General features: G+C 68.6%; 124 protein-coding genes, 1 tRNA gene and 1 pseudogene (2 of these 126 only partly in view). 67 read left to right on the top strand and 59 right to left on the bottom strand.

All coding sequences use genetic code 11. The features are described 5' to 3' along the window. Both GN153_RS09190 and GN153_RS09195 read left to right on the top strand, forming a co-directional pair. Positions 1-317: the 3' end of a class I SAM-dependent methyltransferase gene (locus GN153_RS09190; RefSeq protein ID WP_159901909.1), read on the top strand. The gene continues 709 nt to the left of window position 1, outside the view; 317 of the gene's 1026 nt are visible here — the last part of the coding sequence; its start codon lies beyond the left edge, outside the window; its stop codon occupies positions 315-317. 48 nt (positions 318-365) lie between these two features. Next, positions 366-440 (top strand) — tRNA-Thr (locus tag GN153_RS09195). A gap of 526 nt (positions 441-966) precedes the next feature. Here GN153_RS09195 and GN153_RS09200 read toward each other — a convergent pair. From GN153_RS09200 to GN153_RS09210, 3 genes are all read right to left on the bottom strand, one after another. After that, entirely contained in the window at positions 967-1767 is an 801-nt protein-coding gene (locus tag GN153_RS09200) for a hypothetical protein (RefSeq protein WP_159901910.1), read from the bottom strand. Continuing rightward, entirely contained in the window at positions 1768-2496 is a 729-nt protein-coding gene (locus tag GN153_RS09205; RefSeq protein WP_159901911.1) for a hypothetical protein, read from the bottom strand. A gap of 107 nt (positions 2497-2603) precedes the next feature. Beyond that, positions 2604-3047: a hypothetical protein gene (locus GN153_RS09210; protein ID WP_159901912.1), complete on the bottom strand. Its 444-nt coding sequence runs from the start codon at positions 3045-3047 to the stop codon at positions 2604-2606. 171 nt (positions 3048-3218) lie between these two features. Here GN153_RS09210 and GN153_RS09215 point away from each other — a divergent pair, with 171 nt between their 5' ends. Next, on the top strand, positions 3219-3425 hold the full coding sequence (locus tag GN153_RS09215) for a helix-turn-helix transcriptional regulator (RefSeq protein ID WP_159901913.1): 207 nt from the start codon (positions 3219-3221) through the stop codon (positions 3423-3425). 226 nt (positions 3426-3651) lie between these two features. Here the strand turns inward: GN153_RS09215 and GN153_RS09220 are convergent, their stop codons facing one another. The 4 genes from GN153_RS09220 to GN153_RS09235 form a co-directional block, all read right to left on the bottom strand. Further along, positions 3652-5520, bottom strand: coding sequence for a hypothetical protein (locus GN153_RS09220; RefSeq protein WP_159901914.1), 1869 nt, complete (start codon positions 5518-5520; stop codon positions 3652-3654). Between the two features lie 530 nt (positions 5521-6050). Next, positions 6051-6356, bottom strand: coding sequence for an ArsR family transcriptional regulator (locus GN153_RS09225; protein ID WP_159901916.1), 306 nt, complete (start codon positions 6354-6356; stop codon positions 6051-6053). A gap of 191 nt (positions 6357-6547) precedes the next feature. After that, the gene (locus GN153_RS09230) at positions 6548-7555 is read right to left on the bottom strand and encodes a tyrosine-type recombinase/integrase (RefSeq protein WP_159901918.1); all 1008 of its coding nucleotides are present in this window, start codon (positions 7553-7555) and stop codon (positions 6548-6550) included. 174 nt (positions 7556-7729) lie between these two features. Beyond that, complete coding sequence (locus GN153_RS09235) at positions 7730-8149, bottom strand: universal stress protein (protein ID WP_159901920.1); 420 nt, start codon at positions 8147-8149, stop codon at positions 7730-7732. Positions 8150-8287: 138 nt separating this feature from the next. Between GN153_RS09235 and GN153_RS09240 the strand changes: the two genes are divergently transcribed. Both GN153_RS09240 and GN153_RS09245 read left to right on the top strand, forming a co-directional pair. Beyond that, positions 8288-9544 carry an acyl-CoA dehydrogenase family protein gene (locus tag GN153_RS09240; protein ID WP_159901922.1) on the top strand — a complete coding sequence of 419 codons (1257 nt, stop codon included), beginning with the start codon at positions 8288-8290 and terminating at the stop codon, positions 9542-9544. Positions 9545-9683: 139 nt separating this feature from the next. Next, positions 9684-10055 carry a hypothetical protein gene (locus GN153_RS09245; protein WP_159901924.1) on the top strand — a complete coding sequence of 124 codons (372 nt, stop codon included), beginning with the start codon at positions 9684-9686 and terminating at the stop codon, positions 10053-10055. Between the two features lie 35 nt (positions 10056-10090). Here the strand turns inward: GN153_RS09245 and GN153_RS09250 are convergent, their stop codons facing one another. From GN153_RS09250 to GN153_RS09260, 3 genes are all read right to left on the bottom strand, one after another. Further along, entirely contained in the window at positions 10091-10882 is a 792-nt protein-coding gene (locus tag GN153_RS09250) for a phosphatase PAP2 family protein (RefSeq protein ID WP_159901926.1), read from the bottom strand. A gap of 162 nt (positions 10883-11044) precedes the next feature. Continuing rightward, on the bottom strand, positions 11045-11329 hold the full coding sequence (locus GN153_RS09255; RefSeq protein WP_159901928.1) for a translation initiation factor eIF-1A: 285 nt from the start codon (positions 11327-11329) through the stop codon (positions 11045-11047). A gap of 155 nt (positions 11330-11484) precedes the next feature. Then, positions 11485-11955: a YbaK/EbsC family protein gene (locus GN153_RS09260; RefSeq protein WP_159901930.1), complete on the bottom strand. Its 471-nt coding sequence runs from the start codon at positions 11953-11955 to the stop codon at positions 11485-11487. A 117-nt stretch (positions 11956-12072) separates the two neighbouring features. Between GN153_RS09260 and GN153_RS09265 the strand changes: the two genes are divergently transcribed. From GN153_RS09265 to GN153_RS09280, 4 genes are all read left to right on the top strand, one after another. After that, a complete protein-coding gene (locus GN153_RS09265) occupies positions 12073-12573 on the top strand; it encodes a hypothetical protein (RefSeq protein ID WP_159901932.1) in 501 nt (166 codons plus the stop codon). Positions 12574-12958: 385 nt separating this feature from the next. Next, complete coding sequence (locus GN153_RS09270; RefSeq protein WP_236544780.1) at positions 12959-13300, top strand: ArsR/SmtB family transcription factor; 342 nt, start codon at positions 12959-12961, stop codon at positions 13298-13300. A 1-nt stretch (position 13301) separates the two neighbouring features. Further along, positions 13302-13619 (top strand): DUF7521 family protein, encoded by a 318-nt coding sequence (locus GN153_RS09275; RefSeq protein WP_159901936.1) that lies wholly within the window; start codon positions 13302-13304, stop codon positions 13617-13619. Positions 13620-13908: 289 nt separating this feature from the next. Then, positions 13909-14922 (top strand): CPBP family intramembrane glutamic endopeptidase, encoded by a 1014-nt coding sequence (locus GN153_RS09280; protein WP_201287837.1) that lies wholly within the window; start codon positions 13909-13911, stop codon positions 14920-14922. A gap of 112 nt (positions 14923-15034) precedes the next feature. Here the strand turns inward: GN153_RS09280 and GN153_RS09285 are convergent, their stop codons facing one another. Both GN153_RS09285 and GN153_RS09290 read right to left on the bottom strand, forming a co-directional pair. Continuing rightward, on the bottom strand, positions 15035-15622 hold the full coding sequence (locus tag GN153_RS09285) for a YbhB/YbcL family Raf kinase inhibitor-like protein (protein ID WP_159901938.1): 588 nt from the start codon (positions 15620-15622) through the stop codon (positions 15035-15037). A gap of 41 nt (positions 15623-15663) precedes the next feature. Then, positions 15664-15963 carry a hypothetical protein gene (locus tag GN153_RS09290; RefSeq protein WP_159901940.1) on the bottom strand — a complete coding sequence of 100 codons (300 nt, stop codon included), beginning with the start codon at positions 15961-15963 and terminating at the stop codon, positions 15664-15666. Positions 15964-16056: 93 nt separating this feature from the next. Here GN153_RS09290 and GN153_RS09295 point away from each other — a divergent pair, with 93 nt between their 5' ends. Then, entirely contained in the window at positions 16057-16548 is a 492-nt protein-coding gene (locus tag GN153_RS09295; protein WP_159901942.1) for a hypothetical protein, read from the top strand. Between the two features lie 18 nt (positions 16549-16566). Here GN153_RS09295 and GN153_RS09300 read toward each other — a convergent pair whose 3' ends face one another. Both GN153_RS09300 and GN153_RS09305 read right to left on the bottom strand, forming a co-directional pair. Continuing rightward, positions 16567-16743 carry a glycine zipper domain-containing protein gene (locus GN153_RS09300; protein WP_201287838.1) on the bottom strand — a complete coding sequence of 59 codons (177 nt, stop codon included), beginning with the start codon at positions 16741-16743 and terminating at the stop codon, positions 16567-16569. 118 nt (positions 16744-16861) lie between these two features. After that, positions 16862-17047, bottom strand: coding sequence for a hypothetical protein (locus GN153_RS09305; protein WP_159901946.1), 186 nt, complete (start codon positions 17045-17047; stop codon positions 16862-16864). Positions 17048-17186: 139 nt separating this feature from the next. Between GN153_RS09305 and GN153_RS09310 the strand changes: the two genes are divergently transcribed. After that, positions 17187-17846: an NAD-dependent epimerase/dehydratase family protein gene (locus tag GN153_RS09310; protein ID WP_159901948.1), complete on the top strand. Its 660-nt coding sequence runs from the start codon at positions 17187-17189 to the stop codon at positions 17844-17846. 13 nt (positions 17847-17859) lie between these two features. Here the strand turns inward: GN153_RS09310 and GN153_RS09315 are convergent, their stop codons facing one another. The 3 genes from GN153_RS09315 to GN153_RS09325 all read right to left on the bottom strand — a co-directional run bounded on the left by GN153_RS09315 (position 17860) and on the right by GN153_RS09325 (position 22005). Beyond that, complete coding sequence (locus GN153_RS09315) at positions 17860-19344, bottom strand: carotenoid oxygenase family protein (RefSeq protein ID WP_159902256.1); 1485 nt, start codon at positions 19342-19344, stop codon at positions 17860-17862. 582 nt (positions 19345-19926) lie between these two features. Beyond that, positions 19927-21276 (bottom strand): cytochrome P450, encoded by a 1350-nt coding sequence (locus GN153_RS09320; RefSeq protein ID WP_159901950.1) that lies wholly within the window; start codon positions 21274-21276, stop codon positions 19927-19929. 87 nt (positions 21277-21363) lie between these two features. Next, complete coding sequence (locus tag GN153_RS09325) at positions 21364-22005, bottom strand: alpha/beta hydrolase (RefSeq protein ID WP_159901952.1); 642 nt, start codon at positions 22003-22005, stop codon at positions 21364-21366. A gap of 216 nt (positions 22006-22221) precedes the next feature. Between GN153_RS09325 and GN153_RS09330 the strand changes: the two genes are divergently transcribed. Together GN153_RS09330 and GN153_RS09335 are read left to right on the top strand one after the other, a co-directional pair. Then, positions 22222-23766 carry a phosphoenolpyruvate carboxykinase (ATP) gene (locus tag GN153_RS09330; protein ID WP_159901954.1) on the top strand — a complete coding sequence of 515 codons (1545 nt, stop codon included), beginning with the start codon at positions 22222-22224 and terminating at the stop codon, positions 23764-23766. 102 nt (positions 23767-23868) lie between these two features. After that, a complete protein-coding gene (locus tag GN153_RS09335) occupies positions 23869-25452 on the top strand; it encodes a hypothetical protein (RefSeq protein ID WP_159901956.1) in 1584 nt (527 codons plus the stop codon). A gap of 35 nt (positions 25453-25487) precedes the next feature. Here GN153_RS09335 and GN153_RS09340 read toward each other — a convergent pair whose 3' ends face one another. The 4 genes from GN153_RS09340 to GN153_RS09355 all read right to left on the bottom strand — a co-directional run bounded on the left by GN153_RS09340 (position 25488) and on the right by GN153_RS09355 (position 29101). Next, complete coding sequence (locus tag GN153_RS09340) at positions 25488-25835, bottom strand: tRNA-binding protein (protein ID WP_159901958.1); 348 nt, start codon at positions 25833-25835, stop codon at positions 25488-25490. Positions 25836-25906: 71 nt separating this feature from the next. Beyond that, positions 25907-26938, bottom strand: a complete 1032-nt coding sequence (locus tag GN153_RS09345) for a dipeptide epimerase (RefSeq protein ID WP_159901960.1) — start codon at positions 26936-26938, stop codon at positions 25907-25909. Beyond that, positions 26935-27933: an aldo/keto reductase gene (locus GN153_RS09350; protein ID WP_159901962.1), complete on the bottom strand. Its 999-nt coding sequence runs from the start codon at positions 27931-27933 to the stop codon at positions 26935-26937. The genes GN153_RS09345 and GN153_RS09350 overlap by 4 nt, the downstream gene beginning before the upstream one ends. A gap of 61 nt (positions 27934-27994) precedes the next feature. Beyond that, positions 27995-29101, bottom strand: a complete 1107-nt coding sequence (locus GN153_RS09355; protein WP_159901964.1) for a polymer-forming cytoskeletal protein — start codon at positions 29099-29101, stop codon at positions 27995-27997. Positions 29102-29291: 190 nt separating this feature from the next. Between GN153_RS09355 and GN153_RS09360 the strand changes: the two genes are divergently transcribed. Beyond that, the gene (locus tag GN153_RS09360; protein WP_159901966.1) at positions 29292-29630 is read left to right on the top strand and encodes a YbjQ family protein; all 339 of its coding nucleotides are present in this window, start codon (positions 29292-29294) and stop codon (positions 29628-29630) included. Here GN153_RS09360 and GN153_RS09365 read toward each other — a convergent pair. The 3 genes from GN153_RS09365 to GN153_RS09375 all read right to left on the bottom strand — a co-directional run bounded on the left by GN153_RS09365 (position 29612) and on the right by GN153_RS09375 (position 32400). Then, positions 29612-30757, bottom strand: coding sequence for a mandelate racemase/muconate lactonizing enzyme family protein (locus tag GN153_RS09365; RefSeq protein WP_159901968.1), 1146 nt, complete (start codon positions 30755-30757; stop codon positions 29612-29614). The genes GN153_RS09360 and GN153_RS09365 overlap by 19 nt on opposite strands. A 72-nt stretch (positions 30758-30829) precedes the next feature. After that, entirely contained in the window at positions 30830-31615 is a 786-nt protein-coding gene (locus tag GN153_RS09370; RefSeq protein WP_159901970.1) for a creatininase family protein, read from the bottom strand. Between the two features lie 407 nt (positions 31616-32022). Then, entirely contained in the window at positions 32023-32400 is a 378-nt protein-coding gene (locus tag GN153_RS09375) for a Rid family detoxifying hydrolase (RefSeq protein WP_159901972.1), read from the bottom strand. 110 nt (positions 32401-32510) lie between these two features. Here GN153_RS09375 and GN153_RS09380 point away from each other — a divergent pair, with 110 nt between their 5' ends. Then, positions 32511-32894 carry an ester cyclase gene (locus GN153_RS09380; RefSeq protein ID WP_159901974.1) on the top strand — a complete coding sequence of 128 codons (384 nt, stop codon included), beginning with the start codon at positions 32511-32513 and terminating at the stop codon, positions 32892-32894. A 156-nt stretch (positions 32895-33050) separates the two neighbouring features. Further along, on the top strand, positions 33051-33407 hold the full coding sequence (locus GN153_RS09385) for a YbjQ family protein (protein WP_159901976.1): 357 nt from the start codon (positions 33051-33053) through the stop codon (positions 33405-33407). Between the two features lie 97 nt (positions 33408-33504). On the opposite strand, the gene GN153_RS09390 is transcribed toward GN153_RS09385, so the two are convergent. From GN153_RS09390 to GN153_RS09405, 4 genes are all read right to left on the bottom strand, one after another. Next, positions 33505-33774, bottom strand: a complete 270-nt coding sequence (locus GN153_RS09390; RefSeq protein WP_159901978.1) for a hypothetical protein — start codon at positions 33772-33774, stop codon at positions 33505-33507. 270 nt (positions 33775-34044) lie between these two features. Beyond that, on the bottom strand, positions 34045-35286 hold the full coding sequence (locus GN153_RS09395; RefSeq protein ID WP_159901980.1) for an aminotransferase class V-fold PLP-dependent enzyme: 1242 nt from the start codon (positions 35284-35286) through the stop codon (positions 34045-34047). Positions 35287-35398: 112 nt separating this feature from the next. Beyond that, complete coding sequence (locus tag GN153_RS09400; RefSeq protein ID WP_159901982.1) at positions 35399-35695, bottom strand: DUF424 domain-containing protein; 297 nt, start codon at positions 35693-35695, stop codon at positions 35399-35401. Then, complete coding sequence (locus GN153_RS09405; protein WP_159901984.1) at positions 35692-36450, bottom strand: tetratricopeptide repeat protein; 759 nt, start codon at positions 36448-36450, stop codon at positions 35692-35694. Before GN153_RS09405 ends, GN153_RS09400 begins: the two co-directional genes overlap by 4 nt. Positions 36451-36501: 51 nt before the next feature. On the opposite strand from GN153_RS09405, the gene thpR reads away from it, so the two are divergent. Beyond that, positions 36502-37071 (top strand): RNA 2',3'-cyclic phosphodiesterase, encoded by a 570-nt coding sequence (gene thpR, locus GN153_RS09410; RefSeq protein ID WP_159901986.1) that lies wholly within the window; start codon positions 36502-36504, stop codon positions 37069-37071. Between the two features lie 87 nt (positions 37072-37158). Next, complete coding sequence (locus GN153_RS09415) at positions 37159-37989, top strand: ZIP family metal transporter (protein WP_159901988.1); 831 nt, start codon at positions 37159-37161, stop codon at positions 37987-37989. Positions 37990-38081: 92 nt separating this feature from the next. Here the strand turns inward: GN153_RS09415 and GN153_RS09420 are convergent, their stop codons facing one another. Further along, positions 38082-38492 carry a GNAT family N-acetyltransferase gene (locus tag GN153_RS09420; protein ID WP_159901990.1) on the bottom strand — a complete coding sequence of 137 codons (411 nt, stop codon included), beginning with the start codon at positions 38490-38492 and terminating at the stop codon, positions 38082-38084. 196 nt (positions 38493-38688) lie between these two features. Between GN153_RS09420 and GN153_RS09425 the strand changes: the two genes are divergently transcribed. From GN153_RS09425 to GN153_RS09465, 9 genes are all read left to right on the top strand, one after another. Continuing rightward, positions 38689-38841, top strand: a complete 153-nt coding sequence (locus GN153_RS09425; RefSeq protein WP_159901992.1) for a 50S ribosomal protein L39e — start codon at positions 38689-38691, stop codon at positions 38839-38841. Further along, positions 38838-39110 (top strand): 50S ribosomal protein L31e, encoded by a 273-nt coding sequence (locus tag GN153_RS09430; protein ID WP_159901994.1) that lies wholly within the window; start codon positions 38838-38840, stop codon positions 39108-39110. Before GN153_RS09425 ends, GN153_RS09430 begins: the two co-directional genes overlap by 4 nt. Positions 39111-39123: 13 nt before the next feature. Continuing rightward, the gene (locus GN153_RS09435; RefSeq protein WP_159901996.1) at positions 39124-39792 is read left to right on the top strand and encodes a translation initiation factor IF-6; all 669 of its coding nucleotides are present in this window, start codon (positions 39124-39126) and stop codon (positions 39790-39792) included. A gap of 119 nt (positions 39793-39911) precedes the next feature. Then, entirely contained in the window at positions 39912-40085 is a 174-nt protein-coding gene (gene rpl18a / locus GN153_RS09440; RefSeq protein WP_159901998.1) for a 50S ribosomal protein L18Ae, read from the top strand. Beyond that, positions 40082-40531, top strand: a complete 450-nt coding sequence (pfdA, locus tag GN153_RS09445; protein ID WP_159902000.1) for a prefoldin subunit alpha — start codon at positions 40082-40084, stop codon at positions 40529-40531. Before rpl18a ends, pfdA begins: the two co-directional genes overlap by 4 nt. Positions 40532-40534: 3 nt before the next feature. Beyond that, on the top strand, positions 40535-41752 hold the full coding sequence (gene ftsY / locus GN153_RS09450) for a signal recognition particle-docking protein FtsY (protein WP_159902002.1): 1218 nt from the start codon (positions 40535-40537) through the stop codon (positions 41750-41752). A gap of 232 nt (positions 41753-41984) precedes the next feature. After that, positions 41985-43742, top strand: coding sequence for a nitrite/sulfite reductase (locus tag GN153_RS09455; RefSeq protein WP_159902004.1), 1758 nt, complete (start codon positions 41985-41987; stop codon positions 43740-43742). Further along, positions 43732-45561 carry a Coenzyme F420 hydrogenase/dehydrogenase, beta subunit C-terminal domain gene (locus GN153_RS09460; protein ID WP_236544781.1) on the top strand — a complete coding sequence of 610 codons (1830 nt, stop codon included), beginning with the start codon at positions 43732-43734 and terminating at the stop codon, positions 45559-45561. The genes GN153_RS09455 and GN153_RS09460 overlap by 11 nt, the downstream gene beginning before the upstream one ends. A gap of 85 nt (positions 45562-45646) precedes the next feature. Further along, positions 45647-47056, top strand: coding sequence for a signal recognition particle protein Srp54 (locus GN153_RS09465; RefSeq protein WP_159902006.1), 1410 nt, complete (start codon positions 45647-45649; stop codon positions 47054-47056). A gap of 13 nt (positions 47057-47069) precedes the next feature. On the opposite strand, the gene surE is transcribed toward GN153_RS09465, so the two are convergent. Continuing rightward, entirely contained in the window at positions 47070-47954 is an 885-nt protein-coding gene (surE, locus tag GN153_RS09470; protein WP_159902008.1) for a 5'/3'-nucleotidase SurE, read from the bottom strand. Between the two features lie 103 nt (positions 47955-48057). On the opposite strand from surE, the gene GN153_RS09475 reads away from it, so the two are divergent. From GN153_RS09475 to GN153_RS09485, 3 genes are all read left to right on the top strand, one after another. After that, entirely contained in the window at positions 48058-48633 is a 576-nt protein-coding gene (locus GN153_RS09475) for a magnesium transporter (protein ID WP_159902010.1), read from the top strand. Then, on the top strand, positions 48634-49191 hold the full coding sequence (locus tag GN153_RS09480; protein WP_159902012.1) for a magnesium transporter: 558 nt from the start codon (positions 48634-48636) through the stop codon (positions 49189-49191). 61 nt (positions 49192-49252) lie between these two features. Next, on the top strand, positions 49253-49453 hold the full coding sequence (locus tag GN153_RS09485) for a MarR family transcriptional regulator (protein ID WP_159902014.1): 201 nt from the start codon (positions 49253-49255) through the stop codon (positions 49451-49453). Positions 49454-49478: 25 nt separating this feature from the next. Here the strand turns inward: GN153_RS09485 and GN153_RS09490 are convergent, their stop codons facing one another. The 4 genes from GN153_RS09490 to GN153_RS09505 all read right to left on the bottom strand — a co-directional run bounded on the left by GN153_RS09490 (position 49479) and on the right by GN153_RS09505 (position 52380). Continuing rightward, positions 49479-50378 carry a CBS domain-containing protein gene (locus GN153_RS09490; protein ID WP_159902016.1) on the bottom strand — a complete coding sequence of 300 codons (900 nt, stop codon included), beginning with the start codon at positions 50376-50378 and terminating at the stop codon, positions 49479-49481. A 99-nt stretch (positions 50379-50477) separates the two neighbouring features. Next, a complete protein-coding gene (locus GN153_RS09495) occupies positions 50478-50888 on the bottom strand; it encodes an RNA-binding domain-containing protein (protein ID WP_159902018.1) in 411 nt (136 codons plus the stop codon). After that, on the bottom strand, positions 50885-51433 hold the full coding sequence (locus GN153_RS09500; RefSeq protein WP_159902020.1) for an AAA family ATPase: 549 nt from the start codon (positions 51431-51433) through the stop codon (positions 50885-50887). The genes GN153_RS09495 and GN153_RS09500 overlap by 4 nt, the downstream gene beginning before the upstream one ends. Positions 51434-51537: 104 nt before the next feature. Then, positions 51538-52380 carry a polyprenyl synthetase family protein gene (locus GN153_RS09505; protein WP_159902022.1) on the bottom strand — a complete coding sequence of 281 codons (843 nt, stop codon included), beginning with the start codon at positions 52378-52380 and terminating at the stop codon, positions 51538-51540. A 150-nt stretch (positions 52381-52530) separates the two neighbouring features. Here GN153_RS09505 and GN153_RS09510 point away from each other — a divergent pair, with 150 nt between their 5' ends. The 3 genes from GN153_RS09510 (at position 52531) to GN153_RS09520 (ending at position 54724) form a co-directional block, all read left to right on the top strand. Further along, positions 52531-53676 (top strand): multicopper oxidase domain-containing protein, encoded by a 1146-nt coding sequence (locus GN153_RS09510; protein ID WP_201287840.1) that lies wholly within the window; start codon positions 52531-52533, stop codon positions 53674-53676. 75 nt (positions 53677-53751) lie between these two features. Then, entirely contained in the window at positions 53752-54249 is a 498-nt protein-coding gene (locus tag GN153_RS09515) for a pyruvoyl-dependent arginine decarboxylase (protein WP_159902024.1), read from the top strand. Between the two features lie 133 nt (positions 54250-54382). Then, positions 54383-54724 (top strand): DUF5811 family protein, encoded by a 342-nt coding sequence (locus tag GN153_RS09520; protein ID WP_159902026.1) that lies wholly within the window; start codon positions 54383-54385, stop codon positions 54722-54724. A 2-nt stretch (positions 54725-54726) separates the two neighbouring features. Here GN153_RS09520 and GN153_RS09525 read toward each other — a convergent pair whose 3' ends face one another. The 3 genes from GN153_RS09525 to GN153_RS09535 form a co-directional block, all read right to left on the bottom strand. After that, a complete protein-coding gene (locus GN153_RS09525; RefSeq protein WP_159902028.1) occupies positions 54727-54909 on the bottom strand; it encodes a hypothetical protein in 183 nt (60 codons plus the stop codon). 139 nt (positions 54910-55048) lie between these two features. Then, positions 55049-56872 carry a translation initiation factor IF-2 gene (gene infB / locus GN153_RS09530; RefSeq protein WP_159902030.1) on the bottom strand — a complete coding sequence of 608 codons (1824 nt, stop codon included), beginning with the start codon at positions 56870-56872 and terminating at the stop codon, positions 55049-55051. Positions 56873-56998: 126 nt separating this feature from the next. Beyond that, positions 56999-57571, bottom strand: coding sequence for a plastocyanin/azurin family copper-binding protein (locus GN153_RS09535; protein ID WP_159902032.1), 573 nt, complete (start codon positions 57569-57571; stop codon positions 56999-57001). Between the two features lie 113 nt (positions 57572-57684). Here GN153_RS09535 and GN153_RS09540 point away from each other — a divergent pair, with 113 nt between their 5' ends. Both GN153_RS09540 and GN153_RS09545 read left to right on the top strand, forming a co-directional pair. Beyond that, positions 57685-58809, top strand: a complete 1125-nt coding sequence (locus GN153_RS09540; protein ID WP_159902034.1) for an acyl-CoA dehydrogenase family protein — start codon at positions 57685-57687, stop codon at positions 58807-58809. Between the two features lie 324 nt (positions 58810-59133). Next, complete coding sequence (locus GN153_RS09545) at positions 59134-60777, top strand: hypothetical protein (RefSeq protein WP_159902036.1); 1644 nt, start codon at positions 59134-59136, stop codon at positions 60775-60777. Between the two features lie 57 nt (positions 60778-60834). Here the strand turns inward: GN153_RS09545 and GN153_RS09550 are convergent, their stop codons facing one another. Beyond that, positions 60835-61698, bottom strand: a complete 864-nt coding sequence (locus GN153_RS09550; protein ID WP_159902038.1) for a 3-hydroxyacyl-CoA dehydrogenase family protein — start codon at positions 61696-61698, stop codon at positions 60835-60837. 170 nt (positions 61699-61868) lie between these two features. Here GN153_RS09550 and GN153_RS09555 point away from each other — a divergent pair, with 170 nt between their 5' ends. Beyond that, positions 61869-62114, top strand: a complete 246-nt coding sequence (locus GN153_RS09555; RefSeq protein ID WP_159902040.1) for a PRC-barrel domain-containing protein — start codon at positions 61869-61871, stop codon at positions 62112-62114. Beyond that, positions 62115-62573: an NOB1 family endonuclease gene (locus GN153_RS09560; RefSeq protein WP_159902042.1), complete on the top strand. Its 459-nt coding sequence runs from the start codon at positions 62115-62117 to the stop codon at positions 62571-62573. Between the two features lie 63 nt (positions 62574-62636). Here GN153_RS09560 and GN153_RS09565 read toward each other — a convergent pair whose 3' ends face one another. From GN153_RS09565 to GN153_RS09575, 3 genes are all read right to left on the bottom strand, one after another. Continuing rightward, the gene (locus GN153_RS09565) at positions 62637-62786 is read right to left on the bottom strand and encodes a CopG family transcriptional regulator (RefSeq protein ID WP_159902044.1); all 150 of its coding nucleotides are present in this window, start codon (positions 62784-62786) and stop codon (positions 62637-62639) included. Between the two features lie 85 nt (positions 62787-62871). After that, positions 62872-63726 (bottom strand): CPBP family intramembrane glutamic endopeptidase, encoded by an 855-nt coding sequence (locus GN153_RS09570; RefSeq protein ID WP_159902046.1) that lies wholly within the window; start codon positions 63724-63726, stop codon positions 62872-62874. Between the two features lie 42 nt (positions 63727-63768). Further along, a complete protein-coding gene (locus GN153_RS09575; protein WP_159902048.1) occupies positions 63769-65064 on the bottom strand; it encodes a glucose-6-phosphate isomerase in 1296 nt (431 codons plus the stop codon). A gap of 111 nt (positions 65065-65175) precedes the next feature. On the opposite strand from GN153_RS09575, the gene GN153_RS09580 reads away from it, so the two are divergent. Genes GN153_RS09580 through GN153_RS09590 form a run of 3 tightly spaced genes read left to right on the top strand, consistent with a single transcriptional unit; the run spans position 65176 to position 66366 of the window. Further along, complete coding sequence (locus tag GN153_RS09580; RefSeq protein WP_159902050.1) at positions 65176-65376, top strand: DUF7557 family protein; 201 nt, start codon at positions 65176-65178, stop codon at positions 65374-65376. After that, entirely contained in the window at positions 65377-65763 is a 387-nt protein-coding gene (locus GN153_RS09585; protein ID WP_159902052.1) for a PIN domain-containing protein, read from the top strand. 45 nt (positions 65764-65808) lie between these two features. Next, positions 65809-66366, top strand: a complete 558-nt coding sequence (locus GN153_RS09590; protein ID WP_159902054.1) for a DUF1684 domain-containing protein — start codon at positions 65809-65811, stop codon at positions 66364-66366. Between the two features lie 18 nt (positions 66367-66384). On the opposite strand, the gene GN153_RS09595 is transcribed toward GN153_RS09590, so the two are convergent. Further along, the gene (locus GN153_RS09595; RefSeq protein ID WP_159902056.1) at positions 66385-67653 is read right to left on the bottom strand and encodes an RNA-guided endonuclease InsQ/TnpB family protein; all 1269 of its coding nucleotides are present in this window, start codon (positions 67651-67653) and stop codon (positions 66385-66387) included. Between the two features lie 164 nt (positions 67654-67817). Here GN153_RS09595 and GN153_RS09600 point away from each other — a divergent pair, with 164 nt between their 5' ends. Next, a complete protein-coding gene (locus GN153_RS09600) occupies positions 67818-68411 on the top strand; it encodes a hypothetical protein (protein WP_159902058.1) in 594 nt (197 codons plus the stop codon). A 79-nt stretch (positions 68412-68490) separates the two neighbouring features. Here the strand turns inward: GN153_RS09600 and GN153_RS09605 are convergent, their stop codons facing one another. After that, the gene (locus GN153_RS09605; RefSeq protein WP_159902060.1) at positions 68491-68856 is read right to left on the bottom strand and encodes a Rieske (2Fe-2S) protein; all 366 of its coding nucleotides are present in this window, start codon (positions 68854-68856) and stop codon (positions 68491-68493) included. Further along, positions 68853-69956 (bottom strand): amidohydrolase family protein, encoded by a 1104-nt coding sequence (locus GN153_RS09610; protein ID WP_159902062.1) that lies wholly within the window; start codon positions 69954-69956, stop codon positions 68853-68855. The genes GN153_RS09605 and GN153_RS09610 overlap by 4 nt, the downstream gene beginning before the upstream one ends. 54 nt (positions 69957-70010) lie before the next feature. Here GN153_RS09610 and GN153_RS09615 point away from each other — a divergent pair, with 54 nt between their 5' ends. The 5 genes from GN153_RS09615 to GN153_RS09635 all read left to right on the top strand — a co-directional run bounded on the left by GN153_RS09615 (position 70011) and on the right by GN153_RS09635 (position 74253). Beyond that, positions 70011-70328: a hypothetical protein gene (locus tag GN153_RS09615; RefSeq protein ID WP_159902064.1), complete on the top strand. Its 318-nt coding sequence runs from the start codon at positions 70011-70013 to the stop codon at positions 70326-70328. A 145-nt stretch (positions 70329-70473) separates the two neighbouring features. After that, entirely contained in the window at positions 70474-70995 is a 522-nt protein-coding gene (locus GN153_RS09620; RefSeq protein ID WP_159902066.1) for a DUF5812 family protein, read from the top strand. Between the two features lie 151 nt (positions 70996-71146). After that, the gene (gene secF, locus GN153_RS09625) at positions 71147-72004 is read left to right on the top strand and encodes a protein translocase subunit SecF (protein WP_159902068.1); all 858 of its coding nucleotides are present in this window, start codon (positions 71147-71149) and stop codon (positions 72002-72004) included. Then, complete coding sequence (locus GN153_RS09630; RefSeq protein ID WP_159902070.1) at positions 72001-73566, top strand: preprotein translocase subunit SecD; 1566 nt, start codon at positions 72001-72003, stop codon at positions 73564-73566. The genes secF and GN153_RS09630 overlap by 4 nt, the downstream gene beginning before the upstream one ends. Positions 73567-73677: 111 nt before the next feature. Beyond that, positions 73678-74253 (top strand): MBL fold metallo-hydrolase, encoded by a 576-nt coding sequence (locus tag GN153_RS09635; protein WP_159902072.1) that lies wholly within the window; start codon positions 73678-73680, stop codon positions 74251-74253. 24 nt (positions 74254-74277) lie between these two features. Here GN153_RS09635 and GN153_RS09640 read toward each other — a convergent pair whose 3' ends face one another. Both GN153_RS09640 and GN153_RS09645 read right to left on the bottom strand, forming a co-directional pair. Next, positions 74278-75078 carry an ATPase gene (locus tag GN153_RS09640; RefSeq protein ID WP_159902074.1) on the bottom strand — a complete coding sequence of 267 codons (801 nt, stop codon included), beginning with the start codon at positions 75076-75078 and terminating at the stop codon, positions 74278-74280. After that, complete coding sequence (locus tag GN153_RS09645) at positions 75075-75338, bottom strand: DUF5827 family protein (protein WP_159902076.1); 264 nt, start codon at positions 75336-75338, stop codon at positions 75075-75077. The genes GN153_RS09640 and GN153_RS09645 overlap by 4 nt, the downstream gene beginning before the upstream one ends. Positions 75339-75453: 115 nt before the next feature. Between GN153_RS09645 and GN153_RS09650 the strand changes: the two genes are divergently transcribed. The 3 genes from GN153_RS09650 (at position 75454) to GN153_RS09660 (ending at position 77209) form a co-directional block, all read left to right on the top strand. Then, positions 75454-76437: a two-component system sensor histidine kinase NtrB gene (locus GN153_RS09650; protein ID WP_159902078.1), complete on the top strand. Its 984-nt coding sequence runs from the start codon at positions 75454-75456 to the stop codon at positions 76435-76437. Positions 76438-76552: 115 nt separating this feature from the next. Then, a complete protein-coding gene (locus tag GN153_RS09655; RefSeq protein WP_159902080.1) occupies positions 76553-76756 on the top strand; it encodes a hypothetical protein in 204 nt (67 codons plus the stop codon). 72 nt (positions 76757-76828) lie between these two features. After that, positions 76829-77209 (top strand): VOC family protein, encoded by a 381-nt coding sequence (locus GN153_RS09660; RefSeq protein ID WP_159902082.1) that lies wholly within the window; start codon positions 76829-76831, stop codon positions 77207-77209. A gap of 34 nt (positions 77210-77243) precedes the next feature. Here GN153_RS09660 and GN153_RS09665 read toward each other — a convergent pair whose 3' ends face one another. After that, positions 77244-80279 (bottom strand): FAD-binding and (Fe-S)-binding domain-containing protein, encoded by a 3036-nt coding sequence (locus GN153_RS09665; RefSeq protein ID WP_159902084.1) that lies wholly within the window; start codon positions 80277-80279, stop codon positions 77244-77246. Positions 80280-80439: 160 nt separating this feature from the next. Beyond that, the gene (gene sod, locus GN153_RS09670) at positions 80440-81051 is read right to left on the bottom strand and encodes a superoxide dismutase (protein ID WP_159902086.1); all 612 of its coding nucleotides are present in this window, start codon (positions 81049-81051) and stop codon (positions 80440-80442) included. Positions 81052-81334: 283 nt separating this feature from the next. Between sod and GN153_RS09675 the strand changes: the two genes are divergently transcribed. Then, positions 81335-81565, top strand: coding sequence for a DUF1328 domain-containing protein (locus tag GN153_RS09675; protein WP_159902088.1), 231 nt, complete (start codon positions 81335-81337; stop codon positions 81563-81565). Positions 81566-81595: 30 nt separating this feature from the next. On the opposite strand, the gene GN153_RS09680 is transcribed toward GN153_RS09675, so the two are convergent. The 4 genes from GN153_RS09680 to GN153_RS09695 form a co-directional block, all read right to left on the bottom strand. Next, a complete protein-coding gene (locus GN153_RS09680) occupies positions 81596-82393 on the bottom strand; it encodes a YihY/virulence factor BrkB family protein (protein WP_159902090.1) in 798 nt (265 codons plus the stop codon). A gap of 169 nt (positions 82394-82562) precedes the next feature. After that, positions 82563-83960, bottom strand: a complete 1398-nt coding sequence (locus GN153_RS09685; protein ID WP_159902092.1) for a cryptochrome/photolyase family protein — start codon at positions 83958-83960, stop codon at positions 82563-82565. A 114-nt stretch (positions 83961-84074) separates the two neighbouring features. Continuing rightward, entirely contained in the window at positions 84075-85262 is a 1188-nt protein-coding gene (locus tag GN153_RS09690; protein ID WP_159902094.1) for a hypothetical protein, read from the bottom strand. A gap of 184 nt (positions 85263-85446) precedes the next feature. Continuing rightward, positions 85447-86007 (bottom strand): helix-turn-helix transcriptional regulator, encoded by a 561-nt coding sequence (locus GN153_RS09695; protein WP_159902096.1) that lies wholly within the window; start codon positions 86005-86007, stop codon positions 85447-85449. Between the two features lie 145 nt (positions 86008-86152). On the opposite strand from GN153_RS09695, the gene GN153_RS09700 reads away from it, so the two are divergent. The 3 genes and pseudogenes from GN153_RS09700 (at position 86153) to GN153_RS09710 (ending at position 87823) form a co-directional block, all read left to right on the top strand. After that, positions 86153-86806 carry a hypothetical protein gene (locus GN153_RS09700; RefSeq protein WP_159902098.1) on the top strand — a complete coding sequence of 218 codons (654 nt, stop codon included), beginning with the start codon at positions 86153-86155 and terminating at the stop codon, positions 86804-86806. Between the two features lie 14 nt (positions 86807-86820). After that, positions 86821-87063: pseudogene (locus GN153_RS09705) on the top strand (phosphate ABC transporter ATP-binding protein); the annotation flags it as partial. A 43-nt stretch (positions 87064-87106) separates the two neighbouring features. Continuing rightward, complete coding sequence (locus GN153_RS09710) at positions 87107-87823, top strand: TOBE domain-containing protein (protein WP_159902100.1); 717 nt, start codon at positions 87107-87109, stop codon at positions 87821-87823. A 3-nt stretch (positions 87824-87826) separates the two neighbouring features. Here the strand turns inward: GN153_RS09710 and GN153_RS09715 are convergent, their stop codons facing one another. Continuing rightward, positions 87827-88045, bottom strand: coding sequence for a hypothetical protein (locus GN153_RS09715; protein WP_159902102.1), 219 nt, complete (start codon positions 88043-88045; stop codon positions 87827-87829). 133 nt (positions 88046-88178) lie between these two features. Here GN153_RS09715 and GN153_RS09720 point away from each other — a divergent pair, with 133 nt between their 5' ends. From GN153_RS09720 to GN153_RS09750, 7 genes are all read left to right on the top strand, one after another. Next, positions 88179-89909, top strand: a complete 1731-nt coding sequence (locus GN153_RS09720) for a glutamate--tRNA ligase (RefSeq protein ID WP_159902104.1) — start codon at positions 88179-88181, stop codon at positions 89907-89909. 85 nt (positions 89910-89994) lie between these two features. Further along, a complete protein-coding gene (locus GN153_RS09725; RefSeq protein ID WP_159902106.1) occupies positions 89995-90333 on the top strand; it encodes a 4Fe-4S dicluster domain-containing protein in 339 nt (112 codons plus the stop codon). 275 nt (positions 90334-90608) lie between these two features. Beyond that, positions 90609-91526 carry an electron transfer flavoprotein subunit beta/FixA family protein gene (locus tag GN153_RS09730; RefSeq protein WP_159902262.1) on the top strand — a complete coding sequence of 306 codons (918 nt, stop codon included), beginning with the start codon at positions 90609-90611 and terminating at the stop codon, positions 91524-91526. Between the two features lie 2 nt (positions 91527-91528). Then, positions 91529-93211 carry an electron transfer flavoprotein subunit alpha/FixB family protein gene (locus GN153_RS09735; RefSeq protein ID WP_159902108.1) on the top strand — a complete coding sequence of 561 codons (1683 nt, stop codon included), beginning with the start codon at positions 91529-91531 and terminating at the stop codon, positions 93209-93211. Then, positions 93204-94859: an FAD-dependent monooxygenase gene (locus GN153_RS09740; protein ID WP_159902110.1), complete on the top strand. Its 1656-nt coding sequence runs from the start codon at positions 93204-93206 to the stop codon at positions 94857-94859. The genes GN153_RS09735 and GN153_RS09740 overlap by 8 nt, the downstream gene beginning before the upstream one ends. Next, positions 94856-95233, top strand: coding sequence for a hypothetical protein (locus GN153_RS09745; RefSeq protein ID WP_159902112.1), 378 nt, complete (start codon positions 94856-94858; stop codon positions 95231-95233). The genes GN153_RS09740 and GN153_RS09745 overlap by 4 nt, the downstream gene beginning before the upstream one ends. 117 nt (positions 95234-95350) lie before the next feature. Then, positions 95351-96082: a GNAT family N-acetyltransferase gene (locus tag GN153_RS09750; RefSeq protein ID WP_159902114.1), complete on the top strand. Its 732-nt coding sequence runs from the start codon at positions 95351-95353 to the stop codon at positions 96080-96082. On the opposite strand, the gene GN153_RS17505 is transcribed toward GN153_RS09750, so the two are convergent. The 3 genes from GN153_RS17505 to tmcA form a co-directional block, all read right to left on the bottom strand. Beyond that, a complete protein-coding gene (locus GN153_RS17505; RefSeq protein WP_201287842.1) occupies positions 96079-96252 on the bottom strand; it encodes a hypothetical protein in 174 nt (57 codons plus the stop codon). The genes GN153_RS09750 and GN153_RS17505 overlap by 4 nt on opposite strands. Before the next feature lie 445 nt (positions 96253-96697). Further along, on the bottom strand, positions 96698-97207 hold the full coding sequence (locus tag GN153_RS09755) for a DUF456 domain-containing protein (RefSeq protein WP_159902264.1): 510 nt from the start codon (positions 97205-97207) through the stop codon (positions 96698-96700). Between the two features lie 14 nt (positions 97208-97221). Further along, complete coding sequence (gene tmcA, locus GN153_RS09760; RefSeq protein ID WP_159902116.1) at positions 97222-99522, bottom strand: tRNA(Met) cytidine acetyltransferase TmcA; 2301 nt, start codon at positions 99520-99522, stop codon at positions 97222-97224. A gap of 222 nt (positions 99523-99744) precedes the next feature. Between tmcA and rpl7ae the strand changes: the two genes are divergently transcribed. The 7 genes from rpl7ae (at position 99745) to GN153_RS09795 (ending at position 103757) form a co-directional block, all read left to right on the top strand. Further along, on the top strand, positions 99745-100107 hold the full coding sequence (gene rpl7ae, locus GN153_RS09765) for a 50S ribosomal protein L7Ae (protein WP_159902118.1): 363 nt from the start codon (positions 99745-99747) through the stop codon (positions 100105-100107). Between the two features lie 5 nt (positions 100108-100112). Beyond that, on the top strand, positions 100113-100349 hold the full coding sequence (locus GN153_RS09770; RefSeq protein ID WP_159902120.1) for a 30S ribosomal protein S28e: 237 nt from the start codon (positions 100113-100115) through the stop codon (positions 100347-100349). Beyond that, complete coding sequence (locus GN153_RS09775; RefSeq protein WP_159902122.1) at positions 100349-100792, top strand: 50S ribosomal protein L24e; 444 nt, start codon at positions 100349-100351, stop codon at positions 100790-100792. The genes GN153_RS09770 and GN153_RS09775 overlap by 1 nt, the downstream gene beginning before the upstream one ends. Further along, entirely contained in the window at positions 100789-101256 is a 468-nt protein-coding gene (ndk, locus tag GN153_RS09780; protein WP_159902124.1) for a nucleoside-diphosphate kinase, read from the top strand. Before GN153_RS09775 ends, ndk begins: the two co-directional genes overlap by 4 nt. 131 nt (positions 101257-101387) lie before the next feature. Then, positions 101388-102131, top strand: a complete 744-nt coding sequence (locus GN153_RS09785) for a beta-ketoacyl-ACP reductase (RefSeq protein WP_159902126.1) — start codon at positions 101388-101390, stop codon at positions 102129-102131. After that, positions 102128-103294 (top strand): thiolase domain-containing protein, encoded by a 1167-nt coding sequence (locus tag GN153_RS09790; RefSeq protein ID WP_159902128.1) that lies wholly within the window; start codon positions 102128-102130, stop codon positions 103292-103294. The genes GN153_RS09785 and GN153_RS09790 overlap by 4 nt, the downstream gene beginning before the upstream one ends. Before the next feature lie 55 nt (positions 103295-103349). Next, a complete protein-coding gene (locus GN153_RS09795) occupies positions 103350-103757 on the top strand; it encodes a Zn-ribbon domain-containing OB-fold protein (protein WP_159902130.1) in 408 nt (135 codons plus the stop codon). A 57-nt stretch (positions 103758-103814) separates the two neighbouring features. Here the strand turns inward: GN153_RS09795 and GN153_RS09800 are convergent, their stop codons facing one another. The 3 genes in view from GN153_RS09800 to GN153_RS09810 are tightly spaced (at most 26 nt apart) and all read right to left on the bottom strand, a layout consistent with a single transcriptional unit that may run on beyond the window. Next, positions 103815-104879 carry a methionine synthase gene (locus GN153_RS09800; RefSeq protein ID WP_159902132.1) on the bottom strand — a complete coding sequence of 355 codons (1065 nt, stop codon included), beginning with the start codon at positions 104877-104879 and terminating at the stop codon, positions 103815-103817. After that, complete coding sequence (locus GN153_RS09805) at positions 104876-105871, bottom strand: 5-methyltetrahydropteroyltriglutamate--homocysteine methyltransferase (RefSeq protein ID WP_159902134.1); 996 nt, start codon at positions 105869-105871, stop codon at positions 104876-104878. Before GN153_RS09805 ends, GN153_RS09800 begins: the two co-directional genes overlap by 4 nt. 26 nt (positions 105872-105897) lie before the next feature. Continuing rightward, positions 105898-106138, bottom strand: partial view of a HemK2/MTQ2 family protein methyltransferase gene (locus GN153_RS09810; RefSeq protein WP_201287843.1) — the end only. It continues 377 nt past the right edge of the window; 241 of the gene's 618 nt are visible here — the last part of the coding sequence; its start codon lies off the right edge, out of view; it ends in the stop codon at positions 105898-105900.

Here is a 106138-nt window from a genome sequence, read left to right on the forward strand (position 1 = left end):
GCTCGTCACGAGCACAGCGAAGTGACGGTGTCCGGGACGTGGTACCCGACTACGCCGACTGGGCCGACCGGCTGGTGATGAACCTTCCCCACAGCGCCGACGAGTTTCTGGAGACTGCGGTCGCGCTCGCAGGCGAGGAGGCCGTACTCCACTACTACGACATCCAGGGCGAGGACGACCCCCACGGGCCGGGCGAGGCTGCCATCCGCGAGGTCGCCGAACCCGAGTACGAGGTGACGGTCGAAACCCGCCACACGGTCCGGTCGTACGCCCCCCATGAACTGAACGTCGTGCTGGATGTCCGGCTGTCGCGGTGACGCGATTCGCAATTCTTATTGTGGACATCCGCCCATCTGGGGATGAGTGCCGGTGTAGCTCAGACTGGCTAGAGCGATTCCTTCGTAAGGAATAGGCCGAGGGTTCAAATCCCTCCACCGGCTCTCGCTCCGCTACGCTTCGCGAAGTACCGTAACCAACCGTTAGAGCCCGCTAGACATAAGTTTTCGCCTCAGGGTATCCTCAGTACGACCCGAATTGAATAGTTCTACCAGCCGAAATTGCCGGTAATCTGCCTTCCGAATTGAATAGCTGAACTACCTGCGGCCGACCCGTCCCGTGTTTTCGGAAAATCCCACTCGTTACCAATTCACCAGATATGAGAGTGAGAGGGAGCCCGGAGAAGCGCGAAATTGCTCCCGGTGATGGGTACGGGAGCCTTGTGAGCTACAGGGTGTCTCGGCTCTTGCACCGACAGCAAGTGATTGACGCGGAAGGGACAGCAGGTATCAAGTAAGTCTTCCGATAGTTACCCCACATCGCCTACGCGGAGGAGATAGCTGGTCCTTCATCAGACTGGGAGGGCGTGACTCACGCAAAGTTGAAGCAAAGGGTGCTTGCCCATACCTAGCGAGAGGTGGGTTGGGAGTTCTGCCTGAGTAGCAGTGGAATCCAATCGATTAACAATTCCTATCCCTGTCCGTTTTCTGTAGATATATTCAATTCTCGGCGGACATATAAGAGAGTGTCCGTAGAATTAGTCGCGATTTGAGAGAACTGTTCCATCTCTTCTTCATTCCGGTCAATCTCAATGGAATGTGCATCCGAATTGGCTGAGTCTCTAAATTCATCCATTTTATTCACTAACTCCTCGTCCATACGGTTCGAGAAATGCGCGAAGTCTGCCATATTATCTTCCAAGTTTTGTAATAAATCAGAAAATTTCTTAAACTGACCGTTTTCTATATTATAGTAGAGTCCAACACCATCTTTGGAATCGCCATATTGACGCCGCAAGAGGTCAATAACGAGATTCTCGAGAAGTTTACGAGTGAGAACAAACGTTGCATCGTCAACCCCAATCCGATAGCACTTATTAATATCACGGATGAGGGTTTCATAGAACTCTTCATCAACTTCGGTCACTTCAATGAAAGAGCCGTGGCGAACCTCTCTGGAATGTTCTGGAATGTCAACTAACTCTCCGTAATGGTCGATTCCGGGGTATGTCAGACGATAGCCATTCTCGACCTGGGTGAAATGGTCATCATCTTCTTCAAGTCGGTTGATATACGTGCTTACGTGTCTGGAATTAATAGTCTCTCGAGAGGATTCAACAGTATCAATAATATCGGCCGATGTGAACGATTTTCGTCCATATATTTCATCAAGATAGTAGCCCGTTAATCCGACTAATTCTTTTTTTGAAATATCGCGATGCTCAGAATGTCGCAAGAACTCGTCGAATGAAATAGTACCTCCTCGCGACATTCAGACACCTGCGTTGTCTGCCATTTCCTTTATTAATTCATACCCGCGGTCCTGTCCCAATGGTACGATACCAAGTTCAGTGCCTCTCTTCTCGCCTTTCTTCTGGAGATATTTTTCCCAATCTGAATGATTGTATATCCGTTTGAATCGGTCGTCCTTGAGACCAGACTGTTCGAGGTCATCCACTATATCAACGGTATTCCGCCAGAACACGTCGTGAACCGAGGACCACAGGGTGAGAAGAACGACAGAGGCGTTGAGTGTCTTTTCGCGCTTGGAATCCCCCGGCAAGAAGTTGCTCGCCAGTATTCTTGGTCCAGAATCGGAATCCCCAATTTCAATTACTTTCTTTAACTGGTTTTTGTCCAAGCCCGTCTCTTCTGCTATTAGACGGTACTCATCACTTTCGTCATCTTCATCTGGCTCTTCGGTTCCGGAGTCTTGTTCCGTATCGCCAGTTACCGCCTCGTCCACCGGCTCTTCAACGTGTGATTCCGGCTCTTCAACCGCCTCCGAGCTGCTCCCATCATCTTCTATCTCATCCCACGTGACTTGCTCTTCCTTACCCTCCCAGTCGAAACGAGTCGCTTGAAGGTCGCCATTTACCATCTGATGATAGTCGCTCACGAACTCTGCAAGTTCATCGAGTGCTGAACAGAAGTCGTCGCCGTCCTCTGCTTCTATATCAGCTGATATTGGGCCATCCTCGAAATGAACTTCAACCCTCATCTTCGATATTAAGCACAAAATTACGGCGCTTATTATTACTTACGGCGCTGGGGGTAATGGCGTGTGTAAACAGATAATGATATGTTTGTTATTTTATATCCACATATCTACACATCGGCTCGATAGCACGGCCAGCACGGAAGGTCGCCTGAGCCCGGCCCATCGCAGTCCGAGTCTCCGTTGGGACAGCTCCCCTCGGAGACAGCTTCACCAGACTTCACAGGCCTCGAACAGGTGCGGGCCGCATCAAGTACGACCGGGTTCCCAATGAGTGCCAGTGCGACCTTGTGTTTGCAGTCCTGCTCGCGGTGAATATCAGCAGGACACTCGCATTCGGCAGGGAACGCTACCCCGTCCCGCACCGCCACGCCGACCGTATAGGTGTGGTCGGCTTTCTCGAACCCGTAACTCGCGTTGGCCACTTCCACCAGGTGCGGGCCCACAATTGTGAACTCGAAGGCTTCCCACTCGGCCCGTTTGGCGGTCTTCTTGTCGAACGAGAGGTATTCAACAGCGGTACGCTTTTCTGCCGGCTTGGCGTCGGTTTGCATTGCTTCTGGTCTCCACAGAAGCACCGGTCGCGTGTCCCACCACGCGGCCACTTTCCTCGTGACAGAACCGGGCTTCCTACTCACTCGTAGGAGCGTGTCAGTATATAACACTTGTGAACGTATGCATTTGTTCATAAGACTAATGCACGCCCGCGCCCGAACAAGGAACTAATGGCAGACATTGACCTCAGTCCGACCGACCGCGCCATTCTCGAAATGCTCCGGGAGGGTCGCGCCACACCGGCCTACATCGCCGCCGAGACCGACTACTCGCGCCAGCACGTCCGCAACCGACTCCAGCGTCTAACGGAGCACGGGTACGTCACACGGCTCCACAAGGGCCTCTACGAGCTGGCAGACGACCCCGAACAGGGGTGAATACAGGAGGGGGCGTGGGTTAGAACACCGTACCCGAACGCTGGCCCGTGTCCGATGGTGCCCACCTCGATAAAATGCACCAAAATCCAAACGCAAAGGCGGTTTAGTCAACGAGGCGGTACTGTTCGGGGAAGCAACGAACGCGGTCGGCGGGGCTTCCTTGCTACTCCCGAGTTCTGGAACCCGGGTTGAACCCGGACACACCCCATATTGTATAGTATATGGCCTATGTCGGGGTGGTGTGCCCAAAGGTAACGTGACCGTAGGGAATGGCCTCCTCAGCACGGAGGTTCCAATACCGATACCCAATCCCCTCCCCCAGATGCTTTCTGCCAATGTACCCGTACTCCGCTAACGTCTTGAGATTGCGTCTCACCTGCCTCGGGCTGAGTTCGACTACCGGGTTATCAACAATGTCGGATGTTTTCCACTCCGTACCCGACGCTTTAGAGCCGATGGCGGCCAGGACTTGTTCCATTCCGTTTCGATTGCCGGTATCCCATTGGTGGACATTGACGTGCTGATAGGATACTGGAACCCATTCCGGAAGAGCCCCAGTATGGACGTAGACGGTCGCACCTCGTGTGCCATCAACTTCCTCTCGTCCAAACCGCAGGACTGCCTGCAATACCTCGTTTTCACGCAGCCCGTGTAGGAATCTATCCCCAAAGTCGCCGTATGAGCGTTTGACTCCCCTTTCCCCATTCCACTCAATCGATTCGCCTGCCAATGCCCCGAGCAATACCAATTGTGGGTCACCGGGCGCAGGGGAACCGGCTATCACACCTAAGCGTATCTCTCCAAAATCGTTCATCCCCTTAATATCGTAGTAGTGTCCAATCCGGTCGATGTGGCGTAGCGCATCCGCTTCTTCGTACTGCTCAATTGCCTTCTTGCTGGTGATGAGCGATGGGCTGCTGCTCTCTCGTTGCTCGATGGCAGCGAAGAGCGCTCTGTCCTTTGAGCGGCTGACCCATTTTCCACTATTATACGGCTTTATATCACCAGTTGTCTGAATGATGGTCAGGCCGAGGCCGTCTCGCACATATCTTCCTTTGTCTTTGTCGTTAAGAACCGGCACAGATTCCATCTGGTCACCGAGTACCAGCCGCCACAACTCTACAGTCGGGGTGCCGTCAAGTGCCACAATACTCTCCGAGGCCGTCAAATCCGGACGGCGGAGAATGGTTAGTTCCCCATTTGAAGGGTTGCGTGCCGTGACTTCGCCTGTTGGAAGTTCTGTCCGTTCCCAGCCGTTTTCAAGTTCGTGGCAAGCAAGAAGCGCGTAGGTCAACCGAGCGCCGTCAGGGTGAATGGGATAGAGCCCATCTCGTAATTCACTGCTCTGCTCAACTCTTAAGCCTGGGTTTCGGTCGTTGAACCATTCGATAGCCTTGGCAACCAGACTGAGGTCCCCGCAGCTTACAATGTCCTTGGCGAACCGGAAGGGAATGTCTTCGTGCTGCTGAAGATAGTCACCGACCGCTGAGGTAACAGCATTAGCATCGAACGTGGTCATATATTCCCCTTCCGGAAATTCGTCTATGGCCAAATACCGGCCTGCAATCCTCTCACGAACGTACGAGTGCCTGTAGTGTCCAATCAATACATCAATATCACCGGTCTCAGTTGAGTGGGCCTCACAGTAGGGACACGCACCCTCCCGCTCGCAGGGGAGTTCCTTGCCGAATAATTCCGACGCGTGGGTGTGAATGCTCCTGCCGCCCGTGTCAGTGCCTTCATACGCCTCGGTGACACGGTCGGCCCACTCCTCGCCGTATTCGCCACTTGCAGTCGGGCAGTCGTGGTGGAACGATGGGAGTATATGATAGGTCAGGCCGTGGTCCTTGCACCACCCAGCATATTCCTGGTACAGGTCACGTCGGGCGGTCAGGACGGTGAGCGGCTCCCCTGTCTTCGCCGCCCATCGGATGACACCCGAGCTCTTTCCCATTGCCGGAAGCGCGTCCAAGAGAACGGGCGACGGGTTCTGAAATGCCTCGACAATGGCTTTCTCGCAGAGACTGCGTGCCGTGTTGAGAATCGTTGTGTAGTCAGAATCGGTACCGCTCGGCAATTGGGTGTTTGAGCTCATTCTATTTTTCACCTGAAAGCCAAATTTGGCCAGTAGGAGTTCAGCAACTCAAAGATGCGATTAACCGGCAGCCCGGGAGAATCGCTCTCTCACTATTCTATTCTCATAGTATATCTTATATTTATTGGCATATGGCTGCCTTTAGATACAATTTGAATGCCTGGTGCGTGTTGCGACCGTGGCAGAGAGCTAATATGACGAGCGGGCCCCACAGATAATAACCATAAGTAATTAAATTGCTGCCGGGCTCATACAATCACTCCTGGTCGCAACCGTTTAGTTGGTTCTCCTGTCTACCGGTGCTCCGCTGCTGTTGCTTCGTCGTAATGGTTCCTTGCTATATCCAGGGCCGAGCCGGAACAACCGGGAAGCTCAACTGGAGATGGGCTTCAAAAGCTGTGCTGAATGGGGAGCGGGGTCTTGCGACGGGACAGGTGTTCCATACAGAGCGTGTACGCAGCAGTCGGCCTTCGTTGGTTTCAGCCCGGTTTTGATGAATCAGCCGGTCAGTAGGCGTGCAGATTGAGGACTCACAGCCAGTCGTCGGGGAGTTCATCGGCGTGGTTGTGTAACAACTCAAGAAGCGGTCGGATTTCGTCGAATCTTGGTCCCCTCATTACTTCGTGAGTGTCCCGATTCCAGAGGATGAATCCCGCCTCTTCCAACTGAGGGAGGTGTACGTGATAGAATTCTATCTGAAGAGCCTCCAGCGATTTCTCCCCCTCGTGAACATCCTCTGGAACAACTATGGAGTCTCGCTGTGGATTGTGTTCGAGTAAGGCGACGAGTAATCGCCGGCGATGAGCATCCGCTAACGCCTGGAAATACTCGTCCATTTGCCCCAAACATATTGGACTGTTAATACAAGTGCGTTCCGCATTAACCATCAGGTGTCGTCTCCGTATCAACCGATTTGGATAGGACTGATTCCGGCACCCCACGGTGACCGATACGCGTGCTCTCGGTAACGCTCTGTTGAATACACCCTTACTGTCAGTCCCGGGGGTTGCAAAGGAGCCCGAATGAGCTATATGTCTTTCAGGTGCCCTCTCCTGCGTTCGGCTTTTTCGTCGTAAGAGCCCTTGTCGTAGTGCTTTTCGAGGATTTTCCCACTCATATTGACCCGTTCACCGGTAACGTCCTTTGGCTGTCCAGCGTTACGGGCAGCAGTGACGTATCCCCTCCTGAGCGCGTGCGGGCTGACTGAACCCGGACACTTGCTGGCTTGGTCGAACCGCGTTGCTTCGCAGGCGTCGGGTTCTTTGCCGAATGGGCAGTCGCCGTTGTTGTAGGTACAGGGCCGGGTAGCAGTGTAGACGTACTTTTGGATGGTAGTCCGGGCAACCCTTCCTTGGTCGCTGGCAATCAGTGGTCTCCTGCCGCTATCGTCTTCGACGTTGGGGCGCCCGTTTTCGATGTAGTCTGTTATTGTGTCGGCCACCTCAGGCTGAATGAGAACGTCGCGCTGGCCCTTGGATTTCTTTTTGAGTGGCGTTCTGCTTTCAGGTCTGTGCCGTAGTTCGAGCGCGGGCCTGCCGTCATCGAAGTCTTCTACATCAAGTGCCCGAAGACCGCTGATTCTCATTCCCGTTTTCCAGAGTATGAGGACGGACAGGTGCCGGTTGCTGAGATAGTCGTATTTCCCGAGGTAGTCCAGAACGGCTTGAGCTTCTTCGCGGGTCAGGAGTTCTTCGCAGATTTCGTCTTCTTCGGAGACCTTGGGGATTCGGATAAGTTCATTCAGCCCGACCGGAACCGCCTGGATGGTCTCGCAGAACTCAATGAAGTTCTTGATTGTCCGCATATCGTTGCGGGCGGTTATCGGCTTCACGTTGTCGAGGCGGTGTTCTTTGAATTGGTCTATGGTATCTGAGTCCACGTCTCTGAACTCGGTGTACCCGTTGTCGGTGAGCCAGTCCACGAATTGGCTGGTCGCGGTGTCGTAGTTGTATAGGGTCTTGTCGGTGACGTGTGAGCGTTTTTCTTTCAGGTAGCGAGTCTTGGCGTCGTGCGGCGGGATTGGTTTCAGTTCCATTGGCGCAAACCTCTGCTCACGGTACCCGAGCACGAAGCGTCTGTAAGGAGCGTAACCGCCCGAGGGCGTTAGCCCGAGCGGCGGGGCCGAGGGTTCAAATCCCTCCACCGGCTTTCTGCGACGACCAGACGCGAGGAGTGAAATCTACGACTGTGACGAAGGTCCAAAGCCGCTTCACCGGACGACGGTCACCGGAACGGGAGACCGGCGGAACACCTTCTGTGCGACGTTCCCAACCAGAAGCCGGTCGGCCAGGGACCCGCCGTGGCTCCCGAGTACGACCGCGTCGTACTCCCCGACACGGTTCAGGATCGCCCGTGCCGGATGGCCGAACTCGACCTCGGTGTCGACCTCGACACCGTACTCGGCGGCGAGTTCCCTGGCGGGAGCGAACACCGCCCCGGCACGCTCCCGGGCGGCACTGTCGGGGTCGTCCTCGAGGGCCAGCCCCGTCGCTTCGCCGCCCATCAGCGACGGACCGCCGACGACGTGCAGGACGGTCACCTCGGCGTCCGGGTGGTTCTCGAGGGCGTATTCGAGCGCGCGCCGGGCCATCTCCGAGTCGTCCATCGGGACGAGGATCCGGGAAACCATGTGAACACTACGGTCAGAGCACCGATAAAGGGGCGGACGGGCCGGGGCTCGGGGCCGGGGTCGGCACCGGCCCACCCACTCTTCGGGCGCCCGGGTGTGCCACAGGCTTACAATCCCCCCCTACGAAGTGGACGTGTCATGGAATACCACGACCCGGAGAAAGCACAGCAAGTCGCGAGCCGCGTGGAGGCGTTCATGGAGGAGGAGGTCCTCCCCCGCGAGCGGGAGGCGCTGCGGACCGGCAACCGCGTCTCGATGGACGAACTCGAGGAGTACTGGGAGATGGCCAAAGAGCGGGACATCTTCGCCCCGCAGGCGCCCACGGAGTACGGCGGGCAGGGGTTCGAGTTCCGGAACATGCTTCCCTCCTTCGAGCAGGTGGGCCGGTCGCTGTTCGGCGCGCTCGCCATCCGCGCGAACGCCCCCGACGAGGGGAACATGCACACGCTGGAGATCGGCGCCAACGAGCGCATCAAAGAGGAGTACCTCCGGCCGCTGGTCCAGGGCGAGAAGTGGAGCTGTTTCTCGATGACCGAGCCGATGAACGGCGGCGGGTCGGACCCGAAGATGCTCCAGACCACCGCCCACAAGGACGGCGACGAGTGGGTCATCAACGGCCACAAGTGGTGGTCCTCGCAGGCGAAGATCGCCGACTTCCTTCTGGTGTTCGCCCGCACGGACCACGATGCCCACCCCTACGAGGGCTCTTCGATCATCCTCGTGCCCAAGGATACTGATGGTGTCGAGATCGTCCGCAACTACGGGGTGCTGGGCGGGCACGGCGTCATGGAGACGGAGTTCGGCCACGCCGAGATCAAGTACGACAACGTCCGCGTCCCGGTCGAGAACACCATCGGCGAGGAGGGCGGCGGCTTCCGGCTCGCCCAGCTTCGGCTGGGTGGGGGCCGGCTGACCCACTGCATGCGCTACTCGGGGATGGCCGAGCGGGCGCTGGACATCGCCAAGGCCTACATGGCCGAGCGGGAGGCCTTCGGCGAGCCGCTGTCGAACAAGCAGGCGCTGCGCCACCGGATCGCCGACGCCGAGACGAAACTCCACGTCGCCCGGACGGCCTCCCGGCACGCCGCCCGCGAGCTCGACCGCAGCGACGCCCGCATCGAGGTCGCGATGGCCAAGACCTTCACCGCGAACGTCACAAACGAGATCATCGACCTGGCGGTGCAGTGCTGTGGCGGCAACGGGATCGCCAAGGACCTGCCGCTGGCGCACTTCTACGAGGACGTGCGCGCGTTCCGGATCTTCGACGGCGCCGACGAGGTCCACCGTCGCACCATCGCCCGTGACGCCTTCGAGGACCTCAAGACCGAGGAGGTCGAGCACGTCCTCCGGTTCGACCCGCCCCAGAGCCGGACGGCCGCCGCCGACGACGACTGACCGGGCAGCCGACGACCGGTCAGCATTCGCCCGCCACGCCCGTGCCGAGGCGGGGACGGTCCGTGTGATCGTCCCGCAAATGAAAAGCGCGGTTTGAGCTTACGTTGCTCCTTTGATATGCCCCCGGGAACGTGTACGTATGCACTCGAACGAGTCCAGGGGCCGCCCGGCCGGGAGCGTCGAACGCGCCGGCGGACGGCCCGGCGGCGCGTCGGTCGACACCGAGGACGTCCACCTCCGGAACTACGACCCCTTCAGCGAGTACGACCTCACGGTGACGGTCAGCGACGAGAGCGGCAGACGGGTGTTCCGGCGGCGCTACTACTTCCAGCCGGGCGAGGTCGAAAGCGAGCGCGGCCTGCTCGAGCCCGGGACCTACGAGGTGACCGTCGAACTCGACAACCGCCGGCGCGAGACCGCGACCTGCCGCGTCGGGCCGGACCCGGACCGGACGGTCCACGTCGAACTCGGCAACGGCACCGTCAGCGTCACCGAGGGGCTGTACGGCTGACCCCGGACCGGGATGGCCCGCTCCGTAGCGGAGTGCTACGACCCCCGGAGCGACGGCGCCGTCGACGGCCGGCGAACCAGCCACAGCCCGAGGCCGCCGGCGGCTCCGAGCAGCCCCAGCAGGCGCTCGAACCCCGGCGAGAGCGCCAGCGCGACGGCCGCGAGCAGGGCCGCGCCCGCGAGCGCCGGGGCCGGCGAGCGGGTGTCGGCGCGGCCGGCGTCGGTGGTGTCGGAGGTCCGGCGCTCCGCGCCGAGCCGCCGGCCGAGCGCGAGCAGCGTCCCGAGCACGGCGAGCCCGAGCAGGACGCCGGCGACCACGTCCACGAGGTAGTGCACGCCGATGACGACCCGCGAGAGCGCGACCGTCGTCACGACCGCCGCGGCGGCGGCGTAGCGCAGCCGGCGCGTCCCCGCCCGGAGGAGCACCGCCATCCCGCCGTAGACCGCCGTCGCCGCCGTCGCGTGCCCGCTGGGGAAGCCGTAGCCGTCGGCGGTCACCATCGCCTCGTAGACCGGCGACGCTGCCGGCGGGAGCCACGCGGGCAGGACGGCCGTCCCCGCGCCGGGCGGACGGGGAAACGCGAAGGCGGACTTGAGGGCAGCGGCGGCCGCGTAGGACCCGACTGCCAGCGCCAGCAACAACAGACAGTCGCGGAACGGCATCGGAGTGAATCCCGGAGCCGCGCCGCCGCGTGCCCGCCAGTAGAGAGCCCCGATGGCGAGCAGCAGAAACCACATGTCCCCGAGCTGGGTGAGGAGGCCGCCGGCGGCGACGACCGCGTCGGGAAGCGAACCGGCGAACTCGACGCCACCGATACCACGAGTCACGCCCGCCGGTCGCCCGCGCACAGACTAAGCGCTGTTGTTCCCGGCGCGGTTGTTCCAGGCTCCTGCCGTTACCCCGGTGTCGCCGCTCCTGGGCCGGTGTCGTCCGAAAAAACGGGCTCCCGTCGGTCAGCTTTCGCCGCGAGGTGCCTGCCGGGGCTTCGGTCAGTCGATGTGGCCTTCTTCGCGCAGCTGGGCGGCGTCCTTGCTGTCGTAGCGCCACTCGATGTTGGCCTTCTCGTCCTGCCAGTCCCACGGCTCGACGAGGACGATGTCGTCCTCCTCGATCCAGGTCCGGTACTTCATGCGGCCGGGGATCCGCCCCATCCGCTCTTTCCCGTCCTCGCAGCGGACGCGGACGTGGTTCCCGCCGTCGTGGCGGGTCACGACCGCGAACAGCTCGTCGTCGTTGGGCATCCGGAGGTTCCGGCGCCCGTCTGTTTCACTCACACCTCAAGTAAGTGACGGCGTGGGATAAACACTCCGTAATCCGCGGTAGCGTGTCACACGTCTGAGAGTAACTGTGGCCGGCGGGTCCGTGCGGGAGCTTGTCCGGGCCCGTCCGTGATGGCCGCGCTGAGCGGGTCCGGTCGGCGGGCCCTCGCTCAGCCGGTCACGTCCGCAGGGATGGCGTCGGCGGCCTCGACGAGACGGTCGGGCGCGAGCGGAAAGAGCGTCTCGGGGGTTCCGGCGGCGGCCCACACCTCCTCGTGGGAGAGCAGCGTCTCGTCGATGAGGACTTCAGGGTCGCCGTCGTGACAGAAGGGCGGGACGCCCCCGACGCTGTAGCCGGTCGCCTCGGTGACCTCCTCCGGGTCGGCCATCCGCACGTCCGCCGCGTCGAGGACGTCGGCCAGCCGCCCCTCGTCGACGCGGTTGGCGCCGCTCGTGACCACGACCACCGGCGTCCCGTCGGCGACGAAGACGAGGCTACTCGCGACCTGTGCGAGGTCACACCCGACCACGTCGGCGGCCTCGGCTGCGGTTTCGGTCCCTTCCGGGAACTCCTCGATGTCGATCTGGAGGCCGTACCGCTCCGTTGCCTGGCGTCCGAACTCGGCGGCGCGCTCGTCCATGGGGACACCATCCGCCGCCGGTAAAAGAAGGCTACTCTCCGGCCCGGCCGCGGTGTCTCGCGGGTCCTCGGTGGAGGGCCACAAGAGGGATAATCGGCCACGCCCTGACCGGACAGCATGTCACGAGGGGCCGGCGTCGACGGCCGCGACGAGCCCGCCCGGGACGGCGACGACCACGCCGAGTTGCTCTCCACGCTCGACTCCCACGACCTCGCGCTCGGGATGGACCTGGTGGAAGCCAGCGAGTCCGGCGCCTTCGAGTTCGAGCCCGACGCCGACCCGGCGGAGGCGTTCCCGCAGTCGGTCGCCAGCGGCGGCCCCACACCCACGGGTGTCATCCTCTGGACGCGGGTCCATCTCGAGGGCCGGCTCGCCCCGGACTCCGAGTACCACTGCCGGTTCAGTTACGACGGCGTCCCCTCCCGTCCCGGACGGTATCGGACCTTCCCCCGTCCGGACGACCACGCCGACTCGGTCCGTTTTGACGTACTCACCTGCCAGAACGACCTGAAGCAGCCTCGAAACAGCCAGATCCCGACTATGACCTCCTCATCGGTAACTTCGAAGTGGTCGAATCAGGGACAACGGTCGTGTGTAGCGACGGGGAAGAATACGTAGCCGATGGCCCCTCCGTTTCGAGTCTGATGTCCGAAACAGGGTATGACGACACCCCCGGGTACGAAGGTGCTGTCGCCGGCAAGACGCTTCCGTCAGCACTCGAAGCTTGGCGAGCCACCCCGATACCCATGAACTGATTTCCCCGTGCCGTTGTGTAGAGAGTAACTGTTCTTTGATGCAAACATCCCCCCTGTCTCGAGTAGCTACCGGGACCTCACCTCGCCGGAGGGAGGGGGTGCCAACCGTTCTGTGACACTCCCATCCGTATCTGAACTGTGAGTACGTACGTCAACGGCGGTTTCTCGTGGCTTCACTGACTGAAGCCAATCAGAACGCCTGGAACGGCACAACACCTATTGACACGACAGGAGATGCACCAATCATCGTGTCCGACGTGCGAGACCCCGAAGCCCTCGCAGACCTCTTGGGCGATGAGTGTGCGCGCACGATCCTTGTTGAAGCGAAGAGGGAGCCCCGCTCGGCGGAGGAGCTCAGCGACTTTGCAGGAGTTTCCGAACCGACGGTCTACCGGCGGCTGGAACGCCTCCGCGAGTACGATCTGGTTACCGAAGACATCCAGCCTGTCACCGACGGAAAGAATTACAAGCTCTATCGGACGGAACTCGACGGAATTGAACTCGACCTCAGCGAAGACGGCTTCGAGGTCACGGTCTCACGTCGGGAACGGATGGTCGACCGCTTCACACAGTTCGTAGAGGGAACCTGACATGCTCGATACGCCGCTCCAATTGATCGACCTCGAAACGCTACGAACAGTTCGGCAGGTGAGTGAGCTGATCCCTATGATCCTCGGACTGGCGATCAGTTACCTCGCCTACACCGCATACCGGCAAAACCGGAGTCGTCCGATGCTATACGTCGCAGCCGGGTTCGTGTTAGTACTGTTTGTTCAGCTTCCGCTGAGTCTGATACTGCTCTATCTGCTGGAGCTTCCAACTCCGGTTCTCAACAGCATCGTTCAGATACCCGAGTTCATCGGGCTAGGACTGATTCTCTACGGACTGTGGGTGCCGCGTCGGGACTGACCTGGCGGCTCACATCCGTGTCTATGACAGGTGGCCGAACGAGCACTAACCGTGTGTTATCGTCGATAAATTCTCGTGTGTAGCCCGGTTGAGGGGCGAGCAGACCAGGCGACCTCGGCGACATCAACACTGGCCTCAAGTGCATACCGGAGTCGTATAGATATTCCACATCTGGTGGGTGTCGACATTCTTGGGGAACTCCGTCCAGCAGCCCCAGCAGGATGTTAGCTTCAGCGAGTGAAGCCAGCAAAACCGCCCTTTTCTCATGCGTCCATATCTTCAGGTGTCGATGACCGAAGCAGATACCGACACCAACTTCGAACGAACCGCATCCCGGTCGGCCGATGACGACCGGCGAGCCGATCGCGGTGGAATCACGGGACACGTCGCCTCCGTGCTGTGGAATCGAACCGAGAATCGCCCCCGTGCACTCTGGCGGATCCTCGGAGTGTACGGCGCCTCGTTCGTGGGGATTTTCGTGCTCCCGGCGCTGGCGCTCGCGGGAACCGAACTCCCGCCGTCGGTGGCCGGAGCCGCCCAGAACCTCATCGCTGCCCTTACCGGGCTCCTCATGGCGGTTGGTGTCGCGAAGTACGTCGACCGGCGACCGTTGACCGACTACGGACTCGCGTTCAGCCCGTCGTTCCTGAAGGACTTCGGCGCTGGCAGCGTCATCGCCCTGGCGGGGATGGCGGTGGCACTCCCCGCGAGTCTGATCGCCGGGTGGGCGACCGTCTCCGAGGTGTTCTCGGGTGGCGTCGGTACGAACGTGTTGCCGTTTGCCGCCGCGTTCGGAGTGTACACCATCCAGTGGGCGTTTACAGCCTTCTGGGAAGAACTGGTCTTCCGGGGTATCATCCTGACGAGTGCCGTCGAAGGGTTCCAGAGTCGGTGGCTGTCCGACCGTGGCGCGGTCGTGGCAGGGGTGGTGGCGTCCTCGCTGATATTCAGTCTCGGGCACTTCCCGGGTACGCTGGAAAAGTTCGGATTCCGGCTGGCTTTAGGGCTCCTTCTCGGGGCCGCGTACGTGTGGACCGACTCGCTGGCGCTGCCGATCGGCCTTCACTTTCTGGTCAACTTCGCGATGAACAACATCTACGGCCTGTCGAACTTTCTTGAGGCTGCGGAAACAGCGATGCTGATCCGGCCGACGTTCACCGGCCCGGCACAGTTCGTAGGGGTGTACGGGGCAGTCAACGGCGCAGCGGTGCTCTGTGTCGCTGCGCTCACTGTCGGATACGTTGCCCTCCGGAACGGCGATCTTGGGTCGCGGCTGTCGTCGGCGTACCTACAGCGAGACTGACCCGAACAGCCACCCGCAACCGACGAGTGGTCGTAGCCACTGCCAGTTTCCGGCCCCGTGGAAATGGATCAGGGAGTACCAGTAGGAGCCGCGCCCGCCGGGAGAGGCCGGGTCAGCCCGTCTGCGTCCCCCCGGCGGGACGCGTGTACGTGACGCTGATGCGCGTGCTGGCGAGCTGCGCCCGGGTGACCGCATCCGCGGCGGCCTCGGCGGGCGTGCCGCCCTCGAGGTCCAGCGGCTCCTCGAGCGCGAAGGTGTCGAACAGCAGGGTGGTCTCCCGGCCCAGCGGCGGACAGGGGGGGTCGTATCCGGGCTCGGTGCCGGGCTGGCTGCTCTGTCTGGCCCCGTTCAGGCTATCGACCGTCGCCGTCCGCGGGACGCCCTCGGGGACCCGCTCGGTGTCCGCCGGGAGATTCCACAGCACCCAGAACAGCGGCTTGTTGAACACGCCCAGGTCGGCCTCGGCGACGACCGCGAGCGCCGCCGTCGGGTCGGGCGTCGACTCGACGGTCAGCGGCGGCGACACCCCCTCACCCTCGCAGGCGTACCGGTCGGGGAGCCGCCCGCCGTCGGTGAGCGCGGGGCTGGAGACGCTCAGGGGCGCCCCGCCGGACGCGCGGCGCTGGACACAGCCGGCCAGGCCCGCAAGCCCGCCGGTCGCCAGCCCCCCCAGCGCCGCCAGCAGCCGTCGGCGTCGCATACCTCAAGGAAGGGGCCGAACGGGTCCTGTCTTTCGCTTTCCTACCGCAGCCAGTCGAGAAGCATCCGGAACTCCTCGACCATTCCGTCGACGACCTGCATCGGCCGGAAGCCGGCGTCGGGGTTCTCGGCGGGCTCGAACCCCCCCAGGTCCTCGCGGGGAACGGCCAGGACGCGGCCGGTGTTCACGCGACGGCCGTCCGCGTCGCTCACCTCGAGTAGCCGGACCGTGTCGTCACCCCCGCCGTTTCCGGCCGTGCCGACGACGCGGTAGACCCCCTCCGGGTAGTCGGCGTCGACGGGGCGGTAGTGGTCGTAGGGCTGTGGGTCGGGGTCGGACACACCCGCCGTTCGAGCGCCCGAGGGCAAAAACCGTCGGCCTCCGGCCGGCCCGGCCACAGAACCGACTTGTTGCTGGCCGCCCTATCCCTGCCGATGCCAGGCAACGCCGACCTCGGTGCGTTTGGCGAGAGCGACGACCCGGCCGACGACGCGCCGGCGGACGCGGCGGTCTGTACGGTCGCCACCCAGACCGAAACCTTCCAGCGTTGCCGCGAGGGCTTTTACCCCTGTCCGCGCTCGTACCCCCGAACCGACCGCGAGTTCGACTACATGGCTTTCTACCGAACGGCGCCCACCTCCGCCATCACCCACTACGCGCCAGTCACGGACCGCACGCTCGAACGGGCCGACGAGGCCGGCAGCGAGGGGGCGACGATGGACGACGGGGACTGGCGGGACCTGATCGAACCGTTCTCCGAGGAACGGGAGGTCGTGGTCTTCCACCTCGGTAACCTGGTCGCGCTCGACTCCCCGGTAGTCAACGACCTGACCGGCGTTCGGGGCGCGTGGTACCACACCGCCGGAGACCTCCGAGCGGCCGCGTCGCTGTCGGAACTCTCCGGGCGGGCAGAACGGACACCCTGAGCGTGACGCGACCGCGGTTCAGGGTCCGAGCCTGTCGCGGGCGCTACCGGCGAGGTAACCCGTCGCGCCGCCGAAGCCCGCGCCGATGCCGGCGCCAAAGGGGCCGAGCCGGCTGCCAAGCGCCGCACCGACGCTGGCACCCATCGACGCGCCACGCTTTGCGTGCTTGTCCTTCGACCGCTTGCAACAGGGCATACCCATGGGTAGGGCTGGACGCTCAAAACGGTTCGGCCGCGGCGGCCGGGGCCGGGCGGTCGGCCCGGCGGTCAGGGGCCAGTTCCTCCGCGTGGGCCGGTGCGCACGAGCAGGGGTGTTACTCCCCGGAGTTGACGAACAGGACGACGAGTGCGAGAGCCGAGGTCGCTGCGAACAGCGGAAACGGGTTCCCGGTCTGTCCCGTGTAGTAGGTGGCACCCAGCACCGCCAGGATCCCCAACAGGGACGCTCCGACCTCGACACGCCTGTCGACGGCAACCGTCGGGAGGGCAGTTTCGGACATCGGATCGGGCCTGACGTGTCGGTGGTTTAGCAGTTGCCCTTTCCCGGCGGCGTGTGGGTCCTTGCCGCCCGAGCCAGCCCGCGCAGTAGATGGCCCCGCGGCATCTGAACCGTTTTGTCCGTCCGGGCCAACCCCAGGTATGCACATCCTGGTGACCGGCGGCAACGGCTTCATCGGGCGGCAGGTCTGCCGGCGGGCCGTCGAGGCGGGCCACGAGGTGACCAGCGTCGCCCGCAGCGGACCGCCCGACCCCGGCAAGCGCGGGGACTGGGCCGACGACGTGGCCTGGATCGCGGCCGACGTCTTCTCCCCACACGAGTACCGCGAGCACCTCCGGGGGGTGGACAGCGTCGTCCACTCCATCGGGATCATCGCCGAGCAGCCGGGGGCGGGCGTGACATTCGAGCGGGTCAACGGCGACGCGGGCATCCTTGTCGCGCTGGAGGCCGAGCGGGCGGGCGTCGACCGCTTCGTCTACGTCTCCTCCTCGACGACCCCGCCGACGGTCAGAAGGGCCTACATCGAGGCCAAGCGCCGCGCCGAGGCCGCCGTCGAGGGGCTGGACATGGAGACTGTCGTCCTCCGGCCCGGCCCCGTCTACGGCCCCGACCAGCCACACTTCCCGCCCGTCCTGAACCGCCTGCTCGCCGCCGTCGGGCGCTTCGAAGTCGTCGCCGGACAGTTCGGCGACGACCGGCCGCTGTCGGTCGAGACGGTCGGCCGGGCCACCTACGCCTGCGCCGTCGGGGACGAGGTCGAGGGCCGCCTCGACGGCCCTGACATCGCCGCCTACCGGTGACCGAGTCGCCCGGTCACTCGGGAAAGAACCGCCCGTGGAAGCCGAAGGGATGGTGGTGCGGGAGCGGGGCGCGGGCCAGTTCCTCCAGCGTGCGGGCGTCGAAGACCAGCAGCATCGACCGCTCGGCGTCGACGTCGAGCGCGGGCGCGAGCACGACGCCGCGGTCCTCGTCGTCTCCCCAGTCCTCGTCGTCTGCCTCGCCGTCGGCGGCGTCGCCGTCCCCCGGACCACCCTCGACGGGGTCGCCGGCCTCGGGGTGACGAACCACTCGCGGTTCCTCGACGTAGACCCCGCGCTCCCACCATTCGCGGGCGCTGCCGGTCTTCGTGTCGACCTTCACGAGGCCGTTCGCGCCCTCGCGGTCGGTCGCCTGCCCGTAGGCGTAGCGGTACTCGCGGGCCCGGACAGCGCGGGGGACCGTCGGGAGTTCCATCCCGCCGTCGTAGAGCCGTTCGCGGGTGACCGCGCCGCCTGAATCCCCGCCGGATCCGTCGCCCCCGCCGGGGTCGACCCGGTAGCGGGCCAGCCGGCCCGCCGGCACTCCCGGAAAGCCCTCCGCCTCGAGGGTGTCAAGCGCGAGCGCGTCGACGATGCCGTCGTCCTCGAAGTCGACGATGTCGAGAACGGTCTCGGAACCGTCCTCGTAGGCGTTGACCGCGTGGAAGCTGAAGGCGTTGGGAGCCGGGACCGCGCGTACGTCGCCGGTCTCGCGGTCGACGAGCAGGACCCGCGCCCCGCTCTCGGGGCGCCAGTCCAGCATCTCGAAAAAGCCCTCCGTGAACGGGGAGAGCGCCCGGAGGATGGCGATCCGCAGCGGCGTCTCCACGAGCACCACGTGGTCGGCGGTGACCGCGCAGTCGTGGATGTAGGCGGGCTCGTCAGTGGGGATGGAAGCGACGAGTTCGCGCCGGCGCTCGCCGCGGGGGATGCGGTAGACGTGGTACTCGTGGGTCCGGCCGAAGGTGAGCCCGAAGCCGAAGAGGTCCCCCGAGCGGGGGTCCTCGCTGAGGTGGGCCGTCGTCATGTCGAGGTCGAGGCCGTCCTCGAAGGCGAAGTCGCCGCGGCTGTGGAGGCTCCCGGGGTCGAAGCTCACCCACCGGGGCACCTCCGTCAGCGCGACGTGCTCGCCGCCGATGCGGGCGACGTGGACGTTGGCGTTGTCGGTCGGTTCCGGGGGTCCGAGCCGGCGCAGCCACCCCAGGACCTTCCCCAGGCCGCGCTCGTCGGTCCCGAACTGCCCGGTCGCCTGCCCAGCCTGCGCGTCGGCGTAGGCCTCCGTGCGGAGAAAGCGGTTTGTGTACCGGACCTGGCCGTCCGCGAAGTCGTACTTCCGGAGCATCGCCAGCCCGTCGAACCAGTGGGTGAGCCGCTGACCGCCGGCGTCGAACTTTCCGGGCCCGTTGCGGACCAGCGAGCCCGACAGCCACTCCGGGATGGTGCCCTGGACCGGGAGCTGGTAGTTCTCGACCTCGGCATCCAGCGAGCGAAACCCCGGCATGAAGGCGGCGTCTGGCACGCGATCACCTGAGGGCGCCGGGCGTATAGCTGTGTGGGGAGTGGAACCGAAGTGCGTGTTGAGAAGTCCCGGGTCCGGGAGAGCCGAGCACAGCAAGAAAGCCCCCGGGCGCTCGTCGGCTGCGCCTCGCTGCGCTCCTCAGTCGCTTCGCTCCTTGCGGTGCTTGCTTCGTCTCGCTCGACGAGCGCCCGGCCCCTTTCAGTCCCGCCCGATACCACATACCTCCCCAGCCGACTGCGGTGTCTGCTCACGAGCCTCCGGCCCGTTCGCACGGGCCGAGGCGCCGCAGGCGCCTCGCGGCTCGCTCGCTCCGCTCCTCATCCCTCGCGCAGTGTCGTCGCGGCACGGGGCCGCGACAGCGCGCGCCCGATTCAACTGTCTAGATCGGGCGGGACTGAAAGGGGCCGCTCGCTCGGCGCCTGAGACGACGCAAGCACCGCAAGGAGCGAAAGCGACTGAGGAGCGCAGCGAGTCGCAATAGCCGAGCGAGCGGGGGCTTTCTTGCCGTACTCCATACTCTCGACAGCTGCATTGTTCGGCCGAATACCGGATCCGCCTCGACCCTCACTCCACCCGCGAGAGCGTCGCGTCGACGCCGTTGCCAGGCCGAAGCGTCGGCGTCACCGTCAGGTTCGAGAGCTGGTCCCGGGGAACATCGAGGTCGAAGTCCTTCACCAGCGTCGCAAGCGCGACCCGGGCGCCGTTGATAGCGAACCCGCGGCCGATACAGGAGTGGGGGCCGCTGGCGAAGGCGAAGTACGGGCCCTGGCCGCTCGGGTCGCGGTCGTCCCACCGCGAGGGGTCGAACTGCCGGGGGTTCTCGAAGTAGCGGCCGTCCCGGTGGACCGACCACTGGGGCATGAGCACGAGCGCCCCGTCGGGGACGTGGTACTCCCCGAGTAGCTGGTCGCCGTCGGCCTGCCGGAAGACCGACCAGGCCGGCGGGTACAGCCGCAGGGCCTCGGTGAACACCTTCCCCGTGTAGGTGAGGTCGGCGGCGTGCTCGTAGCCGGGCTCGTCGTCGCCGATGACCTCGCGGGCCTCGGCGCGGACCCGCTCTCGAATTTCGGGGTGCCAGGACAGCAGCGTCTGGGTGTAGGTCGTCCCCAGCGCCGTCGTCTCGTGGCCGGCGATCAGGAAGGTGACGACCTGGTCCCGGAGGTGGTTCTCGGGGTACTCGCGGTCGCCGGATTCCTCCGCCAGCATGAGGAAATCCAGCATGTCACTCGGCGGGCCGGCAGGGTCGCGCTCGGCCCGCTTGGTCTCGATGATCTCCTCGCCCATCCGGCGCAGGCTCGCGGCCATCTCCTCGGTCTCGTCGGGGAGGCGACGGGGGAACCACTCGGGGGTGACCGTCGTGGTCGAGATCTCGAACTCGACGGCCGCCTGCTTCATCAGTTCGTGGAGCTCGGCGGCACGGTCGGGACCGATGTCGACACCGAACAGGGCCTCCGTGGCCGCCCGGACCGTCACGCTCGTCATGTCGCGGTGCAGGTCCCGGTCGGGCTCGCCGGCCGCGACGGCGTCGTCCCACTCCCCGCGGAGCCGCGCCGCCCCCTCGCCGACGGCGTCGACGTAGGTCTCCAGCGGCCCGCTGCCAAAGCCCGGCGAGACCGCCGTCCGCTGGTCGCGCCAGAGCTCCCCCTCTGTCTGGACGAGCCCGTTCTCCGAGATGAGCGCCGCCGCGCCCGAGGCGGGCAGGCGGGTGAAATCGTCGACCTGGGCCATGGCCTCGTGACACAGGTCGGGGTTCGTCACGACGACGATGGAGGGGCCCGCCGGGACGTCCACCTCGGCGAGGTCGGCGTAGCGCGACTGGATCCCCTCCACGAAGCGGAGCGGGCTGCGCGCGAAGCGCAGGGCGTTGACGATGCCGGCCTCGGGCGGACGCGGGGGGCTGCGTCCCTGACTCATAGCCACTAGTACGGCTGTACGAAAATGACTGTTCGGGTCCGCGGGAAGGCGCGCGGACCGGGGCGTCGACGGCCCCGGGCTGGCCGGTCAGTCGACCATCCCCGCGACCAGCTCGCGGACGTGAGCGAGTTCGTCGGGGACGACCGTGTGGCCCATCCCCTCGTAGACCTCCTCGGTCACGTCGGCCCCGAGTGCCGCCAGCGCCTCGGCGGTTTCGTGGACGCGCTCGACGGGGATGTGCGGGTCGACGTCGCTACAGCCGAGGAAGGCGGGCGTCCCGTCCAGCGACCCCTCGTAGTCGAAGTCGGTGCCTTCCGGGCCGATCAGCCCGCCGGAGAGGGCGACGATACCGCCGTACCTGGTGGGGTTACGCGCCGCGTACTCGGTAGCGAGACACGCCCCCTGCGAGAAGCCGCCGACTGCGACGCGCTCGGTCGGGACGCCCGCCCCGGTGAGCCGCTCGGCTGTCCGGCCGACGGTGGCGAGCGCCCCGGAGAGGTAGGGCTCGTTCGAGTCGATTGGCGCCATGAAGGAGTTGGGGTACCAGGTGCCGCGGACGGCCTGTGGGGCGAGGTAGGCGACGCCGTCGACGTCGACCTGGCGGGCGATGTCGAGCATCGACTCCGCCCGCGCCCCGCGGCCGTGACAGAGCACCACGCCGGCGCGGGCGTCTTCGGGCTCGGCCCCGGCGGTCCGGACGGGCTGGCCGGCGTGTGGGTCGTCGGTCATCGCCGCTCCGCGTCGGCTGTCGGCTGGCGTGCGTGCATACCCCTCCGTCGGTCCGCGGGGGACAAAAGCGGGCCGTGACCCGCCCGTTACCGACCTGGAAGCCAGGTGGTAGGTCCCGGGAAACGCCCGCGAACGTCGGGAAGGCGGCGTGTAAGCACGACCCACGGGGCGAACGATTCCGTAGCTTTATTCGGGTCGCTGAACTGGAGAGGGTACATGGCGCGTCAACGGGCGGAGCAGGCCGGACTACACGAGGAATTCCCCGACCCGGCGGCCGCACCGAACGTGACGTACGAGCCGACGTTCGCCGAGCTCCGCGAGTTCGCCGAGCACGACGAGACGACCACGGAGTTCGGGAGCCCGGCCTACGTCAGCGAGCAGAAGTCCCGCAGCGCCGACCGCACGAAAAACCTCGTCGACCACGAGTTCGACGAGGCCGACTGGGACGCCATCGACGCGGCGCTCGAGGTGGCGGACGAACGCGACCTGGTCTGCCTCGACCGGCAGGTCGGCCGCCACCACGAGACCTCCTTCGTCTGCCGGCTCTTCGTCCCCCGCGAGTTCGCCCGGATCGCCCTGGCCTGGGGGAAGCTCATGGAGCCCGCGCCAGAGGGCGCCGAGCCGGACTTCCAGACGCTCCAGCTTCCCGAGTGGGAGAAGCGGCGTATCCGCGTACTCCCCGAGGCCGGACTGACCTTCGTGCTCGGCAGCGACTACACCGGCGAGGCCAAGAAGTCCTTCCTCCGGCTGTACATGTACCGCGCGAAACAGCGGGGTGGACTGGGGATCCACGCCGGCACGAAGCGGCTGTTCATCGACCACGAGACCGACGACGGCGACGAGGAGGGGAACGGTGACGACGGCCTGACCACGGTCGGGCAGGCCTTCCTCGGGCTGTCGGCGACCGGCAAGTCGACGCTGACCGGCCACCGCTGCTGGCTCGACGACCCCGAAGGGGCGGAGATGCTCCAGGACGACGTCTGTGCCCTGCTGCCGGACGGGACCGTGGCCGGCAGCGAGGGCGCGGGGCTGTACATCAAGACCATCGGGCTCGACCGGGAGGAACAGCCAGCCCTCTACGACGCCGCCACCGATGACTCGGCGGTCTTCGAGAACGTCGACGTCGCCCCGGACGGCAGCGTCGACTTCGACGACGGCTCGCTCACCACGAACGGCCGGGCGGTCATCCGGCGAGCGTGTCTGGACAGCGCGAGCGCGGACATCGACCTCGACCGGCTCGACCAGCTGTTCTTTATTACGCGCAACCCCCTGATGCCGCCGGTCGCCCGGCTGGACGACCGCCAGGCTGCCGTCGCCTTCATGCTCGGTGAATCGATCCAGACCAGCGCCGGCGACCCCGACGCCGCCGGCGAGGCCATCCGCGTGGTCGGGACCAACCCCTTCATCGTCGGCCCGGAGGGCGAGGAGGGTAACCGCTTCTACGAGCTGGTCCGGGACAACGACATCGAGACCTTCCTGATCAACACCGGCCACGTCGGGCCCGGGGAGGCGGACATCGGCGTCGAGGACTCGGTGAACATCCTCACCAGCGTCGCCCGCGACGAGGTCGACTGGCGGGCAGACGACCGCTTCGGCTTCGAGGTACCCGAGGACGTCCCCGGCGTCCCCGTCGGGGAGCTGTACCCGCCCGACCACTACGACGAGTTCACCGCCGAGCTCGCCGACCTCCGGGCCGAGCGTCGCGCCTACCTCGCGCAGTTCGAGACGCTTGCCCAGGAGATCCGCGAGGCCGTCTACTGACGGACTGGTACACTTTTACTCCCCCGGACCGACCCCCGGGTATGGGTTCGTACGCGCCCGGTCGGCCGCGCCGCGCCGGGACACGGGAGTGGGTGAGCGGCCGTGGATGAGGACGACCTGGGGCTCGTCGCGGAGTCGCTGACCGAGGCGACCGCCGCGGAGTTCGCCGCCCGCGTCGAGTCACAGGCCGCGGACCTGAAGCGGGCCATCGCGGCCGGCGAGTTCGACAGCCCCGGCTTCGCTGTCGGGCTGGAAATGGAGGTCTACGCCGTCGACGGCGACGGGCGGCTGGCGCCGCTCCCCGACCGGGTGTTCGAGGGGGGAGCGAACAAGGAACTCGGCCTGCACAACGCGGAGCTGAACACCGACCCCGACCCCCTCGACGCGGCGGGACTGGCCGCACAGGCCGAGGAGATCCGCGAGCGGACCCAGCGGGCCCGCGAGGGGGCCGACGAGGCCGGGCTGGAGCTGGTGCTGGACGCGATGTGGACGGTGCCGCCGGCGGAGGGTAGCCGGGCGTACCTCGAGGCGACCCGCGACCACGGAGCTGGCACCGGTCCGGAGGGCGAGACCGACGGGACAGGCGAGGCAAGCGAGCCGGACGCGCCGACCGCGGTCCCCGAGAACATGCGCCCGGACCCGCGGTATCTCGCCATCGACGCCGACATCCGGGAGGCGGCCGGCGGCGACCTCCCCTTCGCCGTTCCGGGCGCCGACACGGCCTTCCCGAGTATCCTCTTCGAGTCGCTGGCCACCTCGATCCAGCCCCACCTCCAGATTCCCGACGCCGGGGCCTTTCCCGACTACTACAACGCCGCCATCCGCACGCTCGGGCCCGTGCTCGCGCTGTCGGCGAACTCCCCGTTTCTCCCGCCGGACCTCTATACCGACGCCGACGACCCCGAGGGGCTGGTCGCCGAAACGCCCCACGAACTCCGGATCGAGGTGTTCGAGCAGTCGGTCAACCACACGCCCTCGCCGAAGGTTCGCGTGCCGAGCGATATCGCGGACGCCGGAGAGACCGCCGACCGCGTGGTCGCCGACGACCTGGTCGCTCCCTTCCTGCGGGAATGGCTGGAAGACGGCGAGCGGGCGGGGCTGGAGGACGACCTCTGGGAGTTCACCCACAAGCGCTCGACGTACTGGCGGTGGCTCCGGTGTGTGGCGGGCGGCCAGCCGGTCGGCGGCGGCGACGAGCGCTCGCTGCGCATCGAGTACCGCCCCATCCCCACCCAGCCGACGGTCAGGGACGTGGTCGGGATGCAGGCGCTCACGGCCGGGCTGGTCCGCGGGCTGGTCGCGGCCGACCACCCCATCGCCGAGCTCCCCTGGTCGGCCGCCGAAGAATCCTTCTACAACGCCGTCAGCGACGGGATCCGCGCGGACCTCGCCTGGGTGACCGCGGGCGGCGAGCGCACTGGAAATGCCGACCTGATATTCGACGAGGTGTTCGCCCACGCCCGTCGCGGGCTCCGGGAGGCCGGCCTCCCGGAAGAGGGGATCGAGTTCTACCTCGAACCGGTCGAGGCTCGCCGGTACGCCGCGATGGCGCCGAGCGACTGGAAGAAGCGGGCGGTCCGCGACCGGCTGGCCGAGGGCGCCGACCTCGCCGGAGCCATCACCGGCATGCAGCGGGAGTACATCCGGCTGAGCCGGGAGACCGAGACCTTCGCGGAGTGGCTGTAGCGAGGCCGGGCTGTGGCCGCCCGGGCAGCCACGGGTCAGTACACCCGCGTTCCGTCGGGGATGGAACGCTCGGGCTGGAGGTGGACGACGTCCCCGTCAGCGTCGTCGACGCCCACCACGAGACACTGGCTCTCGAAGCCCGCGATGGTCACCGTTCCGAGGTTGACGACTGCGACGACCTGCCGGCCCTCCAGGTCGGCCCGGCTGTAGTTGTCGGTCAGCCCCGCCGCGGACTGCCGGACCTCCGCGCCGAAGTCGACTTCCAGTTTGTAGACGTCCTTGCGGGCCTCGGGGAACTCCCGGACGGAGCGGACGGTGCCGACGCGCATCTCCACGTCCTCCAGGAACCGTGCGGGGTCGATGTCGGGTTCGTCGATGCCCATGACGGGGGGCGGACCGGCGGGGGCTTGTGCCCGACGGTTCCGGGCCGTCGCCGGCCGCCGCCGGGAGCCCGCTACTCCGCCGGCCGCACGCCCGTCCCCGCGTCGACCGCCCGCAGGTCTATCCGTCCGTCCACGACGGGGACCCCCTCGTAGGGGTCCTCTCCCAGCAGGAGCGCGCCGTCGAGGTCGGCGTAGTCACACAGCGGCGCGAGGTGACAGGCCGGTGCGATGGCCGCGTCGCTGGCGACCATGCAGCCGACCATCGTCTCGAGACCGTGGGCGTTCGCGGCCGCGACCTGTCGCGCTGCGGGTCGAAGCCCCCCGCACTTGCCGAGTTTCGTGACGACGATGTCGACCGCGTCCGCGACCGCGGGGACGTCCGCCGCGGTCACGCAGGACTCGTCGGCCGCCACGGGGAGGTGCCCGGCCTCCCGGACCTGCCGGAGCCCCGCCACCGTCGGGCAGGGCTGTTCGATGAACTCCACACCCTGGTCGGCCAGCCACGCCGCCATCTCGACGGCCCGCTGGGGTTCCCAGGCCTCGTTGGCGTCGACGCGCAGGCGCGTGTCGGGCGCGGCCTCCCGCACCGCGCGGACGCGGGCGCGGTCGTCCTCGGTGCCGACCTTCACTTTCAGCACCCCGAAGCCCGCATCGCTGGCGCGGGCGGCGCGGGCGGCCATCTCCTCCGGGTCCGCGATCCCCACGGTGTAGGAGGTCGGTGGGGCGGCCTCGGGGTCCAGCCCCCACCGGCGGTAGACCGGCTCGCCGGCCCGCTTTCCTGCGAGGTCGTGGACGGCCGCGGAGACGGCCGCCCGCGCCGCCGGAGCCTCGGGTGCCAGGTCGGCAAGCCGGCGGGCGATGGCCTGCTGTGCGTGTGGGTCGCCGGCCTCCTCGACGGCCGTCAGCAGGTCCGGGAGGGCCGCCTCGACGGAGTCGGGCGTCTCGCCGTAGTAGGTGGCGGGTGCGACGCCGCCGATACCGGTGTGTCGGCTGTCGGAGACCCGGACGACGACCGTCGTCGCGGTCTCGGTCGTCCCCCGCGAGATGGTGAAGTCGTCGGCGACGGGGCAGGTCGCCCGCTCGACCGCCGTCTCGAGGCTCATAGGAGGTCCTCGAAGGGGCCGGCCTTCGCCTCCGAGAGCCGGTCGAACTGGTCCGCGCTCAGGTCGACCGTCGCGGCCCGGAGGTTCTCCTCGAGTTGCTCGACGGTCCGGGCGCCGACGATGGGGGCGGTGACCTGGGGGTGCTCGAGCTGCCAGGCGATGGCCACCTGCGCGGGCGTCGCGCCGACCTCCTCCGCGACCGTCCGGACGACGTCGAGCGCGTCGAAGTTCTCCTCGGTCAGGTAGCGGTCCTCCCACCCCTCCGTGTCAGAGGCCGTCGCATCCCCGGGTACGCCGCCGTCGCGGTCGTACTTCCCGGTGAGAAAGCCCTGGGCGAGTGGGCTCCAGGAGGCGACGTCGAGCCCGCGCTCGCGACAGAAGTCCAGAAACTCCCCCTCGATCTCCCGGTTGACGACGTTGTACCGCGGTTGCGTGACCGAGAACTGTTCGAGCCCCTCGCGGTAGGCGATCCCGTTGGCACGGGCGATCCGCCAGGCGTTGGGAGCCAGCGTGGAGGCACCGAGGTGGTGGACCTTCCCCTCCTCGACGAGGGCGTTGAGCGAGCGCATCAGCTCGCGGGCGGGCGTCTCCTCGTCCCAGCGGTGGATGTAGAGGATGTCGATGTAGTCCGTCCGGAGCCGTTCGAGGCTGTACTGCACCTGCCGGCGGACGTGCTTGCGGTTGAGCCCGCCGGCGTTGGGGTCGTCGCCGGTCGGGAAGTAGACCTTCGAGGCGACGACGAACTCGTCGCGGTCGCGCCCGCGGAGCCACTTGCCGATCCAGCGCTCGCTCTCGCCGTCGCCGTAGACGTCGGCGGTGTCGATGAAGCGGCCGCCGGCGGCCGCGTAGGTGTCGAGCAGGTCGGCGGCGGTCTCCCGGTCGACCTCCAGCCGTCCCTGGTCGGTCTCGCGGGCGAACCGCCACGTTCCGAAGGCGATCTCGCTGACCTGCAGCCCCGTCCGCGTCATCGGGACCGCATCGAGTTGCAGGTCCATGCACGCAACACGCCCCCGCCCGAAATGAAGGTTCCCCGGGAGCCCCGCCTCGCTGGCGTCCTCAGGCCGGCTCGCTCCCGGGCGCCGCCTCGGCCGACTCGCCGCCACCTTCCCCGCGGCGGTGTCCGCCACCGCGGCGGAGCGCGAGCGCAGACAGGGCGAGCGCCCCCAGCCCGAGCAGCAGGTACGCGAGGTCGAGCAGCCAGCTCAGCCCGACCAGCGAGACCAGCGCCGGCAGCGCCAGCCCGACGGCGAGCCCGCCCCACAGGGAGTCGTAGCCCGCACGGTCAAGCAGCCAGGTACCGGTCAGGATGGCCCCGTAGACGAACCCGACCCACAGCAGCGGGAAGTAGACGAGCAGCCCGGCGATGCTCACCGGGATCCCGACGATGGTGATGGCGAGGGCGACGAGCACGGCCGGAATGCCGACGAGCGTCCCGAGGCCGACGCCGGCGCTGACCCCCGGCCGGCCGGTTCCGGTGTCGGTCACGCGCCGGGCGAACCGCGGAGCGCCGAGCAGGAGGGCGACCCCGAGCACGGCGTTGGTCAGAAAGGAGAGCAGGAAGCCCAGCGGCCAGGGGATCAGCGAGTCCCCGAGGTCGATACCCCCGACGAACGGGACGTCGACGTCCACGCTGACCCCGTCGACGCGCTCGGTGGTGCCGCCGACCGTCGCACCGTCGGCGATGTCGACCGTCTCGGCGTCGTATCTGACGTTCCCGCCGACCTGGGCGGTGGGACCGAGCGAGAACCGGTCGGCGCCGGCCGCGACGTCACCGTCGACAGACCCGTCGATGCTGACGTCGCCGGCCCCGGTCGACAGCGACCCGCCGACCCGGCCCGACTCGGTGACCGTCACCGCGCCCGCGGCCGCCTCGACGTCGCCCTCGACGGTCCCGCTTATCGTGACCGAGCCCGCCGCGACTTCGACGTCGCCGGTGACGGTCCCGGTGACCAGCACCGAGCCGGCGAAGCCGCTGAGGCTGCCGTCCAGCGTCCCCTCGACCACGACCGTCCCGCCGACGACCGAGATGTCGCCGGTCTGGGTCGTTCCCGGGGGGACGGTGACCGACCCGCCGACCTGCTGGGCGCCAGCCGCGACGGGGACGGTGGCGAGAGCGATGACGAGCACGACGGCCGGGAGCACGCGCCGGAGCGGACGGGCCATGGGACGTTCCCGTTGCGCTACACCGGACTCTGCCGTAAGTATAGGCGGCGTACACGCGGTATGGTTGAGATACTGGCGGAGGAGCACGCGGGCTCTTGGGGGGCCTCACGCGGATTTCGCGGTGTCGTCGAGGCGCCGACAGGCCGGCGACCGGGCGTGTCTTGAAGTGAGCGCGGCCGGAAGAGCTGGCATGGAACTGGTCAACACCGAGACGATCCCGGGCGAGGAGGTCGAGGAGACGCTGGGCATCGCGCGGGGCAACACCGTCGAGGCCCGCAACGTCGGCCGGGACATCACCCAGAGCATCCGCAATCTCGCGGGCGGCGAACTCAAGGCCTACTCCGAGCTGCTGACGAAGGCCCGCGACGAGGCGATCGCGCGGATGGAGGAGGACGCCCGGTCGATGGGTGCCGACGCCGTCGTCAACGTCCGCATGGAGACCTCCTCGATCGCCAACGCCGGCTCCGAGGTGATCGCCTACGGGACCGCGGTGACGTTAAAACAGCACAGCTACAGCGAGACCTCGTAGGTGATCCCCTCCCCGCCGCTGACCCGCAGGTCCTCGACGCGCTCCCGGGAGACATCGACGCCCAGCCCCGGCCCGTCGGGGACGGTCATCGCGCCGTCGGAGACCTCGAAGCGGTCCTCGACCACGTCGTCGGCGAGCGCGTAGTTAACCCGGTCCGGCGGCAGGTCCATCACCGGCGAGGCGGCGACGAAATGGAGGACTGCGGCGGTCTTGATCCCCAGGTCGAAACTCGAGTGGTGGGCCACCGAGACGTTTCCCTCGTCGAGCAGGCCCATCAGCTTCTTCGTGGGGAGGAGGCCGCCGACGGGGACCATGTCGACCACGGCCGCGTCGATAGCGTCCTCCCGGACGAGTTCGAAGAGGTTGCGGTCGTGGTAGGCGTCCTCGTTGACGCCGATAGGAGTCCGGAGCCGCTGGCGGAGGCGCTTGTACCCCCCGATGTTGTCCACCCGGAGGGGTTGCTCGAAGTACTGGAGGTAGACGCCCGCGTCCTCGAGGCGGGCGCCGGTCTCGACGGCCTCGCCGAAGCTCATCGTCTGGTTGCCGTCCAGCCGGAATTTGACGTCGCCGCCGACGGCCTCGTGCATCGCGGTCAGGCGTTCGACGTCCTGGTCGACGTCGAGTCCGCCTTTGGTCTTGAGGACCTCGAACCCCTCCTCGCGGGCCCACCGGGTCTGTGCCGCCGCCTCCTCGGGGTCAGTGATCCCCAGACAGTACGCCACGGGCACCTCGTCAGTCCGCTTGCCGCCCAGCAGCTGGTGGAGGGGGGCGCCTTTCTCCTTTGCGAGGGCGTCCCACATCGCCATCTCGACGCCGCCGACGTAGGGCGTGAGGTCGATGTAGGGGTACTCGAAGGCGTCGAGCACCGACTCGAGTTCCCAGACCTGCCGGCCAACGAGTTCTGGAGCGATGACGTGCTCGATGGCGGCCATCGCCACGTTGGGCTCAGGCCCGGCCATCGTCTCCCCCCAGCCGACGACCCCGTCGACGGTCTCGACGCGGACGACCAGCCGGAGGATCTCCTCGAAGGTGGTGTACCCCGCGACGTAGGGCGAGACGCCGTAGGGCTCGCTACGGGGCTCGATGTCGACCTCGACCGGTGTCGCCTCGACGCTCGCGATCTCCATGCGCACGCTGGTCGCGCTCGGATATTCATCCTGTCGGCTGCGTGGGTGCAGGCTGTCCCGCCGCTCCCGGCGTCACTCGCGGTTGTGCTCGTGGATCGCCCCGTACAGACCTGCGAGTTCGTCGGACAGGCGGTCGAACAGCTCGGTGCCTTTCTCGGCGGTCGCGAGAGTGGGGTCACCGATGGCGCCCGACTCGGAGTACTCGGTGAACTCCCGGTAGACCGCCAGCGGCCCGCCGACGAACAGGTCCTGGCGGGCCAGGTCGTAGTGCTCGTCCATTGCCGTCCCCGCGGCGCGGTCCATGTCGACCAGGTCGGGGTGGAGATGGAGCATGAGGGAGGTCTCGAACTCGCCGCCGTGGCCCGCCCCGCCGACCCCGGAGTCCCGTATCTCGTCGGCAAAACCCTCCGCGAGCGCGAAGTAGGTGAGACTGGACACCTCGGCCTGGGGGTGGTCGGCGCCGACGGATGCACGGACCGACTCGACGAGCGCCGCGTTCCCGCCGTGACCGTTCAGGAAGAGGAGGGCGTCGAAGTCGTTCTCGAGGGCGGCATCGGCGACCCCCTCCAGCAGCGTCGCCAGGTCCTCCCGCTCCAGGGAGACCGTCCCGCCGAAGGGCATGTGGTGTGGCGAGAGCCCGGTCCAGACCGGCGGGGTGACGAGGACGGGTGCGTCGGTCCGGGTCGCTCCCTCGTGTGCGACAGCGTCCGCGAGCAGCGTGTCCGTCGCCGTCGGGAGGTGGTGGCCGTGCTGTTCGAGGCTGCCGACAGGGACGACCAGAACGGACCCATCCTGTTCCGCGAGGTCGACGACCTCGCCGTAGGGGCGGGCCGCCCACGCGGTATCCGTGAGTTGCATGTCCGCCGGTAGCACCGACCGGGGCAAATAGCCTCCGGCACCTTCCGGGACAGCACTCGTATTCGTGACTATGATTCGGTACAGCAGGAAAGCCCCGAGGCGTTGCGGTCGCGCGCCTCGCTGCGCGCGCTCGCAGCGCTCACGTGCTTGCGTCAGCGTGCTTCCCGCAACGCCTCGCCCCTTTCAGTCCTACCCTCTGCTCGCGACTCACGCCACTCGCACTTTCGTTGCGCTTACTCCGCTCGCGCAACGCACGCCACGTACCTCCCCAGCCGATTCGCTCACTCGGTCACGGGACTCCCTCGCTCGCTCATCCCTCGCACAGTGTCGTCGCGGCCGGAGCCGCGACAGCGCGTGCCCACCGGTTCATTCTCGGAATCTGTCCAGCAAACACCACCACCGACACCTCACTCGATGGTTGCGACGACCTCGATCTCGACGCCGACGTCGACGGGGAATTCGCCCACCTCGACCGCACTCCGGGCCGGGAACGGCTCACTCATGTACTCGGCGTACACGTCGTTGACCGCGCCGTAGTCGTCCATGTCCCCGACGTAGACGGTGGCCGTCAGGACGTTGTCCAGCGAGGTGCCCGCGGCCTCTAAGACGGCGGCGATGTTCTCCAGGGTGAGCGCGGTCTGCTCGGCGATGTCGCCGTCGAGCACCTCGCCAGTCTCGGGGTCGATAGGGCCCTGGCCGGAGGTGTAGACGGTGTCGCCGTCCCGGACCGCCTGGGAGTAGGGGCCGATGCTCGCCGGTGCCTCGTCGGTGGTGATCTCCTCCATGCCCGGCCGGCCGGGCGCTCGCCACCTAACCCTGTCGGCGGCTGGCGGGGTCGCCCCTTCAGTGGCGTCCGGGTCGGTAGTTTGAGGTGCGTGGACTCGGTTCGGTGACCATGTCCGAGTCCGACAACGTGGCCGTCCTGCGGGAATCCATCGAGTACCACAACGACCCCGAGACCCGCGAGCGGTATCTCGACAGCTACAGCGAGGACCTCACCCTCCACGGCGCGGACGCCGACGGACTGGCGGAGCTGGCGGCGTTCTACCGGGCGGTCTGGGAGGCCATTCCGGACCTGACAGTCACCATCGAGGCCGTGATGGCCGAGGGCGACGAGGTGGCCGCGCGGTACTCCTGGGCGGGAACCCACGCCGAGACCGGTGAGGAGGTAGCTCTGGAGAGCGGCCTCACCTGGTACCGGTTCGAAGACGGACAGATCGTCGAGCGGTGGGTCGCCTCCGGGACCGGCGGGGCCATCGAGGACCTCATCGAGCCCTGAACCGGCCGGCCGCCGGCCACGGGTTACCACCGACGACCCGGCCGGACAGCGGGTTCCACTGGCGTGAAATCCTCGAGCAGAGACTCGCCCGGAGCCACCGCGTGTGAACACGGGCCACTGCTAGAGCTATATCACCGGCCGCCGTACAGATGTATAATGTCAATTGAATCACAAACTGCAGCTGTACAGCCCTCGCTCGTCGCGACCGTCACGACCGAGACGGTCCCGGGACACGAGGTCGTCGAGGTGCTCGGGATCGCCCGCGGGAACATCGTCAAGGCGCGGAACGTGGGGCGGGACATCACCCAGGGGATCAGGAATCTCGCCGGCGGCGAACTGAAGGCCTACTCGACGCTGCTCTCGCAGGCCCGCGACGAGGCGATCGAGCGGATGGAGGCCGACGCCGTCGAACGGGGCGGGGACGCCGTCGTCAACGTCCGCATGGAAACCTCGGAGATAACCAAGGGTGCCTCGGAGGTCATCGCCTACGGGACCGCCGTCCGGCTCGAGTAGCCGGGACAGCACCCGGACTGCGGTCACTGTCTGCGCTGTCTGTGCAGTCACTGTCTGCACTGTCTGTACAGTTCAGGCGCACGCCATCGCGCGTGGTTCAGGCTCGTGCTGCGTCGTTCGCGTCCGCGATCACCTTGTAGACGAAGCCGATGAGCCCCCCGAGGAGGGCCACGAAGCCAGCTAAGAACAGGGCCGCCGCGAGGAGTTGCCCGACGAGACCCGCACCGCCACCCCGGAGCGCCCAGTTGGCTCCGAACCACGCGCCCAGGATCAGCCCCACGTAGCCGCCGACCACGACGGCGTAGAGGACCGCCATCTCCCGACCGAGCGCGTACGCCAGGGCTTCCCGGGGCCCAACTGTTGCCATACTAACAGTATCGGGAGGGGACGGATGAATGTCGCGGTGATACCGGCGCCGCAGGCGAACAGCTCGCGGGTCGCCTCCAGCGCGTCGACCAGCTTGTCGACCTCCTCCCGCGTGTTGTGAGACCACCGTTTTCTCGTCGGGTCGCCGCCGGCGACCACTCCTCGAAAACCGTGGGCGAAAAAGCGACCCCTCGCTCCGCTCACGGCATCGCCGTTCGCGTTTCCGAGACCCTCACTCCGTTCGCGTCTCGCTCCGCTCGGGGTCGTCCAGTCAGGCGAACAGCTCGCGGGTCGCCTCCAGCGCGTCGACCAGCTTGTCGACCTCCTCCCGCGTGTTGTAGATGTAGAAGGAGGCCCGCGCGGAGGCGGCGACGCCGAGCTTGTCGTGCAGCGGCTGGGTGCAGTGGTCGCCGGCACGGACCGCGACGGCGAACTCGTTGAGGATCTCGGAGGTGTCGTGGGCGTGGACGTCACCGAGGTTGAAGGAGACCAGTGCCGCGCGGTCGTCGCCCGGCGGGCCGTACACGTCGACGTCCCCGAGCTCCTCGAGCCGGTCGTGGGCGTAGGCGGCGAGCTCCTCGCCGTGGCGGCGGACCCTGTCCATCCCGATGTCCTCGAGGTAATCGCAGGCCTCCGCGAGCGCGATCCCCTGGCAGATCGGGGGCGTGCCGGCCTCGAACTTCCAGGGGAGTTCGTGCCAGGTGGAGTCCTCGAAGGTCACCTTCGAGATCATCATCCCCCCGTAGAGGTACGGCTGCATCTCCTCGAGCAGGTGTTCCTTCCCGTAGAGGACACCGACGCCCGTCGGGCCGCACATCTTGTGCCCCGAGAAGGCGAAGAAGTCGGCGTCGATGTCCTGAACGTCGACGGGCATGTGTGGGACCGACTGGGCGCCGTCGACGAAACAGAGCGCGTCGTGGTCGTGGGCCAGGTCCGCGAGGTCGCCGACGGGATTCACGGTTCCGAGGGTGTTCGAGACGTGGACGACGCTGACCATCTCGGTGTCGTCGGTGACCAGCTCGCGGGCGTGGTCCATGTCCAGGTAGCCCTCGTCGTCGACCCGGATGTACTTCACCTCCGCGCCCGTCTTCTTGGCGATCTGCTGCCAGGTGACGAGCGCGGCGTGGTGTTCCATCTCCGTCATCACGACCTCGTCGCCCGGCCCCAGCTCCGCGAGCCCCCAGGCGTAGGCGACGGTGTTCATCGACTCGGTGGTGTTCTTCGTGAAGACGACCTCCTCGCGACCCTCGGCGCCGATGAACTCCGCCACGCGGTCGTGGGCCTCCTCGTAGGCGATCGAGGCCTCCTGGCTGAGCTGGTGGAGCCCGCGGTGGACGTTGGCGTTCGTCGTCCGGTAGTAGTCCGCGATGGTCTCGACGACCGGTTCCGGCGTCTGCGAGGTCGCGGCGTTGTCGAGATAGACGAGCTGTTCGCCGCCGAACTCCCGCTCGAGGATCGGGAAGTCCTCGCGTATCCGCTCGACGTCGAGCAGGTCTGAAGATTGCGCTCCCATTACCGGAACGACGGGCTCCACGACCAACATCATTTCGGTTCGCCGAAAAACAGTTTGTGGAACGCAAAGTGGCGACCCGCTCGAGGGGAACTCAGCGAAGCCCCCGCTGGCCTCACATCCAGAGCAACTGTGCGTGGCGCGTCCCGCCCAGGTCGAGGACGTTCTCCTCCTCGACGAAGCCGTGCTCGACGGCCAGCGAGACTGCCTCGGTGCCGACGATGTTGGCGGTCGTGCAGCTGGCGAGGCTGTTGACGACCTCCTGTTCGCTGGCCTCCTGCCCGCCGTAGAACTCCTCCTCGACGGTCAGCGACACCGTACCGTTCTCGAAGGACTCACCGAGGATGTCGGCGTCACAGACCGAGACCAGCAACCCCTCGTCGGTGTCGCGCTCGGTGAGCAAAAGCGTCATTCCAGCAGCCGCTCGTCGTCGCCGTCGACGAGCTGTTGTTCCTGTTCCTGGCGCAGCTCTTCGGCCTGCTCGGCGACTTCCTCGGCGCGTTCGTCTTCGCCCAGCGCCTCCAGGGCGACGGCTTTCTCCTCCAGCAGGTCGGCACTGCGGAAGCCGAGCCGCTGGGCGTTGTCGAAGGCGTTGACTGCGTCCTCGTGGAGGCCGCGCTCGTTGAGGAAGAAGCCGCGGTTGTACCACGCCTGGCCGAAGCGGGGGTCGAGTTCGACGGCCCGCTCGGCGTGCTCCAGGGCCTGCTCGGCCCGGCCGAACTCCCACAGCGCGTAGGCGAGGTTCGTCTCCGCGGCGGCGGCGTGTTCGGACTCGTCGTCGATGTCCAGCGCCTCCTCGTAGGCGCCGATGGCGGCGTCGTACTCCTCGAGTTCGGCGTGGGCGGCGCCCTTGTTCACCCAGGCTTCCTGCTCGACGAGGTCGTCCTCGGCGAAGTGGGCGACGCGCTCGAAGGTGTCGGCGGCCTGTTCGTGGCGGTTGATCCCCATGTACTCCAGGCCGACGTCCAGCAGCCGCTCGGGGTCGACCTGCTCGGCGACGACCTGCTCGCCGTCGAGCAGGTCAGTGAGGACGTGCGAGTCGACGGGGTCGACCTGGCCCGGGCCGGCGTCCAGCTCCGGAGGGTCGAGGTCGAAGGGGTCGTAGGGGTCGGAAAAGCCCTGCCCCTCCGAGAACTCGTGGTCGCGGTCCTCGTGTGGGTCGTCCATACCTCCGGTTCGGCAGGCGGAAGGTTAAGGGCTACGTCCCGAAGGTCCGGTATGCGACTGTTCGTCAGCGTCGACCTCGACGGGCTGGCCAGCCAGGTCCGGGCCGTCCAGGAGCAGTTCGAGGGGGCCGACGGGCTGAACTTCGTCGACCCCGGGCAGGCCCACGTCACGCTCAAGTTCCTCGGCGAGGTCGAGGAGGACCGCGCCGACGACCTGACCGACGAGCTGGTCGGGGCCGTCGCCGACAGCGGCGTCGGCCCCTTCACCGCCGAATTCGGCGGGCTGGGGGTGTTCCCGCACCTGGGGTACATCAGCGTCGTCTGGCTCGGGGTCCGGGAGGGCGGCGACGAGCTGACCCGGCTCCACGAGGCCATCGAGGACCGGACCGTCGCGATGGGCTTCGAGCCGGAGGAGCACGACTTCACGCCACACGTCACCCTCGCCCGGATGGAACACGCCGGCGGGAAGGACCTCGTCCAGGAGGTCGTCGAGACCCGGGACCCCGACGCGGGCCGGCTGGACGTCGACGAGATCCGCCTGACCGAGAGCGTGCTCACCGACGAGGGACCGGAGTACCGGACAGTCTCCGCTGTCCCCCTCTCACCGGGCGATCCGGGGTGACGCCGGAGCGGGTCCCGGACAGCTTTAGGGCGGCCAAAAACATCAACTTCGTGATAGTTAAGTGGGGAAGCGGGACTACCGTCAGGTATGGTCGTCCTCGAGAACGTGGTGGTGGTGTTTCTCGCCGGGCTCGCGACGGCGCTGGCGACGGGGCTGGGGGCGCTCCCGTTTTTCTTCTTCGACGACATCAGCTCGCGCTGGAACGTGGTTCTCTGGGGGCTGGCGTCGGGGATCATGGTCTCGGCGTCGGTGTTCGGGCTGGTCCAGGAGGGGCTCGCGGTCGTCGACGGGACGCTCGTGGACGCCGCGGTGGCCATCGGCCCCGGGCTCGCCGCCGGAGTCGTGCTCGTGGTCGTCGGCCACGAGCTGCTCGACCGGACGGAGGTCCACCCCACGGAGTACGAAGAGGCCGATTTCAAGAAGCTAGTGCTCATCCTCGGGATCCTGACGGTCCACAGCTTCCCGGAGGGGGTCGCGGTCGGGGTCTCCTTCGCGGAACTCGGGCTGGCAGGCGTACCGGACGGGGAGACCGTCGCCCTCCTGGGGCTGACGCTGCCGGTGCTGGCCGTCTTCATGACCGTCGCGATCTCCATCCACAACATCCCGGAGGGGGTGGCAGTGTCGATCCCGCTGCGGTCGATGGGCGTCAGCGAGTGGCGGATGGTCTGGTGGGCAGTCTTCTCGAGCCTGCCCCAGCCCGTCGGCGCAGTCATCGCCTACTACTTCGTGACGCTGGCCCGGGAGTTTCTCCCCTTCGGCTTCGGCTTCGCGGCCGGGGCGATGGTCTACCTCGTCGCGACCGAGTTCATCCCCGAGGCCCTCGAGGACGGGCGGGAACTCCCGCGGGGCGGCCGGCCCGAGCTGGCCGCGGGACTGGCCGTCGGGGTCGCACTGATGGTCCCGCTGGCGTTCGTCTGATAGTGATTGCTGTAACTGTTTACCGGTTCGACCGCCCGCAGTCGGGCGGTCGATACCGAAATGACTTACAGCAGTCACTATGACGCCGGGGATCAGAGGTCCGTCTCGATGACGTACCCCCAGCGCTCGTACCCGCGGCGTTCGTAGTAGTCGTGGACCGCCTCCCGGTTCAGCGGCGAGGCCAGCGCGACGCGGTCGCAGTCCCGCTCGCTCGCCCACTCCTCGACGAAGGCGAGCAGCGCGCTCCCGTGCCCCTCGCCGCGGCGAGGTTCGTCGACGACGAGGTCGTAGAGCCACGCGTGACGAACGTGATGGAGGTGGTCGGCCACGAGCACGCCGGCGACGCCGACCAGGTCCTCGCCGTCGAACCGCCCGAAGAGGCGGTACTCCTCCTCGCCGGTCCACGCCAGTATCTCCTCGGGGTCGGCGTCGGTCCACAGCTGCCGCAGTATCGGGACGGCCTCCCGGCGGTCGGACTCCGAGGTGAGTTCCCGGGTCGCCATGTCGGAGGCGGGGCGGCGGTCCGGAAGAGTGTGGGGGAGCAGCGGTACCACGGCACACGACCTGTCCGTGGGACCCGGGATACGCCCCGAGCCGCCGCGAGTCGGCGCGATGGTCGCGCTCGCCCTCGTCCGGGCTGGCCGAACGCCCGTGCGAAGGAACACACATTTAACCGACGACCGGAAAGGGGTGACCACTATGAGCAAGAAGTCGAAAGCCAAGAAGAAGCGGCTGGCGAAACTGGAGCGGCAGAACAACCGCGTCCCCGCGTGGGTCATGCTCAAGACCGACCGCGACGTGCAGCGCAACCCCAAGCGGCGCAACTGGCGGCGGAGTGACACCGACGAATGAGCGCCGGTGACTTCGAAGAGCGGGTCGTGACCGTCCCGCTCCGCGACGCGCGCGTCGAGGCCGGACACGAACAGGCAAACGCCGCGATGGGGATCATCCGCGAACACCTCGCCCAGCACTTCTCCGTCGAGGAGGAGGCGGTCAGGCTCGATCCCTCGATCAACAGCGCGGTCTGGGCGGAGTCGAGCCCGCCGCGCAAGCTTCGGGTACGTGCCGCCCGCTTCGACGAGGAGGGCGAGAGCGTGGTCGAAGCCGAAACCGCGGAGTAGGGCCCCCTGACACGTGCTCCGTGCCGCCTTCTCCGGGTCGTCGTACGTCGGTGTCTTCGCCAGAGCCACCGACGACTGCCTGCTCGTCCGGCCCGACATCGACGCCGGGCTGCGCGAGGACTGCGCCGAGGAGCTCGGCGTCCCGGCCGTCCCGACGACCGTCGGCGGCTCCGGAACTGTGGGCGCGCTCGCCGCGGGCAACGGGAACGGGCTGCTGGTGAGCAGCCGGGTCCGCGAGCGCGAGCGCCGGCGCATCGTCGACGCGGTCGACCTCCCGGTGACCGAGCTCCCGGGGCGGATCAACGCCGCCGGCAACGTCGTCGTCGCCACCGACGAGGGCGCCTACGTCCACCCCGAGCTCCCCCGCGAGGCGGTCGAGGCCGTCCGCGAGGGGCTGGATGTCCCCGTCGAGCGCGGCGACATCGCCGGCGTCAACACGGTCGGCACGGCGGCGGCCGCCACCTCGAAGGGCGTGCTCTGTCACCCCCGTGCGACCGACGAGGAACTCGACCGGCTGGAGGAGCTTCTGGGCGTGCCCGCCGACATCGGCACGATAAACTACGGCGCGCCGCTGGTGGGGTCGGGGCTGGTCGCCAACAGCCACGGCTACGTGGTCGGCGAGGAGACCACCGGGCCGGAGCTGGGCCGGATCGACAGCGCACTCGGCTACGCCGGGCCCTGAGCGCGGCGGCGGCGGGCGCTGGCGAGTGCGGACCGGCGGCCACGGTCCGGCCGGGACGCGTCGGCCCTGCAACTGGCGGTATGACAAGGCTCTTCTGACTCGGCACCCCACCCGTGCATATGGAAACGTACACGGTCAGCGGGCGGTGGCAGGCCCGCGACGGCTGGCAGTCCTTCGAGACGGAGATCCAGGCCGAGAACGAGGACGTGGCGACCGAGCACGCCTACGCCGAGTTCGGCTCGCGACACGGGCTCAAGCGCACGCAGATCGAAATAGAGGGGGTCCGGGCATGAGCCTGGGTGGTGGCGGCGGCCAGCAGGAACTCCAGGAGCTCGCCCAGCAGCTCGAGGCCATCGAGGAGCAACAGCAGGCCATCGAGGCCGAAATCGAGGGGCTCCAGACCCGCAAACAGGAGGTCGACGAGGCAATCGAGGCCATCAACAGCCTCGAGACGGATTCGACGGTGCAGGTCCCGCTGGGCGGGGGCGCCTACCTCCGGGCCACCATCGAGGACATCGACGAGGTGACGGTCGAACTCGGCGGCGGCTACGCGGCCGAGCGCGACCAGGACGGCGCGGTCGAGACCCTCGAATCCAAGAAGGAGACGCTGGACGACCGGATCGACGACCTGCGCTCGGAGGTGGCCGAACTCGAGTCCGAGAGCGAGGAACTCGAGCAGAAGGCCCAGCAGATGCAGGCCCAGCAGATGCAGCAGCTCCAGCAACAGCAGGACGAGTAGGCGATGTTCGACGGGCTCAAGGAGAAGCTCACGAGCTTCACGGAGGACGTCGAGGAGGACGCCGAGACCCGGGAAACCGAAGAGGGCAGCGATGCGGCCGACGACGACGGCGAGGCCGCCACGGCGGCCGAGCCGGCTCCCGAAGCCGGGTCCGCACCCGAAGGCGAACCGGCCGCCACGGAGCCGGCAGCAGCCGGCGCCGAGGCCACGCCCGGGGGAGAAGGTGAAGCCGCAGTCGTGGACGAGCCCGACGGCGGGACGGGGCCCGCGGGGGAGGCCGACCGCGAGGCCCCCGCCGATGCGGCTGCCGACGGCGACGCCGCGGACGAGGACGGGGGGCGCGGGCTGGCCGAGCGGGCGAAGCTGCTGGCGACCGGGAAGACCGTCATCGACGAGGACGACCTCCAGGCCCACCTCGATGAACTGGAGTTCGCGCTGTTGCGCTCGGACGTCGAGATGGAGGTCGCCCAGGAGATCCTCGACGGCGTCGAAGCAAATCTCGTGGGCGAGACGCGGCGCCGGCTCTCTTCGACCGGCAACCGGGTCCGGGACGCGCTCCGGGAGGCGCTGTACGACGTGATCAGCGTCGGGCAGTTCGACTTCGACAGCTACCTCGAGGCGGCCGAGAGGCCCGTGGTCATCGTGTTCACGGGCGTCAACGGCGTCGGCAAGACCACGACCATCGCCAAGCTGGCCCACTACCTGGAGCAGCGGGGCTTCTCGTCGGTGCTGGCCAACGGCGACACCTACCGCGCCGGCGCGAACGAGCAGCTCCAGGAACACGCCGACGCGCTGGGCAAGACCGTCATCTCCCACGAGAAGGGGTCGGACCCCGCGGCCGTCCTGTACGACGCCGTGGAGTACGCCGAGGCCAACGACGTGGACGTGGTGCTCGGGGACACGGCGGGCCGGCTGCACACGAGCGAGGGGCTGATGGACCAGCTCGCGAAGATCGACCGCGTGGTCGAGCCCGACCTCACGCTGTTCGTCGACGAGGCCGTCGCCGGCCAGGACGCCGTCAACCGCGCCCGGGAGTTCGACGAGGCCGCCGGGACGGACGGCTCGGTGCTCACGAAGGCCGACGCCGACCCGCAGGGCGGGGCCGCCATCTCCATCGCGTACGTGACCGGCAAGCCGATCCTCTTTCTGGGGACCGGCCAGGACTACGACGACCTCGAGCGCTTCGACCCAGAGGCGGTCGTCGACAGGCTGGTCGACTGACCGCCCTACCAGCCATTTTGACCGGTATCCCGGACGCGAACGTGTCCGGCCCGTGGTACGTGTCCGGCGAGCCCCGGGCTCTCCCGTCCAGCGCCGGGGCTGCGCGCGAAGCGAACCGGCAACACTCTCCGTAACGGCGGAAGTGGGGCGGTATTGGCCGTGAGGGGCGCGGTGAAGTGGCCGCGGGTGTGTGTCCCCACAAGCAGCGGCGACCGGCGGCTGCTTTGATATCATGAACACGGTCGAAGAATGGAAAGAGGAGAAACACCCGCTGGACGTCATCGAGGACGTCGAGACCTACGCCGAAGAGGGGATGTCCTTCGACGAGATCGAGGAGTACGCCGGCGACGGCGAGTGGGAGCGGCTCAAGTGGGCCGGGATGTACGCCCACGGCCGCCAGCGGGGCTACTTCATGCTCAGGACGAAGGTGCCCGGCGGCTACCTCACGCCCGAGCAGGCCGAAGTCATCGGTGAAGTGGCCGAGGAGTACGCCACCGCCCCGCCCGAGCACGGCGGCGAGGAACAGAACGAGATCTGGGGCGACGCCTTCCTGGACATCACGACCCGCCAGGACGTCCAGATGCACTGGATCGAGGTCGAGGACATGCCCGAGGTCTGGGACCGGTACGACGAGGTCGGGCTGACGACGGTCCAGGGCTGTGGCGACTCCGCGCGCAACGTGCTCGGCTGTCCGGCCGCGGGCCTCTCCGAGCACGAGGCCTTCGACGCCCAGCCCGTCGTGGACGCCGTGTCGGACTTCTTCACGAAAAACAGGGAGTACGCCAACCTCCCGCGGAAGTTCAAGCTGACCGTCACGGGCTGTACCCACGACTGCGGGCAGTCCCAGATCAACGACGTCGGGATGACCCCCGCGAAGAAGGAACTCGGCGGCGTCTCCGCGAGCAGCGCGAGCGGAGGCTCGTCGGAGGGTAGCTCCGACGGCGAGTGGCAGTACGGCTTCCACGTCCGGGTCGGCGGCGGGCTCTCGGACGGGCCGCGGATGGCCACGCCGATGGACGTCTTCGTCCCGCCGGCCGACGCCGTGGAGTTCTGTCGGGCCGTCGCCCAGACGTTCAAGGAACTGGGCGACCGCAATAACCGCGGCGTCTGCCGGATGCGGTATCTCGTCCAGCAGATGGGCACGGAGGCCTTCGAGGAGGCCGTCCGCGACCGGTGTGGCGTCGACCTCCCGTCCCGGGGTGTGGACCTCACCGAGGGGTACACCGGCGACCACGTCGGCGTCCACGACCAGCGCGAGGACGGCCTGAAGTACGTCGGCTTCAACGTCATCGCCGGCCGGATGGGCGGCGACGAGTTCGCCGCTGCGGCCCGCGCCGCAGAGAAGTACGGTACCGACGAGGCGTCGGTCCGTCTCGCGACCGACCAGAACTTCCTCGTCACTCACATCCCCGAGGAACGCGTCGGCGACCTGCTCGACGAGCCGTTCGCCCGGAAATACCGGCCCGACCCCGGCCCCTTCTCGCGGGGCGCGGTCGGCTGTACGGGTTCGGAGTTCTGCAACTACGGGATCATCGAGACGAAAAACCGCGTCCGGCGGTGGGCGAAGGCGCTCGACCGCCGGGTCGACACGCCCGAGGACCTCGACGTGGTGCGGATGCACATGTCCGGCTGCTCGGCCTCCTGTGCGCAACCGCAGATCGCGGACATCGGCTTCCGGGGCGAAACCGTACAGATCGACGACCCCGAAGGCACCACCAACGAGGAGGGGGACAATATCGTCGAGGGGATGGACTTCGGCCTCGGCGGCAGCCTCGGGACGGACAACGAGTTCCTCGACTGGGTAGAACACGCCGTCCCCGCGGACGCCGTCATCCCGGCCATCGAGGAGCTGTTCGGTGCCTACACCGAGAACCGGGAGGAGGGCGAGCGATTCTACGCCTGGTGTCGCCGCGTCGGCAACGACCGCCTGCGGTCGGTGATGGAGCGGGCCGACGCCAACGTCTCCGGCGGGGTGGCACATGGGGACTGACGAGCCCGAACTCGTCGAGGACGCCCCGGGAATGGGGCAACCCGGTGCGACCCGGAGCGAACAGGACGCGGCGGGGGCGGGCGCGGACTCGACGCCGGAGTCGGACCCGACGCCCGACCCGGGCCCGGCGACGGAGGCGGACCCGGCGGGGAGCGCGGACCGGCCCGGACGCGACGGACCGCTGCCGGGCGTCCCGGAGGCCGGCACGGACGGCCCCGGCGTCCCGCCCGTCTCCGGCGGGGACCGTACGAGCGACGCCACAGGGTCGATCCCGGCAAGCGGGGACCCCGGTGGCGAGAGGGCCACGAGCGGAGAGTGTAGCGACGACGGCTGTACCTGCGGCGCCGACGACCGTGGGAGCGCCGGCAACCACGTGGACGCCGGCGAGCGTGCCGGCAACCGCGGAAGCGCCGGCGGGCGCCCGGTGGCAGACGGTGCCGGCGCGGACGCCGCCGGCGGGACTCCAACGAATGTCACCGCGGACGGCGAGCTGACTGACCTGGAGTTCACCGAGCCACAGGAGGGGGTCAGCCAGGCGCTGCCCGGCGAGGAGCACGGCGACACCGACCGGCCGGACCGCCGGGTCGACGCGCCCGAGGGGGTCGACCTCGACACGCCGGGCTACGGCATCCGCGCGGAGATGAACGACATCGACGAGCCCGACGACAAGACGTGGTTCATGGAGCTGGATTCGGCCGTCATCGACGAGGGGCGGTGCATCCAGTGTGGCACCTGCGTCGCGGCCTGTCCCTCGGACTCCATCGGGATCGGCGACGACGACCTGCCCGAACTCGTGAAGATGTGCACCGGCTGCTCGCTGTGCTGGGACTTCTGTCCCCGCGGCGGGCTCCGCTACGAGCGCCAGTGGAAGATCACCGGCGGCGAGGACAACGTCAAGGGCGCGGGTGACCCCATCACGGAGTTCTCCGCCCGGGTCGAGGACGACTGGCGCCACAGCTCCCAGGACGGCGGCGCCGTCACGGGTATCCTCATCCGGCTGATGGAGGCCGGAGCGATCGACGGCGCGCTGATCGCCACCGAATCCGAAGACGATCCCTGGAAAGCAGAGGGCTTCATGGCCACTTCCCCCGAGGAGCTGGTCGAGAACACCGGCACCATCTACAGCCAGACGATGGCGCTCGGCCATCTGGACTTCTCGCAGTGGGAGGACAAGTTCGAGAAACCCTGGGCGGAGGTGTCGCTGGCGCTCGTGGGCACTCCCTGCGAGATCGAGGGGATCCGCGCCCTGCAGGACTTCGAGTGGGAGTACGGCTCCCAGGAGGCGGGCGTGCGCGCCATCGACTACACGATCGCGCTGATGTGTACGAAGAATTTCAACTACGAGCAGCTCGTCGGCGAGCAACTGGAGGAGAAACGCGGGATCGACATCGACGAGGTCGGCAAGATGGACGTCCTCCACGGGAAGCTGATGGTCGACGACCGCGACGGCAACAGGATCCTCACCGAGGACATCGAGCACTTCCACGACGCCGCACTCAAGGGGTGTGACGAGTGCGCCGACTTCACCGGCTTCTGTGCCGACCTCACCGTCGGCTCCGTCGGGTCGAGCGAGGAGTACTCCTCGGTCATCGTCCGCACCGAGCGGGGACTGAAGGCGTGGGAGCTTGCCGAGCCAGTCCTCGACTACCACGACCTGGAGGACCGCTCGGCGGTCGGGAAGCTCCAGGGCTGGGACAAGAAGAAGGCCTTCGAGGCGCTGGAGCGGCCCTTCGACCCCGACGCCCCTCGCTTCATCGACTACACCGACCACGTCGACCACTACGGCGGCGAACCCACCCCCCACGAGGCCGACCACTGACGGTGCGGGGGCCCGGCTCTCCGGGCGCACGGCCGCCGCGTCCGAGAGAAAGCCTTTACCGCGGGACTCGCGTAGCCTCCTGCAAATGGTACTCGACGATCTCGGCTCCTCGCTCCGGAGCACTCTCGACGACCTCCGCGGCAAGTCGCGGATCTCCGAGGAGGACGTCGAGGACGTGGTCAGGGAGATCCAGCGCTCGCTGATCCAGGCCGACGTGGACATCGCGCTGGTCCAGGACCTCTCGGACAGCATCAAGAGCCGCGCGCTGGACGAGGAACCGCCCGCCGGCACCACGCCCCGTGACTGGGTGTTGCGGATCGTCTACGAGGAGCTGGTGGAGCTGGTCGGCGAGTCGACCGAGCTCCCCCTGGAGCAACAGACGGTCATGCTCGCCGGCCTCTACGGCTCGGGGAAGACCACCACCGCCGCCAAGATGGCGTGGTGGTTCTCGAAGAAGGGGCTCCGACCGGCGGTCATCCAGACCGACACCGACCGCCCGGGCGCCTACGACCAGGCGAAGCAGATGGCCGAGAACGCCGAGGTCGACTTCTACGGGGACCCCGACGAGGAGGACCCCGTCGCCATCGCCGAGGCGGGGATGGAAGCCACGGGGGACGCCGACGTGCGCATCGTCGACACCGCCGGCCGCGACGGCCTCAACGAGGAACTGATCGCCCAGATCGAGCGGATCGACGCTGCAGTGAACCCCGACCGGAATCTGCTGGTGGTCGACGCCGCGATGGGCCAGTCCGCCAAGGAGCAGGCCCAGGAGTTCGAGGAGGCCATCGGCATCGACGGCGTCGCGATCACCAAGCTCGACGGGACCGCCAAGGGCGGGGGCGCGCTCGCGGCGGTCAACGAGACCGACTCCACCATCGCCTTCCTCGGGACCGGCGAGACCGTCAAGGACATCGAGCGCTTCGAGCCCTCCGGGTTCATCTCCCGGCTGCTGGGGATGGGCGACCTCGAACAGCTCACCGAGCGCGTCGAGCGCGCCATGGAGGAGGCCCAGGAGGGCGAGGACGACTGGGAGCCCGAGGACATGCTCGAGGGCTCGTTCACCCTGAAGGACATGCGCAAGCAGATGCAGGCGATGAACAACATGGGCCCGCTGGACCAGGTGATGGACATGATCCCCGGGCTGGGCGGCGGGATCAAGGACCAGCTCCCCGAGGACGCGATGGACGTCACCGCCGACCGGATGCGGGAGTTCGACGTCATCATGGACTCGATGACCGAGGACGAACTCGAGGACCCCCGCAGCATCGGCCAGAGCCGCGTCAGGCGGATCGCACGCGGGTCGGGCACCTCCGAGGACCGCGTCCGCGAGCTGCTCCAGCAACACAAGATGATGGAGCGCACCCTCAACCAGTTCCAGGGGATGGGCGACGCCGACATGGAGCGGATGATGCAGCAGATGCAGGGCGGCGGCGGTCCCGGTGGCCCCGGCGGCATGGGCGGCATGGGCGGTGGCGGCGGTCCCTTCGGCGACTGACTGTTCGTCGCCGCTACGACGACTTCTCCGGAGCGTTCGCCTCGTTGTAGGCGTCGACGAGCGCCGCCAGCGCCTCGCTCTCGACGTCGTCGTGGTCGATGGACAGCGGCGAGACGCTGACCTCCCCGTCGACCAGCGCCCGCCGGTCGGTCCCGACCGGGTAGCGGTCGCGCTGGCGGTCGGTCGGGGGAAACGGGTTCTCGAAGCCGACCGTTCCCGGCCAGACCGCGTCGTGCATCCGGACCAGCGTCCCTTCCTCGCCGGTGTCGACCTCCCCGTCGCGGCCCAGCGCCTCGACGGCCTCGACTGCCGCCGGGTCGGCGTCGTGTTCGACGTGGAGGTCGTAGTCGGGATAGGGGATCGTCCGGCGCATCGGCGGGTCGGCGACGTCAAGCGGGACGTTGACGTTCAGCAGCGTCCCCGGCGCGAGCAGGTCGACCTCGCGGGCGTGCCGACAGACCTCGGTGGTCACCCGCGCCGGCCGGCCGAAGTCGTAGGCCCCGGGCGGGTCGGGAAAGAAGTCCTCGTGGTGGTACGCGGAGACCGCGACCGCGGGCGTCCCGAGGAAGGCCGCCTCGATGCCGGCGCCGACCGTTCCCGAGCGGCCGGTGACGTAGTTGCCCGCGTTGGGGCCGTGGTTGCAGCCCGAGACGACCAGGTCGAAGTCAGTGTCGAGCCCGCGCAGGCCGTAGGCGACGCAGTCCGCGGGCGTGCCCGTCAGCTCGTACCCCCAGGGGTGCTCGCGACGGACGACGGCGTGTGAGCGGGTTCGGCCGACCCCGCTCTGGTTCTCGGCGGGGGCGACGACCGTCACGTCGCCGAGGGCGGTCAGCTCCTCGTAGAGCCCGACCAGCCCGGCGGCGTCGGCGCCGTCGTCGTTCGTCAACAGGATCTCCATGGGCGGGGTTGTCCGCCGCCGGGTGAAACGGTTGTGAAACGCCCCGAAGCGGCCGGTCGAGTGTCTGACCCTTTTTTGTACCGGGCGCCTGTGAACCGGAACGATGAGCGTCCGCGAGGCCGCCCGCGAGGCCTACCGCGAGGGGCTGCCCGCGCTCGCGGCCAGCGTCTTTGGTGGACTGCTCGCGGGCGTCGTGCTCGGGGGCATGCGCGGGGACTTCGCCCGGGTGGACGGCCTGCTCGTGCTCGTGCCTGCCCTGCTTGCCACCCGCGGGAACGTCTACGGCTCGCTGGGCGCGCGGGTCGCCACCGGGCTCCACCAGGGGCTGGTCGAACCCCGCGTCGGCGCGGACCGCCGGCTCGGGGGCGCGGTCGCCGCGGCCCTGCTCAACGGCCTCCTGGCGAGTGCCTTCGCCGCGACCGCCACCTTCCTCGTGCTCTCGGGGCTGGGGCGGGCGGTCGCCCCCGTGTGGACGCTGGTCGCCATCGCCCTGCTCGCGGGGCTGCTGTCGGGAGTCGTCCTCGCGGCGTCGGTCGTGCTCGTCGTGTTCGCGGGCTACCGACGGGGATACAACCCCGACACGCTCGTGGGACCGATCGTGACGACCGCCGGCGACGTCTTCGGCGTGGCTTTCCTCCTGCTCGCGGTCCGGACCGTCCTGCTCGTGGGGGGCGGGTAGATGGCTACCGACTGGCGCGTCGGGGCGATCACCCGCGCCATGCTGCCCGTCCTGCTCGCGCTCACGCTCGTGGAGGTCGGCAGCGGCCTGGTGCTGGGCAGCTTCGAGGCCGAGCTGCTCGCCTCCCCGTCGCTGCTCGTGCTCGTTCCGGTCACCATCGGCACGGCGGGCAACCTCGGGAGTATACTCGCCGCGCGGCTCTCGACGGCGGTCCACCTCGGGACCGTGGCGTTCGAGCCCGGCGACGAGACGCTGGCCGGCAACGCCCTCGCCACTGTCGCGCTGGCGCTGACGGTGTTCCCCGCCGTCGGTCTCGGGGCCTGGGGGCTGGCGGCACTGACGACCGGCGCGCGGCTGAGGCCGACGACGGTGCTCGCCGTCGCGGTCGCGAGCGGCTTTCTCCTCTCGCTGCTCGCGGTGCTGGTGACGGCCGTCACGACATACGTCGCCTACCGGCTGGAACTGGACCCCGACGACGTCGTCATCCCCGTCGTCACCAACGTCTGTGACGTGCTCGGCGTGGTTGTGCTCTTCCTTGTCGTCGCCGTCCTCGTATAAACCGCCGCAGTGTCGCGGGCCGGCGGCCTTGCACGACGAGCGAGTACGGGGGGTGGGACCGATGTACACGGAACCGCGGGTACTCGCAGCACTCGAGGAGGGACCGGCGACCGTTCCCGAACTCGCGGGCCGGCTCGACCGCCACCCCGCGACGGTCCAGCGGCGGTGTGCCCGGCTCCAGGCGCAGGGGCTGGTCAGGCGGACGACCGGCGGTGCCTACGTCCGGGTCGAGGGGGCGCGCGGACGGGCGGCCTCGGACTGACCCTCGCTGCTCGCACGAGGGCGGGTCACGCCGCCTCGTCGGGCACCGGGTCCACCACCACGGTGGCCTCCCCGTCGATGACCGGCTCGCCCTCGCCGTCCAGTACGGCGGTCGTCAGCCGGAACCGGCGGTTGCCCAGACCCTCGACCACCTCGCACTCGGCGGTGAGGCGCTCACCCAGCGGGACGGGCGCGAGAAAGGACAGGTCCTGTGAGAGGTAGATAGTGAGGCCGGGCAGGCGGGCGAGCGCGGCGCTTATCAGTCCGGCGACGAGGGTGCCGTGGACGATCCGCTCGCCGAAGCGAGTCCGGGCCGCGAATTCCTCATCGAGGTGGAGCCGGTTGGTGTCGCCGCTGGCCTCCGCGAACGTCTCCACGTCCCCGGCGGAGACGGTCTTGCCAAAGCGGACGACGTCGCCGACATCGACCGCTCTCTCGTGGCCGACGTACTCGTACTCCCAGTCGGCGTCCTCGTAGGCGGTGTCGACCCGGACGTCCCGGCGGGTGCGCTCGCCCGCGGCCGGGTCGCGCCGCCCCGTCCGGACCAGGTGGGGGAGGAAGTTCGAGAGGTCCGTCGTCGTGACGACCCCGACGACCGCACCGTCTTCGAGGACCGGTAACCGCTTGACAGTTTCCTCGCGCATGCGCGCGGCGGCGTCCTCGATGCCGGCGTCGGCCCCGACGGTGACCAGCGGCGCGGCCATGACGTCGGCGACGGGCGTCGTCTCCGGGTCCGACCCCGCGGCCAGCAGCGCCGTCAGGTCGCCCTCGGTGAGGATGCCGACGGGCTCGCCGTCCCGGCAGACCACGAGCGAGCCGACGCCGGCATCGACCAGCCGGCGGGCGGCCGCGCGGACCGTGGCCTCCGGCGACACCGTCTCGACGGGCGACTGCATCACCTCGCGGACCGCGATGGGCGTGAGCATCACAACGGCCTCGGGACGGGTGACGTATCAACCCGCGGTCCGGGACGACTCCGGCCCGGGCAGCCGGCGGCACACGCGCCGGCCGTCGGGCCCGGACGCTCACCCGGAGACGTCGACCGGCTCCCCCTCCTCCGTGGGCGGGGCGACGTGGTCGACGTAGGACTCGACGTCGGGCTCCTCGACCGTCACCCGGACGGTGATGGCGCCGAGCTCGCCGGGTTCGACGACGAAGTTGACGACCCCCTGGAAGGCGGCCTGCTTTTTGAGCCGGAAGGAGAAGGTGTCCCCGCGGCGGTTCGAGAGAAACGCCCCCCGGGCGGTGTCGAGGATCTCCTGGCGGTGGAGCAGCTCCGAGAAGTGCTCGAGGTCGTGGACCGTCGCGGTCAGCTCGCCGTGGCGGAGCTCGGGCTCGGCGCCCGGGAAGAGTTCGGTGATGGCGTCCGCGACCCGGTCGGTCACCTCGGTGTCGTAGACGGGGGCCGTGACCTCCGCCTCGACCCGGTAGATCATCGCGAGTCCTCCAGCAACTGCCGGACCCGGTCGCGGAACTCCTCAAGGGTCCCCGTGTTCTCGACGGTCAGGTCGGCCCGCTCCATGGCCTCACCCATCCCGAACTCGAGCTCGCGGCGGTCCCGCTCCTCCAGGGACTCGCCGTCCTCGCCGGAGACCGCGTCACGGCCCCGCAGGTCCAGGCGCTCGGCGCGGGTCTCGAAGGGCGCCTCGACCCGGACGAGCCGGAAGTCCTCGCCGAAGGCCTCCTGGAAGCGGTCGACCTCCGTCCCCGAGCGGATGCCGTCGACGACGACCGTCTCGGCCCCGGCCAGGCGGTCCTCGATGACCGGAAGCGAGCGCTCGGCGATGGCCCCGGGACCGTTCTCCTCCCGGAGCTTCCCGGCGATCTCCCCGTGGTGGACGGCGGGGTCGAGCCCGCGGTCCCGGCACTCCTGGCGGATGACGTCGCCCATGGTCACGACGGGGATCCCCTCGTCCTCGGCGACGGCCGCGGCCTCGCTCTTGCCGCTGCCCGGGAGGCCGACGATCCCGATGACGCGCATACCCTCCGTTCCGCAAGCAAGGGAATAAGGACTGCGTTCGGGGCCGAGCGCGCAGGGCGCAGCGGCACGCGATAGTCCACGATGGTCCGCGACGGCCCCGGCGGCTACCGCTCGCGGACGACGACGAACTCCGCCAGGTCCCGGAGGTAGGTCTGTGCCTCCGAATCTGGCATGTCCACGGAGTCCAGTGCGGCGAGGGCGGCCTCGCTCTCCTCGCGGGCGCGGTCGGTGGCCTCCTCGGGGGTGAGGTCGGTCACCTCCACCAGCGAGGGGCGCTCCATGGCGGCGTCGTGGCCGGTCGGCTTGCCCAGCTGGTCGGCGTCCGCGGTGGCGTCGAGCACGTCGTCGCGCATCTGGAAGGCGACCCCGACCCGCTCGGCGTACTGACCGACGGCCTCGACCGTGTAGGCGTCGGCGTCGGCCGCGACCGCGCCGAGCTCGGCGGCCGCACGGAAGAGCGCCCCCGTCTTCCGGCGGGCCAGCTGCATGTACTCGCGTTCGTCGCTTGGGCGGTCGACGAGTTCGCTGGCCTCGCCCTCGCCGAGGTTGACCATCGACTCCGCGACCGCCTGCATGGCGCGTTCGTCCGTCGAGAACAGCTCGAAGGCCTCGCCGAGCAGCCCGTCGGAGGCGATGATTGCGGGGCCGTAACCGAACTCCCGCCAGGCAGCGGCCGAGCCCCGCCGGAGGTCGGAGTCGTCGATGACGTCGTCGACCACCAGCGAGGCGTTGTGGACGAGCTCGACGCCGACGGCGTAGTCGAGTGCGGTCTCTTCGTCGCCGGAAAGCGCCTCGCAGACCAGCAGAGTGACCATCGGGCGGACCCGCTTGCCGCCCGAGAGCGCGACGTGGCGGAGCTGTGCCTGGAGTTCCGTCGGCTCGACAGCGTCGACGACCTCCTCCAGTCGCTCTTCGACGCGCTCGCGACGCTGCTCCAGATACTCCATCTACCTGCGGTAGGCGCCAGCCGGGCAAGTACGTGACGGACGAGGACGGGCGGAACATGTTCGTGTCCGTTTCCGGGTGCCGGGAACGCCTCCCGGGCGGTGGGAACGCGTTCGACCCCCTATATACAGCCGGGCTAAACGGGGAGATGTATGACCCAGATGGGCGCACCCGGTTCCGGACTGTCCCGGCGCGAATTCGTCGCGGCGACCGGGACGACCGGGATCGTGGCGACGGCAGGCTGTGCGAGCGCACCGATCAACGGCGGTAGCGACGAACCGGCGGCGACGGACGGACGTCCCGCACAGCAGGACCTCCCGACGACGAGCCCGCCACAGGTCGTCAACGCCGACGAGCAGGGCAACCAGGTGACGCTGCGCTCGGTTCCCTCCCGGCACGACGTCCACCCCGGCGAGTCGATGGGCGGACCGGTCGAACTCCCGCAGGTGTGGGCCTGGCAGGCCGACGACCGCGAGCCCAGCGTCCCCGGGCCGATCATCCGCACGACCGAGGGCGAGGACATCGAGGTCACGCTGGACAACACCGACGGGATGCGGCCCCACACCGTCCACTTCCACGCCGTCGAGAAGACCTGGGAGAACGACGGCGTCCCCACCACGACCGGGATCACGGTCCCCGCCGGCGAGAGTCACACCTACGACATTCCCGCAAACGTCCCCGGGACCCACGTCTACCACTGTCACTACCAGACCCACCGCCACATCGACATGGGGATGTACGGCATCTTCCGTGTCGACCCCGAGGGGTACGAGCCCGCGGACAAGGAGTACTTCATGACGCTGAAGGACTGGGACTCCCGGCTCAACCGCCAGTTCGCCGGCGAGGACGTCACCTACAACGTCCGCAACCGCCGGCCCGACGTGTTCACGATAAACGGGAAGGCCGCGCCGCACACGCTCCACCCCGAGCAGGGCTCGCCGGTGCTGGTCGAGCAGGGTGACACCGTCCGGATCCACTTCGCGAACAACGGCTACATGGACCACCCGATGCACCTCCACAACCACCGCTTCCAGGTGGTCGCCAAGGACGGCGGGACGATCCCCGAGGCCGCGCGCCACGACCGCGACATCACCAGCATCCCCCCGGCCAGCCGGCACACCATCGAGTTCGAGGCCGACGCCGACCCGGGGATCTACCTCATCCACTGCCACAAGGTCAAACACGTGATGAACGGCCAGACCTACCCCGGCGGGATGCTCACCGGGATCGTCTACGAGGAGGCGATGGACACCGAGATCTTCGCCCAGCTGATGGAGTACGCGGGCTACGAGGGCTGAACGGCGGGGTCGGAAACGCCCCGGACGCCGGAGACGAAACACAACGCCTTATCGGCTCGGCGGCGTACTCCGGTCATGAGCGTCATCCGGGTCGTCTGGGGGTCGGGGACCGGTCCGACCGAGACCGCGGCCTACGACGCCGCCCTGGCCGGGGCGGGGATCCACGACTACAACCTCGTGACCGTCTCCTCGGTTGTCCCGGCGGACCCGCCGGTCGAGACCGTCGGGACCGCCCCGGACCTTGGACCGGTCGGCGAGGAACTGACCGTCGTCCAGGCGCGGGCGAGCATCCCGCCGGTAGAGAGCGGGACAGCTCACGGAGGCGAGCCCGCAGTCGCGGCGGTCGGCTGGGCCCGGAGCGCGGACGGCCCCGGGGTCTTCTACGAGGCCAGCGGTCGCGACCCCGAGCGCGTCCGGGAGACCGTCGACGCGGGGCTCCGGCACGGCTGCTCGCTGCGGGAGTGGGAGCCGGTCGACCGCGAGCTCGTCGTGCGGACCGCCGACCCGGCTCCCGACCGGCACACCTGCGTGGTCGTCTGTGCGGTCTACGGGGAGAGCCGGCCGTTGCTGTGAGCCGGGGAGACCGGCCCCGCAGTGGGTCCTGGCCGGGGACCCGTCCACAGAGTGCTGGGACGGCCCAGCCCGGAACGCTTGACGCAGCCGGCGGGCTTTTGTACCCGCGAGGCGTATCCAGACGGAACGTCAAATGTACGGAAACTCGCCGCTCGGAGACGACTCGACGGTCGAGCTGACGGCAAACCAGCGCCGGACCCTCCGGCAGGACCTGGCCAGCGTCGCCGCCCGGACCCGCAACCTCCTCCCCGGGGAGTTCGTCGTCGGTTCGGAACTGCGCCAGGGTGCGGAGGGCCCGCGGGCGACCGTGGCGGTCCGCCCGCCGGTCGGCTCGGTCGTCAGCGCCGACTACGAGCTCGACGGCGACGGCGTCGTCGACACCGACCGCGACGAACTCGCCCGCGGGCTCGCCGCCAGCGCCGCCCTCCAGGTCAAGCGGGCGATGCCCGACGACCCCACCCCGACCGCGAAGTAACCTCAGCCCTCCGGCTCCGGCGCCGCGACAAAGAGCGCGTAGCCGACGGTCCCGCCGGCCGGCAGGCTCCCCGCAGCGAGCGCCGTCGACATCGCCAGCGACGTGAACGCGCCCGCGGCTCCCGCCAGTGCCATCGGGAGCGCCACTGCGGCGAGCAACAGGTCGTACCTGGAGAGCCGTGACACGGGTCAACCGTCGTCCTCGTCCTAATTAAATATTATTACCAGGTGGTCCGGGCGGGCGATACCTGCCGGTCGAACCCTCCGGGTTCGGCGTCGCATGGACACGGCTGGAAGGCGGTGAGTCGGCCGAGGCCGAGAGGGGTTATTTCCCCCAGAAGGGGTCGCGGTTGCGGTGCTTTTCCAGGTACATCGAGAGGGTCTCGCGCTCGTCGGCGGAGATGTCCTCGGTCAGTTCCTGTTCGAGGATCTTGGCGTGTTTCTCGGGGATCTCGACCCAGAGGTCGTCGCCCTCCTCGATCCCCCGGCCGACGGTCGGGCCGTCGATGGAGACCGCGGCGCGCTCGCCGGTCCGGAGTTCGTCGACATCCTCGCCCTCGTCCTGGATCGACTTCAGCGAGCCCACCCGCTCGGGCTCGTCGCCCTCCCACTGCACGACGTTCACGTTGCGCCGGAGCAGGCCGCCCCGCACTTCGACGCCGACCACCGCGGGGTCGGACTGGCGGAACGTGTGGTCGTCGAGGATCGTAAACCGGGCGGGCCGGGTGATGTTCTCGAGCACCTGCTCCTGCTGGGCCTGTTCGATTGCCTCGACGTGGTCCTCGTACTCCTCGACCAGCCGGTAGATGACGTCGTGTTCGAACAGCTCGACGCCCTCCTGCTCGGCGAGGTCGCGGGCGTCGTCGAGCACGTCGACGTTGAAGCCGAGGATGGCGCGGTGTTCGGGCTCGCCGGCGGTCCCGGCCATCCGGACGTCCCGCGGTGCGACGTCGCCGACCTCGGCGTGCATGACGGGGATCTCCGCCTCCTCCAGCGTGCCGGCGATGGCCTCCAGACTCCCGAGGGTGTCGGCCTTGACCGTGATCCCCTCGTCGGCAGTCGAGACCTCAATGTCGGCGAGTTCGGCCTCGACCTCGGCGACGACGTCCGCAACCGCGCGGTCCCGGACCACGCGGACGGGCGCGCCGGCGATCGCGCCATCGAGGTCCGGCGCGGCGACCTTGATCCCGTCGGCGGCCACGACCTCATCGACCTGCTCGAAGGCCTCCTCGGTGCGGATCTCCGCCAGCGGCTTGGGCTGCAGCAGCGCGCGCACGTCGGTGACGATGGTGTCGTCGGTCCCCCCGACGACGATGGTGTCGTCGGCGCGGACCGTCCCGTCGTAAATCACGACGTCGACGGTCGTGCCGAACCCCTGGGTGTCGGTCACCTCCAGGACGGTGCCCGCGCCGGGGCCGGTCGCGTCGATGGCCATCTCGTCTTTCATGTACCGCTGGGACAGCCCCATCATCACCGTCAGCAGGTCGGGGACGCCCTCGCCCGTTTCGGCCGACACCGGCACGACCCCGACGTTGGCCTGGAAGTCCTGCACGCGCCAGTACATGTCCGCCGAGAAGTCCGCATCGGAGAGCTGGCCGATGATCTCGTACAGCGCCTCGTTGAGGTCACCCTGTACCCGGTCGGACTGGGCCTCGATAGCGACCTTCGAGGGGCGGTCGGTCTCGGGGCGCCACCCCGGCACGGTGTCGATCTTGTTGGCCGCGACGACGAAGGGGGTCTGAGTCCGCTTGAGGATGTCGACGGCCTCGCGGGTCTGGGGCTGGAAGCCGTCGTTGACGTCGACGACGAGGATGGCGATGTCGGCGAGCGCCCCGCCGCGGGCGCGCAGCGTCGAGAAGGCGTGGTGGCCGGGCGTGTCGATAAAGAGGAGGCCCGGCAGGTCGAAGTCGGTCGGGTCGACCAGGTCGCCCGCGATCTCCGAGACCACGTCGAGCGGGACGGCCGTGGCGCCGATGTGCTGGGTGATCGCGCCGGCTTCGCCCTCGCTGACGGCGGAGCCGCGGATCTTGTCCAGCAGGCTCGTCTTGCCGTGGTCGACGTGGCCCAGGACCGCGACGATGGGCGTGCGCAGCGTCCGCTCGCCGGCGTCGGCCGTCCCTCCCGTGTCGGCGCGGTCGTGGTCGGACATCCTCGACTCCAGAATTACCTGTATCCAGCCCCGCTCGGCATTTAAGCGGTTCGTCTTCCGCGCGCACGGCCGGTCACCGGAGGGGAGCCATCGAGGGTGCCGGCCCGCCGCCGGCGTTTCGGCGTGTCAGTCCTCGACGACGGTGAACGAGCCGGTCATCCCGTTTCCCCGGTGGACCGAGCAGTAGTACTCGTAGCTGCCCGCCGTCTCGAAGGTGTACTCGTAGGTGTGGCCCGAATCGAAGGTCCGGGAGGCCCCGCCGGCCGTACCGGTCCAGTCGCTGCCCGCCGGGATGGCGTCGGCGACCACGTTGTGGTTGTCGCTCTCCCAGACCCACCGGACGGTCCCCCCCGCCGCGACCTCGAAGGTCTCGGGACCGAACCGGAGACCGAAGTCCGGCCCGACCGCGACAGTCTGTGCGACGCCGTCGGTCTGGGTCGCCGTCGCGGTATCGGTTCCACCTGGAGTCTCGAAGGGAGGCTCCGCCGTCGTCGCGGTGTCGGTGGGCGTCGGAGTATCTGCGGGTGCCGCTGTCGCGGTGTCGGTTGCGCCCGGGGTGTCGACAGGCGTCGCAGTGTCGGTGGCTGCGGTGGTCCGAGAGCCGTCGGTTTCTCCCGCCCCGTCGGGGGAGCCGCCACAGCCGGCCAGTCCGGTCGCGACCGCGGTGCCGACCGCAGCGAGCAGCGTGCGTCTGCGCATACCTCGCGGTCGGCCGCCAGCGACATAGGTTGCCGGGTGGCTACCGGCGACGACGGCGGTCCGACCGCTCGGCCGGGGTACCGTACTTACGGCTGGCGTTCGGAGAGTCCGGCATGGACCTCACGAGCGAACAGCGGATGGTCCGGGACACGGTCCGGGAGTTCGTCGAGGCGGAGGTCGCCCCCGTCGCAAGCGAGGCCGAGGAGCGCGAAGAGTTCCCCGAGGACGTCTGGGAGGGGCTCGCCGAGCTGGACCTGACGAGCATGACCGTCCCCGAGGAGTACGGCGGTTTCGACGCCGACATGCTCACGTACAGCGTCGTCAACGAGGAGCTGGCCTACGGCCACCTCGCGCTCGCGACCGCCCTCTCGGTGCACTGTCTGGCGACCTCCTGTATCAGCCAGTTCGGGAGCACCGACCAGAGAGAGCGGTGGCTGCCGGAGATGCGCGACGGCCGTCCAGTGGGCGCGTTCGCCCTCTCGGAGCCACACGCCGGCTCCAACCCCGCCGAGATGTCCACCGAGGCCCGCAGGGAGGGCGACGAGTACGTCCTGAATGGCACCAAACAGTGGATCACCAACGGCGAGCGGGCGGGCGTGGTGGTCCTCTTCGCGAAGACCGACCGCGACGACCCCGACACGGTCACGCAGTTTCTCGTCCCGAAGGACATCGACGGGCTGGAGGTCGGCCCCCGGGAGGAGAAGCTGGGGCTTCGGGCCAGCGACACCACCACGCTCGTCTTCGAGGACGCCCGCGTCCCCGCGGAGAACCGCCTGACGGAGGTGGGAAAGGGACTCAAGGCCGCCTTCTCGATCCTGACGGGCGGGCGGGTCGCCATCGCGAGCCAGGCCGTCGGGCTCGCCCAGGCTGCCCTGGACGATGCCGTCGACTACGCCAACGAGCGCGAGCAGTTCGGCGAGAAGATCATCGACCACCAGGCCATCGCACAGAAGCTGGCGGACATGGGGACCGACGTCCAGGCCGCCCGGCTACTCACCCGGGACGCCGCCCGGAAGAACGACGGCGAGGTCCACCCCAAATCGGCGAGCATGGCGAAGTACTTCGCCAGCGAGACGGCCGTGGACGTCGCCGAGGAGGCCGTCCAGGTCCACGGCGGCTACGGCTACACGAAGGACTTCGACGTCGAGCGCTACTACCGCGACGCGAAGATCACCACCATCTACGAGGGGACCTCCGAGATCCAGAAGAAGGTCATCGCCCGCCACCTGAGACAGTAGGGGCACCCGTCCCGTGGCTGGTCGGCAGCGCTGGCAGGAGCCGTCCGGCAGGCAACTCCGTGGTGAGACGGCCACCATCCGGCGGCAACCCGTGAACTATGGCAATTGTTTTATGACTTTTCTTGTAATACCTGTCAGTGGTGCATGTGGAGAGTTGGCATGCGCCACGGTGAGTGACATGAGCGAAAACGACCATCAGTGTGAGTGGATGGAGACGGAGCCTACCGGGCACCCGGGGCCAGCCAGTGGACCTGGGGGAGCGGTCGGGGAGTCGACAGGCGGTGCCGTCTGCGGGGGCGGTAGCGGCCACGGGGGTGAGGGCTGATGTCGGCCGGGGACATCGTCGACGAGGTCACGCGGCGCCGTGACGAGTTTGCCGACTACGCCTATCTGCGGCAGTACGAGCCCGACGCCGACGGGATGCAGTTCAACGACGAGATCGCGTGGGACCGGCCACGGGAGATCTACGGCGACGAGCCGATCTGGGGTGGTATCGCCGGGGAGCGCGACGTTCGCGAGTGGCTCACGACGGACCTGCTCGACGGGGATTTCAGCCGCGAGCACCTCGAACGCGGGCTCACCCGCGAGGAGTTCAACGACCTCCAGAACTACCACGGCTGGAACGTCTACGACACCCTCGCGCTCCGGGCCACGGAGGGCGAGTCCGAGATCATCCCCCGCCAGGAGTACGAGTTCCTCAGTTTCTGCTGGGCGATGGAGCGGTGGCCGGAGTTCTTCAAGCTGTTCATCGACACGGTCGGCCTCGACGGCATCATGGAGCTCTGTCGCCAGTCCCGGACCGAACTCACCACCGGCCTCACCTCCCTGCTCGGCTGGGTGTACATCGGCGTCCCCGGCGGCGGCGCCATCGGGATGGACGTGCTGGACCTCGTCGACCCGCAGGACCCGGTGTTCGCACAGCAGTCCAAGGTCGACCTGACGATGGGGGCTGCGGTGCAGTACGCCTGCCTCGGCGAGAACGGGTATCTCTACTCGAGCCAGAACCGCTACGCGCTCCAGACCAAAGCCGAGGAGACCATCGAGTTCGTGCAGGACAACCTCGTGGACCTCGAGGGCACGAGCAAACGGAACTTCCGGCAGTTCAACGCCGCCGCGGAGACCCTCTCGTTTCTGATGCACTACGACAACCGCGTCGGGCTGATCGACAACGGTCCGTATCTCGTCGACGACGGCAAGCCGTTGATCCTCCGCGACATTCTGCTCAACCGGCCGTTCCTGCCCTGGAACGACATCGCCGCCAGCCGCGACCTCCCTTACGGGCTGACCGTGGCCATGGTGATCGACCCGGCGGAGATGGGGCTCCAGGAGATCCGCGTGCCGCTGACGGCGTTTACCGCCCCTGCCGATCATCTCTCGGCCGTCGAGCGCGGGGCGGTCTTCCTCCGGAACGACCAGTACGAGCCGGGCGGGTACCCGCTGGACGGCCTGGAGACCGCCGACGTCGACGCTACCCTGCCCGACCTGACGGACCGCGCCAACGAGGGCATCACGGAGTGGTACAAGCGGACGGCCGGGCTCCCTCGCCGCCAGAAGATCCTCAACGGCGCCTGGACCTACTACGTGGGGATGTTGGTCCCGTTCCTGCGTGCGACCGGAACCTACGACTACTTCTGTGAGGCGCTGGACCTCTGGGAGATGCCGCCGATGACCTCGGACATCTACTACCGGATGATGGACGGCGTCGCACAGGAGCAGGTTCCGGCACAGATCATGTTCGGGTACGGCTGGAAAGACTTCCCCGAGACCTACGACGAGGAGTCGGGCTACGCCGACTATCTCGCGGAGGCCCGCGAGCTGGGCTGGAAGAGCCAGCTGTCCGGAACGAACCCCGTCCCGGCCGGCCTCGAGGACCGGATGGACGAACACGGGCTGCTCGACGTCCCGCACACCAAGATGTCGGGCGACGTCGAGCCTGCCGAACTCGGCACCTATCTCGAGGGACTCTGACTGTCGCGTCGACTGCCCGCGACGGTGAGGGCCGAACCGGGTGGCCGGGTGCAGTCCTCACTCGTACTCGTAGAATCCCCGGCCGGTCTTCTTGCCGAGGTCGCCGGCCTCGACCTTCCGCTTGAGCAGGTAGGCGGGCTTGTACCGGTCGCCCAGCTCCTCGTGGAGGGTCTCGGTCGCGTGCAGGCAGACGTCGAGGCCGATGTGGTCGGCCAGCTCCAGGGGTCCCATCGGGACGTTCGTCCCGAGTTTCATCCCGCGGTCGATGTCGGCCTTCGTCGCGACCCCCTCGTCGAAGGCGCGGATCCCCTCGTTGATCCACGGCATCAGGATGCGGTTGGAGACGAAGCCGGGCTTGTCGTCGGCCTCCCAGGTGGTCTTGCCCACTTCTTCGGCGAAGGCGTGGGCGAGGTCGACCACACCCTCCGCGGTCTTCTCGCCGACGACGACCTCGACGCCCTCCATCACCGGGACCGGGTTCATGAAGTGGAGTCTGACGACCTCCCCGGGGCGGTCGGTCGCGCTCGCGATGGTCGTTACCGAGAGCGTGCTCGTGTTCGTCGCCAGGACCGTGCCCGGTTCGGTCAGCTCCGCCAGGTCAGCGAAGAGCTCCCGCTTGACGGCCATGTCCTCGACGGCCGCCTCCACGACGATGTCACAGTCAGCGAGGTCGTCGAGCGCGGTCGTCCCCTCGATCCGCTCGACGACCGCGTCGGCCTCCTTCTCCGTGAGGTCGCCGCGGTCGACGAACCGCCCGAGGCTGTCCTCGATGGCGTCGAACCCGTCCTCGACCAGCTCCGGCTCGATGTCCCGCATCACGACGTCGTAGCCGGCGAGCGCAGACACCTGTGCGATACCGCTGCCCATCGTCCCCGCGCCGACGACCCCCACGCTGTCGACCGTGTCTATCCCGTACGACATCGTCCCGACGTTGGCCGAAGCCCACCCTAAGTGTGGCGGGTCGTCGGCGGGCGAACGCGGGCGCGGAGCGCAGTCACCCGCTCGAGCCCGGGATACGGCCCGCGGGTCGCGTCGGCCGGGCGTCAGACACCCCCGTGTCGTTTATGTGGGCGGGGTCGAAACGCGAGGGTATGGCAGAGATCCTCGCCGAGAACCTGTCGGGGAAGGCAGTGATGGGTTCCGACGGCGCCGAGCTCGGAATGCTGTACAACATCACGATGGACATCGACTCCGGCCGCCTCAACCACCTCGTTATCGACCCAAACGAGGAGCGCGCGCGCGGGGCCGACGACTTCGAGCGGGACGGGGCCGGGCATATGCTCGTCCCGGTCGGGCGCGTCCAGGCAGTCAAAGACCACATGATCGTCGACCGGTAGATGTACATTCTCGACGCCTCGGCCTTTATCAACGAGTATCACACCGACCAGCCGGTCGCGAGCATCCCGCTGGTCCGCGAGGAGCTCGAAGACGAGTCCGCCTACCGCTTCGACGCCATGGAAGGGTCGGGGATGCATCTCCACATCCCCGAGGAGGAGACCGTCGAGCGCATCGAGCGGGCCGCAAGCGACACGGGCGACGCCGGCGAACTCTCCCGGACCGACATCCGGCTGGTCGCCGCCGCCTTCGAACTCGACGGCCGGCTCGTGACCGACGACTACGCCATGCAGAACGTCGCCGAGAAGCTGGAGGTGCCCGTCGAAGTCATCGCCCGCGAGGGGATCGACGAGCAGCGGGACTGGCATTTCCAGTGCGGGGGCTGTGGCCGCGAGTTCGAGGAAAACCACGACCGCTGTCCGGTCTGTGGGAGCGAACTCACCCGGAAGAATCCCGCCTGAATCGCCACCGGCTCACAACAGAGGCGCCGCCGCCACCGCAGGCACGCCGCGAGCACCGCCGCGTCAGACCGGCGGCCGCTCGCCGACCTCCTCCAGCCCGAGGTCGACGAGTTGCCGGAGGACCTCCTCCTCGGTGAGGTCGTACTTCCGGGCCAGCCGCCGGACCTCCCGTGCCTTCTCCTCGTCGCAGACGAGGGTGTACCGGGTAGGCATATCTTAACGCGTGGCCGGTACGGGGCTTAAAGACCTGTCAGACGGATGTCCGACGGGCCACGCCGGGCGCGTGTCACCGGCGCGGTCAGGCCCCGCCGGTCGTGACGAGGTACAGCCCGGCGTACTGGACCGCGTTGAACAGGCCGTGGACCAGCCCCGGGACGAAGAGGTTCTCGCTCCACTCGTAGAGGACGCCCAGCAGCGTGCCGAGCGCCGTGATGACGACCAGCGTGTAGGCGATGTTGCCGCCGCCACCGGAGACGGCGAAGTAGTGGACGACCCCGAACACGGCCGCAGACAGCGCGATGCCCGGCAGGATGCCGTAGGCGTCCCGGAACAGCCCCTGGACGAGACCCCGGAAGAGGAACTCCTCGATGGGGCCGTTCAACAGCAGCGCGATGGGGATCAGATAGAGCAGCAATTCGGGATTCCCTTCGCCGAGCGTCTGTGTGACGTTCTCGGAGGGGGTGAGCCCGAACTGCGCGGCGACGTTGCTGATGAGGCCGAGGACCACGAAGAGAACGACGAGCCCGGCGAGGGCCTGTCCGGCCTGGCGGAGCGACGGGAGAGCCAGGTCGTACAGCGAGGTGTCGAACACCGACTCGCCACGCCAGCGGAGGTAGGCCCACCCGACGGCGAAGAAGCCGACGAAGTTCATCACGAACAGCAGAACCGTCCCGGAGGTGGGCAGGTCGGCCACCGAGGAGAAGCCGGCGGGCACGGTGATGAGACCGGCCACGACCGCCGCCTGGAGCGCGGCCAGCGCGAACACGTTCGAGGCGAGAAACGCCCCGGCGACGAGCACGACCGTGTGGAGGAGGCTCCGGATCCGCTGCTGTGTCGTCCCCATCTTGTACAGCGGCGGGCCCGGGTCGGGGCCCGGCCCCGCCGGGTCCGGCGTCGGCTCGACGCCGCCGTCCGGCTGTCTGTCCGAGTCCATCTGTCAGCGCCAGTAGGGCCGGGAGACGTTTGAGCCCACCGATCACTCGACTCGCAGTTCGGTCTTCGAGCCGACGGCCGCTGCCTCCTCGAACTCGCCGCCGCCGAGCAGCCCCCGGGCGGCCCGCTTGCCCCACTCGACGGCCGGCTGGGTGAACGTCTCCACGCCCGCGAGTTCACCCGCAAGCACGCAGGCGGCCTCCATCCCGTAGAGGAGTTCGCCGACGCTCTCGGCGTCCAGCCGGTCGAGTTCGACCCGGACGTTGGGGCGGCCGGCCGCGGCCAGGCTGGCCTCCGTCGCCTCGAACTCCGCGTCCAGCAGCTCCCCGAGGTCGTGCCCGCCCAGGTAGGCCAGCTCCTCGACGTCTGGCTCGGGGACCGGGAGCACGGGCCGCTCGCGGGGCCGGACGAGCGTCACCAGCTTGTCCCGGGGCCCCGCCCGGTAGAGTTGCAGCTGGGAGTGCTGGTCGGTCGCCCCGAGCGCCCGCGCAGGAGTCTGCCCGCGGCCGTCCTTGCCGAGGCTCTCGGCCCACAGCTGGGCGAACCACTCCGCGAACGGTTCCAGGCGCTCGGCGTAGGGCATCACCGCGTTGACGGTCGCGCCCCGCTCCTCCAGGCCGTGGGCGACCGCGCCGTAGGCGTAGGCCGGACACTCGAAGAGTGAGGGGGCAAGCGACTCCGCGGCCCGCCGGCCGCCCGCGAGCAGCCCCTCGATGTCGTGCCCGCGGATGGCCGCGGGGACGAGTCCCACCGCGGACAGCGCCGAGAAGCGGCCGGGCACCCCATCGGGGACGTCGAGCGCGGGGAGGTCGTGCTCGTCGGCCAGCTCCCGCAGCGGCCCCGACTCGCCCGTGGTGACGACGGTCCGGTCGGTCCAGTCGACCCCCGCCGCCCGCATCACGTCCCGGACCACGAGGAAGGTCGCGAGCGTCTCCGCCGTGGTCCCCGACCGGGAGACGACGTTGACCGCCGTCTCCGACAGCGGGAGGCCGTCGAGCACCTCCCGCGTGTGCGCGGGGTCGACGTTGTCCAGCACCCGGTGGTCGACCTCGCTGGGGCCGAGCGCGGCCGAGACCGTGGCCGCGCCCAGGGCGCTGCCGCCGATGCCGACAGTCAGGACGGCCTCGCTGTCGGCGAGCGGCGCGACCGCCTCGCGGATGGCGCCAGGATCCGTCCGCTCGGGGAGGTTCAGCGCGGCGTAGCCGAACTCCCCCGCCTCGCGGCCGGCGGCGATGCGGTCGTGGGCCTCGGCCACCCGCTCGTCGAGTGCGTCGAGGGCTGCCTCCGAGAGCCCGGGGTCGGCCTCGACGGCCAGCGCGTTGCCGATGTCGATCTCCATACGACCCGCTCGCTCGCCGGGGGCATAGGCCTCACGCTGTCCTCCAGCAGGGACTGCGGACCCGCGAGCGCTGGCGAAACACCTACCCGCTTGTATACACGATGTATACGCATGAGTAGCACGACCATTCGGGTGGACGAAGAGACAAAAGAGCGCCTCGAACGGCTGAAGGCCGACGAGGAGACCTGGAGCGAATTTCTCGACCGGCTGGCGACCGAACACGGGTCGATGGACGCTGGGGTCTGGGAAGGGACGGACAAACCAGCGGCCGCGCAGGCGGCACGCGAGCGTGCCCGGGAGAGTTTCGAGTAGATGGCGTTTCTCGACTCCTCGGTCATCATCGACTACCTCACCGGCGTCGACACAGTCGTGGAGTACGTCGACGACCAGCCCCGCCTGGTCACGTCGGCACTCTGCGTGTACGAGGTACTCGAGGGTGAGGTACTCGGGAGCGGCGAGACGGACATCGCGGGCGCTCGCCAGCACTTCGGGCGCGTCCGCGCGGTCGGGTTCGACGAGTCGGTCGCGCTGGAAGCGGCCCGCCTCCAGGACCGGCTGGCACAGCAGGGGTCGCCGCTGCCCACCTACGACCTGCTCGTCGCCGCCTCCGCCCGCTCGGAGGGGGAGACGCTCGTCGTCAGGGACGACGACTTCGAGACCGAGCCGCTCACGGACCTCATGGCCGTCCGGCGGCTCTGAGCCCGCGAGCGACGCCCTGAAACCACGGGCTGGCGTAGGCCGAACATGGACGACGCCGAGGTCGAGGACTACACCGAGCGCCTGCAGGCAAAGCGCACAGAGAAAGACGACTTCTTCGCCGAGCACCCGCAGTCGCCGGTCCCGCCCGAGCACCGCGAGGACTTCGAGGGACTGAACTACTTCCCGGCAGACCCCGAGTACCGCGTGAGTGCGACCGTCGAGGTCCACGACGACCCCGATCCCGTCGAGATGGCCACCAGCGACGGCCGGACCGTCCGCTACGAGCGCGTCGCCACCTTCGCCTTCGAGCTCGACGGCGAGCCGACGCGACTGCACGGCTACCGCCAGGACGCCGGTGCCGACGAGCCCGTCTTCGTCCCGTTCCGGGACAAGACGACCGGCCAGGAGACCTACGCCGACGGCCGCTACATGGAGCTAGCGGTCGAGGGGGAACTCGAAGATGGGGCGGAGGTGACACTCGATTTCAACCTTGCGTATTCCCCGTTCTGTGCCTACAGCGAGACCTTCTCCTGCCCGCTGCCGCCCGAGGAGAACTGGCTGGAGACGACCGTTGAGGCCGGCGAGCGGACGCCCGAGATGTAACCCGTGAACTACCCCGCTCTACTCACTCACGGCTAACACCGTTCGCTCCTTGAGGGCGGGGCTTCCCGCTTCCACGACGCGCTTTGCAGGAACCGAGTCGGTTCCCGTAGGGAGCGTGGTCTCCACGGGCGTGTCTTCGGAGTGAACCACTCCTAGCTCCTCCAGGCCGCGAGAAAACGCGTTGAGCGCAGTGTTTCGATCCCTGTCGGTCTCGAACCCGCACGACGGACACGAGTGCGTTCGCACCCACAGCGGCTTCTCCACTTCAACACCGCACCGAGCACACTCCTTCGTCGTCCCGTTCGGTTCCACCTCCACGACGTGACAGCCGTTCTTTTCGCCGTGGCGTTTGAGAACGCGGATGAATCCACGCCAGCCGACCCCGGCCTTGTTCCGCGCGTTCCCGTCGCCTTCGAGCATCCCCCGCACGTCAAGATCCTCCACGAACACGGCCTCACACTCGGTGGTGTAGAAGTGCGCAAGCTTGTGTTTGAAGTCGTCCTTGCGGTCAGTCATCCGTTGATGCACGTCGGCAACTCGACGGCGCTGTCGTTCCCAGTTCTTGGAACCGTGTTGCTTGCGGGAGAGCGACCGCTGTTCGCGCTCCAACCGCTCGCGGTCGTCTGAGAGGTCGAGGCGGTCGACCGCTCTGCCGGTCGAATCGTGGACGAACGACCGGATGCCGAGGTCGATCCCAATGCAGTCCTCGGGCTCGATGTCCTCGACGGCGGGTTTGTCGGGGTAGTCGGGATCGTAATCAACGACGATGCTGACCGTCCATTCCCCGGTCTTCTGCTTCTTGAGGTGGATTTGCTTGATCGTGCCGTCCTCGGGCAGCGGACGGTGATACGAGAGGTGGAAGCAGCCGATTTTCGAGAAGTCCACAGTAGCGTGGTTAGCCCGACCCGTGTTACTATCCACGTCGAAGCCGGACTGGTTGTAGGTGATGCTGCGGTACTCCCGTGGTGCCTTCCACTTCAACTCGCCCACGTCGTAGCCCTTCGTTTCGAGTTCGTCGAGGACGGTCTCGCCGTGCTTGATGCGGCGGACGGCCATCTGGAGGTACTTCGAGTACACCTCTCCCCACTCAGACCACTGGCGTTTCCAGTCGGGGAGTTTGTTCTGCATCGCGGTGTACGACGGCTTGTCGCCGTCCGGGGCCGGGTGATAGTCTTGGGTGAGCGCGTGGTTGTAGACTTCGCGGCAGGTCTGGATGTCGTTCCACGCACGCCGGGCAACCTCCCTGGAGGCCGGTTCGGCGTGGTACTGGAACGACTCCTCGACCATACGAGTGAATGGGTCTGTGATGTTATTTAGTGGTTTGTGTCCGCTGCGGACGGCTGTATCTCCACCCTACTGCGTTACTCGCTCCCGCTGGTCGCTGCGTTGCTCGATGAGGACGAGAACTTAGCCTGAAAAAGTTAACCGCCCGCCAGCCCTACTGGCGTGCAATGAGCGAGGGCGAGGACGGCGCGGCGACGGACGGCGGGGTCGCCGAGGCCGGCGGCGACGGCGAGGGTGCGCCCGGAGATGCCGAAGGAGCGAGCAGCTACGGCGGCTTCTTCGGTGCCTACCCCTACGCCTTCCGGCAAAGTGACTCGCGGCTGTTTCGCTCCTACGTCGTCCTCGGCGGGCTGTTGACGGCGTTCGTGGTCCTCTTTTTCGTGACGGCGCTGGTGACGCTGGTCGCCAACACCGTCGGAACCGTCGGCGGGACCTTCACCTTCGTCCGGGCCTTCTATATCGTGGTCGGGCTGGCCGTGGTCGCGCCGCTGGCCGCGCCGGTCCTGCTGGTCGCCCGGCGACACCGTCGGGTGGGTGGCAAGGCCGACTACGACGGCGCGCTGGCCGCCAGCGGCTACCTCTTTCTGTTCTCGCTGTATCTGGCGCTCGTGATTTCGGCCCCGCCGGGGGCCAGGAGCGACCCGCCAGCCGCTATCGCGCCGCTCGTCGAGTTCCTCTACGGGCTGTCGCCGGCCACCGGGGCGGTGCCGCCGCTGGTGGCCATCGCGCTCGGCTATCTCCTCCACCGTCACTACCGATAAAAGCGGCCACTCCGGCCCTGCACCCGTTCGATACCCGCCGGGACACACCCTGCCACCGCCACGGGACGCTCGGCTGCAGTTACAGCGAGACCACGAGGTCGCCGTCCTCGACGCGTGCCTCGTGTTCGACGAGCCGGTACTGGTCGGAGTGCAGACAGTCGCCGGTCAGCGCGTCGAACTCCCAGGCGTGCCAGGGACACCGCAGGACGCGGTCCTCTTTGACCCAGTCGAGGTCGTAGTCCCTCGTCTCGGGGTCGAGGGTCGCCTCGGTGGTTCCCGCCAGAGAGCCCTCACAGACGGGGCCGCCCTGGTGGGCACACCAGTTGGTGTAGGCGAGATACTCCCCCTCGACCCGGAACACGCCGATCTCCCGGCCCTCGAGCTCGACGACCAGGTGGTCGCCGTCGTCGAGTTCGTCGGCCCCACAGACGACGTGGTCGCTCATACGGAGAGTCCAAAGGCCTCCTTGGCGTTCCCGGAGAGCACCTGCCGTCGGTCGTCCCCGGAGAACTGCCGGAGGAAGCGGTCGATGGCCGACGGGTCGTCGAAGTCGTAGTGGGGGTAGTCGGTCGCGAACAGCAGCGACTCCGTGCCGATGATGTCGAGTACCTGCTTCATGTGGGTCGGGTCGTCGAACTCCTCGACGGGCTGTGTCGAGAAGTAGAACCGGTCACGGATGTACTGTTCCGGACTCTTCTCCAGGTACGGGACCTCCTGGCGCCACTGGCCGTACTCGCGGTTCATCCGCCCCATGAGGAAGGGAAGCCAGCCGACCCCGCCCTCCATCATCACGAAGTCGAGGTCGGGGAACTTCTCCGGGACGCCCTGGGAGATGAGGCTGACAGTCGCCTCCTGGACCGCCCATCCCAGCGCCAGCGAGTGCCAGGCGAAGAGGTTCTCGAGGTCGCGGAGGTGGGTCGCCTTCTGGATGTAGTTCGAGGTGTGAAACGCCGGCGTCAGGTCGTTGTCCTCCAGCGCCTGGAAGATGACGTCGTGACTCGGGTCGCCGGCGGGCTTCTGGTAGTTCGTGCCGTAGTAGACGAACCCGCCGACGATCTGGTCCTCGTCGCCGAGGCGGTCGATCTCCTCGGCCGTTCGAACCGGGTCCTGCAGCGAGAGCGTCATCAGCCCGCGGTAGTCGTCGTCGTGATCCAGAAATTCCTCGACCAGCACGTCGTTGATCCCGCGCATCTCCTCGATAGCGCGGTCGGTCTTGAACAGGGTATCCACGAGGCCGATGACGTTGAGGATCGGGTAGTCGACGCCCAGCCCCTCGACGAGGTCTTCCTGCACCATCTGCCGGTGGGGTAACCCCCGACCGACGTGGAAGGACTTGCGCCCGCCGAGCGGTTTCGGGAGCCCCGGCGACGGTTTCCGGTATCGCGCGGGCGTCTCCTCGGGGTCCGCGTAACCCGCCCACGGTTCGTCCATCCGCTGTGCGACCTGGCGCTGGACGTTCTCGGCGTAGCTGACGTGGACGTCGCAGTCCACGACTTCCACGTCCGCGAACTCCGCCTGCGTCTCGTTCGTGGTTTCCGTTGCCATGTGACATGGCAAAAGACAACAAAAAATAAAAGTACCCCAGCGGATCGGAGCGACATGGCCGACCGACCGGAGTGGTGGGACACGAACGAGGCCATCCGCGACCGCCTCGACCTCCCCGAGTACGAGCCCCCGCGACTCGCCGACGGGACCTACACCCACGAGGTCGTGCCCGAACTCGAGCGCGTCTGTAACTGCACTATCCGGTTCATCGGCATCAACACGACCTTTCCCGAGGACTGGGAGCTCCGGGTCGACGGCCGGACCGTCCGGCCGGTCGAGCGCCGGCGTGACGCCAACGGCAACACGGTGTACGGACTCACGGCGGCAGAGCTACGGGAGACCGTGCGGGGCACCGTTACCGGGCAGTGCTGACTGCACTCCGTGACCGGCTCCGGGGTCGACTCGGAGCGCTCCAGGGAGGCCGTCCCCCCACCGGCGAGGATCTCGTAGAGAGCGGCCCGAACCTCCGGGCCCCGAGAGCGAAACGCGAAAGGCCCGCTCGCCGCTACGGGGACCCATGAGTGAGGAGTCAGACACCGGCGGTGACGGCCCCGCTAGCGACGACCGCGAGGGCGGCGACCGGCAGGAGGGGACGTTCGTCGTCACACACGTCGACGAGGGGACGGCAGTCCTGCAGGACGTCCACAGCGGCGGGGTCCACACGCTCGCGGAGAACCCCGACCTGGACGTCTACGAGGTGCTCGAGGCAACCCTGGCGGTCCAGCCGCCGATGGAGGTCGTCTGGACGGTCGCCGAGATACACGACCGCCGGACAATCGACGTCGAACACAGCCCCGAGCGGCCCACACAGCAGGCACGGGAGCTGGCGGCCGACCAGGAGGTTGGGGAGCTGACCACCCGCGAGCGGGCCGGCGAGGGAGAACTCCACGTCATCTCGGTCCCGCCCGAGCGGACCGAGCAGGCCGCGACCGACGTGGTCGAGGACGAGGCGACGCTGACCCGGGCGGCCAGGCTGGGCGTCGGACGGGTTGAGGTGCGGGCCGCCGACGGCGTCCTCAGCGTGCGCTACCTGCCCTGACGGGCCCGGGCGACCGGGGCCGGCTGTGCCCGAACGAGCGGCGCCCGACACCGGGCCACAAGCACCGCCCGACACCGGGTCACAAGCACCAGCCGGCGGGGCCGAAGACGATTACCGAAGGCTTATTCCAGCCGGTCGCACACCAAGGCGCATGGTCGATGTCACGGTGCCGGACGCCGACTACGAGCCCTACACGAACCGCCAGCTGGCGCTGGTGCCCGTGGCGGTGCTGGTCCTCGCGCTCGTGGTCATCGGCGGCTGGTACGTGATGAACGGGACGCCGGTCGAGCTCGGCTTCGATTTCACCGGCGGCTCCGAGGTCCGGTTTACGACTGGCGCCTCCCTCGAACAGGTGCGGGCGACTTTCGAGGGGATCCCCGTCGAGTCCGTCCAGCCCGCCTCGGGCGACACGTTCATCCTGACGACGCAGGCGACCGATACGGCTGCCATCGAAGAGCTCGCCCGGGGGGCCGGCTACGAGATCGAGCAGGTCCAGAGCCGGTCGGCGACGTTCGGAGCCAGCGCCCAGCAGGAGGCGCTCATCGGGCTGGTCGTCGCCTTCGTCGGGATGAGCGTGCTCGTCGGGCTCATGTTCCGGACCTTCATCCCCTCCATCGCCGTCGTCCTCTCCGCCTTCTCGGACATCGTGATCCCGATCGCGGTGATGAATCTCCTCGGGATGCAGCTCACGCTCGGCGTGGTCGCCGCGCTGTTGATGCTGATCGGGTACTCGGTCGACTCGGACATCCTGCTGAACAACCACATCCTCCGGCGGCGCGGTGGCTTCTACGAGAGCGCCTACCGCGCCCGGCGGACCGGAGTCACGATGACCCTGACCTCCATCTCCGCGATGGTCGTCATGGGCGTCGTCTCGGCGGTGCTCGCGATCCCGCTGTTGCCGGCCATCGGGCTGATCCTCGCCGTCGGGCTGACCGCCGACCTGATGAACACCTACCTGCTGAACATGAGCCTGCTGCGCTACTACAAGTACGAGGGGGTCGCGAAATGAGCCCCGACCTCGACCTCCGCGAGAACTGGCGGATCACCCTGCTCGTCCTGCTGCTGGTGACCAGCGGGGTGTTGCTTTTCGTGCCCTCCGGCGAGACCGAAGGACCGACGAACCTCCAGTACGGGCTGGAACTCGACGGCGGCACGCGCCTGCGGGCCGAACTGGTCGGCATGACAGCCGAGGGCGTCGGCGGGGTCACCGCCGACAACGTCGGCGATGTCGAACAGGGGGTCGCGGCCGAGCTCGGGCTCGACCAGATCGACGTGACCGTCCGCCGAACCACCCAGTCGACGGCCACTGTCGAGGTGTTCGACGAAAACGTCACCCAGTCCGAGTTCGTCGCCGCGCTGCAGGCGGTCGGGGTCGACGCCTCGGGCGAGGACATCCGGAGCGGCGTCACCGAGCAGACCAGGGAGACGGCGACGGGCGTGCTGGAGCGGCGGATCAACCAGGGCGGGCTGACCGGCGGGACCGTGTCGACGGTCACCTCCGGCGGCGGTGACGTCTTCGTCGTCGCGGAGGTACCGGGCGCGAACCGGTCGGAGGTGTTACAGCTCATCGGCGAGCCCGGCCGGATCCAGATCGTGGCGGCCTACCCGACCGAGGTCGACAACGAGACCGTCACCCGGCGGACACCGCTTCTGACACAGGGTGACTTTGCCGGTATCCGACCGGCCCAGCAGGCCAGCCAGGGGAACCCGCCGCGGGTGCCGGTGACGCTGACCGAGCCCGCCGCCGCGAACTTCACGAACGCCATGCAGAACTTCGGCTTCACCGGACCGGGGGTCAACGCCTGCGACCAGGAGGCCGCCTATAATGGCTCGGAGGACGTCGGGTACTGCCTGCTGACCGTCGTCGACGGTGACGTGACCTACGCGGCCGACATGAGCGCGGGGCTGGCAGGGGACCTGCGACCCGGCCCCGACGGGGAGGCGGCGTTCCTGCAGACCCGCGGGTTCAGCATGAACACCCGCACCTTCTCCGAGGCCCAGAACCTGAAGCTCAACCTCGAGTCGGGCGCGCTGCCGACCGAACTCGACATCCAGTCACAGCTGTTTCTCGCCCCCAGCCTCGCCCAGGCGTTCAAGCCGCTGGCGCTGCTGACCGGGCTGGCCGCGTGGCTGACCGTCACGGGGGTCATCTTCTACCGCTACCGCGAGCCCCGGGTCGCCATCCCGATGCTCGGGACCGCCATCGCCGAGGTGTTCATCCTGCTCGGCTTCGCGGCCGCGGTCGGGCTGGCGCTCGACCTCTCGCACATCGCCGGCTTCATCGCCGTCATCGGGACGGGGGTGGACGACCTGGTGATCATCGCCGACGAGGTCCTCCAGCGCGGGGAGATCAAGACCGGCCGGGTGTTCCAGAACCGCTTCCGGAAGGCGTTCTGGGTGATCGGTGCCGCCGCCGCGACCACGATCATCGCGATGAGTCCGCTGGCCGTGTTGAGCCTCGGTGACCTCCAGGGCTTCGCCATCGTCACCATCGTCGGCGTCCTCATCGGCGTGCTCATCACCCGGCCGGCCTACGGGAACATCCTCCGGAACCTCCTGCTCGAGGAGTGAGGCGGGGCCCACCGGCCCACGGGCAGTCGACGGGCGGCTCCGACTGCCTGCAGCCCTCGCCGACGGCTCACAACCGTCACCGACAAGCACGCTCCCCTCCGAGTGGCGGGCATGATCCGCAACCTCGCCGCCACCGTTCAGGGTTTCACCAGCAACGTCTTCCTCGTGACCGGCGAGCGGACAGTGTTAGTCGACGCTGGCAACGGCTTCGACGTCGCGAGCGGGGTCCGCGAGTACGCCGACGGGCTCGACGCGCTCGTGCTCACCCACACCCACTCAGACCACGTCGGGAACCTCCCGGACGTGGTCGAGGACTTCGGCGTCGACGTCTGGGGGTACGACACCGACCAGGACGGGGTCGACCGCCAACTCACCGAGGACGAGCCCGTCCAGCTCGGCGACGACAGCTACGAGGTCATCCACACGCCCGGCCACAAGAACGACCACGTCTGCCTGTACGCACCCGAATCCGGGGTCCTGTTCGCGGGCGACCTGGTCTTCGCCAACGGCGGCTTCGGCCGGACCGACCTCGCGGAGGGGAACCGCGAGCTGCTCATCGACAGCATTCAGCGGCTGCTCGAGCGGGTCGACCATCTGGAGGAGATGCACACCGGCCACGGCCCCAGCGTCGACCACAACCCGCGGCAGGACATCGAACTCGCCCTGCAGGCCGCCCGGATGCGGTAGTCGGGGCTACTCGACAGTCGCCGGCTACCAGCCCGCGGCCGCCAGCAGCTCGTCGTAGGCCGCGCCGTAGGCGCGTGCGACCGTCTCCGGGTCCGAGCGCTCCTCGCCCGAAAGCGCCGGCAGGTCGACCGTCGTCACGGGGTCGACCAGGTCCATCACGTCCCCGACGTGCTCCTCGAGTTGCCCCTCGCGGGGGCCGCCCGCGGCGACCGCACACCCCTTCCGGTAGCGGTCGCCGTCGACGACCCGGACCCGTGTCGGCTCCACGACCGCGACGGCGTCGGGGCCGAGGTCCTGGAGCGGCCGGGCCACGTCGCCGTAGGACTCCACGACCGCCCGGTCGACGGCCGCGACGTCCTCGCCGACGGCGTCGACCGCCGGCAGGTGGTACCGCTCCATGGCGCGGTTCAGTTCCGCCAGCGAGTCGACGGCAACGGCGTCCGCCAGCGGGAGCCCCTCGCGGAGCCGGTCGGGGAGCCGGCGGTCGCCGTTGACGACGTAGCGGTCGCCGGCGCGGTCGACCAGGAATGTGCGTCCCTCGCGACCCAGCGGCCCCGACCGGCCGGGGGTGGGCTCCCAGAGCCGGTGGACGGGGTTGATCGCCTCGGGCGCCAGGTCGCCGGGGCTGGCGGCCGCGAGCCGGCGGGCGTCCTTGCCGAACAGCCGGCCCCGCTCGACGGCGTGACGGTAGTCGTCGTGGTCGAACCACCGGTCGTTGCCGGCGCGGGGCTTGAAGCCGACGGCACCGGTGCGGGCGAGCAGCCCCGTCGAGAAGATGGTCTTGCCGGCGTCGACCTCCCGGGCGCCCGCGACGAGCACCGTCATGCGAGGCCGTAGCGGCCCGGCTCGTCGTCGGCTTCGGGCTCGGCGAAGACGAGCGCCTCGCGGTTGACGACCATCCACGGGATCGCCCAGTCGAGCAGGACGTCCTCGGTGGCCCGGTCGAGGTCGGCGTCGGGTTCGAGCCCCTGGAGGAGCCGGGCCACCTCGTAGACGGTGTAGAGCTTGTCCTCGTCGAGCACTTCCTCGGGTTCCCGGAAGGAAAGCGGTCGTACGTCGTCGACGGCGGAGCGCGGGACTGGCATAGCGGGCGAAGGCCGCGCCCGCCGGTAAACACACCGATCGCGACACGCCGGCCGCGGCGTCCACAGCCGTCCGGTTTCTCCCACATATTTGTGCCAGCAGCCCCAACGAAGGGCAATGGGTGACGGGTCGCCGGACCTGCGGGAGGCGGTCGTCGACGCAGTCGGTGACCCGCTGGTCGTCGTCGACGACGGACTGGTCCTCGACGCCAACGGGGCGTTCCGGGAGTGGTTCGGAACCGAGGAGCCGACCGGCGAGGCGCTGGCGGCCGTTCTCGGCGAGCAGCCGGCCCTGTGTGAGCAGATCGAGGCCGGACAGGAAGGGGTCGTCGAGGCCGAAACCGCGGCCGGAAGCCGGCGCCTCGAAGTCAGTCTCTCGCCCGTCCGCGACGGGGGCGAGCGGGTCGGGCGGCTCGCTCACCTCCGCGACGAGACCGACCGCGAGCGGCGGTGTGACCGCCTGGAGCGGGAGAACGCACGGCTCGACCGGTTCGCGAGCGTCATCTCCCATGACCTCCGGAACCCGCTGGACGTCGCGCTGGGGCGGACGAACGCCCTCAGAGAGCGGGTCGACGACCCCGATATCGCCGAGGAGCTTGCGGAGATACGCGACGCCCACGACCGGATGCGCCGGATCATCACCGACGTGCTCAGCCTCGCCAGGGAGGGCGAGGAGATCGACAGCACGGAACCCGTCAGCGTCGGAACCCTGGCGGAGGAGGCCTGGTCGACCGTCGCGACCGGGGACGCGACGGTAGCGACCGAGGTCGACCGCGTCGTCTCCGCGGACCGGGACCGGCTGGCCCAGGTCTTCGAGAACCTCTTTCGCAACGCGGTCCAGCACGCCGGCCCCGAGGTGGCCGTCACGGTCGGCTCCCTCGAGGACGGCTTCTACGTGGCCGACGACGGACCCGGGATCCCTCACGAGGACCGCGAGCGCGTGCTCGAGCCAGGGTACACCGCCAGCGGGTCCGGGACCGGCCTCGGGCTGGCGATCGTCAGGAAAGTCGTCGACGCCCACGGCTGGGACCTGGCGGTGACGGAGTCCGCAGCGGGCGGTGCGCGCTTCAAGGTGTCCGGGGTCGACCCCGAGCGCGACTGAGGAGCGAGCCGCCACGCGGCCGGAGTGCTGGCGGTCGCTACGGGCGGCCGGCTGGGCTACGATTGGTTAACCAAGCAACACCACTATACCCGATGAGGTGATACGGGGGCGCGTGTTGTCGAGACTACGCCAGCGACTGCAGGCCCGGTTCGGGAACGGCGAGCCGGAACAGAACGGCGAGAGGCCCGAGCCGCGGGAACGGGAGACGGGGTCGCTGCTCCACACCTGCCCGGACTGCGGGGAGGTCTACCTGAGTGAGGGGCCGCGAACCTGCTCGACGTGTGACCGGCAGACGGTTCCGGCCCGGGGGAACGAGTAATCGACGCGCGGGTGCGGAGCCGGTGCCCCCGGAGACCGGCCGGCTTAAGAGCCGGGCCGGCGGAGTCCGGGTATGGACGCCACGACGATCCACGTGTGTCTGAACGTCTCGGACGCCGACCGCCTCGCCGACTGGTACGTCGAGAATCTCGGCTTCGAGCGCTCCTGGGAGTTCACCACCGCCGACGGAACCGGCCGGAACGTCTACGTCGCCGACGGCGACGGCTTCGAGCTCCAGCTCTCGGACACGGAGGGCGAAAGCGAGTTCGAGCAGGGGACCGCCTGGGACCACGTCGCTGTCGGCGTCGAGGACGTGGACGCGGCCTTCGAAGCCATCGACCACCACGGCGTCGTGAAAGAGCCCGGCGACCAGCCCGAAGCCGGGGCCCGGACCGCCTTCGTCGAGGACCCCGACGGCCACGTCGTCGAGCTGGTCGAGCCCCTCGAAGAGTAGTCCTCGAGGAGAGGGAGTCCGGCCGCTGGAGCAGTCAGTCCAGCGCCTCGCGGACCTTCTCGACGGGATGTGGCGGGCGCTCGCCGCCCTCCCGGTCGCCGAGCTGGGTGCGACAGGACGCGCCGGGGGCGACGACCGTCTCGCCGGGGCTCTCCTCGACTTTCTCGAAGAGGATCCGGCCGATGGCCTTCGAGAGGTCGTAGTGTTCGGCCTCGTAGCCGAAGGAGCCGGCCATCCCGCAACAGCCCGAGTCGAGTTCGTCGACGTCGTAGCCGACCCGGCGCAGCGCGGCGGCGGCGTGGTGGTCGCGGTTGAGCGCCTTCTGGTTGCAGTGGCCGTGGTAGGTCAGCGTCTCCGCGGGCGCGTCGGCGTCGAGATGGTCGTGGACCCGGTGGGTGTGGAGGTACTCGCAGACCCCGTACGCGCCCGCCGCGACCGCCTCGACGGCCTCGCCATCGAGCATATCGAGGTACTCGTCCTGGAACATCACGGCGTCGGAGGGCTCGACGAACAGCACCGACCAGCCCGCCTCCACGCGGTCGGCGAGTGCGTCGACGTTCGTCCGGGCGCGCTCGCCGGCCTCGTCGAGCAGCCCCATCGAGAAGGCCGCCCGGCCGCTCGGCGCGACGTCGTCGGGGTCGAGCACCTCGACGTGGACTCCCGCGGCCTCGAGCACCTCGACGGCCGCCTTTCCGGGTTCGGGGTAGCTGTAGTTGGTGTAGGTATCGGGAAAGAGGAGCACCCGGTCCCGGGCCTCTGCCTCCGGGACACCGGGGCCACGTGCCCGGAACCAGTCGACCAGCGTCTCCCGGCGGAAGGTCGGCAGGGCCCGTTCGGGCGCGACCCCGAACAGCTTCTCGCCGAGGAAGTCGGCGCCGGGCAGCTTCTGGGCCCAGTTGGAGACGGGCGCGAGCGCACTTCCGAGCCGGCTGACGCGGTCGACGTTACCGAACAGGCGGTCCCGGCGGGTGGTCCCCTCCTCCTGGTGGTACTCGTGTTTGAGTTCGGCTTTCAGCTTCGCCATGTCCACGCCTGTCGGACAGTCGCTCGCACAGCCCTTGCAGCCGACACAGAGGTCGAGTACCTCCTCCTGGAAGCGGTCGGAGTAGAGCTCCTCCTCGGGGAGTTCGCCGCTGATGGCCGCCCGGAGGATGTTCGCCCGGCCGCGGGTGGCCTGGACCTCCTCGCGGGAGGCCCGGAAGGTGGGGCACATCGTGTTCGAGTCGGTCTGCCGGCAGGTGCCACAGCCGTTACAGAGCTCGACGAGATGCGAGAAGCCACCCTCGTCCTCGAAGTCCAGAGCGGTCTGTGGCTCGAGTGACTGGTAGTCGGGGCCGTAACGGAGGTGCTCGCGCATGTCCGCGCCGACGCCGCGGTCGCTGTCCGGGCCGACATCCTCGGAGCCGTCGCGGTAGACGACGTTGCCCGGGTGCATCAGCCACGCGGGGTCGACGGCCGTCTTGACCTCCTTGAAGGCCGTCCAGAGGTTCTCCCCGTACATCTTGGGGTTGAACTCCGTGCGGGCCATGCCGTCGCCGTGCTCGCCGGAGAAGGCGCCGTGGTGTGCCAGCACGAGGTCGGTCACGTCGTCGGCGATCGACCGCATCTTCTGGATGTCCTCGTCGGTTTTGAGGTTGAGGATCGGCCGGATATGAAGGGTGCCGCTGCCGGCGTGGGCGAAGTAGGCTGCGGAGGTGTCGTGGTCCTCGAGCACCTCCTCGAACTCCCCCACGTACTCCGCGAGCTCCGCGGGCGGGACCGTGGCGTCCTCGATGAAGGGGTAGGGCTTGGGGTCGCCCTCCAGACTCATCAGCAGCGGGATGGCCGCCTTCCGGAGCTCCCAGATGTCGTTCTGGTCGGCCTCGGTGTAGGCCTCGACGACTTCGAAGGCCGCCCCCTCGGCGACGAAGTGGTCGTTGGTGGCCGCGACGGCCGCCTCGAAGTCGTCGTGGAGTTCGGAGTCGAACTCCAGCATGAGCGCCGCCGCCGTTCCCTCGGGAATGGGCTCGACGTACTCCGCGTAGCCGTCGGAGGCCGCGGCCAGCCGGAACACCTCGTCGTCCATCAGCTCGACCGCACTGACCTCGAACTCCAGGGCCTCGGGGACCGCCTCCATCGCGTCCACCAGGTCATCGAAACAGTACAGCGCCAGCGCGGTCTCCTCGGGGACGGTGACGAGTCCGAGCGTCGCCTCGACGACCACGCCCAGAGTTCCCTCCGCGCCGACGTAGAGCTTCGCGAGGTTGATCACCTCCTCGCCCTCGTCGTTCTCGTAGACGACGCGGTCGAGGTTGTAGCCGCTGACCCGCCGCTTGAGGTCGGGGTACCGCTCCGCGATCTCGGCCTCGTGTTCCTCGACGAGCGCCCGGACGGTCTCGTAGACCCGGGCCTCGCGGTCGTCTTTCGAGACGATCTCCTCGTACTCCGGGGAGTCGAGGACGACCTCGCGGGCGTGAAGCAGCGAGCCGTCCGGCAGGACCGCTTTCACTTCCTCGGTGTAGGCGTCGGTGATCCCGTAGCGAACCGAGTGGGCGCCGGTGGAGTTGTTGCCGATCGAGCCGCCGACCGTCGCGCGGTTCGAGGAGGCCGGGTCGGGGGCGAACTTCAGCCCGTACTCCGCGAGTTCTGCGTCCAGGTCGTCCTGGACGATGCCGGGCTGGACGGTCGCCGTCCGCGCCTCGGGGTCGACCGAGAGGAGCCCGTCCATGTGCCGGGAGGTATCGAGGACGACACAGCCCGGGCCGACGGCCTGACCCGCGAGCGAGGAGCCGGCGCCGCGCGGGAGCACTGGCACGTCGTGGTCGGCGGCGACCCCGACGGCCGCCCGCACGTCCGCGATATCGCGCGGAAAGACGACGCCGGCCGGTCTGGCCTGGTAGATGCTCCCGTCGGTGGCGTAGAGGACCTGTGCGTACTCGTCGAAGCGGACGTCGCCGGCGACGGCCTCGTCGAGGTCGGCCGCGAGGTCGACGTACTCGGCGACAGTCGGTCCCGTCTCCCGTGCGTGCGCCGATGGGTCCCCCGGCGGGTCGGCCGGCCGGACGGTCGGCTGCTGTCGGTCTGCGCCCATAGCCCCCGATCAACGGGAGCCGAGGTAAACGCTTGTCGGCAGGTGGGCACGCGGTGCCGGCGGGACGACACACAGCGCCGGCGGGGCGATATACGGCCCGGCGGGGCGACAGCCGCGGCTGTCGGACCAGCGCGCAAAAAACGGCGAGAGTCGTAGCGACTTACTCGAACAGCTCGGTGACCGTCGCGTACTCGTCTGCGACCTTGTCCCAGTTGACGACCTCGAAGAAGGCGTCGATGAAGTCCCCGCGGGCCGGGCCGTAGTCGTAGTAGTAGGAGTGCTCCCAGACGTCCAGCGCCAGGATGGGGTGTGCGCCCCAGAGCGCGCCCTGGTCGTGCTTGTCGACCGGGACGTTGCGGAGCTGCTTGGCCACGGGGTCGTACACGAGCAGGGCCCACCCGCCGGCAGCGGACGCGGCGGCCTCGAAGTCGCCCTTCCAGCCCTCGTAGGAGCCGAAGTCCTCCTCGATGCGGTCGGCGAGGTCGCCGTCGGGTTCGCCGCCGCCGTCGGGGTGCATGTTCTCCCAGAACAGCGTGTGGAGATAGTGGCCACAGCCGTTGTGGGTGACGTTACCCTGCGCGGCGGCACTCGAGGAGAAGTCGCCGGCCTCGCGGTTCTCGGCCAGCGTCTCCTCGGCGGACGCGAGGCCGTTCACGTACCCCTGGTGGTGGGTGTCGTGATGCCACGTGAGTACCTGCTCGGAGATGTGTGGTTCGAGGGCGTCGTAGTCGTACGGTAGCGGCGGCAGTTCGGGCTCGGATAGTTCTGGCATCGTTGTAACCTCCGGTATCTACTGATGGACGGACGAAGGTTAAAGATTGAGGAGTCGGCTACCTGGACAGTCCGGAAAGTCGACGCGACGCTCCACCGCCGTGGCAGTCAGCGAACGCCGCCCCGTCGCGGTCCACACCGGAACGCGAATAGGACTGGCTTACGGGCTTCGGGCGGTGTGAGCGCGCAGGACGAACCCGACGGGCGAGCGGCGGATAGCCTGCGCGGGAGACCGGTGTAAGGGTGAAGTAACAAACCCGCCCGGCAGCGGAGACGGAGGGGCCATGACCGGATCAGTCGCGGTCGCGTCCGCCGTCCTGGTACAGTCCCTGGCTTCCGAGCTCCCGATGCAGGTGTTCTCCGGGGATTTCCTGGAGCTGGCAGTGCTCTTTTTCGTGCTCGCCATCGTCGCCGCGGTGTTCGGCGCCCGGGGCGTGGCCGGCCTCAGCATGGAGATCGCGAAGTGGCTCGTGGTCATCTTCATCGTGCTGGCGGTCGTCTCGGTCATCCTCTGAGAGAGGGCCGTTCCCGTCCCGGAGCGGGGCTCACTCCACGTCGGCTCCGGAGCCGTCGTCCAGCCGGCCGGCAAGGGTCGCGTTCAGCACGACACCGATCAGCAGCGAGAGCGCGACGACGTACAGCCAGGTGAGCACCAGGAAGACGGCGCCGACGACGCCGTAGAGGTCGACGCTCTCCGAGACGCCGACGTACACCCGGAGTGCGAGCGCCGAGAGCGTCCAGCCCGCGGCGGCGACGGCGGCGCCCGGGAGCACCTCGCCGAGCGAGGCGTCGTGTCCCGAGAACTGGTAGTACACCGGGAAGAAGAGGACGACCAGCGCGACCCAGACGACGAGCGGGCCGGCGACGACCCAGGCACGTATCTCGGTCCGGAACAGAAACAGCGAGGCGGCGGCAGCCATCACTGTGACCGTCAGCGTGACCGCCAGGAGTACCAGCAGGCTGTCGAGGAGTCGGCGGGCCAGCGAGCGGTCCTGGCGGGTCCGGTACACCTCGGCGAAGACACTCTCGACAGCTCCGAACAGCCGGAAGGAGCTCCACAGGGAGATGGCGAGTGCCAGCGCGACGGCCCGGCGCCGGCCCGTCGCGTCGCCGCCGACTTCCTCGAAGAGACGACGGAGCGCAGCCGTCTCGACGCCGGTCAGGGCCTCGGCGGTCACCACCAGAAAGTTCCCCGTCCCGACCAGGGAGAGGGCAGTGTAGACCAGAACCGCGAGGGCGACGAGGAAGTTGAACGCGTAGAAGGCGACCCCGGCGGCGTCGACGGTGAGCTGGCGCTCGCGAGCGAAGGCGGCCGCCGTCCGCACGAGCGTCGTCGCGCTCACGTCCGGACGTCGACCGGCCCGCGCTTCGATAGCCGGGACTTACCGGTCGGTACCCGCCCCGCGTTCCCCTCCGCTCGCTTCCCGCGTGTCGCTTCGCTCCCGCTCGCTCTGTTCCGCGGCTCGCATACACTCGCCGCTCCACCACGAGGGGCGACTCCTTCCCTGGCGTTCAGTCGTCGCCCCTCGCTTTCTCGAACATCGCCAGCGCCTCCTCGCGGCGCTTCCCGTGGTCGACGATAGGGTGGGGGTAGTCCGGGGCGTGCATCTCGCGGGTCCCGGGGTCGAGTTCGTGCCAGGAGTGGATGGCGTCGGCGGGCACGCCCTCCAGTTCGGGGACGTACTCGCGGACGTACTCCGCGTCGGGGTCGTACCGCTCCCCCTGGGTCATCGGGTTGAAGATCCGGAAGTACGGCTGGGCGTCCGTGCCGGTCGAGGCGGCCCACTGCCAGCCGCCGTTGTCGTTCGCGGTGTCGTGGTCGGCCAGCTTCTCGCGGAACCAGGCGTACCCCTCCCGCCAGTCGACCAGCAGGTCCTTCGTCAGAAAGGAGGCGACTATCATGCGGACGCGGTTGTGCATCCACGCCTCCGCGCGGAGCTGTCGCATCCCGGCGTCGACGATGGGATAGCCCGTCCGCCCGTCCTTCCAGGCCTGCAGCGCCTCGGGGTCATCGCGCCACTCGACGGCGTGTTCGTACTCCTTGTAGTTCGAGTCGACGACCTCGGGGTTGGCCCACAGCACCTGTGTGTAGAACTCCCGCCAGGCCAACTGGTCGAGGAACTCGAAGACGCTCTCGCGGGCGTCCTCGTCGGGCGCGTCCGCACGGGCGCGGTCGGCCCGCCCGTAGACCTCCCGGATACCGATAGTGCCGTACTTCAGGTGGGGTGACAGCCGGGAGGTGACGTCCTCGGCGGGGTAGTCCCGGCGCTCCCCGTACCGGTATGCGGGCCCCTCGCAGAACCGCTCCAGCAGGTCCCTGGCGACCGCGGTGCCCGCCGCCGGCACGTCGGCCTCCGGCTCCTCGAAGCCGAGGTCGGCGAGCGTCGGGAGCGGGTCGCCCTCCACGTCCGCCAGGCCGCCACCGTCCGGCGGCTCGACGGGGTCGGCTTTCGGCCGGTCGTGCCACTTCTTCGAGAAGTAGGTGAACACGGCGTAGGGGTCGCCGTCGTTGGTCGTGATCGACCCGGGCTCGTGGTGGACGGCGTCGTGGACTGCCTCCCGGTCGACGCCGGCCTCGTCCAGCGCCTGCCGGACCGCAGCGTCCCGGCGGCGGGCCAGCCCGGAGTAGTCGCGGTTCCAGGTGACCAGGTCGGCGTCGTACTCGTCGGCGAGCGCCGGAACGACCTCGACGGGGTTGCCGCGGGCGACGACCAGGTCGCTGCCCTGCTCACGGTAGGCCGCCCGCAGCGCGTCGAGTGCGTCGAGCATGAACGCGACCCGGGGCGGCGCGCCGTGTTCCAGCACTGTGGGGTCGAAGACGAAGACGGGAACGGCGGTGTCCTCGGCGGCGCGGGCGAGCCCGCGGTTGTCGGCCACCCGGAGGTCCCGGCGGTGCCAGTGAAGGCGCATACGTCTACGACGGGCCCGGTCCACTTCAAGCGGCGGGGCAATCGGTTTGGGACGCCGTGGGACCGGGCGGCTCGCGGGCCTCGGGACCGAACGCCCGACAGCCCGGAGGGCTGGCTACCCGTCCGTCTTCAGGGCGAGCCCGCCGTCGGTCGGGCCATCCTGGAGCACCACGTCGATCACCGTCGGCTGTTCGAGGTGGTAGGAGACGATCCCGTCGTCGGTCCAGCTCACCGCCTCGACGTCGAAGGTCTCCGTGCCGTCGGCCGTCACGACGGTGAGGGTGCGGTCGGCGGCGTCGTAGCGGACCTCCTCCGGCGCGTCGGCGACGGGGGCCTCGGGGTCGAACTCGCGGACCGGGTCACCCGTCGCGTTCTCGGGGAGGGCGGTCTCCCTCACACCGTCGGTTGTACTCTCGCCTCCGGAGACGGCTTCCCCGCCGAGGTCCAGTTCGAGCAGCGGTGTGAAGTCGAACAGGGTTGGCACCGTTCCGGGGCCGCCGGCAAGCGAGACGACCGTCGGGCTCATCCGGAAGTAGTGGCCGTCGGTGGTGAAGCCGACCGGGGGAACGTCCTCGGCCGACGCGTCGTAGCTCACGCGTTCGAGCGACCGGGGGAAGGGGACAGTCGTCCCGTTACTCCCGTCGTCGGCGTCGACCATGTGCACGAGGGCGACCTCGTCGAAGTGGTAGGTGACGGTCCCGGTGTCGTTGGCGACGACGGCCGTCGGCGCAAGCGTGTGCGTCCCGTCGGCCGTCGTCACGGTGACGGTCCCGTTGGCGGCGTCGAAGCGGACCTCCTCGGGCGCGTCGGCGACCGGGACGTCGGGGTCGAACTCCCCGGCCGGCTCGATGTCGGCGTCGTCGGGGATGTCGATCCGCAGGGTGCCGTTGCTCCCGGGCTCGGAGACCGTTCCCTCATCGAGGTCGAGCCGGTCTCCGGGGGTGAACGAGAAGCTCCGGGGGATCGTCGCCCCGGCGTCCGCGAAGCCGACCGCGCGGGGTTCCATGGTGAACCGGTGAGCGTCGGTGACGAAGGTGACGCGACGGGTGTGTTCGTCCACGCGCTCGTAGACGACTTTCTCGAGGGAGTCGGGGAACGTCGCGTTCGGAGCGGTCGCTGGGCTGGGGGAGTCGGAAGCTCTCGACTGCGTCATGTCGGGTGCGGAGTCGGAGGGCTCCGTCTGGTCGTCGGGCGGTGCGTCAAGCGGGGCGGAGTCCGCGTTCGCGGCGACGACGGCGCCACCGGCGACAGTGGTGACGACCATCGCGGCCGCGAAGGCGAACGCGAGTGATTTCGATGGCATGGTTCATGTCGTGGCCCGGTGTCCCGCGGACCAGGGCGGCTACCCCGAGGGACCGGAACCACTCGCTTACCCCTTGTGTGAAACTCCGGATAAGCACCCGTTGGAAAGGCCCGGAAACAGCGGACGAAAACCCTTCCCAACGGTCGGGTTGCCGCCAGTCCGGCCGGGGCAGACGGACACAAACTCAGAGGAGAAGGACGACGTTGCCCATCCCGCGGCGCTTGCGCTCGACGAGGTCTTTCGTCTCCAGGCTGTCGAGCGCCCGGCTCACCGTCGCCTTCGAGAAGTCGGTCCGCTCGACGACCTCGCTCTGGGCCAGCACGCCGTCGGCCTCCAGCACCGCCTCGTAGATGGCCCCCTCGGTGTCACCGAGCCGGTCGGCGGTCTCGGTCCACTCCTCGCGGCGGCGCTCGAGGAGGGTCTCGCTCGGGGTGGCGCCGTCGGGCCCTGGCTCGGCCTGTGGTGCCGGCTCGGGTGTGGCGGATCTTGACTCCTCGGAACCCCTCCCGGGGGTGTCAAGCGTGAGATAGACGCTGGCGCCCCCGGCGACGAACCCGGCGAGGGCGACGAGGAACGTGTCACCGTAGGTGAAGAAGCCGCCGATCTCGGTCGTCTCGGAGCCGTTCTCGGTCAGCGAGACCACCACCGGCGAGGGATTGACGAACTGGAGGGCGAGGACCATCGACGCGGCGACGACGGCCGCCGCGGCGAGTAACTGGCTGCTCTGGAGGGCCCGCAGGTCCATGTGTGATCGACCACCCGACGGGCAAAAATAGGTAACGCTTCAGCCGGAGCGAGCGGGGCTGAAACGGCTGTGTAACGGGTTTCGAACCGGTTCGGAAGGCGTTTCACCGCAGCGCTGATGAGGCTTTTCGCCCAAGTGGGAGGTGATGCCCGAGGTCCCCGCCTCCCGGCTCGCCCTTCTGGCCGCGCTCGCCGCGACGGGAGTCGCGCTGGCCGGCGTCGGTACCGTCGTCGGCCTGACCGGAACGGCCACCCCGGACGCCCCCGCCGGCGAGTTCGTCGTCTCGGACAACGTCACCTTCACCACCGCCGGCGGTGACCGGACGAAGCTCGCGAACCTGACCGCCGACTCCGAGGTGCGGATCAGCCGGACCGGCCCCGGGACGTTCGCGGTCGAGACCGAGTCGTCGACGCCGCTGAGCGAGGCCGACCGCGAACTCGCCAGACGGGTCGCGCGGGAAAACGAGACGGTGAGTCGGGCCCTGGAGCGGATGGACGCCTACGAGCTGACCGTCGACCCCGTCCGGAAGCTGCAGACCGTCGAGCTCGATGTCGAACAGGTTCGGACGGCGGAGAACAGCTCCACGGTCTCGGCTAACAAAACGGTCTACGTGATGAACGTCTCGACGGGATCCGACGAGGTCGTCGTCGACCGCGAGCCCCAGTACGTCCGTGACATGGCGTCCGTGCAGGTCAGCCCGCCCGGCGGCAGGGAGACGAGATACCACGCCACTGTCGACCTGGCAAACCGGACCGTCGTCGACGTGGCCACCGTCACGACACTCGACGACGTCGAGTGAGACAGCGGTCGCGTCCCGCCCCGGACCCCGACCCGCGGAACACGGCCGTCATCGAGGAGGCGGTCGACGCGGCCCGGGCCAGCGGCATCGGCGCCGTGCTCGCGACCCACGACATGCACCAGGCCGAGCGGGCCGCCGACCGGGCGGCGGTACTTCCGGGCGACGGCGTCGTCGAGCACGGCCCGACCGAGCAGGTCTTCGAGAACACGGCCGACGAGCGCACCCGGCAGTTCGCCTCCGGGGAGCTGGTGTACTGACCGCCGGTGCACTGATATGGGGCCGGTGACTCGACACCACAACATGGACGCGGGCGGCGACCCGTACATCGAGGTCGACGGCGCGACGGTCGACGAGCGCGACGTCGAAGCCCTGCGGGGGATCGACGAGTACGGCTCGATGTACCGGGCGGCCGAGGAACTGGGGCGCTCCTACGCCCGGATCCAGCAGCGGGTCACCGAACTCGAGGAGACGGTCGGACCGCTGGTGGTCAGCGAGCGCGGCGGCGCGGGCGGCGGCGGGAGCGCGCTCACGCCGAACGCGCGCGAGCTTCTGGCCCGCTTCGACCGTCTCCGTGCGGAGTTCTCGGGGCTCGCCCGGGCCGAGGAGTCCGTCGTCTCGGGGCGGGTCGTCGACCGCGGCGAGCGGCTAGGGACCGTCGAGACGCCGGCGGGGATGCTGCGAGCGCTGGTGCCCGCCGAGGCTGAGACGGTTCAGGTCGGGGTCCGCTCGGACGCGGTGAGTCTGCTCGCCCCCGACGACGCCCCGCAGCCGGCGGGGACGAGCGCCCGCAACCGGTTCGAGGGGACGGTCGCGGCCCTCGACCGGGAGGGGGACCTGGCGCGGGTTGCCGTCGACGTCGGCGGGGAGACGACCCTCCGGGCGCTGATCACGGGAGCAAGCGTCGACCGCCTCGACCTGTCGGAGGGCGACCGGGTCGTCGCCTCGTTCAAGGCGACGGCCACCCGCGCGGCGCCGGCCCCGGAAACCGGGACCGGGGCGGACGAAGACAAGTCCTGAGCGTCAGCCCTCGCGCCACCTGGAGAGCAGGCCGCCGACGCCGACGGCGTAGGCGGTCAGAAAGGCCACGAACCACGCCTGACCGACGCCCTCGCCGGCCGCCAGATTGCCGGCGTACAGCCCGACACCCAGCAGGCCGAGCGCAAGCGCCAGGGTCAGCGAGACGGGGTTTGGCTCATTCAGCAGGGCACACAGCCGGCCGCGGACGCTCGTCTGTGACATACACGGACCGTGGGGAGCGACCCATTTCAAAAACCCAGGGCGGTCGCGCAGTCGGCAACCCGGCAAAAAGTTGAAATGCTGGAGCGAGCGCGGAGACCGGCCGACCTTTATTCGCGGGCCCGTTCGCCCAGGTATGGACGAAGATCTGGAAGCGCGGGTGGAGGCCGTCGCGGAGGAGAGCGCCCTCTACAACGCGCTCAAACACGGAAGCGACGCCCAGGTCGACGCCATCCTCGGGCCGATGATGGGCGAGCACCCCGACTTCCGCGAGCACGGCGGGGAGGTTCCCGGCGTCGTCGCCCCGGTCGTCGAGCGGGTCAACGCGATGAGCGAGGCCGAGAAACGGGAGCGCCTGGCGGAGCTCGCGCCGGAGCGACTGGAGGAACTGGAGTCGGAGGACGAAGGTGAGGAACACCCGCTGCCGGACCTGCCGAACGTCGAGGACGGCGTCCGGATGCGGGTCGCTCCCAACCCCAACACCCCCTGGCACGTCGGCCACGCCCGGATGGCCGCCGTGGTGGGCACCTACAAAGAGCGGTACGGCGGGGAGTTCGTCTGCCGCTTCGACGACACCGACCCCGAGACCAAACGGCCGGACCTGGACGCCTACGACGCGATCCTCGACGCCATCGACTACCTGGGGTTCGAGCCCGACGAGGTGGTCCGGGCCAGCGACCGCGTCGAGACCTACTACGACCACGCCCGCGAGCTGGTCGAGGCCGGCGGGGCCTACACCTGCGAGTGCCCCCAGGAGCACTTCTCGGAGCTGAAAAACAGCGGCCGTGCCTGCGACCACCGGGACAAGCCCCCCGAGGAGAGCCGCGAGGAGTTCGAGGCGATGGTCGACGGCGAGTACGACAGCGGCGAGATCGTCCTCCGAGTGCGGACGGACATCGAGCACAAGAACCCCGCGCTGCGGGACTGGGTGGCCTTCCGGATGGTCGACACTCCCCACCCCCGCGAGGAAGCGAGCGAGTACCGCTGCTGGCCGATGCTGGACTTCCAGAGCGGGGTCGACGACCACCTGCTCGGCGTCACCCACATCATCCGGGGGATCGACCTCCAGGACTCCGCGAAGCGGCAGGGCTTTCTCTACGACTACTTCGGCTGGGAGTACCCCGAGGTCGTCCACTGGGGCCACGTCCAGGTCGACGAGTACGACGTCCCCCTCTCCTCCTCGACCATCCAGGAGTACATCGCCGAGGGCCGGCTGGACGGGTGGGACGACCCCCGAGCGCCCACGGTCGCGAGCCTCCGCCGCCGGGGGATCGAGGGCGAGGCCATCGTCCGCGCGATGGTCGACCTTGGCACCTCGACCTCGAACGTCGACCTCGCGATGTCGAACGTCTACGCCCACAACCGCGAACTGATCGACGACAACACCGACCGCGCGTTCCTCGTGCGGGACGACCCCGAGGCCGGCGGCGGCGCGGTCGAGCGGCAGGTGCTCGGCGGTCCCGCGGCTGGCGAGCCGCCGGTCCACCCCGACCACGACGAGCGAGGGAGCCGGCACATCCCCGTCGTCGACAGCGTGCTCGTCGAGGGCGACGACCTGCCCGGCCACGGCGAGCGCGCCTGGCTGAAAGGCTACGGCTGTGTCAGACACACCCGCGACGCCTTCGAGTACGTCGACGCGGACATCTCGGTCGTCCGCGAGGAGGGCGTCGACGTGGTCCACTGGGTGCCCGCGGAAGCCAACGTCCCCACCCGGATGCGGACGACGGAGGGGGACGTCTCGGGGTTCGCCGAGCCGGGCGTGCTGGAGTACGGCGCCGGGGACCGCCTGCAGTTCGAGCGCGTCGGCTTCGTCCGCCTGGACGAGGTCGACGGCGAGGGAACCGTCGCTTACTACGCTCACCCCTGAGCGGGAGAGATGCCCGGCGGCAGGGGCGACGGATGCCGGTTCGGTCAAAGCTTTAAGTTCAGCCGCTGACTGATATCAGGTACCAATGGCCATCGATCCCGAATTCGAGGAGACCTACGAGGAAGTCGAGCGCCACGAGGGACACCGCGTCTGGACGCAGGACGGCGAGGACCCGACCGACGAGGTTCAGGGGATTCACGGGACGCACGTGGCCGTGGACTTCGACCTCTGTATCGCCGACGGGGCGTGTCTGGAGGACTGTCCCGTCGACGTCTTCGAGTGGGTGGACACGCCCGGCCACCCCGAGAGCGAGATCAAGGCCGACCCGACCCACGAGGACCAGTGTATCGACTGTATGCTCTGTGTCGACGTCTGCCCGGTCGACGCCATCGACGTCGACCCCTCGCGGGCCGGCCGGATATGACCTGCGAGCCCGCTGACCGGCGGACCTGAGGCGCGCGCCCGACACCGCTCCGTCAGCTCTGCCCCCGGCTGGAGGGGACCTTCCGTCGCCGGGGCAACGGTAGCCGGCCTCTACCAGCACCGGCCCCGCCGGGCCGCCACGCCACTCCCGGCCGTCGAGCCGTGGCTCTCCCCGTTCTGACCGGCCGAACCGCCCCACTGCTGGCAGTTACGTGACGTGTATCGTAAGGCTTAGAAGGTACTGGATGTGGGTCTCACACACGGTAAAGAATGTCAATCAGAAGCGTCGTACTGACGAAAGGCGTGCCGGACTTCAGAGAGGGGCAGGTGTCCTTCGACGAGGACGGACACCTGGAGCGGGGGAAGACACCGACGGTGATGAACCCCAACGACAAGCACGCGCTGCGTGCTGCCCTCCAGACGAAGGTGCGCCACGGTGGTACAGTGTCGCTGATGAGCATGGGGCCGCCCGGCTACGCGGAGGTCCTCCAGGAGGGGATGCAGGACGTCTACGCCGACGACCTCTATCTCCTCTCGGACCGCGAGATGGGCGCGGCCGACACGTGGGCGACGGCGATGACCGTCACCACCGGGCTGGAACACCTCGAGGAGGAACCGGACCTGGTGTTCGCGGGCTTCAAGACCGCCGACGGGGAGACCGGCCACACCGGTCCCCAGACCAACTGGTGTATCGACATCAACGAGGAGATGACCGACCGGCCGCTGATCACCCACGTCATCGCGCTGGACATCGACGAGGAGGCGGGCACGGTGCGCGCGAAACGCCTCGTCGAGGGTGACATCTCCGAGATCGAGACCATCGAGGCCGAGCTGCCAGCGTTCATCGTCGCGGACCCCGAGTTCGAGGCCAGCTACCGGAAGGCCGAGCACCGGCTCCGGCACAAGGACTTCCGGGAGCAGACCCAGCAGCGGGCCGCCGAGTTCGGCGAGTACCTCGCCGACGACTCGGAGAAGGAGATGACCGACTTCGAGCACTTCACCATGTGGAACCAGGAGGACCTGAATCTCGACCCCGACTTCATCGGGCTGGACGGCTCGCCGACGATCGTCGCGGGCGTCGACCCGATCCCGAAAGCGCCCTCCGAGCGGGAGGCGACGATGGTCGACCCCGACGACGCCGAGGGGATGGGCGACGTGCTCGAGGAGATGGAGCCCTACGCGGCAGGTGACTGACCATGCCGGAAATCGACCCCACCGACCACGAGATCGCCGACCTCGGACCGAAGATCAAGGATATCGACGACGAGCAGGAACTCGAGGAGATGCTGGCCATGGAGAAAGGCGGCGAGGGGCGCGCCCCCGTCGTCACGCTCATCGAGGACCGCCTCGAGAAGGTGGCCGGCGACGACGAGGACGAACAGGACCCCAGCGAGGTCGACCTGACGGAGCTGACCATCGCCGACATCGCCAACATGGTCCGCGACGTCGAGGAGGTCGACGTGCTGGAGGGTCTGCTGGAGCGGGAGAAGGAGGGCAAGGACCGGAAGGGCGCCAAAGAGCAGATCGAGAGCCGCATCCAGTCCATCGAGGGCAGCGACGAGGAGGAGGAGACGGAAGTCGAGTACGTCCCCCCCGAGGAGAAACACCCCGACCTCGACCATCCGACCGCTGACAAGCAGTACGTCGAGGGGACCGTCGGCGGCGAGTACCGCGACATGTGGGTCTACTGCGAGACCCAGCGCGGCGAGCTGATCGACGTCTCCCGGGAGATGCTCGGCAAGGCCCGGGAGCTGATGGACCTGTACAACGCCGACCCGTCCGAGGCCACGGAAGACGAGCCCTCCGGCCGGTACGGCGGCGACGAGAACGGCGAGCCCGAGGAGGTCGTCGCGGTGATCATCGGCGACGAGGTCGAAGGGCTGACCGAGGAGGCGGTCGCCTACGGCGCCGACCGCGTGGTCTACCACGAAGACGAGCGGCTGGAGCGGTTCCGGCACAAGCCCTACACCGAGATCTTCGTCAACATGTGCCGGGACTGGGAGGCCGACTGGCGGGACTACCACGAGCCCCGCTACACGGTCTTCCCGGCGACGAACAACGGCCGGGACCTCTCGGCGCTCGTCCAGGGCGAGCTCGACTCCGGGCTGGCCTCGGACTGTTCGGGGCTGTACATCGAGGAGGCGATGATCTCCAATCCGGCGAAGACCGGCACGCCCGGCGACTCCAAGGAGTTCGAGCGGATCCTCCACATGAAGCGGCCGGACTTCTCCGGGTTCGAGTACTCCACCATCCTCTGTATCGACAAACCACACCGGGACTTCCACCCGCAGGGCGCCTCCGTCATCCCGGGTGCCTTCGAGGTACCCGAGCCCGACCACGAGCGCGAGGGCGAGGTGACCGAACACGACCTCGAGCTGCCCGACGACTGGTTCCAGGTGGAAGTGACCGACTACGACCGGCTAGACGAGGGGGTCGACCTCACGGGCAACGACGTCGTCGTCGCGATGGGCCGGGGGATCGGCGAGAACCCCACCGAGGGGATCGAGCTCGGTCTCGAACTGACCGACCAGTTCGAGGAGGCCGACATGGGGCTCTCGCGGGGCGTCATCACCGCCTCCTACCAGTTCGACGGTCACGTCGAGCAGTACATCACGGAAGAACGCCAGATCGGCGAGTCCGGCCAGGTCGTCGAGCCCGACCTCTACATCGCCGCGGGCATCTCCGGGGCGGTCCAGCACAAGGTCGGCATGGACGAGTCCGACACCATCGTCGCGATCAACGAGGACCCGGACGCGGACATCCGGGACTTCTCCGATTACTACATCCAGGGCGACCTCTTCGAGGTGATCCCCCGGCTGGTGGAGGCGATCGAGGCCGGCGAGTTCGCCGAGGCGATCGCAGAGGTGAGCAATGACTGACGAACACTACGAGGCAGTCGTCGTCGGGGCCGGTCCCGGCGGCGCGGCCGCGGCGGCCTCGCTGGCCGAGCGCGGCGTCGAGACGCTGGTCCTCGAGCGGGGCGTCGACGCGGGCTCGAAGAACGTCTCCGGCGGGCTGATCTACGCCGAGGAGTCCGCCCCCTACACGATCGACGACTTCTTCCCCGACGTGCGGGAGGCGGCGACCGAGCGGGCGGTCGACGAGCACTACATCCACAACGTGGCCGGCGAGAAGGTCAAGACCTTCGACCTCGAGGGGGTCCACCAGCACGACACCGAGTGGTGTGACGCCGTCCTCCGGCGGAAGATGGACTCCTGGCTGGCCGAGCGGGTCCACGAGAAGACCCGCGAGACCGGCGGCGGTCTCCTCACGGGCGTCCGCGTCAACGGGCTGCTCCGCGAGGGCGGCGAGATCGTCGGCGTCACCTGCGACGAACTCGACCCGATCCGCGCGGACCTGGTCGTCGCCGCGGACGGGGTCAACTCCGAACTCGCCAGGGACGCCGGCCTGATGGACTGGGACGAGCCCGAGGAGTGGTTCCAGGGCGTCAAGGCCGTCGTCGAGATGGACCGCGAGGACATCAACGAGCGCTTCGGCCTCGAGGACGACGAGGGCGTGGCCCACCTGTTCTCGGGCGACCTCTTCGACGGCGTCCGCGGCGGGGGCTTTCTCTACACCAACGAGGAGTCGCTGTCGATCGGGACCGTCTTCCACCTCGACTCGATCGCCGAGGAGCGCGCCGAGCCCCACGAGCTGCTCGACGGCCTGCTGACCCACCCGCTGATGGACCAGTGGCTTCAGGGCGAGTACGAGGAGCGGGAGTACTCCGCGAAGCTCGTCCCCGACTCGAAGAAGGTGGCCCACCCCTCGCCACACCAGGGCCGGCTCGTGCTCGTGGGCGACGCGGCCGGCCAGATGCAGGCCCAGGGGCCGATCATCAAGGGCATGAACCACGCGGTCACCGCCGGCGGGCTGGTCGGCGAGGCCTTCACCGAGGCGAAAAGCCGCAACGACCCCGGCGCAGTCGGCGACCTCTACGAGCAGAAACTCCGCTCGGAGGGCGTCCTGAAGAAGCTGCGCCCGCGGCGGTACCGCTGGACCCGGTCGCTCACCGAGAACGGCGTCCTGAACAGGGTCCAGAGCGGGCTGGTCAACTCGCCGGTCGGCACCGCGGGGATCAAGCTGTTCGGCGGGCTCGTCGAGCGCGCCTTCAACTCCCCGTTCGTGCTCGGGATGATCCCCGACACCCGCTTCTCCTACGTCGACGTCCCGACGAAGATCGGGGAGACGCTGGGGACGCGGGTCGACGCCGAGAACGACGTCGAGCCACCGGAGCTCGACGACCGCATCGGCGACCTGACCTACGACGTCGACGACCCCCACATCGAACTCCAGGACAACAGCTTCGCGGCCAGCGGGACGGCAGTGACGGCCTGTCCGGTCAGCGCCAAGGACTTCGGCGGGGGCTGTTACCGCGAGGAGACCGTCAAGTCCAACGGCCGCGAGGAGCGGGTGGTGAGTCTGGACACCCAGCCCTGCGTCGAGTGTGGCACCTGCGCGGTCGTCGCCGACACGAAGTGGGAACACCCGCCCGGCGGCAAGGGCGTCGAGTTCAAGCAGGGATGAGTTCGGCACGGGCCCGGTTCACCGAGCGGATCCACGACCTCGCGGCCGAGGCCGAGCGGGACCGTGAGGCCTTCGAGCCGCCGGTCGACCCGCCCGACGAGGAGGGGGCGATGGACTACCTCCGGGAGGGGGCCGGGCCGGCAGTCTCGCTGTTCGTCGAGGCCCGGACCGGCCAGCACATGGTCCACTTCCCGCCAGAGGAGTACCACGCCCTGGAGGGGGCGATGAACGAGTGGTTCGAGCTCTACGCCGCCTGCTACGGCGTCGAGCTGGACGCCGACTTCGCGCTCCGGGAGGCCGCGGACCTGCTGCTGGACACCCGCAACATCAAGGACGTCGCCCAGCTGCTGACGCACGTCCCCGAGCGGCAGTAACGCGACCTCGCTAGCGGTTACCCCCTTCCTTCGTCCGGTTCACCGCTCTCGAAACGTCCGTAGCCACCGCATACTCCGGGACAAACCGTTAAATACCGGGCCGTGATACCAACCCACATGGAACTGACGGAGACACTCGAGTTCGACCACGACGACCGGGAGGACATCTACGAGTACATCGAGTCACACGGCGCGAGCCGACCGAAGCAGGTCCGGAAGTCGCTGAACATGGGCGAGCGGGCCTTCGGCCACCACGCGGCCATCCTCAAGCGGGACGGGGTGCTGGAGGAGGCCGACGGGAGACTCCGGATCGCGTTCGAGGCAGGCACCGAGGAGGAGTTCGAGGCCGAGGACGTCGAGTTCGCCATCCGGCAGGCCCGCGAGGAGGACCTGACGGGGCTGGTCGGCGCGATCCGGCAGGCCATCGGCGGCGGCGCCTACGTCGACGCCGAGACGGTCGCCGACGTCGTCGACAGCGAGGGCGTCCTGCTCCGGCACAACGAACTCGAATCGCGCATCTTCTTCGTCGCTACCGTCGACGGCGAGGTGGTGGGCTGGGTCCACCTCAAACACCCCGAAAGCGCGAAGCTCGCCCACACCGCCGAACTCACCGTCGGCGTCCTCGAGGAGTACCGTGGCAACAGCATCGGGAGCCACCTCCTCGAGCGGGGCCTGGAGTGGGGCCAGTCCCAGGGGTTCGAGCGGATCTACAACTCCATCCCCTCCACGAACGAGGACGCCATCGAGTTCCTCGAGGGGCGGGGATGGGAAGTCGAGGCCGTCCGCGAGGGCCACTACAAGCTCGACGGCGAGTACATCGACGAGGTGATGATGGCAAGGGAGCTCTAGGCCGCCCCGTCAGGCAGTTCGTCGTCGGCCGTCTCCAGCGCGTCCGCGACGACCCCCTCCTGTCGGCTCTCGACGCGGGCGTGGGCCGCACACACCACTCTGTTCTCCGTCCAGGGGATGTGCAACTCGAAGCTCGCCTCCCGGGCACAGTCCTCCTGGGTACACTCCATGCGCCCCCTTCGTGTGCGCGGTTTACAAGCGTTTCCGGTGCGCGGACGGTCGCGTTTAGTTAGGCAGTCGTACCGCCAGAGGTGTTGAGAACAGCAGGAAAGCCCCGGACGTCTGGATTCGGGGGCACCGGCAGACTCACTCCGTTCGTCTGCCGAGCCTCCGCTCGTTACACTCGCGGAGACCTCACTGCGGTCCTTGCGTCGTCCGCCGTCGTCCAGACGCCCGCCCCTTTCAGTCCCGCCCGACTCGGCTGTCCAGACTGGGCGGGACAGAAAGGGGCCGGAGGCTCGCGGAGCGAGACCACGTAAGCACCGCAACGCAGTGAGGAGCGTAGCGAGTCGCAGCCTGCGAGCCTCCGGGGGCTTTCTTGCTGGAGTGAGTCCCGTCTCTGCTACACTAAACACTGCCGCGCGGACCGGCTTCGTTCCCGTCAGTAACGCTCGCTCAGACCAGCGCGACCAGCACCATCGCCACCAGGATCGAGAGCGCGAGCAGGAGCTGGACCAGCGCCGAGGCGAGGATGCCGACGACCGCTCCGAGCGCGGCCCTGGCGCTGCCACGGGCGTCGCGGGCCCTGAGGTACTCGACCAGGAAGACCGTCCCCGCGACCCCGACGACGATCCCGACGGGACCGGCGACGAAAAACAGCGCCAGTCCGACGACCCCGGCCGCGGCCGTCGTCGTGGCGGACGCGCCGCCGGCGGACGCCCCGAGCGCGCCGCCGAAGAGGTCGACCGCGACGCCGAGCAGCCCGACGAACAGGAGCGCGACCAGCACGACCGTCGAGGGGTCGGCGTAGCCGCTGGCCCACCAGTAGACCAGCACGCCGGCGACGGACAGCGCCGGCCCCGGGACCAGCGGGAGGACACTCCCCAGAACGCCCGCGACCAGGAGGGCGAAGGCCACGAGCACCGGGAGGTCGACGCCCAGAACGAGCGGGACCGCGTCGGGCATCGCCGCGCTCGCGGTCACCGCAACCGCCTCCGGTCCTCGCGTGCGGCCTCCGTCCCGTACCGGTCGACGAGGCTGCCGGCGACCCGGCCCATCGCCCGCTTGCACTCGGCGGTCGAGGGGTAGTCGAGCGCGTCGGCGACCTCCGGCCAGGGGCGGGCCTGCAGGGCTTTCAGGACGAGCAGGCGCTCGGCGCGGGCGTCGACCCGAGAGGCGCCCTCCGGGAGGGAGCCGTCACCGGTGTCAGCCCCTCCGGCGAGGTGGTGAAGCGCCAGCCGCCGGAACGGGCGGGGTGCGGTATCGAAGATAGCCGCTCCCTCGGCGGTGCCGGTGACGACCCGCCACTCCAGTTCCGAGATGTCGAGCGCGGGTGCGCCGTCGGCGGTATCCGGGCCGACGGTCCCGTCGTGGTCGACTGCTCGCAGGGCCGCCCGCACCACGTCCGGCTCCACACCGGAGAGCGGGTCCGCGAGCATGCCCGGTACTCGCCGCAGGAACCAGCCGGTGTGGCGGTCGAGCAGCTCCCGTCCGGCCGCGGAGACCGGGGCGACCATCACCGCGGAGTGCTCGCCGCTGCGCTCGTTTCTGGTCGTCGAGAGGTGGACGGTCCGAAAGCCGTTGTCGGCCCAGAAGTCGACGAGGGCGGGCGTGGCGCCGTAGCCGACGCCGAGGTAGTCGAGGTCGCGGTCGCCGGCCTCCGACCGAACGCGCTCGAGCAGCAGCGAGCCCAGGCCCCGCGAGCGTGCGGCGGGGTGGGTGGCGATCCGGAGGACGCGCCAGCCGACCGGGACGCCCGCGCGCTCGTCGCGACACTGCGTGGTCAGCACGTCGGGGACCATGTTCCCGCGCACGCGCTCGCCGGCGTACATCCGTCCCCGCAGGTCCGCGGGCAGCCCGCCCTCCCGGGCGAGCAGGGCAACCGAGGCGACGTGGTCGCCCTGCAGCAGCGCCCGGACGGCGACGTTCGGGGCGTCGAGCAGCCGCGCGAGGTCGTCGGGCTCCGTCCGGTAGTGAGCGGTCACGAGCAGGCCGAAGGCCTCCCGAAGGAGGTGCTCGTCGGCGAGCAGGTCGGCCGAGGAGAGTCGCCGGAATTCGACCGTCTCGGGCTCAGCGTCGGCGACGAGCGGGTCCACGGCCGGGCGGGCGTCCAGCGCGAGCGCGCGGAAGGCCCACACCTCGACCGGGTCACAGGGCGCGTAGCGGATCGGCGTGGCCAGCGTGACCTCCCGCACGTCCCGGCCGGATTCCGCCAAACGGTCCCGAAAGCGCACGTCGAAGCCCCGGCCCGCACCCTCGTAGCCGTGGACGGTCGTGGCGAAGGCGGCCGCCGGCGCCTCGAGCAACGCCTCCAGGCGCGCGACCGGGAGGGCGGCAGCCTCGTCGGCGATGGCGAGGTCGGGGTCCTCGGGCAGCTCCGCTGCCTCGGCGGGCGGGAGGAAGCGGACCCGGCCGTCCCCGGTGTTCAGGCGACGGGGGTTCTCGGGAGCGTCCTGGTCAGCGAGGGCGCCCAGGTCCGCGAGCAGCTCCCGGACGCGGGCGAACAGTTCGCGGGCGTTGCGGTAGGCGGGGGCGGTGACGAGCACGTCCCGGCCCTCGCGGGCGAGACAGGCCGCGGCCAGGCCGGCGGCGCTCGATTTCCCGCGGCCGCGGTCGGCCTCGAGGACGAGCGCCTCGAACTCCTCGAAGGCGGCGACGGCCCCGGCCTGGTCGGCCGTCCGGCAGGCCTCGTAGGCAGCGGCCGGGAAGCGGTGGTCCTCGGGCGGCTCGGGGTCGGGTGGCGCTCTGCGTGGTGGCGGGTCAGTCAGGCCCTCCCGCTCGACGGCCCCGGTGTCGACGTCGACGACAGCGACCCCGCGGTGGGCCCGCAGCGTGTCGACGAGCCGCCGGCGGAAGTGGCCCGACACGTCGGACCGCTCGAAGGGAGGAACGGCGAGCGTCGCGTCGAAGCCGTCCCGGCGGTCGGGCCAGTCGTCGAGGGGTGGAGTCAACAACAGCAGCAGCCCACCCCCGTCCACGGCGCCCACCGCACGGCCGATGGCGTTTGGCCGGCAGGCCTCCTGGCAGTCGACGACGACCGCCTCGCGGGTGGTCCCGAGCAGTTCGGTCGCGCGGTCCAGCGGGAGGTGTTCGGTGGAGTCGAGTACCGGGGCAGCGAGTGCCGCATCGGCGGGGCCGAGATACGTGCCGTCGGTGACGCCGGCGGCTGCGAGGGCGTCGGCGGCGCGCTCGCGGGTCCGGTCGGCCGCGCCGGCGAGCACGAGCAGCCGGCGCTCGCCGGCACGGCGGGCCTCCGCTCGTAGCCTGGCCGCCAGCTCCATACCCAGGGTCGGCAGGGCTGCGTGTTGAGGACTGCGGTCGGCAGCCGGTCCCACGGCGCGGGGGCTTCGAAAGCGCTTTAGGCAACCGAGAGCCAGTAGCGGGTACAGCCTGCACAGGGTTGATGACGCTCCCAGCCCGCACAGGACTCTCAGGCCACAGGCCCGCGGGGTGACCCGCGAGGGCGGGGGAGTGCGAGCCCGTGTGCAGGAGGTGACCACCATATGTCAGTGTACGTCGATTTCGACGTCCCGGCAGACCTCGAGGAGGACGCGCTCGAAGCCCTCGAGGTCGCCCGGGACACGGGACGAGTAAAGAAAGGAACAAACGAGACGACGAAGGCCGTCGAGCGCGGTAACGCCGAGCTGGTCTACGTCGCCGAGGACGTCCAGCCCGAGGAGGTCGTGATGCACCTGCCCGAGCTGGCCGCCGAGAAGGATATCCCCTACGTCTTCGTCGGCACCCAGGACGACATCGGCCACGCCGCCGGCCTCGAGGTCGGCAGCGCCGCCGCAGCCATCGTCGACGCCGGCGAGGCAAGCGAGGACGTCCAGGACATCGCCGACAAGGTCGACGAGCTCCGGTGATCTAGATGAGTACAGAGGAAACCGAGGATGAGGGCGGTGGCGGCTCCACGCCGGCGGAGGTCATCGAGGTCGTGGGCCGGACCGGGATGCACGGCGAGGCCATGCAGGTCAAGTGTCGCATCCGCGAGGGCGAGAACCAGGGGCGGATCATCACCCGGAACGTCCTCGGCCCGGTCCGGGAGGGCGACGTGCTCCAGCTTCGCGAGACCGCCCGCGAGGCCGACCAGATCGGAGGCCAATAATGCCACGAACCAACGAGTGTGACTTCTGTGGCGGCGACATCGAGCCCGGCACGGGCACGATGTTCGTCCGCACGGACGGCAGCACGGTCCACTTCTGCTCCTCGAAGTGCGAGAAAAACGCCGACCTCGGCCGCCGGGCCCGCGACCTGGAATGGACCGAGGAGGGCGAGGAGACAGCCGCGGCGGCCGGGGAGTCCGAGGAGAGCCCCGGCCGCGAGGCCGACATCGAGGACCAGGGACAGGACGTCGACGCGGCGGCCGGGACGCCGGACGTCGAGGAGAGCGAAGAGGTCGAAGCCGCCGAGGAGGCGGCGACCGAGCCCGGCCCCGAGGGTGAGGGCGCCGAGGAGGCCGCCGCCGACGGCGACGCCGAGCCGGCCGAGGCCGTCGAGGACGACGGGGAGGCCGACGACGACCAGGAAGAGGAGGAAGCCGAAGCATGAGCGAAGAGCGCGAGCGGACGTTCGTGATGGTCAAGCCGGACGGCGTCCAGCGCGGGCTGGTCGGCGAGATCGTCTCCCGGTTCGAGCAGCGGGGGCTGAAGCTGGTCGGCGCGAAGTTCATGCGGATCGACGAGGAGCTGGCCCACGACCACTACGCCGAACACGAGGACAAGCCCTTCTTCGAGGGCCTCGTGGAATTCATCACCAGCGGCCCGGTGATGGCGATGGTCTGGGAGGGCCAGGACGCCACCCGGCAGGTCCGGGCGATGATGGGCGAGACCGACCCCGCCGACTCCGCCCCTGGCACGATCCGCGGGGACCTCGGGCTCGACCTGGGACGCAACGTCATCCACGGCTCCGACCACGAGGACCCGGGCGCGAACGAGCGGGAGATCGAACTCTTCTTCGACGACGACGAGCTGGTCGAGTGGGAGCAGGTCGACGAGACCTGGCTCTACGAGTGACCGGGCACGTCGCCGGTCGTCCGGCGCCCGTTTTCGCGTTGCTTTCCGACCGCCGACACGTTCGGCGGATTTGCCCCCGACGCCAGCCTGATATACCCCGGTAGTGTAGTACCGTTGTGAAGTGATATATGATGACATTGGACAACCGAACGTGCCTCGTGACGGGCGCATCGAGAGGGATCGGGCGCGGGATCGCGGAGGAGTTCGGGCGCCAGGGGGCGAACGTCGTCGTCAACTACCGGTCCTCGGAGGACGCCGCCTACGAGGTCAGAGATTTCATCGACGGGGAGGGTGGCGAGGCCATCGCCGCACAGGCCGACGTCTCCGACCTCGGGGAGGTCCAGGAGATGTACCAGTCGGTCCACGACGCGTTCGGAGGGGTCGACGTCCTCGTCAACAACGCGGGCGTCACCGTCGACAAGAAGTTCGAGAACATGACCCGCGAGGACTGGGAGTGGGTGGTCGACGTCAACCTCGGCGGGATGTTCAACTGCACGAAGACCTGCTTCGAGGACATCCGGAACGCCCGGGAGGGGCGGTTGATCAACATCTCCAGCGTCGTCGGCCAGCAGGGCAACTACGGCCAGGCCAACTACGCGACCACCAAGTCCGGCATGTTCGGGTTCACCCGCACGATCGCCCTGGAGCTGGCCCGCGAGGGGTCGACTGCCAACTGCGTCGCGCCGGGCTTCGTGAAGACGGACATGCTGGCGGACGTCCCCGACCGGGTCAAGGAGGGGATCCTCGACCGGATCCCGCTCGACCGCTTCGCTGAAGTCGAGGACATCGTCGGCATGGTCCGCTTTCTGGCCAGCGAGGAGTCCAGCTACATGACCGGCCAGGTGCTCGGCGTCAACGGGGGCATGGAGTGGTGACCGCGCCGCGCGTCGCCGGAGTCGGGATGACCGCGTTCGGGAAATCCCCCGAGCGGACGGGCCGCGAACTGTTCGCCGAGGCCGCGCGGAAGGCCTACGACGACGCGGGCCTGGGACCGGACGCGGTCGAGGAAGTGTTCTACGGCAACTTCATGGGACAGCACGCCGAACAGCAGGGCCACTCCGGGCCGCTGGCCGCGGACAGCGCGGGCGTGACAGCGCCCGCGACCCGTATCGAGAGCGCCTGTGCCTCCTCGGGAGCCGCGGTCCGACTGGGCGTCGAGCGAGTCCGCAACGGCGCCGCCGACTGCGTCCTCGTCGGCGGCGGCGAGCGGATGACCAACCTCTCGACCCCCGAGGGGACCGCCGGACTCGCGAGCGCCGCGGACGCCCTCTGGGAGATCAAGGCCGGGGTCACCTTTCCCGGGGCCTACTCGCTGATGGCCAACCGCTACTTCCACGAGCACGGCGGCGACCGGGAAGACCTGGCGGCCATCGCGGTCAAGAACCACCGCCACGCCGCCGAGAACCCGCTGGCGCAGTTCCAGCGGGAGATCACCGTCGAGGACGTCCTCTCGGCCCCGACGGTCTGCTCGCCCTTTGGCCTCTATGACTGCTCGCCGATGTCGGACGGCGGCAGCGCCGCCCTGCTGGTCAGCGAGGAGTTTGCCGACGAGCACGGGCTCGACCCGGAAGTCGCCATCGCGGGCACCGGCCAGGGCGGCGACCGGATGGCGCTGCACGACCGGGTCTCGATGACCCGCACCCCCGCGGCCGAACGGGCCGCCGAGGCGGCCTACGAGGACGCCGGCGTCGGCCCCCAGGACATCGACGTCGCGGAGGTCCACGACTGCTTCACCATCGCGGAGGTGCTCGCGCTGGAAGCGCTGGGCTTCTACGAGGCCGGCGAAGCCATCAGTGCCGCGACCGACGGCGAGACCGACATGGACGGCGACCTGCCGGTCAACCTCTCTGGCGGGCTCAAGGCCAAGGGCCACCCCGTCGGCGCGACCGGCGGCGCCCAGATATCCGAGCTGACGAAGCTGCTCCGCGGGGACCACGTCAACAGCGACGCCGTCGCCGACGCCGAGGTGGGGCTGACCCACAACGCCGGCGGGACGGTCGCGAGTTGTGTCGTGAACGTGTTGGAGGTGGTTGCATGAGCGAACGGAGTGAGCGAGTGCAACGACGCCAGAGCTCCGCTCTGGAGGTGATAGCATGAGCGAGGACGGGCCGCGGGACGCGGGCTACGACGACTTCCTCGACGCCGTCGAGGCGGGCGAGCCCTACTATCTGGAGAGCCCCAGCGGCAACGGCTGGCTGCCGCCCCGGGAGTTCGACCCCGAGACCGGCGAGCGGGAGCTGACCGAGGAGCCGCTACCGGAGACCGGCGAGGTACTCACCAAGACGGTCGTCAACGTCGCCGGTCCCTCCTTCGCCGACGACGCGCCCTATATCGTCGCGGTCGCGCAGTTCGGCCCGGTCCGGCTGACCGGCCAGATCCGCGTCGAGGGACAGAAACGCGGCGTCGGGTCGGAGGAAGTCGAGGTCGGCCAGGCGGTCGAGATCGACGTCGGTCACAACGAGACCGAGGGCGAACGCGTGGTCGTCCTCGAGCCGGTCTGACAGGCGGCACACCCTTGCCGGTGCTCCGCCGCCGGCTCGCGGACGACGGCAGTAGGGTCAGTCGTCCGCGCTGGCGGCCGGGGCCTCGACATCTATCCGGCCGGCGTCCAGTTCCGCCTCGACCTCGCGGGCGGCCCGGACCATGTTCTCCATCTTCTGATACGCGACCTCGCGGGGCAACAGCTTCAGCCCGCAATCGGGCGAGATGGTCAGCCGCTCGGGCGGGACGACCTTCAACCCCTGTTTGATGTTCTCTTTGATCTCCGCGACCGATTCGACCTCGGCGGTGTGGTTGTCGACGACGCCCAGCGCAAGGTCCAGCGTGAACGGGGGGTCGGTGAAGACGTCGATCTGCGCGAAGTCGTCGTTGGTGAGCTCGAGGTCGAGTTCGTCGACCGGGAAATCGAGCGCCTCGGGGTAGATCCGGGAGTAGTCGCCGTAGCAGACGTGCAGCCCGACCCGGACGTCGTCGGGGACGTCGGCGACGATGTGTTCCAGGGCCTCGCCGACCAGCGCGTGGTCGTCCGGCGTCGTGGCGAGGGCGGGCTCGTCGATCTGGATGTAGCGGGCGCCGGCCTCGACGAGGGCGTCGATCTCCTCGTTGACCAGGTCCGCCAGGTCCAGTGCCAGCTCGCGCTCGGTGTCGTAGGCCTCGTTAAAGGACCAGGACGCCAGCGTGTACGGGCCCGTGATGGGAACCTTGACCGGCGAGTCGGCGACCGAGGCGGTGAACTCGTACTCGGAGACGAGCCACTCCCGGTCGCGCTCGAGTTCGCTGACCACGGATGGCTTGTCGAAGTAGTTGTGCCCCCACACCTTCACGCGGCCGTTGAACTCGTAGCCGTCGATCCGGTGGGCGAAGTACTCGACCATCTCGTTGCGCCGCATCTCGCCGTCCGTGACGACGTCCAGGCCGGCCCGCTCGTGTTCCTCGGTGATGAGACGGGCCGCGTCATCCGTCGCTTCCGCCCAGTTCTCGTCGGTGAAGCCGGTGTCGTCATCCTCGTGGAGTTCGCGGACCCGGTCGAGCCACTTGGGCTTCCTGTAGCTGCCGACGACCGTCGTCAGCAGGAAGTGGTCGTTGGGGTGGTCGTCGGGCCGGAACTGCTCGCGGTTGCTCATGCAGTCACCTCCGGCCCCGCGGCCGCAGCCTCTGCCAGCGCGTCCAGCTTGGCCTCGAACTTGTTGACCGGGAGGTAGAACAGCTCGGTGTTGGCAGTGGCGTAGACGGTTCCGAAGTCCTCGTTGGGCGTGCCCTCCTCGAACCACTCGACCCGCTCGCGGACCGTGTCGGGGCTCTCGACCAGCGTGTTCTGGCCGTCGACCAGGCCCAGCGCAACGTCGTCGGTGGTGCCGTACTCCTGGACGTTGTAGAGGTTGTCGTCGGCCTCGCTCACGAGGTCGTAGCCGAGCGCGTCGATGTCGGCGTCGAGGACGTGGGCGTGGGCCTTCTCGGTCAGCGCCCCCCAGTAGGGGTAGAGAACGACCTCGGCGTCGGCTGCGCCGGCGACGGTGTCGATGGCCTCGCTGACCCGCTCGCCGGCCTCGCCCGGCGGCTCCGTGACGAGCGAGGGCGCCAGCAGAAAGAGCGTCTCCATGGGCGGGCACTCCCGGACCTCCGCGGCGAGGAAGTCGGCGACCGCGTCCAGGAACTCCGCCTCGTCGCCGTAGTGCTCGTCGGTGGCGAGGTCGGCGAGCGAGTACGGGTCCGGCAGGACGCCCTGGAGCTGCTCGCTGGCGACGTCGACCGCATCGAGTTCGGCGGCCACGTCGCCGGTGGCCGACAGGTCACCGGTGACGACCGGCTCGCGGTAGAAGTTGTTGTTGTCGTAGTAGCGGACGATGCCGCGGGTCTCGACGGCGTCGTTGACCGCCAGCGGGTGGGCGAGCATGTCGTCCCACCGTAGCTGGCCCTCGACGACCCGGTCGAGTCCCGCCTCCTGTTGGCGTTCGACAACCTCCGCGCGGGCCCGGTCGTAGGCCGCCGTGAGGTCCTCGCCCTCGTCGCCGCTGATCAGGTCCTCCTTCTGGCGGCCCTTCAGGTCCGCCAGTTCGTCTTTCGCCCAGTCGGGCAGCGGATACAGCCCGGGAGTGGTCGCAACCACGCGTGACATTACGTCCGGATACGCCAGCAGGTCGTTTAGGACTTCTGCATCCCCAGCTCGAGCACCACGAGTTCCTCGAACGGATACGACTCCGAGCGCACACGCTCGACAGTGAGTCCAGCCGCGGTCGCCCGCTCGCGGACCGCGTCCAGGCCGGTCAGCGTCGAGACGAGTAGGTAGGCCACCCCGTCGGGCGACAGCACCCGGCCGACGGAGTCCAAGAAGGGCTCGACGACCGCGCGGCCGTCCTCGCCGCCCGACAGCGCCCGCTCCATC

Origin of the sequence: Salinirussus salinus (assembly GCF_009831455.1) — an archaeon.
In the GTDB taxonomy this organism is placed as follows: Archaea; Halobacteriota; Halobacteria; order Halobacteriales; family Haloarculaceae; genus Salinirussus; species Salinirussus salinus.

Bases quoted from the DNA above. Each gene is read 5' to 3' on its own strand.
- GN153_RS09200 (WP_159901910.1), bottom strand. From the start codon at position 1,767: ATGTCGCGAGGAGGTACTATTTCATTCGACGAGTTCTTGCGACATTCT.
- GN153_RS09205 (WP_159901911.1), bottom strand. From the start codon at position 2,496: ATGAGGGTTGAAGTTCATTTCGAGGATGGCCCAATATCAGCTGATATA.
- GN153_RS09210 (WP_159901912.1), bottom strand. From the start codon at position 3,047: ATGCAAACCGACGCCAAGCCGGCAGAAAAGCGTACCGCTGTTGAATAC.
- GN153_RS09215 (WP_159901913.1), top strand. From the start codon at position 3,219: ATGGCAGACATTGACCTCAGTCCGACCGACCGCGCCATTCTCGAAATG.
- GN153_RS09220 (WP_159901914.1), bottom strand. From the start codon at position 5,520: ATGAGCTCAAACACCCAATTGCCGAGCGGTACCGATTCTGACTACACA.
- GN153_RS09225 (WP_159901916.1), bottom strand. From the start codon at position 6,356: ATGGACGAGTATTTCCAGGCGTTAGCGGATGCTCATCGCCGGCGATTA.
- GN153_RS09230 (WP_159901918.1), bottom strand. From the start codon at position 7,555: ATGGAACTGAAACCAATCCCGCCGCACGACGCCAAGACTCGCTACCTG.
- GN153_RS09235 (WP_159901920.1), bottom strand. From the start codon at position 8,149: ATGGTTTCCCGGATCCTCGTCCCGATGGACGACTCGGAGATGGCCCGG.
- GN153_RS09240 (WP_159901922.1), top strand. From the start codon at position 8,288: ATGGAATACCACGACCCGGAGAAAGCACAGCAAGTCGCGAGCCGCGTG.
- GN153_RS09245 (WP_159901924.1), top strand. From the start codon at position 9,684: ATGCACTCGAACGAGTCCAGGGGCCGCCCGGCCGGGAGCGTCGAACGC.
- GN153_RS09260 (WP_159901930.1), bottom strand. From the start codon at position 11,955: ATGGACGAGCGCGCCGCCGAGTTCGGACGCCAGGCAACGGAGCGGTAC.
- GN153_RS09265 (WP_159901932.1), top strand. From the start codon at position 12,073: ATGTCACGAGGGGCCGGCGTCGACGGCCGCGACGAGCCCGCCCGGGAC.
- GN153_RS09275 (WP_159901936.1), top strand. From the start codon at position 13,302: ATGCTCGATACGCCGCTCCAATTGATCGACCTCGAAACGCTACGAACA.
- GN153_RS09280 (WP_201287837.1), top strand. From the start codon at position 13,909: ATGACCGAAGCAGATACCGACACCAACTTCGAACGAACCGCATCCCGG.
- GN153_RS09285 (WP_159901938.1), bottom strand. From the start codon at position 15,622: ATGCGACGCCGACGGCTGCTGGCGGCGCTGGGGGGGCTGGCGACCGGC.
- GN153_RS09295 (WP_159901942.1), top strand. From the start codon at position 16,057: ATGCCAGGCAACGCCGACCTCGGTGCGTTTGGCGAGAGCGACGACCCG.
- GN153_RS09300 (WP_201287838.1), bottom strand. From the start codon at position 16,743: ATGCCCTGTTGCAAGCGGTCGAAGGACAAGCACGCAAAGCGTGGCGCG.
- GN153_RS09305 (WP_159901946.1), bottom strand. From the start codon at position 17,047: ATGTCCGAAACTGCCCTCCCGACGGTTGCCGTCGACAGGCGTGTCGAG.
- GN153_RS09310 (WP_159901948.1), top strand. From the start codon at position 17,187: ATGCACATCCTGGTGACCGGCGGCAACGGCTTCATCGGGCGGCAGGTC.
- GN153_RS09315 (WP_159902256.1), bottom strand. From the start codon at position 19,344: ATGCCGGGGTTTCGCTCGCTGGATGCCGAGGTCGAGAACTACCAGCTC.
- GN153_RS09320 (WP_159901950.1), bottom strand. From the start codon at position 21,276: ATGAGTCAGGGACGCAGCCCCCCGCGTCCGCCCGAGGCCGGCATCGTC.
- GN153_RS09325 (WP_159901952.1), bottom strand. From the start codon at position 22,005: ATGACCGACGACCCACACGCCGGCCAGCCCGTCCGGACCGCCGGGGCC.
- GN153_RS09330 (WP_159901954.1), top strand. From the start codon at position 22,222: ATGGCGCGTCAACGGGCGGAGCAGGCCGGACTACACGAGGAATTCCCC.
- GN153_RS09340 (WP_159901958.1), bottom strand. From the start codon at position 25,835: ATGGGCATCGACGAACCCGACATCGACCCCGCACGGTTCCTGGAGGAC.
- GN153_RS09345 (WP_159901960.1), bottom strand. From the start codon at position 26,938: ATGAGCCTCGAGACGGCGGTCGAGCGGGCGACCTGCCCCGTCGCCGAC.
- GN153_RS09350 (WP_159901962.1), bottom strand. From the start codon at position 27,933: ATGGACCTGCAACTCGATGCGGTCCCGATGACGCGGACGGGGCTGCAG.
- GN153_RS09355 (WP_159901964.1), bottom strand. From the start codon at position 29,101: ATGGCCCGTCCGCTCCGGCGCGTGCTCCCGGCCGTCGTGCTCGTCATC.
- GN153_RS09360 (WP_159901966.1), top strand. From the start codon at position 29,292: ATGGAACTGGTCAACACCGAGACGATCCCGGGCGAGGAGGTCGAGGAG.
- GN153_RS09365 (WP_159901968.1), bottom strand. From the start codon at position 30,757: ATGGAGATCGCGAGCGTCGAGGCGACACCGGTCGAGGTCGACATCGAG.
- GN153_RS09370 (WP_159901970.1), bottom strand. From the start codon at position 31,615: ATGCAACTCACGGATACCGCGTGGGCGGCCCGCCCCTACGGCGAGGTC.
- GN153_RS09375 (WP_159901972.1), bottom strand. From the start codon at position 32,400: ATGGAGGAGATCACCACCGACGAGGCACCGGCGAGCATCGGCCCCTAC.
- GN153_RS09380 (WP_159901974.1), top strand. From the start codon at position 32,511: ATGTCCGAGTCCGACAACGTGGCCGTCCTGCGGGAATCCATCGAGTAC.
- GN153_RS09385 (WP_159901976.1), top strand. From the start codon at position 33,051: ATGTCAATTGAATCACAAACTGCAGCTGTACAGCCCTCGCTCGTCGCG.
- GN153_RS09390 (WP_159901978.1), bottom strand. From the start codon at position 33,774: ATGGCAACAGTTGGGCCCCGGGAAGCCCTGGCGTACGCGCTCGGTCGG.
- GN153_RS09395 (WP_159901980.1), bottom strand. From the start codon at position 35,286: ATGGGAGCGCAATCTTCAGACCTGCTCGACGTCGAGCGGATACGCGAG.
- GN153_RS09400 (WP_159901982.1), bottom strand. From the start codon at position 35,695: ATGACGCTTTTGCTCACCGAGCGCGACACCGACGAGGGGTTGCTGGTC.
- GN153_RS09405 (WP_159901984.1), bottom strand. From the start codon at position 36,450: ATGGACGACCCACACGAGGACCGCGACCACGAGTTCTCGGAGGGGCAG.
- thpR (WP_159901986.1), top strand. From the start codon at position 36,502: ATGCGACTGTTCGTCAGCGTCGACCTCGACGGGCTGGCCAGCCAGGTC.
- GN153_RS09415 (WP_159901988.1), top strand. From the start codon at position 37,159: ATGGTCGTCCTCGAGAACGTGGTGGTGGTGTTTCTCGCCGGGCTCGCG.
- GN153_RS09420 (WP_159901990.1), bottom strand. From the start codon at position 38,492: ATGGCGACCCGGGAACTCACCTCGGAGTCCGACCGCCGGGAGGCCGTC.
- GN153_RS09425 (WP_159901992.1), top strand. From the start codon at position 38,689: ATGAGCAAGAAGTCGAAAGCCAAGAAGAAGCGGCTGGCGAAACTGGAG.
- GN153_RS09430 (WP_159901994.1), top strand. From the start codon at position 38,838: ATGAGCGCCGGTGACTTCGAAGAGCGGGTCGTGACCGTCCCGCTCCGC.
- rpl18a (WP_159901998.1), top strand. From the start codon at position 39,912: ATGGAAACGTACACGGTCAGCGGGCGGTGGCAGGCCCGCGACGGCTGG.
- pfdA (WP_159902000.1), top strand. From the start codon at position 40,082: ATGAGCCTGGGTGGTGGCGGCGGCCAGCAGGAACTCCAGGAGCTCGCC.
- ftsY (WP_159902002.1), top strand. From the start codon at position 40,535: ATGTTCGACGGGCTCAAGGAGAAGCTCACGAGCTTCACGGAGGACGTC.
- GN153_RS09455 (WP_159902004.1), top strand. From the start codon at position 41,985: ATGAACACGGTCGAAGAATGGAAAGAGGAGAAACACCCGCTGGACGTC.
- GN153_RS09460 (WP_236544781.1), top strand. From the start codon at position 43,732: ATGGGGACTGACGAGCCCGAACTCGTCGAGGACGCCCCGGGAATGGGG.
- GN153_RS09465 (WP_159902006.1), top strand. From the start codon at position 45,647: ATGGTACTCGACGATCTCGGCTCCTCGCTCCGGAGCACTCTCGACGAC.
- surE (WP_159902008.1), bottom strand. From the start codon at position 47,954: ATGGAGATCCTGTTGACGAACGACGACGGCGCCGACGCCGCCGGGCTG.
- GN153_RS09475 (WP_159902010.1), top strand. From the start codon at position 48,058: ATGAGCGTCCGCGAGGCCGCCCGCGAGGCCTACCGCGAGGGGCTGCCC.
- GN153_RS09480 (WP_159902012.1), top strand. From the start codon at position 48,634: ATGGCTACCGACTGGCGCGTCGGGGCGATCACCCGCGCCATGCTGCCC.
- GN153_RS09485 (WP_159902014.1), top strand. From the start codon at position 49,253: ATGTACACGGAACCGCGGGTACTCGCAGCACTCGAGGAGGGACCGGCG.
- GN153_RS09490 (WP_159902016.1), bottom strand. From the start codon at position 50,378: ATGCTCACGCCCATCGCGGTCCGCGAGGTGATGCAGTCGCCCGTCGAG.
- GN153_RS09495 (WP_159902018.1), bottom strand. From the start codon at position 50,888: ATGATCTACCGGGTCGAGGCGGAGGTCACGGCCCCCGTCTACGACACC.
- GN153_RS09500 (WP_159902020.1), bottom strand. From the start codon at position 51,433: ATGCGCGTCATCGGGATCGTCGGCCTCCCGGGCAGCGGCAAGAGCGAG.
- GN153_RS09505 (WP_159902022.1), bottom strand. From the start codon at position 52,380: ATGGAGTATCTGGAGCAGCGTCGCGAGCGCGTCGAAGAGCGACTGGAG.
- GN153_RS09510 (WP_201287840.1), top strand. From the start codon at position 52,531: ATGACCCAGATGGGCGCACCCGGTTCCGGACTGTCCCGGCGCGAATTC.
- GN153_RS09515 (WP_159902024.1), top strand. From the start codon at position 53,752: ATGAGCGTCATCCGGGTCGTCTGGGGGTCGGGGACCGGTCCGACCGAG.
- GN153_RS09520 (WP_159902026.1), top strand. From the start codon at position 54,383: ATGTACGGAAACTCGCCGCTCGGAGACGACTCGACGGTCGAGCTGACG.
- infB (WP_159902030.1), bottom strand. From the start codon at position 56,872: ATGTCCGACCACGACCGCGCCGACACGGGAGGGACGGCCGACGCCGGC.
- GN153_RS09535 (WP_159902032.1), bottom strand. From the start codon at position 57,571: ATGCGCAGACGCACGCTGCTCGCTGCGGTCGGCACCGCGGTCGCGACC.
- GN153_RS09540 (WP_159902034.1), top strand. From the start codon at position 57,685: ATGGACCTCACGAGCGAACAGCGGATGGTCCGGGACACGGTCCGGGAG.
- GN153_RS09545 (WP_159902036.1), top strand. From the start codon at position 59,134: ATGTCGGCCGGGGACATCGTCGACGAGGTCACGCGGCGCCGTGACGAG.
- GN153_RS09550 (WP_159902038.1), bottom strand. From the start codon at position 61,698: ATGTCGTACGGGATAGACACGGTCGACAGCGTGGGGGTCGTCGGCGCG.
- GN153_RS09555 (WP_159902040.1), top strand. From the start codon at position 61,869: ATGGCAGAGATCCTCGCCGAGAACCTGTCGGGGAAGGCAGTGATGGGT.
- GN153_RS09560 (WP_159902042.1), top strand. From the start codon at position 62,115: ATGTACATTCTCGACGCCTCGGCCTTTATCAACGAGTATCACACCGAC.
- GN153_RS09565 (WP_159902044.1), bottom strand. From the start codon at position 62,786: ATGCCTACCCGGTACACCCTCGTCTGCGACGAGGAGAAGGCACGGGAG.
- GN153_RS09570 (WP_159902046.1), bottom strand. From the start codon at position 63,726: ATGGACTCGGACAGACAGCCGGACGGCGGCGTCGAGCCGACGCCGGAC.
- GN153_RS09575 (WP_159902048.1), bottom strand. From the start codon at position 65,064: ATGGAGATCGACATCGGCAACGCGCTGGCCGTCGAGGCCGACCCCGGG.
- GN153_RS09580 (WP_159902050.1), top strand. From the start codon at position 65,176: ATGAGTAGCACGACCATTCGGGTGGACGAAGAGACAAAAGAGCGCCTC.
- GN153_RS09585 (WP_159902052.1), top strand. From the start codon at position 65,377: ATGGCGTTTCTCGACTCCTCGGTCATCATCGACTACCTCACCGGCGTC.
- GN153_RS09590 (WP_159902054.1), top strand. From the start codon at position 65,809: ATGGACGACGCCGAGGTCGAGGACTACACCGAGCGCCTGCAGGCAAAG.
- GN153_RS09595 (WP_159902056.1), bottom strand. From the start codon at position 67,653: ATGGTCGAGGAGTCGTTCCAGTACCACGCCGAACCGGCCTCCAGGGAG.
- GN153_RS09600 (WP_159902058.1), top strand. From the start codon at position 67,818: ATGAGCGAGGGCGAGGACGGCGCGGCGACGGACGGCGGGGTCGCCGAG.
- GN153_RS09605 (WP_159902060.1), bottom strand. From the start codon at position 68,856: ATGAGCGACCACGTCGTCTGTGGGGCCGACGAACTCGACGACGGCGAC.
- GN153_RS09610 (WP_159902062.1), bottom strand. From the start codon at position 69,956: ATGGCAACGGAAACCACGAACGAGACGCAGGCGGAGTTCGCGGACGTG.
- GN153_RS09615 (WP_159902064.1), top strand. From the start codon at position 70,011: ATGGCCGACCGACCGGAGTGGTGGGACACGAACGAGGCCATCCGCGAC.
- GN153_RS09620 (WP_159902066.1), top strand. From the start codon at position 70,474: ATGAGTGAGGAGTCAGACACCGGCGGTGACGGCCCCGCTAGCGACGAC.
- secF (WP_159902068.1), top strand. From the start codon at position 71,147: ATGGTCGATGTCACGGTGCCGGACGCCGACTACGAGCCCTACACGAAC.
- GN153_RS09630 (WP_159902070.1), top strand. From the start codon at position 72,001: ATGAGCCCCGACCTCGACCTCCGCGAGAACTGGCGGATCACCCTGCTC.
- GN153_RS09635 (WP_159902072.1), top strand. From the start codon at position 73,678: ATGATCCGCAACCTCGCCGCCACCGTTCAGGGTTTCACCAGCAACGTC.
- GN153_RS09640 (WP_159902074.1), bottom strand. From the start codon at position 75,078: ATGACGGTGCTCGTCGCGGGCGCCCGGGAGGTCGACGCCGGCAAGACC.
- GN153_RS09645 (WP_159902076.1), bottom strand. From the start codon at position 75,338: ATGCCAGTCCCGCGCTCCGCCGTCGACGACGTACGACCGCTTTCCTTC.
- GN153_RS09650 (WP_159902078.1), top strand. From the start codon at position 75,454: ATGGGTGACGGGTCGCCGGACCTGCGGGAGGCGGTCGTCGACGCAGTC.
- GN153_RS09660 (WP_159902082.1), top strand. From the start codon at position 76,829: ATGGACGCCACGACGATCCACGTGTGTCTGAACGTCTCGGACGCCGAC.
- GN153_RS09665 (WP_159902084.1), bottom strand. From the start codon at position 80,279: ATGGGCGCAGACCGACAGCAGCCGACCGTCCGGCCGGCCGACCCGCCG.
- sod (WP_159902086.1), bottom strand. From the start codon at position 81,051: ATGCCAGAACTATCCGAGCCCGAACTGCCGCCGCTACCGTACGACTAC.
- GN153_RS09675 (WP_159902088.1), top strand. From the start codon at position 81,335: ATGACCGGATCAGTCGCGGTCGCGTCCGCCGTCCTGGTACAGTCCCTG.
- GN153_RS09685 (WP_159902092.1), bottom strand. From the start codon at position 83,960: ATGCGCCTTCACTGGCACCGCCGGGACCTCCGGGTGGCCGACAACCGC.
- GN153_RS09690 (WP_159902094.1), bottom strand. From the start codon at position 85,262: ATGCCATCGAAATCACTCGCGTTCGCCTTCGCGGCCGCGATGGTCGTC.
- GN153_RS09695 (WP_159902096.1), bottom strand. From the start codon at position 86,007: ATGGACCTGCGGGCCCTCCAGAGCAGCCAGTTACTCGCCGCGGCGGCC.
- GN153_RS09700 (WP_159902098.1), top strand. From the start codon at position 86,153: ATGCCCGAGGTCCCCGCCTCCCGGCTCGCCCTTCTGGCCGCGCTCGCC.
- GN153_RS09710 (WP_159902100.1), top strand. From the start codon at position 87,107: ATGGACGCGGGCGGCGACCCGTACATCGAGGTCGACGGCGCGACGGTC.
- GN153_RS09715 (WP_159902102.1), bottom strand. From the start codon at position 88,045: ATGTCACAGACGAGCGTCCGCGGCCGGCTGTGTGCCCTGCTGAATGAG.
- GN153_RS09720 (WP_159902104.1), top strand. From the start codon at position 88,179: ATGGACGAAGATCTGGAAGCGCGGGTGGAGGCCGTCGCGGAGGAGAGC.
- GN153_RS09725 (WP_159902106.1), top strand. From the start codon at position 89,995: ATGGCCATCGATCCCGAATTCGAGGAGACCTACGAGGAAGTCGAGCGC.
- GN153_RS09735 (WP_159902108.1), top strand. From the start codon at position 91,529: ATGCCGGAAATCGACCCCACCGACCACGAGATCGCCGACCTCGGACCG.
- GN153_RS09740 (WP_159902110.1), top strand. From the start codon at position 93,204: ATGACTGACGAACACTACGAGGCAGTCGTCGTCGGGGCCGGTCCCGGC.
- GN153_RS09745 (WP_159902112.1), top strand. From the start codon at position 94,856: ATGAGTTCGGCACGGGCCCGGTTCACCGAGCGGATCCACGACCTCGCG.
- GN153_RS09750 (WP_159902114.1), top strand. From the start codon at position 95,351: ATGGAACTGACGGAGACACTCGAGTTCGACCACGACGACCGGGAGGAC.
- GN153_RS17505 (WP_201287842.1), bottom strand. From the start codon at position 96,252: ATGGAGTGTACCCAGGAGGACTGTGCCCGGGAGGCGAGCTTCGAGTTG.
- GN153_RS09755 (WP_159902264.1), bottom strand. From the start codon at position 97,207: ATGCCCGACGCGGTCCCGCTCGTTCTGGGCGTCGACCTCCCGGTGCTC.
- tmcA (WP_159902116.1), bottom strand. From the start codon at position 99,522: ATGGAGCTGGCGGCCAGGCTACGAGCGGAGGCCCGCCGTGCCGGCGAG.
- rpl7ae (WP_159902118.1), top strand. From the start codon at position 99,745: ATGTCAGTGTACGTCGATTTCGACGTCCCGGCAGACCTCGAGGAGGAC.
- GN153_RS09770 (WP_159902120.1), top strand. From the start codon at position 100,113: ATGAGTACAGAGGAAACCGAGGATGAGGGCGGTGGCGGCTCCACGCCG.
- GN153_RS09775 (WP_159902122.1), top strand. From the start codon at position 100,349: ATGCCACGAACCAACGAGTGTGACTTCTGTGGCGGCGACATCGAGCCC.
- ndk (WP_159902124.1), top strand. From the start codon at position 100,789: ATGAGCGAAGAGCGCGAGCGGACGTTCGTGATGGTCAAGCCGGACGGC.
- GN153_RS09785 (WP_159902126.1), top strand. From the start codon at position 101,388: ATGACATTGGACAACCGAACGTGCCTCGTGACGGGCGCATCGAGAGGG.
- GN153_RS09795 (WP_159902130.1), top strand. From the start codon at position 103,350: ATGAGCGAGGACGGGCCGCGGGACGCGGGCTACGACGACTTCCTCGAC.
- GN153_RS09800 (WP_159902132.1), bottom strand. From the start codon at position 104,879: ATGAGCAACCGCGAGCAGTTCCGGCCCGACGACCACCCCAACGACCAC.
- GN153_RS09805 (WP_159902134.1), bottom strand. From the start codon at position 105,871: ATGTCACGCGTGGTTGCGACCACTCCCGGGCTGTATCCGCTGCCCGAC.